The organism is Serratia sp. TSA_130.1, assembly GCF_052691795.1.
In genome coordinates, this window is sequence record NZ_JBQZFS010000002.1 from 567,170 (window position 1) to 676,328 (window position 109,159).

Sequence of the window (109,159 nt, forward strand, 5' to 3'; positions counted from 1 at the left end):
TTCCGTTCGTGTTCACCCTGCTGTGGCTGTCTATCTTCGGCAACAGCGCGCTGTATCAGATCATTCACGGCAACGCCGAGTTCGCGCAGGAAGTGATGCAGTTCCCGGAGCGCGGCTTCTACAGCCTGCTGGCGCAATACCCCGGCTTCACCTTCAGCGCCTCGGTGGCCACCATCACCGGCCTGCTGTTCTACGTCACCTCGGCGGACTCCGGCTCGCTGGTGCTGGGTAACTTCACCTCGCGCCTGGCCGATATCAATAATGATGCGCCGAACTGGCTGCGGATTTTCTGGTCGGTGGCCATCGGCCTGCTGACCATCGGCATGCTGATGACCGACGGCGTGCCGGCGCTGCAGAAAACCACGGTGATCATGGGCCTGCCGTTCAGCTTCGTGATCTTCTTCGTGATGGCCGGGCTGTACAAATCGCTGCGGGTGGAGGACTACCGCAAGGCCAGCGCGCTCAGCACCCTGGCGCCGGTGCCGGTCTCCAGCCACGACGTGCTCAACTGGAAACAGCGTCTGTCGCGGGTGATGAACTACCCGGGCACGCAGTACACGCAGAAAATGTTGGATAAGGTTTGCCGTCCGGCGATGCAGGACGTGGCGCGCGAGCTGGAGTTGCGCGGCGCGAAAGTGGAGTTCAGCGAAGTGCCGCCGACCGAAGACGAGCGCCTGAACCACCTGGAGCTGCTGGTGCACCTGGGCGAGGAACAGAACTTTATCTATCAGATCTGGCCGATGCGCTACTCGGTGCCGGGCTTCACCTACCGCGCCCGCTCCGGCAAGTCGCACTACTACCGGCTGGAAACCTTCCTGATGGAAGGCACCCAGGGCAACGACCTGATGGACTACAGCAAGGAACAGGTGATTGGCGATATTCTCGACCAGTACGAGAAGCACCTGAACTTCCTGCACATTCATCGCGAAGCGCCGGGGGGCACCCTGACCTTCCCGGATATGTGACGGCCGAGAAATATCCAGAGGGCGTAGCCAGGCTACGCCCTTTTTTATGCCTGCTCGGCCGGCAAATCGGCCTTCAGCAGCACCAGGGAGCCGGCCAGCAACACCAGATCCTTGATTAAAAAGCTGGTGGCCCCGGCCATGGCGGGAAAACCGCCGGCGGAGGGCTCCCAGGCGCCCGGCGTGGAAAAGATCAGCGTCAGCGTGGTCAGGTAGGTCACCGTCGATCCGATCGCCCCCAGCAAACCCAGACGCCGCGACCAGAATCCCGCCAGCAGCAGTAAACCGAAGCTCCATTCGGCGACGCCCAATGCATAACTGGCGCCGCGAATGCCGAACGCCTGATGCATCCAGCTCAGCAGCGGGCTGTTGCCGATCAGCGGCACCAGCCCCTGCGCCTCATAATCAAACCATTTGGCGTAGCCGAAGGCGGCGAAGATCACCACCAGCGCCGCGCGCATAAAGATAACGTCCCCGTTCGAGCGCCGAAAGCGCCGCAGCCATGTCGCCAACATCATCCTCTCTCCTTATGTTGCCCGCAGCCGCCGCGGTTTGCCGCTTGCGGCCGCGGGGTGAGGCGGCTTAGTGCCCCATCGCATCCTTTTTCATCTCGTCTTTCTTCATGCCGTCTTTGGCCATACCGTCTTTCGCCATGCCATCCTTTTTAATGGCGTCTTTGCCCATTTTGTCTTTCTTCATGCAGTCCTTGCCCATGCACTCTTTCTTCATCCCATCTTTCGCCATGCCGTCGTGCGACATCTGGCTCATGCCGTCCTTTTTCATCGCGTCTTTACTCATGCCGTCCGCGGCGTTGGCGCCGGCCACGCCCAGCATCAGCGCGCTGCACATCATCATTGCGAATAACTTTTTCATGGTATTTCCTTCCGTCATGTCAAAGGCACCGGAGTGCCGGAGAATGGCCGGCGGCCGCCTCAGCTGCCGCCAAACCAGTTGTAACCCTGGTCTTCCCAGTAACCGCCCGGGAAGCGATTGGTGACCTCGATCACCTGAATGTGCTTCGGATTCTTGTAGCCCAGCTTGGTCGGCATGCGCAGCTTCATCGGATAGCCGTACTTGCGTGGCAAGGTCTGGCCGTCGTAGGTCAGCGCGATAATCGTCTGCGGATGCAGCGCGGTGGCCATGTCGATACTGGTGTAGTAGTCGTCGGCGCATTTAAAGCTGACGTAGCGGGCGCTCAGATCCGCGCCGATTACCTTAAGAAAGTTGGCGAACGGCACGCCGCCCCACTTGCCGATGGCGCTCCAACCCTCGACGCAAATATGACGCGTCACCTGGCTAACCTGCGCCATCCGATGCAGCTGCGGCAGGCTCCAGGCGCGCTTGTCCTGCACCAACCCCGCCACTTCCAGCCGATAGTCGTCGCCGTTGATGTCGGGCGCGTCCTCCTCGGCGTAAAAGGCGTTGAACGGGAATGGCCGGGTGATCATCGACTCCGGGTAGACCGGCGCCAGGCGATCGCCGTTGAACAGCCAGCCCTGCACCCGATCGTTGAGGCGCGAAATACGGCTCAGCGCCTGCTCGACGTTGGCGTTGCCGCTGAGATCGCAGCCGGTAAGCATAGCGATACCGCCCAGCGTCAGGCCGTTGCGCAGAAAGCGGCGGCGGGACGACGCGGTCAACAAGCGCTGCGCTTCTTTGACGATCGCCTGCCCTTCAACGATCGTCATGATCTGTTTATCCTTTTTCATCGTGAACTCCTTAACGTCCGCGCAGCATGGCCAGCAGCGTGCGGGGCACCAGCGCCACCATCACCAAATGGATCGCGACGAAGGCCACCAGCGCCGACATGGCGAAAAAGTGGATATAGCGCGCCGCCTCATAGCCGCCGAGCAGCGTGCGCAGCAGCGGAAACTGCACCGATTTCCACAGCACTAGCCCGGACAGCGCGCTCATCACGCCGAGGAGCATCACCGACAGATAGGCCACGCGCTGCACCATGTTGTAGTGGCGCAGGTCGGCGTGCTGCAGCCTGCCGCGCAGCGCCGCGCCGACATCGGCGAGAAACTGCTTCGGGCTGAGCGGCCAATATTTGCGTTTGAAGCGCCCGCTGGCGAGGTTCAGCAGCAGGTAACACAGTCCGTTGACGCCAAACAGCCACATGCCGGCGAAGTGCCACTGCAGCGCGCCGCCCAGCCAGCCGCCGAGCGTCAGCTCGTTGAAAAAACTGAAGTTGAACAGCGGCGAAGCGTTGTAGATGCGCCAACCGCTGGTCACCATGATCAGCATCGCCAGCGCATTCAGCCAATGCGTTAACCGCAGCCACAGCGGATGTACGGTCTGTCGTTGTTCCGGGGTGAGAGTGAGGCTCATAACGATTCCTGCCAGCTAACGATGCGATGCACCGAGTATTCCCCGGATTTGTTCCCCAAGACCTCACGTAAAGTTAAATAAAATGTGATAACTCCGCCGGTGGCGGTTGTGTAGACTTCAGAGAGAATCGGGCTAATCAGCGGTAATGAGAATGGACAAGCCAAAACGAATTTTGATCGTCGAGGACGACGGCGACATCGCCGAGCTGCTGCAGCTGCATCTGCGTGACGAGGGTTACGCCATCAGCCACGCCGCCGACGGCAATCAGGGCATGGCGATGCTGGAACAGGGCGGCTGGGACGCCTTGATCCTCGATCTGATGCTGCCGGGCGTAGACGGATTGGAGATTTGCCGCCGGGCGCGCACCATGACGCGCTACACGCCGATCATCATCACCAGCGCGCGCTCCAGCGAGGTGCACCGCGTGCTGGGGCTGGAGCTGGGCGCCGACGACTATCTGGCCAAACCCTTTTCCATGCTGGAGCTGGTGGCGCGGGTCAAGGCGCTGTTTCGCCGCCAGGAAGCGATGAGCCGCAACCTGCGCATGGACGCCGGCGCGCTCAGCTTCAACGATCTGACCATCGATCCCATCGCCCGCGAAGTGCGCCTGCACCAACAGCCGATCGAGCTGACGCCGCGCGAATTCGACCTGCTGTACTTTTTCGCCCGCCACCCGGGCCAGGTGTTCTCGCGCCTCAGCCTGTTGAATCAGGTCTGGGGCTATCAGCACGAGGGGTATGAGCACACCGTCAACACCCATATCAACCGGCTGCGCATCAAGATCGAGCGCAACCCGGCAGAACCCGAGCGCATCCTCACGGTGTGGGGCATGGGCTATAAATTCGCGGCCGCGCCGCAAGAGTGAGCCATGAAAAACCTTACGTTAGCGCAACGCCTCACGATTATCTTCGCGCTGCTGATCGTCATCGGCTGCGCCTTTTCCGGCTGGATGCAGGTGCGCAGCAATACCCAGTACAGCCAGGCGGTGATACAGCGCCTGTCCGGCAACCTGGCGCAGCATATCGCCGACAGCAATCCGCTGCTGGGGGTGAACGGGCCGGATCCACAGGCGGTGCATACCCTGTTCGATCAGCTGATGGCAGTGAACCCCAGCGTTGAGGTTTATCTGCTCGACAAACAGGGCGCAATCATCGGCAACGCCGCGCCGGCCGGGCATCTGAAGCGGCAGCGGGTCGCGCTGGCGCCGCTGCAGGCGCTGCTCGATGGCGCGCAGATGCCGGTGTACGGCGACGATCCGCGCAGCGCGGACGGGCGCAAGGTGTTCAGCGTTGCGCCGCTGAAGGTCGACGGCAGGGTCGAGGGCTATCTGTATGTGGTCTTGCTCGGTGAAGAGTACACGGCGCTGGCCAGCAACGCCCAGTTCAACTCGGCGGCCAGGATGGCGCTGTGGACCTCCGGGGTGATGGTGCTGTTCAGCCTGCTGGCCGGCGGTTTCGCGTTCTACTGGGTCACTCGCCCCATCCGGCGCCTGACCCGTCAGGTCAATGCGCTGGACAGCGGCGGCATTGAGGCGGTGCAGGCCTACGCGGCGCTGCCGGCGGTGCCGGCCGGGCGCGACGAGGTGAGCCAGCTGCAACAGGCCTTCCACCGCATGGCGCAGCGCCTCGCCGAACAGTGGCAAACGCTGGCGCAGCAGGATCGGCTGCGGCGCGAATTCATCGCCAACGTCTCGCACGATCTGCGCACCCCGCTCACCTCGCTGCACGGCTATCTGGAAACGCTGTCGGTCAAGGCCGCCACCCTGAGCGACGCCGATCGGCGGCGCTATCTGGAGATCGCGCTGGCGCAAAGCCGCAAGGTGGGCAAGCTGGCGCAGGAGCTGTTCGAGCTGGCTCGATTAGAGTATGGCGTGGTGAAGCCGCAGAAAGAGCCCTTCTCCCTCAGCGAGCTGTTGCAGGACGTGTTCCAGAAGTTCGAGCTGGCGGCGGAGGCGCGCAACCAGCGGCTGCACGCCGACATCGCCCCCGGCGTGCCGCCGGTGTTCGCCGATCTCAGCATGATTGAGCGGGTGCTGACCAACCTGTTGGACAACGCCATTCGCCATACGCCGCCCGGCGGCGACATCGGCGTGCGGCTGTGGCGGCAGGAAGACCAGGTGATGGTGCAGGTCAGCGACAGCGGCCCCGGCATTCCGCAGACGCTGCGCGCCGATCTGTTCGTGCGGCCGTCTGTCCTGAGCGGCGCCCGACGCCCCGCCGGCGGGCTGGGGTTAATGATCGTGCGGCGCATTCTGCAACTGCACGACAGCGACATTCAGCTGATCGAACAACCACAAAGCGGCGCCTGCTTCCGCTTTGCCATTCCGCCGCGTTAATCCGGCATATCGGTTATTGCGCTAGCGGGAACCGCAGGCTGAAAATGAGGCTGGCGACAGGCGCGCGCTCGATACATTCGGCGCGCACCTCACCGCCGTGCAGCGTCATGATGGCGCGCACGATGGACAGCCCGAGGCCGCTGGCGTGGCTGCCGGCGCTGCGCGCGGGATCGGCGCGGTAGAAACGATCGAACAGCTTTTCCAGATGCGCCGGCGCGATCGGCGGCCCCTGATTGATGACCTGCACCCACCAGGCATCGGCACGCCGTTCAGCCCGCAACACGATCAGGCTGTTTTCATCGGCATAGCGCACCGCGTTGGCCACCAGGTTGCTCAGCGCCCGCTGGAACAACATCGCGTCCGCCTTCAGCGCGCCTTCCCCTTCGCAGCTCAGCGCGATGCCGCGTTCTTCCGCCAGCCCTTCGAAGTAATCCGCCACCCGCCGCAGCTCGGTAGCCACCTCCAGACGACTGTAGTTCAGCGCGGACTGCGCCTCACCGGCGCGCGCCAGAAACAGGATGTTTTCCACCATGCGCGAAATACGCTCCAGCTCGTCCATATTGTTCGACAATAGGGTTTCGTACTCCTCCACGCTGCGGGGTTGATACAGCGCCACCTGACACTGACCCATCAACGCGCCCACCGGCGTGCGGATCTCATGGGCCAGATCGGCGGAAAACTGCGTCAGCCGCTGATAGCCTTCATTCAACCGATCGAGCATCGCATTGAATGACCGGGTCAGCTGCTGCAACTCCTTCGGCGCCCCCTGTTCGCTGAGGCGAGTGGACAATGTATTGGGCGCGATCTCGGACGCCTGCGCCGCCATGCGCCATAGCGGCTTCAATCCCCGGCGCATGACCCCATAGCCCAGCAGCGCAATCAGCAGGAAAGCCACAATGACCGCCGCGACAATGCGCCACAGGTAACGCGCCAGCATCTTCTGCTCGTTGACCATCACGTGCGCAGCGGAGATCTGCAGCAAACTGCCGTCTTCCAGACGCACCATCGCCGATGCCGCGCGCAGCGGCACCCCCTGCGCCGTCTCCCCGCCGCGCACGGCGGCCAGCGTCTGAGCCTGTTCGGGCGGCGTCGGCGCGATCGGCGGCAGGGCCACCCTGGCCGGATTCACATTGATGAGCGGTTTTTGCCCCGGAATTTGGAAAATCAACACATCCTGTTCATTGCCCAGCATATTTTCGAACAGGCCGTTATTGGCAGTCAGGCGCGCCAAAGGAAAGCGCTGCCCCAGTAAATGGCGGAAATACTCTACGCGCCCGGTCACCTGCAGATCGCTGCGGAGCGTCATTTCCTGGCGCATCGCGCCGAACAGATACCAGCCTGCCCCGCTCACCACGCAGGCGGCCACCAGCGCGAACAGCGTGGCGGTGCGCAGCGTCAGCGACACCGGCCGACGTGAAGCTCGGGCGTTCACGAGCGCGGCTCGCAAACATAGCCGATGCCGCGCACGCTGTGGATCAGCTTGACGTCGAACGGCCGGTCGATTTTGGCGCGCAGGCGTTTGATCGCCACGTCAACCACATTGGTGTCGCTGTCGAAATTCATGTCCCACACCTGAGAGGCGATCTGCGTGCGCGACAGCACTTCGCCTTCGCGCCGCACCAGTAGATGCAACAGCATGAATTCTTTATTGGTCAACGGGATCACCTGATCCTGGCGCACCGCCCGGCGGCGCAACACGTCCAACTGCAGATCGGCGATAGCGTAATGATCGGCTTCGCGCGCCGGCCCGCGGCGCAGCAAGGTGCGTAAACGCAGCACCAGCTCGGTAAAGGAAAACGGCTTGATAAGATAGTCGTCCGCGCCCAGCTCCAGGCCGTGGATGCGATCCTGCACGCCATCACGGGCGGTGAGAAACAGGATCGGCACGTCGCTTTTCTTGCGCAATACCTCGATGATCTGCCAACCGTCCAGCCCCGGCAGCATCACATCGAGCACGATCGCATCGTAGTCCTGCTCCAACGCGCGAAACAGCCCGTCGGTGCCGGTGCGCGCCAAATCGACGCTGTAGCCCGCTTCCCCCAGCCCTTTCTTCAGGTAATCCCCTGTGCCGATATCGTCTTCAACTACCAGTATTCGCATGCTCGCCACCTCGTTACGTCTGCAAAAATACTAGCAGCTTCGGCGGACAAACTTGATGACATTAATGTCATCAAACGGCCATGGCGCTGACCCAGTAGGTCAACCATGCTTAACCGGCAAACTCATTTCAGGAGAACGTTATGATTACCCGTCATCGTATAGCCGGTTTACTGTTGTCCACGTTACTGCTTTCCAGCGGATTGGCCGCCGCCGCCCAAACGCCGGGCAAGGTGATTGCGCCGCTGCGCGGCACCATCACGCAAGTTGCCGACGGCAATCTGCAGCTGACCGACCGCAAGGGCGAGACACTCAGCGTCAAGCTGAACGATCAAACTAAAGTGCTCAGCGTTTCCAAAGCCACGCTGGACGATATCAAACCGGACAGCTTTATCGGCACCGCCGCCGTGCCGCAGCCGGACGGCACGCTCAAGGCACTGGAAGTGCACGTGTTCGCCGCCAGCCTGCGCGGCACCGGCGAAGGGCATTCGGCCTGGGAATCCGCCGACGGCAAAGTGGACACCATGACCAACGGCACCGTCGGTAAACTGGTGAAATCCAACGGCCGCACCCTGACCGTCACTTACGGTAACCAGCAGAAAACCGTCGTCGTGCCGGAAGACGTGCCGATCGTGACGCTGGATCCGGGCGATCTGAGCCTGCTGAAACCGGGCGTGCACATTGTGCTGTTCTCCGCCGTCAACGATAAGGGCGAACGCATCGCCACCCGCATTTCCGCCGGCAAAGACGGCACCGTGCCGCCGATGTAACCGGAGGAATGCCATGAAGACCAACGCGTCGCCGCCGGTGCATCGCTGGCCGGTTCGAATCACTCATTGGATCAACCTGTTCGCCATGGTGTGCATGTTCATGAGCGGTTGGGAAATCTACAACGCCTCGCCGCTGTTCGATTTCCGCTTTCCGCCGCAGATGACGCTCGGCGGTTGGCTGGGCGGCGCGATTGGTTGGCATTTGGCGGTGATGTGGCTATTGGCGCTCAACGCCGTCTGCTATCTGCTGTGGAGCCTGTTCAGCGGCCATTTTCGCCACGATCTGTTGCCGCTTCGCGCCGACGCGCTGCGGCAGGATATCTGGCTGGCGATGACGCTGCGCCTGCGCCACCGGCATGGCCGCTACAACGCCATTCAGAAACTGATGTACCTCGGCGTACTGGCGCTCGGCCTATTACTGGTGCTGTCTGGCCTGGCGATTTGGAAACCGGTTCAGCTGCAGGGATTGGTCGCGCTGTTTGGCGGCTTCGACTTCGCGCGCTACGTGCATTTCTTCGCCATGGCCGGCATCGGCCTGTTTGTGGTGATCCACGTATTTATGGTGGCTGTCGTGCCTAAAACCCTGTGGGCGATGATAACGGGTGGCAAACATGAATGAGAAAAAACAGCGGGCAACCGCGCCGACGCTGGAACCGGACCAAAAAAAGCAGCTGGTCAATCTGCAACGCCGGCTGATGTTGCGCTCCGGGCTGACGCTGGGCGGCATCGCCATGCTGACCGGGTGTAATCTGCAAGACGGCGATCGGGTGGATAAGGTGCTGTGGGCCATGTCGCGCTGGAACGACCGGGTGCAGGCCTGGCTGTTCAGCGGCCAGCGGTTGGCGCAAACTTACCGGCCGGACCAGATCACTCACCCTTTCCCCTTTAACGCATTTTACCCGGAATACAACGTCCCCGAGATCGATCTCGCCGGCTACCGGCTTGAGGTCGCGGGGAAAGTGGAGAAAAAAGCGCCCTGGACGCTGGAACAGCTGCAGCGGCTGCCACAGCAAAGTCAGATCACGCGTCTGATCTGCATTGAGGGCTGGAGCGCCATTGGTCAATGGGGCGGCGTGCCGCTGCGCACCTTTCTGCAGCACGTCGGCGCGGATCTGAATGCCGGTTACGTCGGCTTCAAATGCGCCGATCGCTACTACGCCAGCCTCGACATGGCCACCGCGCTGCACCCGCAGACCATCCTGGCGTTGGATTTCGGCGGCAAGGCGCTGCCGGCGGACTACGGCTACCCGCTGCGGCTACGCGTGCCGACCAAGCTGGGGTTCAAAAACGCCAAACATATCGCCGCGATCTTCGTCAGCGACGTCAATCCGGGCGGCTATTGGGAGGATCAGGGCTACAACTGGTTCAGCGGCATTTAGTTTTGCGCGGCGCTGCGCACAACCTTCATCGGCGGCTGGAGGATCGTCTCCGCCGCGGTTAATAATCTGTTCGTCACAAAGGGGATAACTATAGGAAAAATAATAGTAAAAAGGATTTTATCATGGATATTGATGTGAGGGAGATCAATGCACGGCCTGTCACGGAGTATAGGTATCGAATAACGGTTTATAAAAAAGCCAGCAGCGTTGCTGCGTATTACCTTGATTTTAAAAAAGCGACGTTAAGGATGCGTCAATGGCTTATTGGGGCTTATCCTGCCTCGGAAGTATTGGACAATGCTTACGTCATGGAACTGTACGATGTAAGAGCATTGGAAAATCGCGCCGAAGTAACGAGATCCTTATTTGATACCTATACCAGGATGGCTTACACCCGGTATGAACGAGAACAACTCTTCATTAATGGCATCGGCCTGGCGATCGTCACTTTTGTGACGCAATACCAAGCAAGATTAGTTTTCAGCGTACCGCTCAGGCCAGCGTTAGCCAGAATTTATGACTCGCTCTTGAAAAAACACGCGCATCGCGTACATTATTTGTACAACCAAGCGCTTATTGAGGACGGATTATATGTCATCGAAATCCCGCCTGTTAACGGCAGAATCCCACCCAACCCCTATGAGCATGAAGGAACGGCACCAAAAAGAGATGCAAGCCTTCCACGAAGAATGGGCTGAACAAAGGCGCCGCGAATGGCGTGAACGCGGCGGCGTTGAAGCCAGTGAACCGCCCGCACGTAGCATCGATACCGAACTTTCATCCTGATTCCGGTTCGTTCTTATTCTTCTTCTTCTTTTTCCGCCGTCAGCAATGCAATCCCCGCTTGCTCAATGGCCTCCCGCGCGGCGGCGGGCAACCCCTCATCGGTAATGATGGCGTCAAAGGCGGCGATCGGCAGCGCCAGATAGGTGGCGACTTTGCCGTATTTGGACGTATCGCTGAGCAGAATGCGGCGGCGGCTGGCCTCGACGATGGCCTTCTGCACCATCACCTTATCTTCGTTCGGCGTCGACAGACCGCGCATGCTCCACGAAGAGGCGGAGATGAACGCCAGATCGATAAACAGACCGCGCAGCGCCTGCGCCGCCGCCTCACCGACGCAGGAACGGTTTTCCCGGCACACGGTGCCGCCGGTGTGGATGATTCGGCACTGGCTATGCTCTATCAGAAACCCGGCGATGACAAAGTCGTTGGTCACCACCGTCAAATCGTCACGTTCTCCGATCTGTTTCGCCAGCGCCAGCGTGGTGGTGCCGGCATCCAGATAGATACAGCTATTGGCGGGAATTTGCCGCGCCGCCAGCCGACCGATGGCGATTTTCTGCCGGCCGAACATCCCCTCTTTGGTCTGGTGAGAAGGTTCGCTCGCCACCCGTTCCGGCGCCTGCACACCGCCCGAGACCGACTGCACCGCCCCCTGCTCTTCCAGCTTTTGCACGTCACGGCGGATCGTCATATGCGACACCCCCAGCCGTTCGGTCAGCTCGGCGATACTGACGACGCCGCGTTCGGATACCAGCGCAAGAATTTGTTGATGGCGTTCTACAGGTATCACGGTTCCCTCTCGTTGCTGCGGTGATAATAATTGTGATTTTACGTCAATTTTCGTTCGCCGATAGCCCTTATTTCTCGCAGCGTGACGGCCAGCGCAGTTAGGCCAGCCAAACATAAACTTATTTAAAAACATCATAGTAATGTTGATTTAGGCCAGAAATCGCACGAAAAATCCGTTTCACGCATTGTTAATTATTGTGATAACGATCGCGGATAATCGACCGACAAGCGCTTACATTTAACACAACAAAACAAATTATCACTAAAATTAACAGGAGTGCAGTATGACACACCCAGGGAATTATGCCGTTTGCGTCATCGGGCTGGGGGCGATGGGCATGGGCGCCGCGCGTTCATGCCTCCGCGCCGGATTGACCACCTACGGCGCCGATCTCAATCCGCAGGCGCTGGCGGCGCTGCAACAGGCCGGAGCGAAACAAACGGCCCCCAGCGCGCGCGACTTCGCCGCCGAGCTGGACGCCGTGTTGCTGCTGGTGGTAAACGCCGCGCAGGTGAAGCAAATCCTGTTCGGCGAGCAAGGCCTGGCGCCGCAGCTCAAGCCGGGCACGGCGGTGATGGTGTCTTCGACCATTTCCGCCGATGACGCCAAACAGATCGAGCAACGGCTGCTGGACTACGGCCTGGCGATGCTGGACGCGCCGGTTTCCGGCGGGGCGGCCAAGGCGGAAGAAGGCCAAATGACGGTGATGGCCGCTGGCGCCGACGCCACCTTCGCGCGCCTGCAACCCGTGCTGGACGCCATCGCCGGCAAGGTTTACCGCATCGGCGAAACCATCGGCCTGGGCGCGACGGTAAAAATCATCCACCAGCTGTTGGCCGGGGTGCACATCGCCGCCGGGGCGGAAGCCATGGCGCTGGCCGCTCGCGCCAACATCCCGCTGGACGTCATGTATGACGTCGTCACCCACGCCGCCGGCAACTCCTGGATGTTCGAAAATCGCATGCGCCACGTGGTCGACGGCGACTATACGCCCAAATCGGCGGTGGATATCTTCGTCAAGGATCTGGGGCTGGTGGCGGATACCGCCAAGGCGCTGCATTTCCCGCTGCCGCTGGCCTCCACCGCCTTCACCATGTTTACCGCCGCCAGCAACGCCGGCTACGGTAAAGAAGATGACAGCGCGGTAATCAAAATCTTTGCCGGCATCGATCTGCCGCAGAAAAAGGAGACGCTCTGATGCAGCTCGGCGTAATCGCGGATGATTTTACCGGCGCGACCGACATCGCCAGCTTTCTGGTGCAAAACGGCCTGCCGACGGTGCAGTTGAACGGCGTGCCGCAGGACGAAACGCCGGTCGACGCTCAGGCGGTCGTCATCAGCCTGAAATCGCGCTCCTGCCCGGCAGAGCAGGCGATCGAACAGGCATTGCAAGCGCTGGCCTGGCTGCAAAAACAGGGCTGCCGCCAGTTCTACTTCAAATACTGCTCCACCTTCGACAGCACCGCACAGGGCAATATCGGCCCGGTGACCGACGCCCTGCTCGCCGCGCTGGGGGAAAATTTCACGGTTGTTTCCCCGGCGCTGCCGGTAAACGGCCGCACGGTCTATCAGGGCTACCTGTTCGTCGGGGAACAGCTGCTGTCTGAGTCCGGCATGCGTCATCACCCGGTCACGCCGATGACCGACAGCAACCTGCTTCGCCTGATGGAATCCCAGGCCGCCGGACGCTGTGGGCTGGTGATGGCGGCGGAAATGGATCGCGGCACCGAGGCAGTCAGCGAGAAGCTGCAGCAATTGGCGCAGGAAGGCGTGCGCTACGCGGTGCTGGACACGCTCAACGAACGGCATCTGCTTACCCAGGGCGAAGCGTTGAAAACGATGAAGCTGGTGACCGGCGGTTCGGGCCTGGCGATCGGCCTGGCGCGGCAATGGGCGCAGAACGGCGAACGTTCGGCAGAGGCGGCCGGCGCGCCGCAGGGGGAAAAGGCGGCGGTGCTGTCTGGCTCCTGCTCCGTCATGACTAACCGGCAGGTGGCGCACTATCGCGAACGCGCGGCGGCGCAGGCCATCGATATCGACCGTTGCTTCGATCCCCAGACGCGCGCCGCCTACGCCGTCGAGTTGGCGCACTGGGCGCAGCGCCATGCCGGAGAAACGCTTGCCCCGCTGATCTACGCCACTGCATCGCCGGAGTCGCTGCAGCAAACGCAACAACGGCATGGCGCCGCCGCCAGCGAGGCGGTGGAAGCCTTGTTCGCCGAGCTGGTGGTGCAACTGCGCCAGTTGGGATTCAGCCGCTTTATCGTCGCCGGCGGCGAAACCTCCGGCGTGGTGACGCAGGCGCTGGGCATTCGCGGCTTCCATATCGGCCCCAGCATTTCCCCCGGCGTTCCCTGGGTGCGCGCCAGCGATCGGGCCATTTCCCTGGCGCTGAAATCGGGTAATTTTGGCGATGAAGCCTTCTTCGCGCGCGCGCAAACGGAGTTCCCGGTATGAGCATGACGATTGAACAGCAGGCGCGTGAAGAGATGGTGCGCCTGGGTGCCTCGTTTTTCCAACGCGGCTACGCCACCGGCTCCGCCGGCAACCTCTCGCTGATGCTGCCGGACGGCGCGCTGCTGGCGACGCCGACCGGCTCCTGTCTCGGCGAGTTGCAGGCCGATCGCCTGTCTAAAGTGAGCCTGAACGGCGACTGGCTCTCCGGCGACAAACCGTCGAAAGAGATCAGCTTTCATCGGGCGCTCTATCTGAACAACCCGGAATGCAAAGCGGTCGTGCACTTGCATTGCACCTACCTCACGGCGCTCTCTTGCCTGCAGGGGCTGGACGCCGACAACGCCATCAAACCGTTCACCCCCTATGTGGTGATGCGCGTCGGCAAGGTGCCGGTGGTGCCTTACTACCGGCCCGGCGACGAAAGGCTGGCGCAGGATCTGGCCCGCCTGGCGCCGACCCACCGCGCCTTTTTGCTGGCCAACCACGGGCCGGTGGTGACGGGTAAAGACCTGCGAGCGGCGGCGGACAATACCGAAGAGATGGAAGATGCGGCGCGGCTGATCTTCACCCTCGGCGATCGTCCGATCCGCTATTTGACCGCTGATGAAATTGCCGAATTACGGAGCTGAACCATGCCTAAATTTGCCGCCAATTTGTCGATGATGTTTACCGAGGTGCCGTTCCTCGATCGCTTTGCCGCCGCTGCCGCACAGGGCTTCAGCGCGGTGGAAATCCTGTTCCCTTACGAGCATCCCGCCGATCTGTTGGCCGAGAAACTGCGCGAACACGGCCTGCAACAGGTGCTGTTCAACACCGCGCCCGGCGATGCCGCCGCCGGCGAATGGGGGCTGGCGGCGCTGCCGGGCCGCGAACGGGATGCGCGCGCCGATATCGATCGCGCGCTGGCCTACGCCATCGCCCTTTCCTGCCCCTGCGTGCACCTGATGGCCGGCGTGGTGCCCGCAGGCGCGGATCGACGGCGTTATCTCGACACCTTTATCGCCAATGCGCGCTATGCCGCCGACGCTTTTGCGCCGCACGGCGTCAAGGTGCTGATCGAGGCGCTCAGCCCGCCGGTCAAGCCCGACTACCTGTTCGCCAGTCAGCATCAGGCGGCGGAAGCGGTGGCGGCGATCGAAAGACCGAACGTGTTCATCCAGTTCGATTTTTTCCACGCGCAGTTGGTGGACGGCAATATCAGCGGGCTGCTGGAGACGCTGGCCGGGCGCTACGCGCATATCCAGATAGCCTCGGTGCCGGATCGTCATGAGCCCGACGAAGGCGAACTGAATTACCCGTGGCTGTTCGACAAGCTGGATGCGCTCGGCTATCAGGGCTGGATCGGTTGCGAATACCGCCCGCGCGGCGACACCGCCGCCGGGCTCGGCTGGCTGAAGCCTTACCGCTAAAGCCGCACGCCGACACCAGGAAATCGATTTTATAACAATGAAACGCACCCGTATCGCCACGCGGCGATCGCGGTGCCCAACGCTTACCCAACGAAAGGCTTTTTTCATGTCTACCTCTCTGCTGTTGCTGATTGCCGTACTCGGCGTGGTGCTGCTGTTATTGATGGTGATTAAGGCGAAGGTGCAACCCTTTGTCGCGCTGTTGGTGGTCAGTTTGCTGGTGGCGCTGGCCAGCGGCATTCCGACCGGCGAAGTGATGAAAGTGATGACCGCCGGAATGGGCGGCGTGCTCGGCTCGGTGACCATCATCATCGGTCTGGGGGCGATGCTCGGCCGCATGATCGAACAATCGGGCGGCGCCGAGTCGCTGGCGCAGCGTTTCAGCCAGGGTCTGGGGCCGAAACATACCGTCGCGGCGCTGACCCTCGCCGCGTTTATTCTCGGCATTCCGGTGTTCTTCGACGTCGGCTTTATCATTCTGGCGCCGATTATCTATGGCTTCGCCAAGGTCGCCAAAGTGTCGCCGCTCAAGTTCGGCCTGCCGATGGCCGGCGTGATGTTGACGGTACACGTCGCGCTGCCGCCGCACCCCGGCCCGGTCGCCGCCGCCGGCTTGCTCAACGCCGACATCGGCTGGCTAACCATTATCGGCCTCGCGATCTGTATTCCGGTCGGCGTTATCGGCTATTTCGCCGCCAACTACCTCAACCGCAAAACCTATCCGTTATCGATAGAGGTGCTGGAACAGCTGCAGCTGGCGGCGCCGGAGCCGCGTCCGGAAGATCACGCGCCGCTCAGCGATCGCATCAACCCGCCCGGCGCCGGCCTGGTGGCGGCGCTGATCGTCATCCCGATCGCCATCATCATGCTCGGCACCGTCTCCGCCACCCTGCTGCCGGCCGGCTCGGCGCTGCGCGACGCGCTGTCGCTGCTGGGCTCGCCGGCGGTGGCGCTGATGATCGCCCTGCTGTTGGCCTTCTATTTCCTGGCGCTGCGCCGCGGCTGGAGCCTGCAACACGCCGGCGACGTGATGGGGGCCGCGCTGCCGACCGCCGCGGTGGTGATCCTGGTAACCGGCGCGGGCGGCGTGTTCGGCAAGGTGCTGGTGGAGTCCGGCGTCGGCAAGGCGCTGGCGGAAGTGCTGACGGCCATCGGCCTGCCGCTGGTGCCCGCCGCGTTTATCATTTCGCTGGCGCTGCGCGCCTCGCAGGGTTCCGCCACCGTGGCGATCCTGACCACCGGCGGCCTGTTGTCGGAAGCGGTCAGCGGCTTGAATCAGCTGCAGCTGGTGCTGGTAACCCTGGCGACCTGTTTCGGCGGGCTCGGGCTTTCGCACGTCAACGACTCCGGTTTTTGGATCGTCACGCGCTATCTGGGGCTGTCGGTGGCCGATGGCCTGAAGATCTGGACGGTGTTGACCACCCTGCTCGGCCTGAGCGGCTTCCTGTTCACCTGGCTGTTGTGGCTGGCGGCGTGATTTCTCTGGCATACTGAACGCCGTTGTTTTTCATCGCCTTTCATCCTGTGCAGGAGCAGCAACATGACCGTAATCAACACCGCGCCCACGCTTATCACCGAACGCCTGCGGCTGGACGCGCACACGCTGGACGACTTCGACTCGCTGGCCGCGCTGTGGGCCGACCCGCTGGTGGTGCGCTATATCGGCGGCACCCCGCGCGACCGGGAAGACTCCTGGGGGCGCCTGATGCGCTACGTTGGCCACTGGGCGCTGTTGGGATACGGGTATTGGGCGGTGCGTGACAAGCAGAGCGGCGAGTACCTCGGCAGCATCGGCTTCTCTAACTTCCTGCGCGACATCACCCCGGCGCTCGATGCGCCGGAGATGGGCTGGACGCTGGTGAGTTCGGCGCACGGCAAAGGCTATGCCACCGAGGCGCTGCGGGCGGCGCTGGCCTGGGGGAAAACGCACCTGCCGGGGGAAAAAACCGTCTGCATCATCTCACCGGAAAACCAGGCTTCGCTGGCGTTGGCGAAAAAGGTCGGCTTCAGCGAAAGCCACCGCAGCGAGTACCATCAAAACCCGATCGTGGTGATGCACTGCCCGCTTTGAATGCCTAAGCGCGTTGCACCGCCAACGCCGTCTGAATGAAGTTGTCCCGCAGCGCGTCGGTGCGCTGCGGATCCCAGGCGATACCGACCTGACACTCCGTCTCCTCGCCGCTCAGAGGTAAAATGTCGATGCCGGCCGGCGCGATATGCGTGATGCTGTGCGGCAGCAGCGCGACGCCGACGCCGGCGGCAACCAACGCCAACAGCGTCTGGATGTCGCCGGCCTGCTGCACCACGTTCGGCGTCAACCGGTGAGCGGCGATAAACCGCAGCGACTGATCGCTCAGCCCGCGCCCGCGTTTAGGGGTCAATTGCAACAGCGGCAGCTGATTGAAACGCGCCATCAGATCGTCGGCGCGCAGCGCCAGCGCGCCCGGCGCGGCCAGCACCAACCTATCGCTCAACAACGCGACGCAGCACAGCGGCGTATTGACCGGCAAGCGCACGAACCCCGCCTGCAACTCTCCCTGCAGCAACAGCTGATACTGCCGCTCCGACGGCAGATCTTCGAGGCCAATCGCCACCTCGGGAAACCGTTGGCGAAAGGCGGCCACCAGCTGCGGCGCCAGATGAAAACTGGACAGGCCAAACCCCAGCGCCAGCCGCCCCGCTTCCCCGAGCGCCACCCGCCGCGCGCGCCGCTGAAACTGCTGATACTGCTCCACCAGCGCCTGCGCCTCCGGGTAAAGCCGCCGCCCGCCGGCAGTGAGCACCGCCCCTTGTCGGCCGCGCTCGAACAGCCGAACGTCAAGCTGGGCTTCCAGCGCCTGAATTTGCTTGCTCAGCGCCGGTTGGCTGATGCACAGCAGGCTCGCCGCCTGCCGATAGTTGCCCTGCTCCGCCAGCGCCACCAGGGCGCGCAGTTGTTTTATATCCATTCCATTAGGTTATCAAATAAGGAATTTAATTGATTATACAGTAATCAATTCGCCTGCTGTAATCAATGCAGACCCCAACCGGAGAGATCCCATGACCACCTCATTACGCGCCGCCACGGTGCAATTCCAGCATCGCGCCAATGACAAGAATTACAACCTGTCGACCATGGAACGCTTTATCGCGGAAGCGGCCGAACAACAGATACAGCTGTTGGCCTTCCCGGAAATGTGTGTCACCGGCTATTGGCACGTGCGCCATCTGTCCGACGCCGAAGTGCGGGCGCTGGCGGAACCGATCGTGAGCAGCCCTTCGCTGGCGCGCATTCGCCCGCTGGCTGAGCGTTACAACATGGCGATTGGCGTCGGGCTGATCGAGCTTGGCGATGACGGCCGGTGTTACAACGCCTATGCCGTTTGTCTGCCGGACGGCGAACTGCATGTGCACCGCAAACTGCACGCCTTCGAGCACCCGGCTATCGCCAGCGGCGACCGCTATACGGTGTTCGATACCCCCTGGGGCGTACGCGTGGGCGTATTGATCTGCTGGGACAATAATCTGGTGGAGAATGTGCGCGCAACGGCGCTGCTGGGCGCGGACGTGCTGATCGCCCCGCACCAGACCGGCGGCACCCATTCGCGCAGCCCGCACGGCATGAAGCCGATCCCGCAGGCGCTGTGGCAGCGGCGCGTGGAAGATCCGCAGGCGATAGAAGCCGCCTTTCGCGGCGAACACGGCCGCGGCTGGCTGATGCGCTGGCTGCCGTCGCGCGCTCACGACAACGGGCTGTTCTTGCTGTTCAGCAACGGCGTGGGCCGAGATGACGATGAAATACGCACCGGCAACGCGATGATCCTCGATCCTTACGGCCGGATCGTGGCGGAGACCTGGGCGGCGGAAGACCGGATGGTCAGCGCCGAGCTCGATCTGACGCTAATCCCGCTCAGCACCGGTCGCCGCTGGATCTACGGGCGGCGCCCCGAGCTGTACGGGTTGTTGACCGAGCCGCAAGGCTACGAGCGCGATGCCCGCAGCGCGCGCTTTTCGACGCAGCCGACGGGGCGCGGCGGTGAATGACAGATAAAAAAATCCGCCCGGAGGCGGATTTTTTATGGGTGCGGCAAACAAGGCCGCAGGTTCATGCCCGCAGGCACGAACACACTTAGAAGCGGTAGCCTACGCCAACGTTCCAGGTGCCAACGTCAACGCTGCGAATGCGGTTCTGCTCGTAACCGACATCCAGGGCAACGTTCTCGATTGGGTTGAACTGCAGACCGGCGCCATAGGTGAAGCCGTAGTCAGCGGTGTCGTGACGAGAAGTGCCGTTCTGAGCGTTGGTAGTGAATTTACCGTAACCCAGGCCAACCAGACCGTAGATGCTCGCCCAGTCATTGATGCGGTATGCTGGACCGGCAGAGATAGAGTTGTACTGAGCTTTGTTATAGAAACCGTCCTGAGAACCGTCCTTTTCCAGGTGGGTAAAGGAACCGATTACGCCCAGTGGGTTGTTGTCGAACTCGTAACGGTATTTCAGGTTGAAACCGTCGGCTTTGTTAGCAACGCCTTGGAAATCACCCTGCGCATAGCCAGCGGATACGGTGCTCTGACCAGCGAATGCGGTACCTGCGCTAACTGCTAATACGCAAGCTGCTACTGCGGAAAGACATGCAATTTTTTTCATAACCACCTCAAACGCGTTTTATTATTAAGTACATCCATTTGTTCATGCTTTGAAAATATAACAAAAATTAGCGTGAAACTCTGCCTTGAAATGAGTGTCTAATGCTTTATATCGTGTAACAGAAGATTTCAAGAACAGTGTATCTTCTTCTTTTCGCTCTATTTTCGGCCGTATTCTACGACTTTCTGTGACAAAAATCACCTATTTAATATCCAGATAATTCTTAAGAAAAAGCGCATTTTTTGACCAAATCCGCCACATCTCATCCGAGGATCGGCGGATTTCACCGCGATGCGCGCTTTTCTCAGACAGATTTTCGCCATTTCATTTACACTGCTCGCATCCCCGTTTCGACCGTTTTCTCAAGGCTGAGGAACGGCGCATAAAAGGCCCGTTAAGGATGTCGTTATCTACTGCCGGCAGAGCGCCCTCCGCGCTGCTGCCCATTTGTCTGTTAATCATCGCCATGGTGTCGATCCAGAGCGGCGCTTCGTTGGCCAAAAGCCTGTTCCCGATCGTGGGCGCGGAAGGCATCACGACGCTGCGTCTTTTCATTGGCACCCTGATTCTGTTCATCATCTTCCGCCCGTGGCGCATGCGCATCGCCGCCGGCAGCCGCTTGCCGCTGTTGATTTACGGCCTGTCGCTCGGCGCGATGAACTACCTGTTCTACCTGTCGTTGCGCACCGTGCCGCTCGGCATCGCCGTGGCGCTGGAGTTTACCGGCCCGCTGGCGGTGGCCATGTTCTCGTCGCGGCGGCCGATTGACTTCCTTTGGGTGGCGTTGGCGATCGCCGGGCTGTGGTTCCTGCTGCCGCTTGGTCACGGCGTAGGCGGAATCGACCCGTTCGGTGCCGCCTGCGCGCTCGGCGCCGGCGCCTGCTGGGCGGTCTATATCATCTTCGGCCAGAAGGCCGGCGGCGATCACGGCCCCGGCACGGTGGCGCTCGGCTCGCTGATCGCCGCGTTGGTGTTCTGCCCGATCGGCGCCTGGCAAACCGGCAGCGTGCTGTTCAACGTTGAGATTCTGCCGATAGCGCTGGCGGTGGCGATCCTCTCCACCGCGCTGCCTTATTCGCTGGAGATCATCGCGCTGCCCAAAATTCCGGCGCGCACCTTCGGCACCTTGATGAGCCTGGAACCGGCGATGGCGGCGTTATCCGGCATGCTGTTCCTCGGCGAACACCTGAGCGGCGTGCAATGGCTGGCGCTGGCGGCGATCATCGCCGCCTCCATGGGCTCCGCCCTCACCATTCGCCCCAAACCTCGCTTCGAAAGCCTTTCCTGATGACCCGACTCGCCTGCAGACCGCAACGTCGGAATGCAGGCGGGTTAACTGTTTTCCTCGTGACAAGTCGGCATACTTCCCCTTAGCCTGTATCGCAGGCTCTTTGGACTTTCGCTCACATGGAGAATAACAGTGATTCACAACAGCCTGTTCAACCCACGCTTCGGCCGCGGACTCGCGCCGGCGCTGGTTTCAACCCTGACCGAATTGCGCCGATGCGACCTGCCAGAACTGGCGCTGGGGCATCACCCGATCGACGGCGACAACATCTTTATGGACGTGATGACGCTGACCACCGCGCCGGCGGCGGAAAAGCGCGCCGAAATGCATCAGGAATACATTGCGCTGCATCTGCTGATCAGCGGTGAAGAGCGCATCGAATACGGTCTGGCGGGCAACGGACATCGCGAACACCCCCACGCGGAAAATAGCGATCTGCTGCTGCTGGACATCAAACGCCACCCGCAAACGCTGCACATGACGCACGGCATGTTCGCCCTCTTTTTCCAGATGGAGCCGCACAAGACCGGCTGCGTGTGGCAGCGGCCACAGCAAATCAAGAAAGCGGTGGTGAGGATCCATCACCGTCTGCTGCTGTGAACCTGCGGCAGCGCCCGTAGAAAATCGGCGGCCTGGCGGGGAGAACGCAGGCGCACGAAACGGCGTCCGGCGTCGGGACGAGCCATCTCCGCCAGGTATTTTCGCCGGTTCTTCGAGTAAGTGCGGATCGTCCAGAGCACGATCGACTCGCGGCTGAAGAAAGAACGGCGGAAGCTTTCCCGATTGCCGGTGCCCGGCCACAGCTCGCTTTTGCCGGCCGCGCGTCGGCACGCGCGGCGCACGGCCTGCCACAGCGTGCGGCCGAAACCGTAGTCCAGCCACAGAATATAATCGACCTCGCGCCACTTGCTCGGCTGCGTGCGGCTGTAATTGCCATCCAGCACCCAGCCATCCCCCGCTTCGGCCAGCGTCTGTTCAAGCCGCGCCAGGAACGCGTCATCAGGCGTTCCCTGCCATTCGGGCCGCCAATACAGCCTGTCCATCTCGATATAGGGCACGCCAAGCCGTTCCGCCAGTTGACGCGCCAGGGTGCTTTTACCGCTGCCGCTGGTGCCGACGACGTTAATTTTCATTATTCGCCTATAAAGAGAGAGGATAATTGCCCTACTGTAGCGGCATCAATTACCGCTATCAATATGAATGGATGAGAAATTAACACCACGATAACAAAGCGGATATTTAGCCGAAGCCCGCAGGCGAAAAAATAAAATAACCAGGGTAAATTTTCACAGCCATAAACAATAAACCAGAAAATGATAAATAATTATATTTTTCATGGTGTTGCATTAATTAAAAATTCAACCAGACCCATTATTCGTAGGCTAACCCTATTTGTGCAATAGCCATTTTCGTCCGGCAAAAATAAACAGCCCTGCTATAATTGATCCCGTAATGAAATAGGACAACGACTAATCAAGAGGATATCTGATATGAGTACCGCTAAACTGGTGAAAACGAAATCTTCTGATCTGCTGTATACCCGTAACGATCTGGACGAAAAAATCAAACTGGCCGCCATCAAGGCGCTGAACCATCAGGTCGTGCAATTCATCGATCTTTCGTTGATCACCAAACAGGCGCACTGGAACATGCGTGGCGCGAACTTTATCGCGGTTCATGAAATGCTGGACGGCTTCCGCACCGCCATCATCGAGCACCAGGACACCTTCGCCGAGCGCGTGGTGCAGCTGGGCGGCGTGGCGCTGGGCACCGTACAGGTGGTGAACGATCGCACGCCGCTGAAAAGCTATCCGACCAATATCCACAGCGTGCAAGAACACCTGAAAGCGCTGGCCGATCGCTACGGCGCGGTGGCGAATGACATCCGTAAGGCCATTACCGAAGTGGAAGACGAAGACACCGCCGACATGTTCACCGCCGCCTCGCGCGATCTGGACAAGTTCCTGTGGTTCATCGAATCCAACATCGAATAACGCCGCAGCGCGTTGCAGACCGCCCGTCGTGCCGGGCAGAACAGGCTGGGCTTCGCCCGGCCTGTTTTCTTTTGCGCGGCCGTTGAATTGTGCAAAAAACGGCCCATATTAAACGGTAGGTTTCCCTTGTCAGGAGGTCATGATGGCCAGCGGCTGGGCGGCGGACGGCGCCGTACAAGATCAGATTGATTCTACCGTCGACGATGCGGTGCAGCGTGCGCGTGATGCGCTCGGGCATGGCGAGAGCGAGCGCTATTGCCAGGAATGTGGAGAACCGATCCCCGAGGCGCGCCGCAAGGCGCTGAAGGGGGTGCGTTTTTGTGTCGCCTGCCAGGCCGAACAAGACAAAAAACACGCGGCCAGCAGCCTGTACAACCGGCGCGGCAGCAAAGACAGCCAGTTGCGCTAGCATTATCTGCTCCCCTTTTTCCCCTCTCGCGGCCACGCTTGCACCGTCAATGGATCATGAAAGTTAGAGTTAGTTATCAATATTGAAGCAAAAACGTTAAAGAACGGTTGTTTCACAGCCAAAATTTGGTTAATGATAGCCCCGTGCACCAAGATAATTCTTACGCACCATTTCGGTGCCTCATTGTGGTGCATAACCATAACTATTCGCCGTCACGGCACAACATCACGCAGTAACTCTTTGTTTTTATATTAGTTGAAAACATGGCACGATTTTTTCATGGCACCAACTGCAATATAAAAAATGGGTAATCCGCAACCTGTACAGGAATTCCTCTCATGAAGTCGATTTTTAAAGTCTCCCTGGCCGCACTCTCCCTGGCCTTTGCCGTAAGTTCCCACGCAGCAGACAAACTGGTGGTCGCCACCGACACCGCTTTCGTTCCTTTTGAGTTCAAGCAAGGCGACAAATACGTCGGCTTCGACATCGACCTGTGGGCCGCCGTCGCCAAAGAGCTGAAGCTGGACTACACCCTGAAACCGATGGACTTCGGCGGCATCATTCCGGCGCTGCAGACCAAAAACGTCGATCTGGCGCTGGCCGGCATCACCATCACCGATGAGCGCAAGAAAGCCATCGACTTCTCAGACGGTTACTACAAAAGCGGCCTGCTGGTCATGGTCAATGCCGACAACAACAGCGTGAAAGGCATCGACGATCTGAACGGTAAAGTGGTGGCGGTGAAGAGCGGCACCGGCTCGGTGGATTACGCCAAGCAGCACATCAAAACCAAGGATCTGCGTCAGTTCCCGAACATTGACAACGCCTATATGGAACTGGGCACCAAGCGCGCCGACGCGGTGCTGCACGACACGCCAAACATCTTATACTTCATCAAGACGGCCGGCGCCGGCAAGTTCAAAACCGTCGGCGATTCGCTGGAAGCACAGCAGTATGGTATCGCCTTCCCTAAAGGCAGCGATGCGCTGCGCGAGAAGGTGAACGGCGCGCTGAAAACCCTGCGCGAGAACGGCACCTATAACGAAATCTACAAGAAGTGGTTCGGCACCGAACCTAAGTAAGCGGTGAACTTGGCACGCTATTAACTTAAGCACAGGGGGTCGCTTAACCCCCTGCGCTTCGTTGTATCTGATACCCACGTTTGGGATCACCGGGAGAAATATCATGCAGTTCGACTGGAGCGCCATCTGGCCCGCCATTCCTATCTTGTTAGAGGGCGCCAAAATGACCCTGTGGATTTCGGTCCTCGGTCTGATTGGCGGCCTGATCATCGGCCTCGTCGCCGGCTTTGCCCGCACCTACGGCGGATGGATCGCCAACCACATCGCGTTGGTGTTTATCGAAGTGATCCGCGGCACGCCGATCGTGGTGCAGGTGATGTTCATCTACTTCGCCCTGCCGATGGCGTTCACCGATTTGCGCATCGATCCGTTCACCGCGGCGGTGGTGACCATCATGATCAACTCCGGCGCCTACATCGCGGAAATCACCCGCGGCGCGGTGCTGTCTATCCATAACGGTTTCCGCGAAGCCGGGCTGGCGCTCGGCCTGTCGCGCCGCGAAACCATCCGCTACGTCATTATGCCGCTGGCGCTGCGCCGCATGCTGCCGCCGCTGGGCAACCAGTGGATCATCAGCATCAAAGACACCTCGCTGTTCATCGTGATCGGCGTGGCGGAGCTGACCCGTCAGGGTCAGGAAATTATTGCCGGTAACTTCCGCGCGCTGGAAATCTGGAGCGCCGTGGCGGTTATCTACCTGATTATTACTCTGGTGCTGAGCTTCGTGCTGCGTCGTCTGGAAAGAAGGATGAAAATCCTGTGATTGAATTTAAAAACGTCTCCAAGCATTTTGGCCAAACCCAGGTGCTGCACAACATCGATTTGAAGATCGACAAAGGCGAAGTGGTGGTGATCATCGGGCCGTCCGGCTCCGGCAAATCCACCCTGCTGCGCTGCATCAACAAGCTGGAAGAAGTGACCAGCGGCGATCTGATCGTCGATGGCCTGAAAGCCAACGATCCGAAAGTAGACGATCGGTTGATCCGCCAGGAAGCCGGCATGGTATTCCAGCAGTTCTACCTGTTCCCGCACCTGACGGCGCTGGAAAACGTCGCCTTCGGCCCGATCCGCGTGCGCGGCGCGAAGAAGTCCGATGCGGAAAAGCTGGCGCGCGAGCTGCTGGCCAAGGTCGGTCTGGCTGAGCGCGCCCACCACTACCCGTCCGAACTGTCGGGCGGCCAGCAGCAGCGCGTGGCGATCGCGCGCGCGCTGGCGGTGAAGCCGAAAATGATGCTGTTCGACGAGCCGACCTCCGCGCTCGATCCGGAGCTGCGCCACGAAGTGCTTAAGGTGATGCAAGACCTGGCCGAGGAAGGCATGACGATGGTCATCGTCACCCACGAAGTCGGCTTTGCCGAAAAAGTGGCGTCGCGCCTGATCTTTATCGACAAGGGCCGGATTGCCGAAGACGGCAACCCGCACGATCTGATCAACCATCCGCCGAGCCCGCGTCTGCAGGAATTCCTGCAGCACGTTTCCTGATCCTGGCGGTTTAACGGCGGGCGCGCCACGCGCCCGCCGCTTTCATTCCGCACGCTCTCCCACGCCCCATCGCGCTTCCTTTCCTACTATATTGATTGTTTTTCATCGTATTGCTCTGACATCCGCCGATCACAGAACGCCAAAGAGAGGAACCATGCCGCCAAACGCAGACTCCCGACGAGGTTCTCATCTGCGAGAACACCTGCTTTTCCTGCTGCTGCTGTTGACCCTGAGCGTCTTCGCACCACCGGCGCTGGCGCAAAACGCGCCGCCTGCGCCCGCCGACAAGAGCGAGCAGCAGAAAGCCGCCTACGCCGCGCTGGCCGATCTGCTGCAAGACGACCAAGCGCGCGCGGAACTCATCGACCACCTGAAACAGACCGCCGGCGACGCTGCGGCCGCCGCGCCGGCAACGCCGGAGGAATCGACGCCCGTTACGCTGAGCGACAGCCTGAACTCGCTGGCGCAGGAAGGCATCGGCACCTTTAACCAGAAGCTCGGCGCGCTGCAAAAGCTGATCGATTCCGGCCCGAAGCGCGTTTTCAATCCCGCCGGCTTTTTCCGCGCGCTGGGCTACTTTCTGCTGACGGTGGCGGTCACCTTTGCGCTGTTCCACCTGATCCGCCGGCTGATCGCGCCGCTGTACAAGCGCATGGGCAGTTGGGGGCACAACGCCAGGCTGCAGCGCGGCCCGTGGTATAAGCGCCCCGCCGCCATTCTCGGCGCTTTCGCCATCGATCTGCTGGTGCTGCTGCTGGCGCTGGCGGCAGGCAACCTGTTTGCCCGCCACGTCCACGCCGACAGCGCCACCATTCTGCGGCTGCAGACCCTGTTTCTCAGCGCCTTCGCGGTAATTGAATTTTTCAAGGCGGTGCTGCGGCTGATTTTCGCCCCCAGCTTCGACTATCTGCGCCCGTTCCCCTTCAGCGATCGGAGCGCACGCTATTGGAACACCCGCCTCGCCTGGCTCAGCGGCCTGATCGGCTATGGCCTGATGGTGGTGGTGCCGGTGGTGGCGGTGCAGATCAGCTATTCGGCCGCCGCCGCCGTCAACCTGGTGGTAATGCTGGCGCTGACGCTATACGCCATTTGGCTGATCCTGCACAACCGCAAACCGATACAGCAACAGATCAACCTGCTGGCCGAACGGTCGATGGCGTTTTTCAGCGTGATTCTGCGCGGGCTGGGGCATGTCTGGCACCTGCTGGCGATCGCCTATTTTCTGGTGCTGTTCGTGCTGTCCCAGTTCGACATCGGCAACAGCCTGCGCTTTATGATGAGTGCCACGGTAAAAAGCCTGCTGGTGGTCGGTGTCGGCGCTCTGCTGTCCGGCATGCTGACCCGCTGGATTTTCCGCCGCATTTCGCTGCCGACCGACGTCAATTTGCGCTATCCGATGCTCGAGCGGCGCATCAACTCTTACATCCCCAACGGGTTGAAGATACTGCGGGTGATGGTGGTGCTGGCAGTGACGCTGTTTCTGCTCGATGCCTGGCATCTGATCAACCTGTATCAATGGGCGGGCAGCGAAAATGGCCAGCGGACGCTCGGCGGGCTGGTGCATATTCTGCTGATCCTGTTGATCGCCGTGTTCAGCTGGACGCTGATGGCCAGCATCATCGAGCACCGCCTGGCGCTGGAGCTGAGCAACGGCGTGCGGCCGAGCGCGCGCGAACGCACGCTGCTGACGCTGTTTCGCAACGTGTTGGCTATCGTTATCAGCACCATCACCGTGATGATCGTGCTGTCGCAGGTCGGACTGAACATCGCGCCGCTGCTGGCGGGCGCCGGCGCGCTGGGGCTGGCCATCAGCTTCGGCGCCCAGACGCTGGTGAAAGACGTGATCACCGGCGTGTTCATCCAGTTTGAAAACGGCATGAACACCGGCGAATACGTCACCGTCAGCGGCATCACCGGCACCGTGGAGCGCATGACCATCCGCTCGATCGGCCTGCGCGACGACTACGGCGTCTATCACATCGTGCCGTACTCTTCGATCACCACGTTGGCCAACTATGCGCGTGAGTTCGGGGTATACCGCGCCAATTACACCGTCAGCCGCGACGAGGACATCGATCGGGTCAATGAGGTGCTGCATCAGGCCATCGAGGCGCTGAAGCAGGATGAACAGGTGAAGCATTTCCTGATTGGCGAGCCGGTCTTCAACGGCGTGGTGGCGCTGGGCGATCGCTCGTTCACCACCCGCGTGACGGTGCGCACGCAGGCGCTGAAACAGTGGGTGGTGCAATACGCCCTCGACCGGCTGGTGAAAATCCATTTCGATCGGGCCGGCATCGGCATGCCGCAGCAGGCGATGCAGATTTCCCGCGCGCCGCAGCCGCATGACGAGCAGGCGCCGCCCGCGGCGATCTGAGGTTAGCGCCCGCGCCCGCAGGGCTGAGCGGCCAGGAAGGCCGCCACGTCCTGCCGGTAGGCATCGTATTGCACCGAGCGCGGGGCAAACAGGCCCACCACGTTGATCAGCCACGGATGGCGCGCGAACAGCGGCTTGACCATCACATGATCGGCCTCGTCGATGCGCGTCACCGTCAGCAGCGAGGCTGGGATCGTTTGCCGATACACGCGCTCGGTTTCGTCCGCGTCCACGTTGACGTCGCGCCCGCCCAGGATCAGGTGCACCGGCGTGGCGAAATGCCGCAATCCCGCCGTCGCGTCGCTGGCCATGTTGGCGCGAATAAAGCGCCAGCGGTCGGCGCTCAATGCAGCGGCGGCGCCAGACTCACGGCGGTACTGTTCGTAACCGTCCGGCTGTTCGAGCAATGTTTGGATGTGGCGCCAGTGCGCCTCGCGCGCGGCGATCGACGCTTCATCGTCCCCTGCCGCCGCCATCGCCGCCCGGGTGTTGTAGCGCCCCTGCCGCAGCCAGTTGATCGCCGGCGCCACCGCGAGCGTAAACGCGATGTCGGGGCGCAAACGCGCCACCTCCGGCATCACCCACCCCGCCTGACTGGTGCCCCACAGCCCCACGCAGCGCGCATCGAAGCGCCCGTCCCGCCGGGCCCAGTCGATGATATCGACGGTTTCCCGCGCGCGATCCGCCATGGTCTGATGCAGCCAGTTGCCGCCGGAGCCGCCCACGCCCGGCTTATCGAAGGATAAAACCGCATAGCCCTGCTGCGCCATCGTCTCCCAAATGCCGTAATAGCCTTCGTCGCGGCTGGCGTTGGCCGGTCCATCGCCGTGCACGAACACCACGACGCCGGGCTTCACCGGCGCATGCTTCGGCAGCACCAGCGTGCCGGTCAGCCGATTGCCACCGGCGGTCACCACGACCGGTTCGGTGACAAAGCGAAAGTCGTTGACGTAAATCACCCAGCCGAGCACCGGCAGGAGCAGCGCCACGAGACACAGCCCTATTCTGCGCACGTCGCCTCCCCGCTGCGTTTCTCCATCAACACCCAATCGGCCTGGCCGAACAGCAAGCCCAGCGAGGCGTAATGTTCTTCGCGCCGCACCTGAAAACCGCAGCGCTGATACAGACGCTGCGCATCGACGTTGCGCCGGCTGACGTGCAGGCTCAGGCGCCGGCCTGCGCCTTGTTCGGCGGCGTAGTCGTTCATCCACTGCAGCAGTCGCCTGCCCACGCCTTTGCCGCGCTGACTCTCGGCCACCGCCAGGTAGGAAAGATACAGCTCATCGGCCGCCGGGGTGTGCTGCAACACCGCAATTTGCAGATACATACGCCAAACGTTCAGCCAGCCATAGCGGCGACACAGCCGCCAAATCGGCAAGGCGCGCGGACGTGGCCCAGCGCGGTTCTCGCCATCGATGGCATTCAGGGCAAAGGCCGCCACCACCTGTTCATCCTGTTTCACCACGAAGCTGCGCTCCCGGCTGCCGCTTTGCTTCCAACTCCACAGCCGATAGAACAGACGCCACTGAAGGCGGGCGCTCAGACGGCGCGCGCGCTGGAATTTGTTGCAGAACGCGGCGTAGATCAACGCCGCCGTTTGCAGGCGGTCAGCGTCGCGATAAGGCTCAATGTGCAACATATCAACCTCGACTAGGGTTGGCGGTAGAGCAGTTGCTCCAACAGCCGCACCGGCGTGATCGCCTCCGGCGAAGGCGACGCGAAGATCGCCTGCCGCCAAGCCTGGCTTTCGATCACGTCCAGCACCAGCTGCGCGAGCGGCAAGGGCGCTATCGCCGGCGCGATCTCGCCGATTTGCTGAGCCTCGGCGATCGTCGTCGCCAGCGCCTCAATCAACTGCCGCTGGTTGGCGCTGAACGGCTCGGCCAATGCCGGGTTACGCGCCACTTCAGCCACAATCTCCGCCGTCAGTTGCACATTGTCCGGTTCGGCGACAAAAGCGTGATAGGCGGTGAAAAAGGCCGACAGCGCCTGTTTCGGCCGCTTTTTCTCGGCCCGCAATGCGGCGGCGAACTCGGCGAATACGCCGTTTTCCAGCAGCGCGATCTCGCCGATCAGCGCCTCCTTGCCGGAAAAATGGTTATAGAGGTTGCCCACGCTGACGCCCGCCGCCTGGGCGATATCCCGCATGCTGGTCTGGTGAAATCCCTTATGGGTAAAGCTGTGCAGCGCAGCGTCGACAATCTTTTCTCGGTTTCCCATCGGCAGCTCCCGAAGCAATGAGGGCGCTGGGCGCCGTAAATTGATACAAAAAAATGAACGAACGTTCGTTCATTTTCAATTCTAGCATAGACCGGTAAAATTGAACCGCGGCTCAACGGTGCAGAGATCGGTGGGAAGAGACAAGCGCCGCCCCGCTTTCAGGGGCGGCGCCCGGCAAACTCAGTGCAGCGCGTCGCCCTGCTTCACCGACGTAAACGCCTGCATCAGTTTCACGACGTCATGCATGCCGATGTTGACCTGATTGATCACTTCTCCGGCGTCATGGGTCAATGCCACACCGCCGCCGGCCTGTTCCACGCAGGTCGCCATGCCGGCGATCGCCGCCGCCACGCCTTGCTGGATAGACTTGGTCATGCGTTCGATCTCGGTCGCCGCCTTGCGCGACTGTTCCGCCAGCGTGCGCACCTCGTTGGCCACCACCGCAAAACCGCGCCCGTGCTCACCGGCGTGGGCGGCTTCGATGGAGGCGTTAATCGCCAGCAGATTGGTTTGCGAGGCAATTTTACGAATGGCTTCGACGATGGTGCCGATCTGCTGAGAGCACTTGCCAAGCTCGGTGACCACGTCCGAGGTTTCGCGCGCCGCCGCTTCGACCTGCTGCATGCCCTTCACCGCCTGCTGCACGATGACCGCGCCCTGCGCCGCCTGCCGGTCGGTATCGAGCGACAGATGATGCGCGTTGCGCACCATCTCTTCTTCATGCTGCTGCTGTTGCATCAGCCGGGTGATGTCCTGGGCGATCTTCACCACTTTCACCACCTGGCCGTCGTTGTCGAGGATCGGGTTATAGCTGGCCTCCAGCCAGACCCGTTCGCCGCGCCGGTTGACGCGCTCAAAACGCCCGGTGATGAACTCGCCGCGCGCCAGGCGCTGCCAATGCCGCCGATAGTCGTCGGAAGCGGCGAACGCCGGTGGGCACAGCACCGCATGCGACTGCCCGCACGCTTCTTCCAGCCGATAGCCCATCAGCGCCAGCATATTGTCGTTGGCGCTGACAATGTCGCCCTGCGGCGTGAAAGAAATCATCGCCATCGAGCGATTCAGCGCCGCCAGCAGGCTGCGGTGTTCCTGCGCCTGGGTCACTCGCTCGGTCACTTCGCTGGCGATCTTGACGATTTCCACCACCTTACCCTGTTTATTCAGCACCGGCGCATAGGTGCCCTGCAGCCACACCGCCTCGCCGTTTTTCGCGATGCGCTTTATCGTGTCCGTGATGGGTTGCCCTTTATTCAGCGTCTCCCAATGTTCGCGATATAACGGGCTGGCGACATAGTTCGGATCGCAGAAAATACGATGATGCCGGCCTATCACATCATCGCGTTGAAATCCGAGCGTGCTGAGAAAGAGATCGTTGGCGCGCAATACCGTACCGTCGGGCGAGAATACAATCATGGGAACGGCGTGTTCTATCGCGCTCAGCTCGGCGCCTTTGTGGGTAGTTAACTGACTGAATCGTAACAGCATAGGGTGTAGTCCTTGTGGCAGATGATCGCGCTTTTCTTATTTTGTCTGGCCACATGCCGCGCCCACACGCAGACGTGCCATCGCGGAAGGAGCGGGCAGCGCCGATCCTTCTGGTTATTGCTCTTAACCGGATTAAATTTATTTATTCAGTAAAGTAATTATTCGAATTTAAATAAACCAACAACCTAAGATTTTTATTATGAATAACTGTATTGAGAATAACGTAAGTGATGAAAATTGAAAGGTAAAATGCGGATTTTTGTCGGCGCCGGCAGGATAACCGGCGCCGGGAAGATTAACGCCAGCGTTCGGCTGCCCAGGCGGCCTGTTGCTCGGCGTCATGGAAGGTCCAGGCGACGAAGCGGCTGATCTTCTGCCCTTGCGCCATCTCGATGGTGCGCACCTCGGCCGCCCCCGCCACTTTCAGCGCATGGTAGATGGCCGGCAACGTGGTGTTTTTCGAGATAAGCGAGGTGAACCACAGGCAGTTATTGGCCTTGCTGACGCTCTCTTCCACCATCTTGCGCACAAAGGCTTCTTCGCCGCCTTCGCACCACAGCTCGTTGTTCTTGCCGCCGAAGTTTTGCACCGGCTTGTCGGCCACTTCCCCTTTGCCCAATTTATGCAGCTTGCGGCGGGTGCTGGCACGCGCTTCCTGCTCGGACGCGTGGAACGGCGGGTTGCACAGGGTGGCGTCGAATTTCTCGGCCGCGCCGATGATGCCGCTAAAAATCAGCTCAGGCTGTTTTTGCAACCGCAGACGCACGCTGTTGCGCAGCGTCGGGTTCATCTCGACGATCATTTTGGCGGCGTTCAGCGACACCGGATCGATTTCGGAGCCGGTGAAACGCCAGCCGTATTCGCGCAGGCCGACGATCGGGTAAATGCAGTTGGCGCCGACGCCGACGTCGAGGATCGCCACGCCCTTGCCGCGCGGGATCTCGCCGCCGTTGCTGGTCGCCAGCAGATCCGCCAGGTGGTGCAGATAGTCGGCGCGGCCGGGGATCGGCGGGCACAGGTAATCAGCCGGAATATCCCAGTGTTCGATGCCGTAAAAGTGTTGCAGCAACGCACGGTTGAGCATTTTCACCGCCGCCGGATCGGCGAAGTCCACCGAAACATCGCCCCAGGCGTTCGGTTTTACGAACGGTGCCAGCGCCGGGCAGCTGGCGATCAGCGCCGGGAAGTCGTAGCGCGAACGATGACGGTTGCGCGGATGCAGGCCGCTTTTCTGCTGCGGGAAGGTTTTCTTTTTTTCCACCGTGACGGGCTCTCTTGAAGGTATTTCCGGCGCGTAAGATAACACATCCGGCCCGGAATGGCGCAGCGGCGGGAAACCCGGCACAATGAAAGCTTCATCGATTGCCACAGGGGCCCCCATGAGCCGTGAATCTCGCTATTATTATGAACCCGCCGCCGGCCACGGCCTGCCGCACGATCCGCTGAACGCCATCGTCGGCCCGCGCCCCATCGGCTGGATCTCTTCCCGCAGCGCCGCCGGCTTGCGTAATCTCGCCCCCTACAGCTTTTTCAACTGCTTCAACTATCGCCCGCCGATCATCGGTTTCGCCAGCACCGGCTGGAAAGACAGCGTGGCGAATATCGTGGAAACCGGTGAGTTCGTTTGGAACCTGGCGACGCGCCCGCTGGCGGAAGCGATGAACAACAGTTCCATCACCCTGCCGCGCGGTGAGGACGAATTCGCCTTCGCCGGCGTTACGCCGCTGCCCGGGCGCCGGGTCAAAGCCGAGCGCGTGGCCGAAAGCCCGGTGAACTTCGAATGCCGGTTGACCCAATGCATCCAACTGCAAACCGCCGCCGGGGAACAGGTGGAGACCTGGCTGGTCTTGGGCGAGGTGGTGGCGGTGCATCTCGATCCGGCGCTGCTGGATGAACACGGCGTCTACCAGACCGCCGCCGCCGAACCGATCCTGCGCGCCGGCGGCCCGACCGCCTACTACGGCATTTCCGAACAGCACCGTTTCGATCTGACGCGCCCGACACGCTGATCGTTTCCCCCGTTTAGGCAGAAGATAAACGGGGGAATTAATAATCAAAAAAATTGAATAAAACCATCAACACTCTCCGATTTCATCCCGCCTGTCACTGCGCAATAATCCTCCCATCGAAAGGCAAACCCCTTTCTCCCTAATTGACTTTGACAGGAATGACGAACATGAAAACCATCAAAACTTTTGCTGCCGCTATCGCCCTGGCTACCGTTTCTTTCACCACTTTCGCCGCTGAACACGTCAGCGCGCAGGATGCCGCCCAATTCGAAAAAGCCGGCGTGATCGTCGCCAGCGGCGCGACCGACTTGAGCAGCCTGAAATCCCAGTTGGCCGCCAAAGCCGATGCGGCGGGCGCCAAGGCTTTTACCATCACCTCCACCAGCGGCAATAACCTGATGCACGCCACCGCGGTTATCTACAAATAATCGCCGCCCAGACGTCAAAAAGCCCGCCGGCTATCCCCCCGGCGGGCTTTTTTTATGTTCAAGTGCATTAGCGCTGAATGGGTAAGACAGTGAGTTTTTTGCCGTCCGCTTTGTCAGCAACCAATGTAAATTCAGTCCAATATTTGCGCGGTGCCTCATTTGACGCATTGCCGACCGTCGCAATCTCAACCGAATAGCTATGCCCAATCTTGAACCCGTCGAAAGCCTCCGTCAGGCATTCGCCAGGCATGACCGCTATCGGCTGCTGGCCCGGCGCAACCGACGTGGACCATTCCGCCTTCCCTCCGGCCCCCGGTTGATAAATTCCGATGCCCACCAGCTCGCGTTTTCCGTCAATATCGTCCGGCACACTAATGCATACGCGATTGTTTTTAACGCTGACGTTTGCCGGATAGAACCAGGGACGTTCCTGCACACAGCCGCTCAGCAATGCCAGCGCCAATAAAAAAGTCAGTTTTTTCATTTCATCGCCTTAGGATTACGCGGCTCTCGAAGGAACAACCGTAACACGGTTTCATAGCGAGTTTTAAATAGATACGACAGCTATTTTCCTATCGTCCGCTTCGTCAGCCCCCACGCGTAAACGAGCCGGAAAATTCTGTCGCCAACAGGCAGAAACCCTGTATTCAATGGGGTTTGCGGGGCTTGCACACACATTTTTTTACCTGCCCATAGCTGGACTAACGGGAGAGGATGATTATCATGTTACGTAGACTACAGATGCAGAGAACGTTGTATGCAACATATCATTGAAGGTTTCCTCAGTTTCCAGAAAGAGATTTTCCCGCAGCGCAAGGAACTGTTCCGCAGCCTTGCCTCCAGCCAAAATCCCAAAGCGCTGTTTATCTCATGCTCTGACAGCCGTTTAGTGCCCGAGCTGGTCACACAGCAAGAACCTGGGCAGCTTTTCGTTATCCGTAACGCCGGCAACATCGTCCCTTCCTTCGGCCCGGAGCCGGGCGGCGTGTCTGCCACCATCGAGTATGCAGTGGTGGCGTTGGGGGTTACCGATATCGTGATTTGTGGCCACTCGAACTGCGGCGCAATGAAAGCGATAGCCTCCTGCCAGTGCCTCGATCCCATGCCTGCCGTGGCTCACTGGCTGCACTATGCCGATGCGGCAAAAGCGGTGGTCGAAAAGAAAACGTGGAATAGCGAAACAGACAAAGTTAACGCTATGGTCGAAGAGAACGTTATTGCTCAGCTAAATAATATCAAAACCCACCCTTCTGTGGCGGTGGGTCTGCGCAACAGCGGGCTGCGCCTGCACGGCTGGGTGTACGACATCGAAAGCGGCGAAATTCGCACGCTGGATAGAAACACCAAGAGCTTCGTGTCTTTGGCCGATAATCCCGACGTCTATTTCGAATAAAATAGCGTCCGGTTTAGCCATTAAATAAAATCCACGCCGCGGCGTGGATTTTATTATCCGCCTTAAGCCAAGCGCGCCTCTATCGCCGCAGCGAAGTCGCGGCACATCCGTTCGTCACCCTCAGCGTTGTCCGCCAATACCGTCTCGCCATCCACCACCCGGATGTGCGCCTGCAAATCGAAATCTGCCGGCGGCTGCGGGCGCTTGGCCGCGGCGGCCATCGTCTGCTGCGCCTCATGCCACGCCTGTGCCACCGTCTGGTTGCAGGCCTGCGCCAGATAGTCCGGATTAAACCCTTCGCCGGTCAGGCTGCGCAGCGTGTCGTCATGGCTGACGCTGTTGCCCGGCAACCAGTAGTGTTGCGCCAGATCCGGGCCGATGGCCGGGTTGTCCGTCAGGTAACCGTCGCGCTGCAGGAAGAAGTGACGGGTTTGCTCCACCGCCATCATCGCCAGCAGATAACCCTGATAGGAACAGGCGGACTCCAGCGACAGCAGGTGCGGGATCGCCAACGTCGGGCGCGGGCTGCCGCTGATGCCGAGGATCTTTTGCTCGACCTCGCGCGCCAGCGCGGTGATGGCTTCCGGCGTGCGCTGCTCGTCATCCCACTGATACAACGCCCACTCGAAGTACGGCACCAGCAGGATATGGCGTTCGTTGAACGCGCGCATCGGCTGGCGCGCCGCGATGCCGGCCTCAATCAGCGCATCGGGCACCGCTTCGCCGGCGGCGTTTTTCGCATAGCGTTTCAGCCAGTCGGCGTCGTCCAGCAGGCTGTCGCAGAACATCGACTGGGTTTCGGCATAGGCCATCGAGGTCGGCGGGAACTCCTGCGAGAAGCACGGTGCATTCTGGCGAATGTTGGCGAAGTGCGCCGCATGGCCGCCCTCGTGGAACAGCGTGTTGAGCCCATAAGCCCCGCTGCCCACCTGCCCCGGCTGCGCCAGGCTGGTGAAGTTGATGCGCGCCGGCACCCATTCCCCCTGACGTACAAACGGCGGCACCGGGCCGTGCATAAAGCCGTTCTCATACTTGCCTTTGCGCACCAGCAGATCGAGATTCATCTCGGCGCCGCCAAAACCGATGTGCAGACGTTTGAAGCTGTCGACCCAGCGTTCCAGCGAACGAGAAAACGGGAAGTAAGGATCCAGTTGACGGGTGACGTCGCCGGCGCTGGCGAAGCGTACGTTCCACGGCTCCAGCGCCTGGTCGCCCTTGTCGGCCGCCAGCTGCCGCAGGCTGCGCGCGTTGGCCGCGCGGGTTTCCCGCTCGAAGCGATCCAGAATGGCGAACAGCTGCTCCGGCGTCATGCGCTCGGTTTTGTTCACCTTATAGTCGAAATAGTTGCGATAGCCCATCTGGCGCGCAAAGCGGTTGCGCAGGCCAATCAGCTCCGGCAGGCCGTTATGCAGCAGCCATTGCTCCAGGTCGCGCAGCGCCTGCTGCGAGCTGCGGCGGTAGTCTTCGTTCGGGTTGGTTGCCTGGTTGGTCAACAGTTCGCCGAGCGAGGCCGCCACCCGCCGGCCCTCGGCGTTCAGGTGCGTGACCTGATAGCCCTTGCGGCGCGAGTAAAGATCGGACTCGGCGTGAATGATCTGATCCAACAGCGCCTGCGCCTGCGGATCTTCGATGGCGTTGCAGTCGAAGAAACGCAGCCAACCTTGCAGGCCATGGATCAGCGCATCGCGCTGCGCCTCCTGCGGCAACGCTTCCAGCCCGGCAAGCAGACTGCGGATCTCGGCCAGCCGGCGCGGTTCGGCGACGAAGCGCTTATAGGCGCTTTCCGCGGCGGAAAAGCGCGCCGAGACGTCTTCATCGCCGGTGCCCATGTAGTTTTGCCAGAACAGCTCTTCTTTGGCGCGGTGAACGTCGAGGTAATCCTGGTTCAATTGATTGAAGTAATCGAGAGCCTGTTGCATAACCGTCCTTCTCAGCCGATGAGGAAATATCCCAGTATAGTCGCGCTTAGGCCTGACGCAGGCGCTGCAGCCCCTGCTCCAGCGTCTCGCTCTCGCCGGCGGCCACCAGGCAACAGGCGACCTGCCGCTGGATGGCCTGCGGGATCGCCACCTCGCCCGCCAGACAGCGTTCAGTCCAGCGCGCGGTGGTTTCAGCGTCTTTCGCCGCCGGCAATGCCGGTGTTTCATCCGGCAAGGTGCGCTCCAGCAGCACCTGCTGTTCGCCGCCGACGATGTGGTGAATTTGCGGGCAGCGCAGCGGGTTGGCGTAGGCCTCGCCTTCCGTGCCGTGCATCAGCAACCCGCGGGCGCCGATCTGGCGGAAAAACGACGCCACCCGGCCAACATACTCCGGATGTGAGACGCTGGCGAGGCGCAACGCATCCTGTTCGCCAAACGGCGTCGCCAGCTTGGCCAGCGTATGGGCGCTGTTGCGCACCCCCATGCGCCAACGCAGCCCGAGCTGCCGCGCCAACGGCGCCGACAGCGTGGAAACCGGCATGAATACCGCCTCGCCGTTATCGAGACGCCGCTGGGCGTGAGCGGCCTGTTCCGACCACGGCAGCCCCAGAGCGCGGAAAATCTCGGCGCTGGTCACGCGGGTGCTGTCGTCCAGGACGCCGTGCACCACCACCGGCAGGCCCACTTTCGCCAGCAGCAGCGCCAGCAGCGGCGTCAGGTTGGCCTGCTTGCGCGCGCCGTTGTAGCTCGGCAGCACTACCGGCAGCGGGCGCCCTTGCGGCGCCTGCAGCGACAATACCTGCTGCTGCATCGCCTGGTAGAACCCCAGCATCTCCTCTTCGGCTTCGCCCTTGATGCGCAGCGCGATCAGAATGCCGCCAAGCTCAAGTTCGGGGACCTGCCCGGCCAGCATCGCCTGATACAGTTGAAAAGCGGTCTGTTGATCCAGGTCGCGCGCATGATTTTTGCCGCGGCCTATTTCTTTGATAATTTTGGTGTAATCCATCCGAAGGTTCCCCTGGCTGCCCTTCAGTTAGCATACCCTATCCGCGCCGCCGCTCAACCTCCTGCGCCAGTCGCCGCTGCGCGTCATCGCCCTCGCGCAGCCCGGCGATCACCCCGCCGGCATCGTCGGCGCTGCGGTTTTGGCTCATCTTCCATTTGCCTTCGCGCCGGGTGACGGCGATCTCGATACCGACAATGCCTTTAAGCTGCGCGGCGATGTAGTTGGCCGGCGCGTCGTCGAGCCGCCAGGGCGCCGGGCGGCGCCCTTCCTGTTGCGCCGTCAGGTCGATCAGTTGGCGGCGCAGCCAGGCCGGATCGTCCGTCACCGTCGGCACGCCATACAGTTGCACCACGCTGTAATTCCAGGTCGGCACCACCTTGCCGGTCTGGCGTTTGCTCGGGTACCAGCCTGGCGACACATAACCTTCCAGGCCTTGAAAGATCACCAGGCATTCCGCGGCGTGCCGCAACCGCCGCCAGTGCTCGTTGGCGCGCGACAGGTGCGCCCGCAGCCGCAGCTGCCCCTGCTCGACATCAGCCACAAACGGCAGCGGGTCGGCCGTCAATCCGTGCTCGCCGTGGCTGACCAACAGCCCCAGCGGGTGGGCGCGGATCAACGCCAGTTGGGCATCCAGATCGTCTTCGCGAAATGCGGCGGGTTGAAACATCAGTGCGGCTCCTTATCGCTCTCTCATGATGACAACAGTAAAGCACCCGCCGGCGGCCTACTTAAGATCCGCTTTCTGGCTATTTCGAGTGATCCGGTTTAACAACAGCAGGGCCACGCCCATCGCCAACAGATTAAATACCATGGCGCCGGCAAAGGCTTGGGCATAGCGCTCCGCCGCGCCGCCGCTCGCCAACAGCGGCACAAAACCGACGCCGCTGACCACGATGCCCAACGCGCCTCCCACCTGCTGCACGGTGGCAACCAGGCCCGCCGCCATCCCCGCCTGCCGCTCCTGCGCCAAACCCAGCACCAGATTCAGCAGCGGCGTCATGCTCAGCGCCTGACCGAACCCCAGCACCACCAACCCCGGCAGCAACCGCAGCGGATGCGCCAGCGCCTCACCCCACAGCGCCTGCGCCATCAATAGCGCCAACCCGGCGGCGTAAATCGCCACGCCCACGCTCAGCACGACGTTGCCCCACCGCTGCGCCAGCCGGGGCGCCAGCATCGACGCCAACATAAAGGCCGCGCTGGCCGGGGCGAACAGGCTGCCCGCCTGAAAAGGCGTCAGCCCCGCCCCCGCCTGCAGCAGCAGCGCGAAACACAAGAAAAACGAGGAAGCGGTGGCATAAATCGCCAGCACCACCGCCATACCCGGCGCGAAACCCGCCTGGCGGAACAGCGCCGGATCGAGCACCGCATCGTCACCGCGCTGCGCCAGACGCCGCTCCCAACGCAGGAAGCCCCACAGCGTCAGCATCGCCAACGCCAACATCGGCGCTATCCACCACGGCCAGCCGCGCGCCGGTCCCTCCAGCAGCGGCAGTAGCAACAGCGACAGGCCGGTCGCCGCCAGCCACAGGCCAACGCCGTCCAGCCGCTGCGCCTGCGCCACCCGCGATTCGGGAATGCACCGCACCGCCCACAGCGCCAGTGCGCCGATCGGCAAATTGATCAAAAAGATCATGCGCCAGCCGCTGCCGAACAGGTTGGCCTCGATGATAAATCCGCCGAGGATCTGGCCGAAGATCGCCGCCAACCCCAGCGTCATGCCCAGCCAGGCGAAAGCGCGCCGCCGCTGTTGCGGCGCGTACAGCACCCGCATCAAGGCGTAAATTTGCGGGAACAACAGCGCCGCCGTCGCCCCCTGCAGAATACGCGCGGCGATCAACAGGCTGAGCGATCCCGCCAACCCGCACAGCAGAGAACTCAGCGTGAATCCCAGCATGCCGAGGCTGAACAAGCGCCGACGCCCGAAGCGATCGCCCAGACGCCCACCGGCGATCAACAGCACCCCAAACGCCAGCTCGTAACCGGCGACGATCAAACCGACCCCGGCGAAATCGGCGGCGAACTGCCGCTGGATCACCGGCGCCGCCACGTTGACCACGAACAGATCGAACACCGTGACGAAACCGCCCAACAGCAGCACCGGCAGGCCGGGCAGCCCTCGCCGCTCACCAGATAATGAATGTTCCATACCACCTCCAGAGATTATGATGGCCGCAGTATGGAACAAGGTTTAAACTGTTACTATATAGCCATTTATACTATTACTGACAGCAACAGGACGGCCGACATGCCCCCACGCACCCTCGAACGCACCCGCCACGAACTGGGGGATTTTCTGCGGCAAAAGCGAGAACAACTGTCGCCAGAGGCGGTCGGCTTGCCGAGCGGCAGCCGCCGCCGCACGCCGGGATTGCGGCGCGAGGAGGTGGCGGCGCTGGCCGGCGTCGGCCTCACCTGGTACACCTGGCTGGAGCAAGGCAGGGAAATCAATGCGTCGGTGACGTTTTTGGAAAATCTGGCGCGGGTGCTGCAGCTAGACGCCGCCGGCCGCTACCACCTGTTCTTATTGGCGCATCAGCGCCCGCCGGTGCCGGTTGGGCATCAGTGGTGCCAGGTTTCGCCGTTGGTGCGGCGTCTGCTGGACGATTTGGCGCTGCGGCCGGCCTACGTCATGAACCTGAGTTGGGACATTATCGCCTGGAATCCGGCGGCGCAGCGGCTGTTCGCCATCGGAGAGCGCCCGGCGCAAGAGCGCAACATGTTATGGATGCTGTTTGCCGATCCGCAGCTCAATGAGCGCCTGCTGGAGTGGCAAGCGCAGGCGCCGCAAATCCTGGCCAGCTTCCGCCGCGACTACGCCCGCGCGCCGGAGGATGAGGTGATGCGCCAACGGGTGCAGGCGCTGGAGCGGGTGTCGCCGCCGTTCCGCCGGCTCTGGCGGCAGCATGACATTCACGGACGCTGTCAGGGGCGGCGCAGCTTCGTCGTCCCGGAGATCGGCCCGGTCACCTTTGACCACGCCTCTTTCATCGTCGACGAAGAGAACCATCTGCGGCTGGTGATGTACAGCGCGCTGCCGGACGAACCGGCCAGCGCGGCGTTTGAAGCGCTGCTGCGCGAGGATTAACGACGGCTGTCGAAAATGAGTTTGCAGGCCAGCCCGGCGAACACGCCGCTCAGCAGGTAGTTCGGCCAGCGGGCGGTGAAACGGCGGCCGGCGAAGCGGCTTTTCATGCCGCTGACCGCCAGGATCACCCCGCCGTTAATCAGCAACCCCACCAGATTCAGCACCGTCGCCAGCGCCAGCATCTGCACCACCACCGAGCCGGCGTGCGGATCGATAAACTGCGGGAACAGCGCCAGCACGAACAGCGCCATCTTCGGGTTGAGGATGTTGGTCAGCAGCCCCTGTCGGAAAATGCGCGCCGTCGGCACCGCCTGCAACCCGGCGGAAGCCTGCAGACTGCTGCCGGATCGCAACGTTTTCCACGCCAGGTAGAGCAGATAAGCTGCGCCCAACATTCTCACCGCGTCGTAAGCCAGCGGCACCGCGACGAACAGTTGCGACAACCCCAGCGCCGCCGCCAGCGCATGGCAGTAAGTGCCGAGTTGAATGCCCGCCAGCGAAGCGAAACCGGCCCGCCGCCCCTGGCTGACGCTGCGCGAAGCGATCAGCAGCATATCCGGGCCGGGGGTCAGCGCCAGCGCCACGCAGGCACCGGAAAACAACAACAGCGTTGCAGCATCAATCATGAATCACCTGATAAGAAGACGGACGGGGATGGAGCATCCATCATAGCGACGCCGACGTGGCTTGTCAGCGCCGCTCGCGTCAGATCACCCACAAATCGAGATACTCGTTGACCGGCATCTGCGCCAGCCGCTGCCGGTCCAGCGACACCTCAAGAATGCGCTGCTGCTGCAGGGCCGGGAACTGGCGCGCCAGGTTGGTTTTGAACTTCTCGATCAGCAGCGGGATGCCCTCTTCGCGCCGCCGCGCATGGCCGATAGGATACTCCACGGCCACCTCATCCAGACGGCTGCCGTCGGCGAACTCCACCGTCAGCGCATTGGCGATCGAGCGTTTTTCCGGATCGTGATAATCGCGCGTGAAGGCGGGATCTTCATGGCAATGTATCTTGCTACGCAATGCGTCGATGCGCGGATCTTCGGCCACCCGGTCCTCGTAATCCGCCGCCGTCAGCCGGCCGAACAGCAGCGGGATCGCCACCATATACTGAATGCAGTGATCGCGATCCGCCGGGTTATCCAGCGGCCCCTGCTTGTCGATAATGCGCAGGCAGGCCTCGTGAGTGCGGATGCTCACTGCGGCGATGTCGGCGGCGGTTTTGCCGGCGGCCTGCATCTGACGATGCAGCGTCATGGCCGCCTCCACGGCGGTCTGGGCATGGAACTCCGCCGGGAACGAAATTTTAAACAGCACGTTCTCCATCACATACGCGCCGTACGGCCGCTGGAAGCGGAAAGGTTTGCCGTTGAACGAGACGTCGTAGAATCCCCAGGTCGGTGCCGTGAGCGCCGAGGGATAGCCCATCTCACCGGTGGCGGCCATCAGCGCCAGCCGCACCGCGCGGGCGGTCGCATCCCCCGCCGCCCAGGATTTGCGGGTGCCGGCGTTCGGCGCGTGGCGGTAGGTGCGCAGCGACTGCCCGTCCACCCACGCCAGCGACACCGCGTTCAGGATCGCCTCGCGGCTCAGGCCGAGCAGCTGCGCCACCACCGCGGTGGACGCCACCTTCACCAGCAGCACGTGATCCAACCCTACCCGATTGAAGGCGTTTTCCAGCGCCAGGCAGCCCTGGATCTCATGCGCCTTGATCATGGCGATCAGCACCTGCCGCATGGTCAGCGGCGCTTTGCCCGCCGCCACCGCCTGGCGAGAGAGCCAATCGGCCACCGCCAGGATCCCGCCCAGGTTGTCCGACGGGTGGCCCCACTCCGCCGCCAGCCAGGTGTCGTTAAAGTCGAGCCAGCGGATCATGGTGCCGATATTGAACGCCGCCTGCACCGGATCCAGCTGGAAACGGGTGCCGGGCACCCGGCTGCCGTTCAGCACCTCGGCGCCCGGCACCACCGGCCCCATCAGTTTCTTGCAGGCCGGGTAGCTCAGCGCCTCCAGCCCGCAGCCGAGGGTATCGAGCAGGCAATAATGGGCGGTGCGGTACGCCGCCGGGGTATCGACGGCCTCTTTCATCACATAATCGACGATATCGACCATTTCGCGATCGAATGGCGGACGGCGGGTATTGGCAGACTCAAGCATCATGATTCCCAAAGGCTCCAGAGTGAAAACGACACGATAACGACCGGCGCTCAGCGCTGATCCAGCGGTACGAAGGCTCGCGCTTCCGGCCCGGTATAGTTGGCGGACGGGCGAATAATTTTGTTGTCCTGCCGTTGCTCGATGATGTGCGCCGACCAGCCGCTGACGCGCGCCATGACGAACAGCGGCGTGAACATTTCGGTGGGCACCCCCAGTTGGTGGTAAGACACCGCCGAGAACCAGTCGAGGTTGGGGAACATGTTTTTGGTGTCGCGCATTACGCTTTCCAGCCGGTCGGCGATGTCATACAGCTTCATCGCACCCGTTTCCTGCGACAGGCGCAGCGCGATCTCTTTGATCACCTGATGGCGCGGATCGGAGACGGTATACACCGGGTGCCCGAAGCCGATCACCACCTCTTTGTTGTCGATGCGGCGGCGAATGTCGGCTTCCGCTTCGTCCGGCGTTTCATAGTGTTGCTGGATCTCCAGCGACACCTCGTTGGCGCCGCCGTGCTTCGGCCCGCGCAGCGCGCCAATGGCGCCGACGATCGCCGAATAGACATCGGATCCGGTGCCGGCGATCACCCGGCCGGCGAAGGTCGAGGCGTTGAACTCATGCTCGGCGTACAGGATCAATGACGCGTGCATCGCCTGCTCCCAGCTGGCGGAAGGTGCTGCGCCGTGCAGCAGGTGCAGGAAGTGGCCGCCGATGGAATCGTCGTCGGTCTCCGGCTGAATGCGCTCGCCGTTGTGGCTGTAGTGATACCAATACAGCAGCATCGATCCCAACGACGCCAGCAGCCGGTCGGCGATGTCGCGCGCGCCGGCCGCGCCGTGCTGCTCTTTTTCCGGCAGCGTGCAGCCGAGGGCCGAAACGCCGGTGCGCATCACGTCCATCGGGTGAGATGCCGCCGGCAGCGCCTCCAGCACCGTGCGTACGCTGGCGGGCAGGCCGCGCAGCGCTTTGAGCCGCTGCTTGTAGGCATGAAGTTCGTCGCGGTTGGGCAACTTGCCGTGGATCAGCAGATGGGCGACCTCTTCAAACTCGCAGTGGCGCGCGAGGTCGAGAATGTCGTAACCGCGGTAGTGCAGATCGTTGCCGCTGCGCCCTACGGAACACAGCGCGGTATTCCCGGCGGGCACGCCGGATAACGCCACGGATTTTTTCGGCTTAACGCCAGTCGGGCTTTGCGGGGGGATCGCTTGGCTCATACTGTCCTCATTTGGCTTCTGCGTGAATGGCGCTTATTCGTCGCGTTGGCGAGCGAACAGAGCGTCGAGTTTCTCTTCGAACAAATAGTAGTTGATGCTTTCATACAGCTCGTTGCGGGTCTGCATGGTGTCGATGACGTTTTTCTGCGTGCCCTCCTCGCGCAGGGCGCGGTACACCCGCTCCGCCGCCCGATTCATCGCCCGGAAGGCCGACAGCGGATACAGCGCCATATCCACCTGGGCGCTGCGCAGCTCCTCGGTAGTGAACAGCGGCGTCGCGCCGAATTCGGTGATGTTGGCGAGGATCGGCACCTGCGTCGCTTCGGCGAAGCGGCGGTACATGCCCAGCTCGGTAATCGCTTCCGGGAACAGCATGTCGGCCCCGGCCGCCACGTAAGCCTGAGCGCGCTCGATGGCCGCCTCCAGCCCCTCCACCGCCAGCGCATCGGTGCGCGCCATGATCACGAAGTCCGGATCGCTGCGCGCATCTACCGCCGCCTTGATGCGATCCACCATCTCTTCGGTGGAGACGATGGCCTTATTGGGCCGATGGCCGCAGCGCTTGGCGCCGACCTGATCTTCGATATGCAGCGCCGCCGCCCCGGCCTTGCTCACCGAGCGCACCGTGCGGGCGACGTTGAACGCCGATGCGCCGAAACCGCTGTCGACATCCACCAGCAGCGGCAGCGGGCAGACATCGGTGATGCGGCGAATATCGGTCAACACATCGTCCAGCGTCGAAATACCCAGGTCCGGCAGCCCCAGCGAACCGGCCGCCACGCCGCCGCCGGAAAGATAGATGGCCTGGAATCCGGCTCGCTGGGCCAGCAGGGCATGGTTGGCGTTGATCGCGCCGGCGATTTGCAGGGGTTTTTCTTTACTCAGGGCCTGACGAAAGGCGAGCCCGGGTGAGCGCAGCGTCATGACGTTCTCTCCGATTAGCTAGATGGAACAGACAGAGCAAGAGGCGGGCCAGGTTGCACTTTGGCGAGGAAAAAATTAAAAGCGATAAAAATAAGTGAGTTATAAAATTCGCATCGCCATTGGGCAGACCAAGCGATAAAAAACGTTTCAGTTAACGTTTCAATCTCGGTTTCAGTCAGCATATTTGAAACATGACTGAAACAAGGCTACACCTAATGCAGCCACTTTCATTCGGTAACCCACCATGAGCGATCACATCACGCCGTCCCGCACGCCGGACAAACCGGTGATCTGGACCGTCTCCATCACCCGCCTGTTCGATCTGTTCCGGGATATCAGCCTCGAGTTCGACCACCTGGCGACCATCACCCCGATCCATCTCGGCTTCGAGGAGGCGGTGCAGCATATCCGCGCTCGCCTGGCTAGCGAGCCTTGCGACGCCATCATCGCCGCCGGCTCCAACGGCGCCTACCTGAAAAGCCGCCTGTCGGTGCCGGTCATTTTGGTCAAGCCCGGCGGCTTCGACCTGCTGCAGGCGCTGAGCCAGGCGCGCAGAACCGCCGATCGGATCGGCGTCATCACCTATAAAACGCCCCTGCCCGCGCTGATGGAATTCCAGCAAACCTTCGATCTGCCGCTGGAGCAGCGCAGTTACGTCACCGAAGAGGACGCGCGCGGCCAGATCGCCGAGCTGAAAGCCGCCGGCATTCAGGCGGTGGTCGGCGCCGGCCTCATCAGCGATCTGGCGGAAGAGGCCGGGCTCACCGCCATTTTTCTCTATTCCGCCGCCACCCTGCGCGCCGCCTTCAGCGACGCGCTGGACGTGACGCGCCTGATGCTGGGCGGCGCCAAACGCGGCGGCGACTACGCCGCGCGCGATACCCTGCAGCCGCGCTATGGGCTGAGCGATTTACAGGGCGATTCCCCGCAGATGGAACAGACCCGGCGCACCATCATGCTGTACGCCCGCTCGCCGGCGGCGGTGTTGATCGAAGGCGAAACCGGCACCGGCAAAGAGCTGGCGGCGCAGGCGATCCACCGCGAATACTTTTCCCGGCGCGGCGCGCCGTCCAGGGGCGCGACGCCGCCGTTCGTCGCCATCAACTGCGGCGCCATCGCCGAATCGCTGCTGGAGGCGGAGCTGTTCGGCTATGAGGAAGGCGCCTTCACCGGTTCACGGCGCGGCGGCCGACGCGGGCTGCTGGAAACCGCCAACGGCGGCACCCTGTTTCTGGATGAGATCGGCGAAATGCCGCTGCACCTGCAAACCCGGCTGCTGCGGGCGCTGGAAGAAAAAACCATCACTCGGGTCGGTGGGCAACAGCCGGTAAAGGTCGACTTTCGCGTCATCAGCGCCACCCACACCCGCCTGGAGCAGGCGATTCAACAGGGCGATTTTCGCGCCGATCTGTTTTACCGCCTGAGCGCCCTGCGGCTGCAGCTGCCGCCACTGCGGGCGCGCGGCGACGATATCGCAATGCTGGCGGAACACTTTCTGAAACAGTCGCTGGCGGCGCTCGACGTGCCGCTGACGGAGCCGCTGCGCGCCACCCTGGCCGGGTGTTACGCCGCGCTGGGTCATTACGCCTGGCCCGGCAACCTGCGCGAGCTGCGCAACATGATGGAGCGGGTGGCGCTGATGCTGAGCACCGGCGTCGCACCGAGCGGCGAGACCCTGCAGTGGCTGCTGCCGGAGCTGGCGGCGGTCTCGCCGCCCGAGACGCAGGCGGCGCCCGTCTCCGCCCACGAAGCCCTGGCGCGGTGTGGAGGCGACCACGCCGCCGCCGCCCGGTTGCTCGGGATCAGCCGCACCACTTTATGGCGTCGGCTGAAAAAACCGAACTGAGCATCAGCCGGTGCGCCGGCCGTCCGAGGCCGGCAGCAGTCGCGCTCGCCGCTCGCCCAGCAGGTTCATGCCCGCCGCCGCCAGCAGGATGATCGCCGTCCCCAGCAGTTGCCATGCCGACAGCCGGTGGCCAAACGCCAGGCGATCCACCAGCATGGCGGCGATCGGGTAGATGAACGACAGCGAGCCGATCAGGTGGGTCGGCAGCTTCTGCAACGCGCCGTACATCAGCACGTACATCAGGCCGGTATGCAACACGCCGAGCGTCGCCAGCATCCCCCACTGCCCCACGCTGGCCGACGCATGAAAATCCACCAGCGGCAGCAGCATCACCGCCCCCACCGTTACCTGGATCAGCGCAATAAGATGGGGCGGCGTGCCCTTCAGCCGCTTGGCCGCCAGCGCCATCAGGGCGTAGAAAAACGCCGCGCCGAGCGCCAGCGCGATGCCCGCCAGATAATGGCTCTGCTCCCCCGCCTGCCGCGGCTGAGCCAGCACCACCAGCATCATGCCGCCGAACGCCAGCCCCAACCACAGCAACTTGTGGGCGGTCAGCCGTTCCCCCAGAAACAGCGCCCCCAGCCCCACCAGCATAAACGGCTGGGTGTTGTACACCGCGGTGGCGATGGAGATAGAGGCATAGGAATAGGCGGCGAACAGCAGCAGCCAGTTGATCACCAGCGCGACGCCGCCGGCGATCGCCAGCAGCAGCGTGGCGCGCGTCAGCGCATCGCGGCGCAGCTGGCCCAGCGCGCCGCACACTGCCAGCAGCACCAGCGCCCCCACCGCGCAGCGCCAAAACACCACGTTGATAACCGGCTGGCCGGACATCAGCACAAACCAGCCGATGGAGCCGGAAATCAGCATCGCCGCCGCCATCTCCAGCGAGCCGCGTTTTATCTCTGCATTCATTCTGCGTTCCTCAAAGCTTGCCCAGAGACATAGCTTGCGGCTTCGCAGGGCGGCTTTCCATAGCATAAAAAAGGCAGATGTGCTTAACTGCCTTTTTCTCGCAGCTACAATCAAGGAAACACCTAACGGAGGCGTTATGGATGATATCGATCGCCAAATCCTGACCATTCTGGCGGAAGATGCGCGCGCATCGTTGAAGACGCTGAGCGCGCAGGTGGGCCTGTCGTCGCCGAGCACGTCGGAAAGATTGCGGCGGCTGGAGGAAAGCGGCGTGATCCAGGGCTATACCCTGAACGTCAATCTGCAGGCGGTGGGTTACGCCTTTCAGTCGCTGGTGCGCATCAAGCCGCTGCCGGGCATGCTGAAGAAGGTCGAACAGCTGATTCAGGCGATCCCGGAAGTGGTCGAATGCGATAAGGTGACCGGCGAAGACTGCTTTATCGTGCGGCTGGTGGCGCACTCGATGGAACAGCTCGACCACACCCTCGATCGGCTGGCCGAGCACGCGCAGAGCAACACCTCGATCGTGAAAACCACGCCGGTCAAGCGCCGCCTGCCGCCGCTGCTCTGATCAACGCCGCCGTTTGCGGGCGAACGGGTTGCCGCGCTTCTTCTCTTTTTTAGCCGCGTCGGCGGCGGATTTCAGCGCCGCCAGATGCGCCTTGTCGGCCTCCGGCACCGCGCGCTGCTCAATCGGGAACACCGGCAACGACGCCAACAGCCGCGAACCGTAGTTTTTGGTCAACAGCCGGCGATCGTAGATCACGATCTCGCCGTAACATTGGTTGCTGCGGATCAGGCGGCCGACCTGCTGGATCAGGTTGAACGAGGCGCTCGGCAGGCTCTGCACTTCGAACGGATAACGCTTCAGCGATTTCAGCCACTCGCCTTCGGTGATGATCACCGGGCTGTCGATCGGCGGGAACGCGATTTTGTGAATATGTACCTGGGTCAGCAGTTCGCCTTTCAGATCCAGCCCTTCGGCGAACGATTGCAGCCCCACCAGCACGCTGGCGACGCCCTTCTCCACCCGCTTGCGGTGCTCTTCCACCAGCCGGTAGCGCGGCTGGTCGCCCTGCACCAGCAGCATCAGCCGCAGATCGGTCACGTAGCTGAGGAAAGTCTGCATCGCCCGGTGGCTGCTGAACAGGATCAGCATGCCTTTGTGCTTGCCGCTCGCCTGCTCGGCGCGGAAAAACCGCGCCATTTCCTCAAGGTGCTCCGCCTCATTGGCGAGCGCCGGTTCGTAGCGCATCTGCGGAATGACAATCTTGCCCTGTTCGACATGATTGAACGGCGATGAGAGCGTTTCGAAGCGATCGCCGGCCTTCTCGCTCAACCCGCTCATCTCTTGCAAACGCGCGAAGCTGTTCAGTGAACGCAGCGTGGCCGAGGTGACCACCACGTGCGGCACCTTGCGCCACAGCAGCTTTTCCAGCTGATCGCTGACGCGAATGCCGACGCAGTGCAAATACAGATGGGTGACGTTATCGCGCAGTTCGCGCGTGACCCATTTGGAGATCGGCGCGTTGGACGACTTGTCGAGCGCCGCCAGCCGCCACAGCTTGCTCATCGCCTCCAGATAGCCCAGCGTGCGGCTCATCTGAATGATCGAGCGGTGCAGACGCATGATGTCGTGCTTGCCGGTCTGTTCGGTAAGATCGTTAAGCACGAACTCCGCCAGCCCGCGCAGCGCATCGGTCAGTTTAAACAGCCGCGCGCAGCTCTCCACCATCTCCGCGGGCAGCTCGCCCATTTCAAAACGGTGCTCGGCCGCCACGCTGTCGCCGGGCAGATAGGCGCTGACCTGATGCTCGAAGATCTGCACCAGCTCACGCAGCTCCTCGCAATGGTTCTTCAGCCGTTCGCTGTTGGCCAGCCCCGGCGGATTCTTCGGCCGGTACTGCGTCATGCACTGCTCGACCTGACGGACGATCATGTCCAGCTGCAGGTTGGTCGACAGCGCGGTGATTTCCCCGTCGATCTCCAGCGCATCGCGCGCCACCTCCGGCAAATGGTGGCCTTCGTCCAGCACCAGCAGCAATTCTTTCGGGTTCGGCAGCACCGATTCCGTCTCCAGCGCCGCCATCACCAGCGCGTGGTTGGCCACCACCACGTCGGCGCTCTCGATCTCTTTGCGGGCGATATAAAACGGGCATTCGCGAATGTAATGGCAGTTGCGCCCCAGGCAGTTGGCCTTGTCGGTGCTCAGCTTGGCCCACAGCGGATCGTCGATGCTCTGCTGATAGTGATCGCGCAGCCCGTCCCACTCGAAACGGGCCAACGCCTTGGTCAGTTTCTGGCACAGCGCCTGCTCTTCGCCGCTGGACGGCGCCAGTTCGTCGTCGAGGAACAGCGTCAGATCGCCCTGTTGGCTAACGTCGGTGCTCATCGCCGCCAGGTTGCGCGGGCAGACGTAACGCCCGCGGCCAAAGGCGCCGGTAAATTTCAGATCGGGGATAATCTTCTTCAGCAGCGGCAAATCTTTGCTGTAGATCTGGTCCTGCAGCGCCACGTTGGCGGTGCTGACCACCAGCGGTTTGCTCTCCGCCCGCCCGACGGCGATGCCCGGTATCAGGTAAGACAGCGTTTTGCCGACGCCGGTCGGCGCCTCGATCGCCAGATGGCGCGGGTAGTCGCCGGCCAGCGTCTTCGCCACCTCGGCGATCATCTGGCGCTGGGGCGCGCGGGAAATGAAATCCGGTATTTGCTGCTGCAGGGCTTTGTACCACTGGCCAATTTGATCTTTAACTGCGGAGGAGAGCGCCATTCAACTCTTATCTAAACGAAATGATGGCGCTATTGTCCCACAGACCGCCGGCGGCGTCAGCCCGAGTTACGTCTGCGGATCGATCATCGAGGCGCGCCCGGCGCCGAACGACCATTCGTCCAACTGGGTGGTGGCGATCACCACCATCACATCCTCGGGGTTCAGCCGCAGGTTCTCCGCCAGCAGCGTCGCCAACCGCCGGTAAAAACGCCGCTTGGTGTCGCTGTCGCGCGGCCGCCCGGCGGTGATGTAGAACAGCACGAAATCCGCACTGCGCGGCCCGCCGAGATAGTCGCGATCGTAGATAAGCTCACCGGGGCGGTATTGATCGATCGCCTGAAATTTGTCCGCCGGCGGCACCTCGAAGGCCTCCACCAGCGCCTGATGCAGGCTGTCGGACAAGGTTTGCAGGTAGTCGGCGGATTTGCCCTGATGCAGGGCGATGCGGCTAAACGGCATGGGGCGCCTCCGGTTCCAGCTCGCGCAAGCGCGCCACGGCCGACGCCGCCGCGGGCCAGCCGGCGTAAAACGCCAGGTGGGTGATGAGCTCAGCCAGCTGCTGAAGCGCCACGCCGTTGCGCTGCGCCAGCTGCAGATGAAACGGCAGTTGCTCCAGGCGGTTGAGCGCCACCAGCGCGGCGACGGTGATCAAGCTGCGCTCGCGCGGGCTCAGCTCTGGCCGCTGCCAGACATCGTCAAACAAGACGCTGTCGCTGAGCTGCGCCAGCTTGGGGGCGATATCGCCGAACGCCTGTTGTCCGGCCCGGGATTCTGATTGCATCACACTCTCCTGTCAGTTGCGGATAGCCTTACGCTACCCGCCAGCGAGGCGAGTGAAAATCGGGATTTTCGGCAGTCTCGGTTCAGAAAAACGGGAGGGTTCCCCGCCGGGCGGCGGGGCGATGTCACGGTTCCAGCGGGGCAACGCCGTCGAAATGGGCGCTCAGCAGCACATTCAGCTCCGGCCGCTGTTCCACCCGTTCGGCAATGGCGTACAGTCGCGGGCAGTGTTGCCGGAACCACGCGCGGCCCGGCCGCCAGTTGCACATCACCGCCACGTACAGATCCAGCGCGCTGAAGCTCTTGCCGAGAAACCACGGGCCAGACGCTCCTGCGGCGGCGTTCAACTGCCGCAATAAACGCTCGCGATAATCCATCACTGCGTTTTTCAGCTGTTCCGCCCCTTCCGTTTTCGGCTGCCAGCGCTGCGGATGGTCGGCATAGGTGAAAGTGGGATAAATCTCCGCGTTGATGAACAACAGCCAGCGCAAAAAGCGCGGCAACAGCGGCGAGCCGCCGGGCGGCGCCAATTCGGCGTGCGGCGCGCGATCGTGCAGCAGCAGGATAATCGCCGCGCTCTCCGTCATCACTTCGTCATCAGGCAGCACCAGAGTGGGGACCTGACCGAGCGGGTTCAACGCCAACAGGCGATCCCGCTCCGGGCCCTCCTGGGTGTAATCCACTTCCTCGTAGCCCCAGGGGAACGCGGTCAGCACCAACGCGGCGGCCACGATGGTCGAGCCACACCCCTGCGTACCGAACAATGTATAAGTATCGTGCATGATTCCTCCGGAAACCGATCAGGCTATCGGTAACTGTAGACCAGCCGCCGACCGTCGGTTGCAGAAAAAATTCACCCTTTGCGCGACTTTTTTAATCGTTCGACATGAAAATGAATTTTTTGTCATAAATAGATCACATTACTACGGTAAAAATTCTCCGCCGCCAACAACCGGACGGCACAGTAAAGCAGCAATGCAACTGATGATAGCGTCTTTTAATCGAATAAAGCAGGGTAACCCATGAAACGTAATCTTCTGGCCGTTATTATTCCGGCACTTTTACTTGCGCAAGCGGCACAGGCAGCAGAAATCTACAATAAAGACGGCAACAAACTCGATTTTTACGGTCGTGTGAAAGCCCTGCATTATTTCTCCGATGATGCCGGCAACGATGGCGATAAAACCTACGTCCGTATCGGCTTTAAAGGCGCGACTCAGATTAACGATATGCTGACCGGTTACGGCCAGTGGGAATATCAGATCGCCGCTAACCATTCTGAATCCGACGGCACCAAAGACACCAAAACGCGTCTGGGCTTCGCCGGTCTGAAATATAAGGATCTCGGCTCCTTCGACTACGGTCGCAACTACGGCATCATTTACGACGTCGGCGCCTGGACGGATATGATCCCTGAATTCGGCGATGATGCTTATATCAAGACCGACAACTTTATGAACGGCCGTACCAATGGCGTCGCCACCTACCGTAATAACAACTTCTTCGGTCTGGTTGACGGCCTGAAATTTGCCGTGCAGTACCAGGGCAAAAACGAAAACGACGGCCGCTCCGCCAGCAAGGCGAACGGCGACGGCTGGGGTCTCTCCTCCAGCTATGAAATCATCGACGGCCTGAGCGTGGGCGCCGCCTATGCCTCTTCCAACCGCACCGCCACGCAAAAGGCGGGCACCTTCGGTAAAGGCGACAAGGCCGATATCTGGGCAGGCGGTCTGAAATACGACAACAACAATGTCTACCTGGCCGCGACTTATTCGCAGAGCCGCAATATCGCGCCTATTTCCGGCACCGCCACCATCAATAACAATTCGACTTCCGTCAGTGGCTTCGCCAATAAAGCGGAAGGGATTGAATTGGTCGCGCAATATCAGTTCGACTTCGGTCTGCGCCCATCGCTGGGTTACGTTCAGCAGAAAGGCAAAGATATTGAAGGCATCGGCGACGTCGATCTGGTGAAATATTTCGACGTAGCGGCGACCTATTACTTCAACAAAAACATGTCAACTTATGTCGAATATAAAATCAACCAGCTTGATGACGACAACAAACTGGGTCTGAAAAACGACGACGTCGTTGTTGTCGCCCTGACCTACCAGTTCTGATGTGATGAATGAATAACCACCACTGCAAACTTTAGCGTCACTTGATACCCAGAGTTTTATTTCGCCGGGCGGCTGCGTCCGGCTTTTTTGTTTTTATTTTCCCCGCCGGCGAATGCCCCCGCTTGCCTTGCCAAACAAACGGGTCTACATGTATAGCTTTCCCCCGAGCGGAATCAGCCATGCATAACGACGGTCGGTTTAACTATCACAACGCCGTGCGCTACAGCAGCGACGAACTGGCGAACATCCTCAACCACTGTTTTGAAAACTACATCGTGCGTTTCGTCCTCGACGGGCCGACCTTCGCCGCCCGCTTCGGCGCCGAAGATCTCAGCCTGAACGACAGCCTGATCGTCACCCATCGCAATGAACCGGTGGCGGTGGCGCTGATCGCCCGCCGCGGCCGGCACAGCCGGATCGCGGCCTTTTCCGTACGCCCCGAGATGCGCGGCCAGGGGCTGGGTAAGGCGCTGATGCAGCGGGTAGTAGCGGATGCCCGTCAGCGCGGCGATCATCGGCTGTCGCTGGAAGTGATCGAAGGCAACGACGCCGCGCTGGCGCTGTACCACCGCGCCGGGCTGCGCATCGTGCGCACCCTGACCGGCCATCAGGCGCCGGCGGCCGTGCCGCCAGGCAAGGCGGTGCTGCAGGCGGTCGATCCGCTGACCGTCAGCCATCGCCTGACGGCGGAAGGCGCCACCGACCTGCCCTGGCTGATCGCCCCCGAGTCGTTGTTCAAACTGCCGGGCACACCGCGAGCCTATACGCTCAATCGTCAGGCCTACGCCGTGGTGATGCCCGGTACCGAGCACTGCTGGCTGCGCCTGATCTACGTGCCGCCGCAGCATCGCGGCCAGGGGCATGCCCGCGCCTTGCTGGCCGCTCTGCAAGCGCAGTTCGCCCCTTTGCCGCTGACCGCCAACGTTTTTGTGCCCGAGGTGGCCGCCCCCTTCTTTACGCATCTTGGCTGGCGGCAGGATCCCCTGCTTCAGTTCGAGATGGATATGCTGCTGGACAGTCCACAATAAAAAAGAGAGATAACAATGGCAGGAAAACAGGTACGCACACTCACCCTCGGCGCGGCGATGGGCGTCGCGCTGCTGGCCTTGACCGGTTGCGCGCAGCCGCCGCACGCCGACGCGCAGGCCCAGCAGCGGTTGGCGGATCAATCGGTGCTGGCGGTCAACTGGTTCCAACAGTCCGGCGAATACCAGGCGCTGGCACATCAGGCGTTCAACAGCGCGCAACGCGCCTTCGATCAGGCCAGGGCCGCGCCAGGCCGTAAAAAGGCGGTGGTGGTCGATCTGGATGAAACCATGCTGGATAACAGCGCCTACTCCGGCTGGCAGGCGCAGCAGGGCCGACCGTACGACGGCGCCACCTGGGCCAAATGGACGCAGGCCGAACAGGCCGCCGCGGTGCCGGGCGCAGTGGCGTTCGCCCGCTATGTTAACGCCCATCAGGGGACCATGTTCTACGTGTCGAACCGTAAACAGAGCGACTACGCCGCCACGGTGGCCAACATGCAGAAGCTCGGTTTCACCGGCCTGTCGGAAAAAACCGTGCTGCTCAGCACCGACACCGCCAATAAACAGGCGCGCTTCGACGCCATCAAACAAGCCGGCTATGACATCGTGGTGTACGCGGGCGACAACCTGAACGACTTCGGCGCCGCGACTTACCACCAGGACAATGCGCAGCGCCGGGCGTTCGTCAGCGAGAACCAGGCCAAGTTCGGCACCGAATTCATCGTGCTGCCCAACCCGATGTACGGCGACTGGGAAAGCGGCCTGGCTCGCGACTACAACAAGCTGACGCCGCAGCAAAAGCTGCAGGTGCGCCAGCAGGCGATCAAAGCCTGGCGCGGGCGCTAACCCTCACAGCAGTTTGTACATATAGCAGGTGGCCTCCAACGCCCCGCCGTCGCTGGCGCGGGCGTATTGCGGGATGTCGCCCGCCGCCTCGAACCCCAATTGACGGTACAGCCCCTGCGCCGCGCTGCCGCTCAGGGTATCCAGCACCAACAGGCTGCGGCGATGACGCGCCGCCAGCGCCTGCACTTCCTGCATCAACAGCCGGGCGACGCCCTGCCGCCGCGCCTGCGGGTGCACCATCAGCTTGACCACTTCCGCCCGGTGACGGCCGTTGTCCGGCATCGCCAGTAACAGCTGCACGGTGCCGACCGGCCGGCCGTTCGCGAGCGCCACCAGCATCGCACGCTCTCCCCGCGCGATGGCCGGCAGCAACCCCTGCCAAAACGCCTGCGCCTGCGTCAGCGTAAAGGGCATGACAAAACCGATGCTGGCGCCGTGCGCCACGCTGGCGTGCAGCATTTCGGCCAATTCGGCAATGGCGCTTTGCGCCGCGCCGGCGTCCCACTGTTGCAATTCAATCATGGCTATGGCCTGCAAATAACGAGGGTGTAATGGGCCGGCTCATCGCCGGGGACATGGAAACGGGAGGCGCCGAACAGGCGGTAGCGCAGGCAGTCGCCGGATGATAACCGGAAAACGCGCCCTTCCAGCGTCAACTCCAGCTGCCCGGACAGCAGCCAGAGATGGTGCTCCAGCGCCGGAATCGACGGCAGGTCGTAATCGATCTGCGCGCCGGCATCAAGCCGGGCTTCGATAAATTCAGCCTTATACAACGCAGCGGGGGGAGAAACAGAGCGACGGTGAAAACCGCTGGCGCGATCGACCCACACCGGTTGCTGCTGCGGCCGCAACAGCTCCGGCGGCTCGTCTTCGATCTCGCTCAGCAGGCGCGACATGGTCAACCCATAGGCGGCGCACAGCCGGTTCAGCAACGACGCCGTCGGGCTGGTCTCGGCGCGCTCCACCCGCGAGAGCGTCGCCCGGCTAAGGCCAGTGCGCTGCGCCAGCTCCTCCAGCGACCACGCCCGTTGCTGGCGCAAATCCGCCAGCCGCTGCGCCAACCTCAGGTCGGCATTGTCCAGACCGTTATCCATCGTTCACACTCCGTTTGAAAATCCCATATAAGAGAAATAATCTCAAATTAGAGATATAGCAAGCGAATTTTAACAATGTCGCGCAGGAATAACGCCAGGATCACCGCAAACATCGCCGAATGAGGAGAAGCGTTCTAGCACTCGCGCGAGGACGGGTTGGGTACAAAATTGCCCGTCTCGGCGGCCGGCGGCGCGATCGCGGCGCAGCGCCAGGCGCTGAATACCGCCAGCAGCGGCGCCAGCGCGAACGCCAGGAACAGCCAACGCGCCGCCGATGCCGCGCCCGCCGCGCCGCCCGGATCGTTCAGCCCCGCCAGGTTGGCGATCATCCCCGCCAGCGCCGCGCCGAATGCGGTGGCGAACAGCTGCACCGTGGTGATCGAGGCGCCGGCGATGTCTTTGTCCGCTTCAGGCGCCACCTGCAAAATGCGCGTCAGCAGATGCGGCCAGCCGAAGCCGATGCCGAATCCCACCAGCGACAACGCGATGACGATCGGGGTCAGCGCCTGCCAGTGACCGCCGGAGGGCGTCGGCATCAGGATCGCCAGCGCCAGCAGGCCCACCAGCACGAACAGCGGCCCGCTGACGATCGCCCGGCGAATGCCCGCCCCGCGCCAGCCGGAACTGAGGATTTCGGACAACGTCCAGCCGGCGGCCATGGTCGCGGCGATATAGCCGGAGATCAGCGGCGACTGGCCGTGCAGCAACTGCAGGAAATAGGGCACGAAGATTTCGCTGGTCATGCCGATTACCAGCAACGACACCGTAATATAGAGCGCCGCCAACGATGAGCCGCGCCGCAGCGCACCGTGCGGCAACAGGCGCGCGCGCGAGCGCGCCTCGCGCTTCATCAGCCAGGCCATCAGCACCAGCGAAAGCGCGATGCCCGCCAGGTTGATCCAGACGCTGTGCGCCAGGCTGCCGGCGGACACCACCAGCACCGCCACGGTCAGCAACAGCAGCTGCGCGGTCGGCAGCGGCGCGGCCGCCTGCTGCGCCTGGCCCTTGGGCAGGATCAGGAAGGTAAACGCGGCGTACAGCGCCATGATCGGCAGCAGAATGCCGAAGGCCCAACGCCAGGCGTGCAACTCGGCGAAAATGCCGCCTACCGCCGGGCCGACCAGCGTGGCGATGCCCCACATCGCCGAGATAAGCGCCATGGCGCGCGGCCACAATCGCTGCTCGAACACCAGATTGATCATCGCGTAGGAGAGCGCAAAGATCAGCCCGCCGCCGAATCCCTGCACCGTGCGGCCGATCAGCATCACCGGCATGCTCGGCGCCAGCGCGCACAGCCCCGCTCCGGCGATGAAAAACAGCGAAGCGACCAGATAGGCGTTGCGCGCGCCGTAGCCGCTGAGCAAGCGGGCCGACAGCGCGGAGCCGAGGATCGACGCCACCACGAACAGCGTGGTGTTCCAGGCATAGAGATCCAGACCGCCGATATCCTGCACCACCGAGGGCAGAATGGTGGTGGCGACCAGAATATTGATGGCATGCAGCGCCACGCCAAGCGAGAGCGCGATCGCACTGGCCGCATTTTTGCCGGAGAAAAGGTCGCTCCAGCGGCTATCGTCATGGGTTATCACGGTTGTTGTCCTGTTTTCAGAGGAATGGCATTGAGTTGGTCATGAGATTGCGTTAAATTTAACAAGAGTTATCTTGGAATAAGTTAGGGCGAGGCGGAGAAATATGTCAAGAATAAACTTGGAAAATGGCGGCAGCACCGCACAATCGGTCAGTGACCGTTTGCTGACGCTATTGAAGACCCGCGGCCCGCAGCAAGCCTCAGACGCAGGAAAAGTGCTCGGCACCACCGGTGAAGCGGCCCGCCAGCAGTTCGTCAAGCTGGCGAAAGAGGGGCTGGTCGAAGCGATCGCGGAAACGCGCGGCGTGGGCCGCCCGGTGCAGCTGTGGCATTTGACTGCCGCCGGTAACGCACGCTTTCCGGACACCCATGCGGATCTGACGGTGCAGCTGCTGCGCACCGTGCGTGACAAGCTGGGTGAACAGGCGATCGACCTGCTGATCGAGACCCGTGAGCAGGAAAACCGCATCAACTACAAGCAGGCGATGATCGGCGCCACCGATCTGCGCGAACGCGTGGCGCGTCTCACCGAGATCCGCTGCCGCGAAGGGTATATGGCCGAATGGCGTCAGGAGGAAGACGGCGCCTATCTGCTGGTGGAAAACCACTGCCCGATCTGCGCCGCCGCCACCGTCTGCCAAGGCTTCTGCCGCGCTGAGCTGAGCATCTTCACCGAAGTGCTGCAGGCGCAGGTTGAGCGCGCCGAACACATTCTGGCCGGCTCTCGCCGCTGCGCTTACCGGATTTCTCTCTTGTAACACCGGTTTTTGCCCGCGTTTTCAACCGGTACAGATTATTCTGCTTGTGCACCCCGCACCTTCCCTTCTAAGGTTGAATTATCGAATATTCAGGCAAACAACGGGCCCCGCGCCCGTTCTGACACCTCCGTCGGCGCGCTGCGCACGGCGGCAGAGTAACCCCACGGGAGTTGAACGATGAAGAAGCCGCATGCCGGATTCTGGCTGGCGACGCTGGGGCTGGGCGTCTGCTGGCTGCTGGCGCTGCTGACTCGCGATCGGCTCAACGGCATACTGCTGGCCGGTGCGGCGCTGGCGCTGATCTTTACCCCCGCCGCCCGCCGCAAGGGCGCCGCCCTGGCCGCCTTGGGCGGCATCGGCATGGATGGTCTGTGGAGCTACAGCGGCGTGCTGCATTACAGCGGGCAACACGGCCTGCCGCTCTGGACCATCGCGCTATGGATCGGCTTCGGCTGCTGGTGGTATTGGCTGTTGGACGTGGTCAGAGCGGCGCCCTGGCCGCTGGCGGTATTGGGCGCCGCCCTCGGCCCCTTCGCCTACGCCGTGTCCTGGAAACTGGACGCCCTGCTGCCCGGCATGCCGCCGGAGTTCATGCTGCTGCTGCTGGCCATCGGCTGGTCGATTTATCTGCCGGCCGTCAGTTGGCTGCAGTGGAAACAGCAAGGCCATTGAACGGCTTTCGGCCGCCGGAAAAATAATGCCGCAGGCCATTGCTTATCGGTTGCCCGATCGGGTTTACTGAGCGTTCTAATAATAATCATTCCCGCAAAATACAATCCTATGCTTAGCCAACAAAGCCGTAGCGTCCTGCCGTTGATCGGGGCGTTGTTCACGTTATATATCGTTTGGGGTTCCACCTATTTCGTCATTCGTCTGGGCGTCGAACAGTGGCCGCCGCTGATGATGGCCGGGATTCGCTTTCTGCTAGCCGGCATCGTACTGTTCAGTTTCCTGGCCTGGCGCGGCCACGCGCTGCCGACGCCGAAGCAATGGCTGGCCGCCGGCGCCATCGGCATTCTGCTGCTGGCGGTGGGCAACGGCCTGGTGACGGTGGCGGAACACCAACACGTGCCGTCCGGCATCGCGGCGGTGATGGTAGCGACGGTGCCGCTGTTCACCCTCTGCTTCAGCCTGCTGTGGGGCATGCGCAATACCAAGCTGGAATGGGCCGGCATCGCGCTCGGGTTGGTGGGCATCGTGCTGCTTAATACCGGCAACAACCTGGTGGGCAATCCGACCGGCGCGCTGCTGATTTTGCTGGCGTCGGCCAGCTGGGCCTTCGGATCGGTGTTGGGATCGCGCATCTCGCTGCCGGCCGGGCCGATGGCCGGCGCGGCGGAGATGCTGGTCGCCGGCGTGGTGTTATTGGCAGCCAGCCAGCTGAGCGGCGAGCGCCTCGTTCAGATGCCGAGCACCGGCGGCTTTCTGGCGCTGGGCTATCTGATCGTCTTCGGTTCGATGCTGGCGATCAGCGCCTATATGTTCTTGTTGAAGAACGTGCGCCCGGCGGTCGCCACCAGCTACGCCTACGTCAACCCGGTGGTGGCGGTGCTGCTCGGCATCGGTTTTGCCGGCGAATCGCTGGCGCCGCGCGAGTGGCTGGCGCTGGTGATCATCGTGGCGGCGGTGGTGCTGGTGACGCTGGGAAAATACCTGTTCGCCCGCCCGGCCAACGTACAGGCCATCGACTGCGAACGGCGGTGATCACAAAGGGCGGTCTGCGGGCCGCCGTTAAAAACGATTCTTGTTTCACCCGGCGAAGGGGCTATAATTCCCGCTGTTCCAAGCAACCTGCGAAATTATTCCTATGCTGAAAAAAGCGTTCGTCATCGTCATCGCCCTGTGCGCCTTCGGTTCTCTGGGCGGCGTATTCCTCGCCGGGCTGAACATCTACACCCGTTCCACCACCCCGCACGAAGAAAGCGCGCCTTCCGGGGATACCGCCGCCACGCCGGCGCAAACCGAAACCCTTCAGGCCAAGTGATCGTCCATCCAACGCTGGCAGCGCTGCTGTAAAAAGCGCTGCAGCTGCCTGACGCGTTCCGACACCTGCGAACGATGCGGGCAGACCAGATTGATCGGCACCGCGTCGCTGCGCCATTCCGGCAACAGTTGCACCAGCCGCCCGGCGTGAATGTCGGCCGCCACGTCGATCGCCGACTTGCGCACCACGCCGTGCCCCGCCAGCGCCCAGCGCCGCGCCACCTCGCCGTCATCGGTAAAATAGCTGCCGTTCAGCGGCACTTCGACCCCCTCCTCACCGCGCCACAGCCGCCATTCCACCTGCCGTTTGCCGCTGGGCTGATACACCAGAATGCTGTGCCGAACCAGATCGGCCGGCGTTTGCGGCGCGCCGTGACGCCGCAGGTAATCCGGGCTGGCGCAGATCAACCGCCGATGCTGCGGCAAGATCGGCAGCGCCACCAGCGAAGAGTCGGCCAGCGGCCCGAAGCGCAATGCCACGTCCACCGGTTCGCGGAACAGGTCGGCCTGCCGATCGTTGATCAGAAGCTGCAGCTGGATATGCGGATGCTGCAGGCGGAACTCATCCAGCCAGCCGAGCAGCAAATTGCGGCCAAAATCCGACGGCGCGGAAATCTGCAGCACCCCGGACAGCCCCTGATGCTTCTCGCGGATCGCCTGCTCTCCTTCGGCTAACGCGCCCAGCGCCAGGCGCGCGCTGTCGAGATAGCGAGCCCCCTCCTCCGTTAACCTCAGGCTGCGGGTGGAGCGCACCAGCAGCCGCGCGCCCAACTGCTGCTCCAGCCTTTTCACCGCAATGCTGGCCGCCGCCGGCGTCATATCCAGCGCGCGCGCCGCGGCGGAAAAACTACCGCCGTCCACCGTGCGGACAAACACCTCGAGATCGACAAATGAGGTCATGTATTTCCCTTCTTAGAGAGCCGGATTCACGGCGTATCGGATTGACGATAAAACGCCCAATTGTTATGATTAGATCATAATAAATGGAGCTTTGATCAATGGATGAACACAACGGACTGGACTACATCCTTAGCCTGCATGGCACGCGGGTCAATCGTGAGGATGGCTATTGGTGGAAAATCGAGGCTTGGACGGTGACCCAAACGGCCTTTATCCCTCACGGCATCCGTTACAATTTGACCTTGCATGATAACCACAATACCCGGGTTTTTGGCATAGACAACGCGCATACCATTAAAACACCCCGCAAAGGTAAATTTTCGGGCCGCGTCGTTTACGATCACCAACATGACTCCCCGACGGACAAAGGCTCACCCTACGAGTTTCATTCCGCCTATCAGTTGGTGGAAGATTTTTTACCCGGATAGACGAAGTCATACGCAAGAGAGAAAACCGAGGTTGATGATGAAAGCACTGATTGGCGTGATGCCTGAAGAACTGATTCGCAAGCGCACACTGGCGATCGCAAAAGGGGAATATCAGCCACAGGAACGTGAGCCCAAAGTGTGGTTTACGTCAATGATTGCGCTGGCCCAGGTGCTCAGCAACGAGAATATTGCCCTGCTGCGTCTGATCGACACTGCCCGCCCCGAGACCATCAGCCAGTTGGCCGAACTGTCGGGGCGCCAGGTCAGCAATCTGTCCACCACGCTGAAAACGCTGAGCGGGCACGGCCTGGTGGCACTGGAAAAACAGGGGCGTTCAGTGAAACCCCGAGCGCTGTTTACCGATTTCGAAATCATCGTGGATCAGAAGCTAAACGCCCGCTTTAGCGCCGCATGATCTTTAAAAAATATTAATAAGAGTTTGTCAGCAAGGCCGATTGTTAGGTGATTTTCAATCAGGAAAGATAGATCCCGTTGAAACTTACCTAAAAAGAGGCCTTAACATGACAATTCCTGACTCCCCCCTGAAACGACAAAAGCTGGTGATCCTGGGCGGCACCAGCGGCATTGGCGCCGCGGTGGCCTACGCAGCGGCGGCGCGCGGCGCTGAAGTGGTGCTGGCTTCGCGCCGCCTTCCCCACGCCGGGGAGAAAAACGACGCGCTGCATCTGATGCAGGCCGATCTGACCGATGAAGCGTCGCTGCATGCGCTGTTTGCCGCCGTCGGCGCTTTCGACCATCTGGTGATCACCGCCGGGCCGCTGGTGCAGGCGAAACCGCTGGCGGAGACTGCTTTTGAGCAGGCGCAGGCCGACTTCAACGTCAAATTCTGGGGCAGCTTGCGCGCGGTGCAGGCCGCGCTGCCGACGCTGGCGCCGCAGGGCTCCATCACCCTGACCTCCGGCCAGCTGTCGCGCAAATATCTCGGTGGCCAGTTGGTCAAAACCGCCATCAACGCCGCGCTGGAGGCGGTCGGCAAACAATTGGCGAAGGAACTGGCGCCGCGGCGGGTGAACGTGGTCAGCCCCGGCATTACCGCCACCGAAGCCTACGACGGCATGAGCGCCGCGCAGCGTCAGGCGCTGTTCGAACGCGTGAGCGACAGCCTACCGGTCGGCCGGATCGGCCAGGCGGCCGACGTCGCGGCGGGTTACCTGCTGGCGATGGAGAACGGTTTCGTCACCGGCAGCGTGATCGATATCGACGGCGGCGGCCTGCTGTAACGACGGCTAGAGCGCCGTTACGCCCTGTGCGGCTGCCTGCTGCTCCAGCACGGTGATAATCTGGTAAGCCGAGCGCGGCACCAGGCTGAAATCGCCGATCAGCAGGCGGTCGCTGACCGCCTCATCCAGCATCGCTCGGGCGCCGGCGCGCAGGATGTCCACCTGTTCCGGCGGCGTGCCGGCTGCGGTGATCAGCGGCAAACCCGGCACCGCCGCCGTGCGGCCAATGATTTTCAGCCCCTCCAGCGCCTGCGGCTGCGCGCGGCGCAGCAGTTCCATGCTGATGGAATCGATGGCGGCGATATCCGCCTGCCCGCTGCGGATCAGTTTCAGCGACTGATAATGCGCCCCGGAGGCGATAGCCGCACCGAAGAATTTCCCGTCCTGCGCCAGCGGCGCGATTAGCGCGCGCAAGCCGTTGTAGCCGGACTGGGAATCGGTGCTGTTATACGCCACCGTCCGGCCGCGAAAATCCGCCAGCCGTTCGCCGGAGTCGCCCGCGCGCACCACCAGCCAGCTGCGGTAATTAGGCCCGTCGCACCCTTCCACCCGATAATGATAGGTTCCGATCAGCTGCACCTGCGGCAGGCTGCTGACCAACGGATAACCACAGGTTTGGCTGAGCAAGAGATCCTCGCGCCGCCAATGCTGCGCCAAATCGTCCGGCCAACTGAGCCGTTCCGGCGCCGCCGGCAGCCCCAGCCGCAGCAGCTTGCCGCGCAAGACCTGCCAGAAAGCGTCGGCCTGCTCCCGGCCAACGCCGTACATCGGTAGAGACACCTGCATCATTTCCCCCTTACCCCGCCGGAGTGGCCGCCAGCGTCTGCTGACGCCAGGCGGTGAGATAACGCACCCAACGTTCGAACAGCATATCGGTGATAATAGCCAACAACGCCACAACCGCCGCGCCCTGGATCACATAGGCGGTGTTAAACCCGGTTAGGCCGATGATGATCGGCGAACCGAGCGTTTTGGTACCGACGGTGGAAGCGATGGCCGCCGTGCCGATGTTGATGATCACCGACGTGCGGATCCCGGCGACAATCACCGGCGCCGCCAGCGGCAGTTCAACCCGCCACAGTATTTGCCAGGCGCTCATCCCCACGCCGCGGGCGATCTCGCGCGTGGCGGGCGGCACCGATTCGATGCCCGCCAGCGTGCCCTGCAGGATCGGCAGCAAGCCGTACAGCACCAGCGCGATGATCGCCGGCTGCTCGCTGAAGCCCATCACCGGCACCGCCACCGCCAACACCGCCACCGGCGGGAAGGTCTGCCCCACCGCCACCACCGTTTCCAGCAGCGAACGAAACTCCCGGCCGCCGCGTCGGGTCACGCCGACGCCCGCCGCCACGCCGAGAGCCACCGCAATCAGGCTGGAGATCGCCACCAGCGACAGGTGCGCCCCCACCAGCGCGATAAAGCTGTCCTGCTGATAAATGGGCCGGTCCAGATCGGGGAACCAGGCGGCAAACAGACCGCGCAGATGATCCATGCCAAACACCAGCGCCAACAGCAGCGCCAGCGTCCAGGGCAGCGGATCGCGCAGCAGGCGCCAGAGACGCCCGCTCATGACAGCGCCTGCCCGGCGATCAGATCGTGGAAGTGCAGAACCCCCAACGCTTCGCCCCGTTCATCCACCACCGGCAGGCAGTCGCTGCCGCGCGCCACAAACACCGACAGCGCCTCGCGCAGGCTCATGGCGGCGGCGATCGGTTCGCCCCCGGCGACACCGGGCCGCACCCGCTCCGCCACCGTCCCCAGCGACAGCAGCTTGATGCCGCGATCGCTGCGCCCGAAGAAGTCACGTACGAAGTCGTTGGCCGGGGCGGTCAACAGCGTCAGCGGCGTGCCCTGTTGTACCACCCGCCCCTGATCGAGCAGCACCAGGCGATCCGCCAGGCTCAACGCCTCGTCGATGTCGTGCGTCACCAGCACAATGGTGCGGCCCGAGATCTGATGAATGCGGGCGATCTCCGCCTGCAGCGCCGCGCGGGTGACCGGATCCAACGCGCCGAACGGTTCGTCCATCAACAACACCTCGGGATCGGCGGCGAGCGCGCGCGCCACTCCGACCCGCTGCTGCTGCCCGCCGGAAAGCTGGTGCGGGTAGCGACGGCGAAACAGATCCGGCTCCAGATGCAACAGCTCCAGCAGTTCGGTCACCCGATCGCGAATGCGCGCGCGCGGCCATTTCAGCAGCTGCGGCACGGTGGCGATGTTCTCCTCCACCGTCCAGTGCGGGAACAGGCCGATCGACTGGATCGCATAGCCCATGCGCCGCCGCAGATCCTGCGGGTTGAACGACTGGATCTCTTCGCCGGCAAAGAGAATCTTGCCCCGATCGTGTTCGATCAGGCGATTGATCATTTTTAACGTCGTGGACTTGCCGGAACCCGAGGTGCCGATCAATACGGTGAATTCGCCCTCGGCGATGTGCAGCGTGAGATCGTCCACCGCCGGCTTGCCCTGAAAAATTTTGCTGACTTGCTCAAAGTGAATCATCGGCGCGATACGTCCAGGATTGAAACCCAAAATTTAAACAGCGAATCGACGATGACCGCCATCATGACTACCGGGATCACCCCCAGCAGAACCAGATCCAGCGCGCTGCTGAGCAGCCCCTGGAACACGATGGCGCCAAAGCCGCCGGCGCCGATCAGCGCCGCCACCACCGCCATGCCGACGGTTTGCACCGCCAGGATGCGCACGCCGGTCAGGAACAGCGGCAGCGCCAACGGCAGCTGCACGCGCAGGAAGATCTGCCCGCGCGTCAGCCCCATGCCGGTGGCGGATTCGATCACCCCGGCCGGCACGCTTTGCAGCCCCGCCACCACGCTGCGCACCAGCGGCAACAGCGCGTACAGCACCAGCGCCACGATCGCCGGCGCCATGCCGATGCCGCTGACGCCGTGCTCCGCCAGCCAGGGCACCGCCGTCGCCAGCCCCGCCAATGGCGCGATCAGCAGGCCGAACAGCGCGATGGACGGCACGGTCTGGATAATGTTCAGCGCGGAGAAAATCGGCCGCTGCCAGCGTTCGGAGCGAAAACACAGCACCCCGAGCGGCACGCCGATCGCCAGCGCCGGCGCCATCGTCGCCAGCAGAATCGTCAGGTGCTGCAGCAGCGCGGCGTCAAACACCTCCTGGCGATTGTGGTACTCCTTCAGCAGCGACAGCTGATCGAGCTGATGCCCGAACAGCAGCAGCGCCGGCGGCACCAGCACCAGCGCGTTGCCCAGCATGCGCCACAGGTGCGACGCGGTGAGGCGCGCCATGGCGTCGGCGGCGATCAGCAGGCTCAGCGCCATCGTCAGCCAGCATCCGCTGCCCCAGGAGGTGCGCGCCAGGCGCGATCCCTCTTGCGCCAAACGTTCAGCAGCCTGCCCGCTGATCCAGAAGGCCAGCGTCAGCACCCCGCAGGCGGCCAGCGCCGCCAGCAGCGCCCGCCCCCGCGTCGGCGGCAAAAGGCTGAGGATCGCCAATGCCGCCAGCGGCAACAGCAGCCACAGCGCCGGGCCGTGCAGCAAGGAGAACAAGGAGAGGCTTTTGCCCGACAACAGGCGATTGGGGGCATAACTGAGGAACGGCAGGCCAAACGCGGCCAGCAGCAACAGCATGAACAGCGTCAACAAGACGCGATGTTTTACGGCGATAGTCAAAGAAACGCTCCGGCTCCCTCGGTTTACCCCCTCTCCCGACGGCAGAGGGGGCACCTCGGCATTATCCCTTAACAAACCCTTTCTCTTTCAGGTAAGCGGCCGCCACCTGTTTGGCGTCCTGGCCTTCCACGGCGATCTGCGCGTTGAGCTTTTGCAGCGTCGGCCCGTCCAGCGAGGCGAACACCGGCTTCAGCAGTTCAGGCAGATTGGCGTGCGCCTTCAGCGCCGCTTCGCGCACGATCGGCGCCGGTGCGTAGATCGGCTGTACGCCTTTCGGGTCCGCCAGCGTCTGCAGCCCCAGCGCCGCCACCGGGCCATCGGTGCCGTAGGCCATCGCCGCGTTGACGCCGGAGGTCTGCTCCGCCGCCGCCTTGATGGTCACCGCCGTGTCACCGCCGGCCAGGGACAGCAGCTGATCCTGATTCAGTTTGAAACCGTAGGCGTTCTGGAACGCCGGCAGCGCATCCGGCCGCTCGATAAATTCCGCCGAGGCCGCCAGCTTGAACTTGCCGCCGCCGTTGATCCACTTGCCGAGATCCGACAGCGTCTTCAGATGGTTGGCCTCCGCCACGTCCTGACGAATGGCGATGGTCCAGGTGTTGTTGGCCGGCGCCGCATCCAGCCAGACGATTTTGTTTTTGTCGTAGTCGAGCTGCTTCACCTTCTCGAAGCCGGCCTGGGCGTTCTTCCACGCCGGATCTTTCTCATCGGCGAAGAAAAACGCGCCGTTGCCGGTGTATTCCGGGTAGATGTCGATCTCGCCGGAGGTGATGGCGCCGCGCAGCACCTTGGTGGTGCCGAGCTGCAGCTTGTTGGTGGTCTTGATGCCGTTGGCTTCCAGCACCTGCACGATGAGGTTGCCGAGCAGCGAACCTTCGGTATCGATCTTGGAGCCGACGCGCACCGAGTCGGCCGCCTGCGCCAGACCGCCGGTGGCCAGCAGGGCCAGCGCGACGGCAAAGGAACGTCCGCGTGATAAGGTGATTGCCATACTTTTCCTCTGGTTATATGTTTTCCGGCTCATGGGCCGGTTAGGTTGGAAAATCCTGAGAAACACGCTTCCAGCGCGCAATAAAGTTTTTCTTCGGCCGGGCACCGCGTTCCTCCCGCCGTTCGCCGGCGCTCAGCGGATGCACGCCGACGTCGATCGGCGTCAGGGCGTAATCGCGCAGCCACTCGCCGTAGCCCTGCGCGACAAATCCCTGGCTGCGCCGCTGATATGCCTCACGCTCCGCCAGATAGACTTCGCGCAAACCATACCAGGGCAGGCCGGGCAGATCGTGATGCACTAAATGGTAGTTCAGATTGAGAAACAGCAGCCGCCACGGCTGGCCCGCCTCATTAATAATAGAACGTGCCTGCGGTGCGTCCACGGCGCGATGCTCAAAAAACGATCTTACCTTGGTCAGCGCCAGCGCCGGGTAGCTGATGGCCAGCAGGTAAAACGCCGCACCGATACCCTGCGCCTGCAGCCAGTTCAGCAACATCGCCAACAGCGACAGGTGCACTCCCCACATCACCCAGGTACGCCACTCCCCGGCGGCAAGCGCTTTCACCGCCCCAGCCAGGGTCGCGGCGATATCCAACGCCGGGCCGAGGAGCACCCGGCCGATCAGCGTATTGCGCACGGCGGCCAGCAGCGGCAACAGGCGGGGATAGCGCCGCCACTGCGCGGCGCTGAAGTAATAGCTTTCGGGATCTTCGTGCGGATCGGTCAGGTGGTCGTTGCGGTGGTGGCGCAGATGCGAATCGCGATACAGCCCATAGGGATACCACACCGCCAGCGGCAACAGGCCGAACAGCTGATTGACGCGCGGCCAGCGCGTCGGATGGCCGTGGATCAGCTCGTGTTGCAACGACAGGTACCAGGTGGTCAGGAGAATCAACAGCGGCGCGCCAAGCCACGGGCCCAGCGTTTGCCATCCCAGCGCCACGCCGAACCAGCCGCCGTACACCGCCGCCATGATCCCCCAGGTGGGCAATTCCATTCGCCAATAGCGGCGCCGATAAAGCTGCCTGATTCGTTCGCGCTGTTCGGGGTGCAAATAGTGGGCATGGGACATGCTGCGGCTCGCGGTGAGAGATTTTCTCCCAGTATCCGCGAGCCGTAGCGGCGTTCAAAATAACGAAAATGGCAAAGCTAAGTGAAAATTCAGCGGGTTGCGTACGCGGCCTGCGGTTCGCACGCCACCGGGAAATTCACCGAATTGGCGATAAAGCACAGGTGATGCGCCTTCTCATGCAGCTGTTGCGCCAGTTGCAGATCGTCGCCGTCGCGCACCGTGACCTGCGGCCGCAGCGTCACCGAGGTGAAAAAGCCGCCGCGCGCGGCGTCTTCGCGCATCACGCCCACGGCATCGTCCTGATAGGCCAGCACCGAAATTCCCGAGGTGGCACACAGATGCAAGTACCATAATTTGTGGCAAGCGCTGAGCGATGCTACCAGCAAATCCTCCGGATTCCAGCGCGTCGCGTCACCGCGGAAGGCCGGATCGGCTGAGCCGGCGATATCGGCCTTGCCCACGGCGCCGATCAGGTGATCGCGTCCATAAGCGCGATAATCTTCCGTGCCTGCGCCCAGATTTCCCTGCCAGGTCACCGAGACCTGATAATGATGCTCGCCTTTCATGTCTTTTGCTCCCGTTGGCCGGCCAATGAAAAATTGTCTGGGTGCATGCCCGGAGAACACTATTGGCGGAAAAGCGTGAATACGCAAACGACGAAACGAGAAAAAACGGGCCGCGCAGGCAGCCCGTCGGTCACATCCCTTCAGGGAACGAAATCGAGCACCACGGCGTTGAACAACGCGTATTCAGTGGCGCTGGCCATCGGCGGAAACTGCGCGCGCTGCACCGCCTCGTTGGCCGCTGCGCACAAGGGCGCATCGCCTCTTACGATCTTGCTGCTCGCCAGTTTCCCGTCCGGCCGCAGACGGATGCTGATGGTGCAGCGTTGGCCGCGCGCATGCTCCGGCAAACGCAGCTCGCGGCTCACCGCGTTATGCACCCGCACCGGATAGCTGAGCGGCGCCGCAACCGGCGCCTCGGTCTGCGGCGACGGCAAGGGGGTGCCGGCCTGACGCCCGGCGCCCGCGCCGCAGCCGCTCAACAGTAACAGCGCCAACAGGCTTAGTGTCTTTTTCATTCCCTATGTCCTTATTGGGGATTAATCTTTATCGAGCGCCCTTACTGCGCCGCTGGGTAAGCCTCACCGTCATCCGCGTAACGCTGCAGCCGCTCGCGCCACCACTTGGCCGCCAGGCCGCTGGCGCTTTCCCGCCAGCCGAAGTAGGCGATGTCGTTGCAACGTTCCGATTCGACGCGTTTCGCCACCAGTTCGCCGCTGTTCAGGTAAGGTTCCGCCAAGGCGCGCGGCAGATAGCCGCAGCCCAGCCCGGCCAACTGCGCCTGCAGCTTGGCGTCGAAGCCGAAGACCGTCAGCGTGTCTTGCTCTTCCAGCAGGTTCAGGCTCTGCGGCGCGTTGACGCGCGAGGTATCGCGCACCACCACCGCCCGGTGCTGACGGATCTCATCCTTCGGCAACGGTTCCGGCAGCGCGGCCAGCGGATGCTGCGGCGCGACGGCGAACACGTAATCCAGCTGCCCCAGGCGGCTGAACGCATAGCCCACCCGCGACGGCGGCTCGCAGATGGCGCCGATAATAATGTCGGCGCAGCCGTAAACCAGCGACTCCCAGGAGCCGGCCAGCACCTCGTGACTGAAGCGCAGCCGGGTATGGTGATGCTGCCGGTAGAACTCTTCTATCAGCGGCAACAGGCGGGCAAACGGGAAGGAGGCGTCGATCCCGAGCGTGATCTCGCTTTCCCAGCCGTTTTCGACATAGCGCGCCTGCTGTTCCAGATCCTGCGCCGCGCGCAGCAGCACCCGCCCTTTTTCCAGCATCAGCTTGCCGGTATCGGTGAACTTCGCCCGATGGCCGGAGCGATCGAGCAGGGTGATGTCGAGATCGTTCTCGAGCTTTTGCACCATATAGCTCAGTGCCGAAGGGGTTTTAAACAGTGCGGCGGCCGCGGCGGCGAAAGATCCGTGCCGGTCCAGCGCATCCAAAATCAGCAGCGCTTCCAGGTTTAATCTCATGTTTTCTCCCGTGTATAAAAAAACTCAACAAGTCGGCAAAAATTCTGCGGTATCTTTGAAATCGCCCTCTGCCTACCATGGGTTTTATCGGCGTTACACTCATCAGATGTTCAACCGAAATATCACTGGGAAGGTAAATTATGTCCAAGTTTCAACTGCTTGATAAAGACAACTCCGCACTGATTTTTATCGATCATCAACCGCAAATGGCCTTCGGCGTGGCTAATATTGATCGTCAGCAACTGAAAAACAACGTTGTTGGTTTGGCGAAGGCAGGCAAGATTTTCAACGTTCCTACCCTTTTCACCTCGGTCGAAACCGAAAGCTTCAGCGGCTATATCTGGCCGGAGCTGCTGGCGGTACACCCTGAAATCACCCCGATTGAACGCACCTCGATGAACTCCTGGGAAGACGCGGCCTTCGTCAAAGCCGTGGAAGCCACCGGCCGCAAAAAGCTGGTGATCTCCGCGCTGTGGACCGAAGTGTGCCTGACCTTCCCGGCGCTGATGGCGCTGGAAGCCGGCTATGAAGTGTATGTGGTGACCGACACCTCCGGCGGCACCTCCGTCGATGCGCACGAGCGCTCGATCGAACGCATGGTGCAGGCCGGCGCCGTACCGGTGACCTGGCAGCAGGTGCTGCTGGAGTACCAACGCGACTGGGCGCGCAAAGACACCTACGACGCGGTGATGGCGCTGGTGCGCGAACACAGCGGCGCGTACGGCATGGGCGTCGACTACGCTTACACCATGGTGCACCACGCACCGGCCCGCACGGTGAAATAATTCCCCCTGCCCCGGCCCCGCGCCGGGGTATTTTCAGGAGTCGGTTTTATGGCCCATCCGCAGCATGTCACGCTGGTGATCACCCACCGTTTGGCGCCGGGGAACGAGCAGGCCTATGAGGCCTGGCTGAACCGCATCATGCCGGACGCCGCGGGCTTCACCGGCCATCTGGGCGTCAACGTCATCCGCCCATCCGACAGCGAACAGGCCTATACGGTGCTGGTCCGCTTCGACAATGTCGATAATCTCTACCGCTGGCTCAACTCGCCGCTGCGCAAGCAATACATCGAAGAAGTCACTCCGCTGTTGCTGGAGAATGACCATATCGAGATCCGCCCCGGCGCGGAGTTCTGGTTTACCCCGCCCAACCCCGGCGTGCGCCAACCGCCCCAGTGGAAGCAGTTCATCATCACCCTGCTGGTGATCTTCCCTTCCACCAATCTGGTGCCCTGGTTTTGGGGGCTGGCGCTGCCGCAGTTGAACGGCACGCTGCTCGGCCATTTTCTCAATGACGCCACCGTGGTCGCCCTGGTGGTGTACCTGTGGATGCCCATCGTGACTCGCGTTTTTCATCAATGGCTGATCCGCCGCTAGGCGGTTCGCCGGGAGAATGTTATGAACCACCACGCTTCATTGATCCTCACCAACGGCAAATTTCACACCGTTGACCGCCAAAACCTCACCGCGCAGGCGGTCGCCATTCGCGACGGCAAGTTTCTGGCGGTCGGCAGCGAAGCCGAAGTCATGCAACACGCCGGGCCGGAAACCCAGGTGATCGATCTGCACGGCCACACCGCCATTCCGGGCCTGAACGACTCGCACCTGCACCTGATCCGCGGCGGCCTGAACTACAACCTGGAGCTGCGCTGGGAAGGCGTGCCTTCGCTGGCCGACGCGCTGCGCATGTTGAAAGAGCAGGCGCTGCGCACGCCGAGCCCGCAATGGGTGCGGGTGGTCGGCGGCTGGACCGAGTTCCAGTTTGCCGAACGCCGCATGCCGACGCTGGACGAAATCAACCAGGCGGCGCCGGACACGCCGGTATTTATTCTGCATTTATACGATCGCGCGCTGCTCAACCGCGCGGCGCTGAAGGTAGTCGGCTACACCAAAGACACGCCGAACCCGCCGGGCGGCGAGATCCAGCGCGACGCCAACGGCAACCCGACCGGCATGCTGATCGCCAAACCCAACGCCATGATCCTGTACGCCACGCTGGCGAAAGGGCCGAAGCTGCCGCTGGAACAGCAGGTCAACTCCACCCGCCAGTTTATGCGTGAGCTGAACCGCCTCGGCCTCACCAGCGCCATCGACGCCGGCGGCGGTTTCCAGAACTACCCGGAGGATTATCAGGTGATCGCCGAGCTGCACGAGAAAAAGCAGCTGACCATCCGCATCGCCTATAACCTGTTCACCCAGCGGCCGAAGCAGGAACTGGAAGACTTCGAGCTGTGGACCGACATGCTCAAGCCGGGCCAGGGCACCGACTTCTATCGCCACAACGGCGCCGGCGAGATGCTGGTGTTTTCCGCCGCCGACTTCGAAGACTTCCTGCAGCCGCGCCCGGATCTGCCGCCGGGCACCGAAGACGAGCTGGAGCGGGTGGTGCGCCATCTGGTCGAGCACCGCTGGCCGTTCCGCCTGCACGCCACCTATGACGAATCCATCAGCCGCATGCTGGACGTGTTCGAGAAGGTGAACCGCGATATTCCGTTCAACGGCCTGCACTGGCTGTTCGACCACGCCGAAACCATTACCGAACGCAATATCGAGCGCGTCAAGGCGCTGGGCGGCGGCATTGCGGTCCAGCACCGCATGGCGTTCCAGGGGGAATATTTCGCCGACCGCTACGGCATCGAAGCCACCAAACATACGCCGCCGGTAGCGAAAATGTTGGCGGCCGAGCTGCCGGTCGGGCTGGGCACCGACGCCACCCGCGTCGCCAGCTACAACCCGTGGACGGCGCTGTACTGGCTGGTCTCCGGCCGCACCGTCGGCGGCATGGCGATGTACGACGACAGCGCCCGGCTGGATCGCGAAACGGCGCTGATGCTGTGGACCCAGGGCAGCGCCTGGTTCTCCACCGAACAGGGCAAGAAAGGCCAGATCAAGGTCGGCCAACTGGCGGATTTGGCGGTGCTGTCGCAGGACTACTTCAGCGTGCCGGAAGAGCAGATCAAAGGCATCGAGTCGGTAATGACGGTGGTGGACGGCAAGGTGGTCTACGCCGCCGGCAGCTTCTCGCCGCTGGCGCCGCCGCCGCTGCCGGTGCTGCCGGAGTGGTCGCCGGTCACCCAGGTGCCGGGCCATTACCGCTCCGCGCCGCCGTCGGCGGCGGCCCGCGTCGGGGTAGTGAGCCAGGCGCACCAATGCTGCGGCCCGTGCGGCGTGCACGCGCACCAGCATGACATCGCGCGCCGCTCCAGCATCCCGGTGTCGGACGAGAATGCCTTCTGGGGCGCGTTCGGCTGTTCGTGTTTCTCGTTCTAAGTTATCAAGCCAATAACTTATTATAAAATTAATTTAATAAGCTATTAAGCTGGCAAAATAATAAATTAATGGCGCTGTCCGCGGAGAGCGCCATTTCCTTTTCAATCGCGGTTGATCTCCAGCCAGCGCCGCTGCTCGGCGGAGGCGGCTATCGCGTCCAGCACGCACGACACCTTCCAGCCCTCTTCAAAGTCCGGCCACATGCGATCGCCCGCGGCGATGCCGTTGACCAGATCGCGGATCTCTACCGTCTTCTGATCGTTAAAACCAATGCCGTGCCCGGCGCTGATGCAAAACGCCGCATAGTCCGGGTGCTTCGGCCCCACCAGCAACGTCTTGAACCCCTGCCGCTCCGCCGGTTCATCGTGTCGATACAGCTTCAGTTCGGCCATCCGTTCCTGGGTATAACTCAGCGTGCCTTTGGTGCCGGTAACCACATAGGTCAGCCCCATCTTGCGCCCGCAGGCGATGCGCGACGTTTCGATAGTGCCCATCGCCCCGCCGGCGAAACGCAGCAGCGCGCCGGCCTGATCTTCGTTTTCCACCGGATGCATACGCGACGGGTCTTGCGGATCCGGCCGCTGTTTGATCACGGTCTGCATATCGCCAGAGACCGCCACGATATCGCCCACCAGGTAGTGCGCCATATTGACGATGTGCGCCGCCAGATCCCCCAACGCGCCCAGCCCGGCGCTGGCGCGGCGGCAGTGCCAGTCGATCGGCGTGCGCGGGTCGGCCAGGTAATCCTCATTGTGGGTGCCGTAAAAATGCACCACCTCGCCGATTTCGCCGTTGGCGATGATCTCGCGCGCCAGCTGGCTGGTGGGGTTTTTCATGTAGTTGAAACCGACCAGCGTTTTCACCCCCTTGGCGCGGGCGGCCTGCACCATCTCCGCCGCGTCGGCGGCATCCAGCGCCAGCGGTTTTTCCGAATACACGTGCTTGCCGTGGCGGATCGCCGCCAGCGCCATCTCTTTGTGCAAGAAGTTGGGGGCGCAGATGTCCACCACGTCGATCGCCGGATCGGCCACCAGCTGCCGCCAGTCGCCGGTCGAACGCGCAAAGCCGAACTCGGCCGCGCGCTGCGCCGCCAGCTCGGGCGTCACCTCCGCCAGCATCTCCAGCACCAGATCCCCTTTAAGGGGAAATACCGTGGGGGCCTGCGCATAAGCGATAGCGTGACAACGCCCGATATAGCCGGTGCCGATTAACCCAACGCGTACCTGTTTCATCATCCTCTCCCGTGACCGAAATCTTGCCTGAAACCCGGCGCCCTGAGTGAAACGCGCCAGCTGATAACGGTTTTATATGGAATATAAATTTCAATAACAAGCGCACGGAAAAAGAAAGTTCGGATTCGTGATGTCGTTCATGAAACGTTGACAGGATGATGCAAAAAGGAAAATCCGAACGCGGCGTTGCCGTATTCGGATAAGGTAAAATGAACCATTTATTTCATATTACGGTAAACCGTTGGCACCGTGCTGAACGTAGCCAGGGCGTTGCAGCAGGCGCTGCTGATAGGCCGCCAGCGCCGCATACTCCGGCCGCTCGAACGACGTCATCAGCCAGCGGTTGAGCGACAGCCCCAGCACCACGTCCGCCAGCGTGAAGGCGGCGCCGGCGGCGTAAGGGCCGTGCTGCGCCAAATGCGCATCCAGCAAGCCCATCAGCCGATTCCACTCGCGCTCGGCGGCGGCCAGGCTGGCGGCATCCTGGTAATCCGCATGCCCGCGCACACGCGACATGAACACATAGCGCCAGGCGCCGTTCAGATCGGTGGCCTGCCAGTCCATCCACATCTCCACCGCCGCGCGCGCGCCGGGTTCCTGCGGCAGCAGATCGCGGCGCCCTTCCCGCCCCGCCAGATAGCGGCAAATGGTGTTCGATTCCCACAGCACCCGTGCGCCGTCGATCAGCACCGGCACCAGGCCGTTGGGATTGAGCGCCAAAAACTCGGGTTCCTGCGTGGAGCGAAAGCCGCTGCCCCAGTCTTCCCGTTCCAGCGTCAGCCCCAGCTCATGGCTGGTCCACAGCACCTTGCGCACGTTGATCGATGAGGCTTTGCCCAATAATTTCAGCATCCGCTTTCCTTATTCTCTCCAGAACGGTTTATACCCTTCCCGCCAGGCATCCGCCCGCGTCAGGCCGATATCCGCCAGTTGCCTGTCGTTCAGCAGCAGTAACTCTCTGCGCGTTCTGCGACGCAACAAATACCAACGCCAGCGTGACCAGCCTCCCCGTCGCCACGTCGTCATGCCATCAAACAGAGCCATCTTATTATTCCCCCTGATGTTTTCGCCTTGTTGTGATGATGCGCGCCGGGCAAAAAACAATACAGATGCACGTTAGCGTTATTTTTTTCATACAGCTGCATACCAAAATGCGCTGAATGGTTTACTTTTGAGGCATCTGTACCGGTTTTTCGGTTACTTTTCCTGATGAGGGATATCTGTATGACACGCTACGCCACGCTGGCCGCCATTCTCAGCCAACGCATTCAGCAAGGGCTGTATCCGGTCGGCCACCGCTTGCCTTCGGTGCGCGCGCTGAGCCTGGAACACGGCGTCAGCATCAGCACGGTGCAACAAGCCTACCGCCTGCTGGAAGAACAGCGCCTGGTGGAAGCGCGACCGAAATCGGGCTACTTCGTGCATGCGCAGCGCACGCAGGCCGAGCTGCCCGCCATGACGGCGCCGACGCAGCGGCCGGTGGACATTTCGCAATGGGAACAGGTGCTGGAACTGGTGCGCACCCGGCCGCGCGAGGGCCTGATCCAACTGGGGCGCGGCATGCCGGACATCGCCGAGCCGACGATGAAACCGCTGATCGTCGCCCTGCGCAACGCCGCCCGTCACGGCGACTTGCGCAGCCTGTATTACGACAGCATCCAGGGCGTGACCGCGCTGCGCGAACAGATCGCTCGCCTGCTGCTGGATTCCGGCTGCCAAATCGGCGCCGATCAGTTGCTGATCACCACCGGCTGTCAGGAAGCGATCTCCGCCGGGCTGCGCGCCGTTTGCCAACCCGGCGACATCGTGGCGGTCGATTCCCCCTGTTTCCACGGCACCATGCAAACGCTGAAGGGATTGGGCATCAAAGCGCTGGAAATCCCCACCGATCCGCTGACCGGCGTGAGCCTGGCGGCACTGGAGATGGCGCTGGAACAGTGGCCGGTCAAGGCCGTCCTGCTGACGCCCAACTGCAACAACCCACTGGGCTACATCATGCCCGACGCCCATAAACAGCGGCTGCTGACGCTGGCGCAGCGCCACGACGCGGCGATCATCGAGGATGACGTTTACGGCGACATCGCCTATCACTACCCGCGGCCGCGCACCATCAAATCGTTCGACGAAGATGGCCGCGTGCTGCTGTGCAGCTCGTTTTCCAAAACGCTGGCGCCGGGGCTGCGCGTGGGCTGGATCGCGCCCGGCCGTTATCTGGAGCGGGTGCTGCACATGAAGTTCATCGGCTCCGGCGCCACCGCCACGCAGCCGCAGCTGGCGATCGCCGACTTCATCCGCGGCGGGCACTATCTGAAGCACCTGCGGCGCATGCGCGCCCGCTACCAGCAAAACCGCGACCGCATGACCGATCTGATCCTGAAATACTTCCCGGCCGGCACCCGCGTCAGCCGGCCGCGCGGCGGTTTTATGCTGTGGATCGAACTGGACGAGGCGTTCGACACCCTGCGGCTGAACCGCCATCTTGAACAGCAAGGCGTGCAAATCGCCGTCGGCAGCATTTTTTCCGCCGCCGGCAAGTATCGCAACTGTCTGCGCATCAACTATGCGCCGACGCTGACGACGGAGATCGAACAGGCGGTACAACGGGTCGGCGCCACCATCCAGGCGCTGATGCCGACCGACAGTTTGGCGCAATCGGATTAAATCTTGACGCGATCGGATTATCGGCGCACGGACAGGCTGTTTTAGAGTAATGCCTTCTCTTACCACTGGCAGGCAACAACCATGAGCAGCGATCAAATTCCGGTTTCCAACGCGTTGGCGGTGCGCCTCGCGGCGCAAGGCGTCGATCTCGAACGGGTCGGTCAGTTAGCCGGCTTGCCCGCCGGGCTGCTCAGCGAGCGGCGCGTAAAAGTGCGGTTGACCACCCACCAGTTCTTCGCCGTCTGGCGCGCCCTCGCCCAACTGAGCGACGATCCCGCCTTTGGTCTGCGGCTGGGCGGCGACGTCGCGCCGGAGCATTACGATATCGCGTCAGTCGCCGCACTGCACTCCGCCACGATGGGCGAGGCCCTGCGTAAAGTCGCGCGCTACAAACGGTTGGTGTGCCCGGAAGAACTGATGCTGGAGGAAGATGGCGACAGCGTTCGGCTGCATACGCGTTGGACGATGATCGAGGACCATACGCCGGAATTGCTGATAGACACCATGTTCGCCTCTATCACCACCCTGTGCCGCCGTGGCACCGGTTTACCGCTGCAGCCCAAGGCGCTTGAGGTGACCCGCCGTCGCGATCCCCACTCACCGCTGCTGCGCCACTTCGGCTGCCCGGTGCGATTCGACGCGCCGCTGGACGTGCTGGTATTTGACCGTGCGCTGATGCAGCAGCCGCTTATCACCCACGACCAGGACATGCTGGCGCTGCTGCTGCCGGAGCTGGAGGCCGAGTTGGCCGAAGCGCGCGCCGAGCAAGACTTGCCCACACAGGTGATGACGATCCTCGGCCGCAGCATGCGCGGCCAGCGCCCCAGCGTCAACAGCGTGGCCGCGGAGCTCTATCTCAGCCCACGCACGCTGCAGCGCCGTCTGCAACGGCACGGCTACAGCTACCAGCAGTTGTTGGACAAAACCCGCCACCGCACCGCCTGCCGCTTGTTGGCGGAGACCGATCTTGAGCCAGGGGAAATCGCCTTTGTGCTGGGATTCGAAGAGCTGAATTCGTTCAGCCGCGCCTTTATTCAGTGGGAAGCGCTGACGCCCAGCCGCTGGCGCATGCAGCGCACCGCCGGCCAGTGGGAGAACAGAGCATGAAAGTGATTATCTTCGGCGCCAGCGGCATGGTGGGCCAGGGCGCGCTGCGGGAATGCCTGCGCGATCCGCGCGTCAGCGAAGTACTCAGCATCGGCCGTCGTCCGGTGGCGCAGAGCCACGCCAAGCTGCGCCAGCTCTCCCTGCCCGATCTGCGTGATCTGTCGGCGCTGGAGCCGCAGCTCGCCGGCTATGACGCCTGTTTCTTCTGCCTGGGGATTTCGTCCGCCGGCCTGAGCGAAGCCGAATATCGCGCGGTGACTTACGATCTGACGCTGGCCGCCGCCCGCCCGCTGGCGAGGCTGAATCCGACGATGGTCTTCCTCTACGTTTCCGGCGTCGGCACCGACAGCAGCGAACGCGGCCGCAGCATGTGGGCCAGGGTCAAGGGCGCCACCGAAAACGCGCTGCTGGCGCTGCCGTTCCACGCGGTGATGTTCCGCCCCGGCGCCATTGTGCCGCTGCACGGCATTCGCTCCAAAGTTCGCACATACGATCTGATTTATCGGCTGTTCAAGCCGCTGTGGCTCGGCGCATTGCGACTGTTTCCCGCGCAGGTGAGCAGCACCGAACGAATCGGGCTGGCGATGCTGGCGGTGGCGCGCCGGGAAACGGCCTTGCGCATCCTGGAGCCGCCGCAGATCAATCAACTGGCGACGCGCTGAAATACCGTCATCAACCGCGCCGCCGCCAATACTCCGCCACCCGGCGGCGCAGATGCTCGATGCCCTGCGGATGCTCAATAAACTGCGCCACCGGCATCATCCGCCAGCGCTGGCCTTCGTCGCCGAAGCGAATGGCGGCGATCTGCGCCGGGGCGATCTCGCCGGCCATAAACCAGGTCGGCGGGGAGCCGGGCAAAATGCCGGCGTAGCGCCGGCGCCAGACAACCTGGTGTTCGGCGATCGTCACGCCGAACTCTTCCCGCGTTTCCCGCTGCACGCACTGCAGCGGCGTTTCGCCGTTTTCCCGCCCGCCGCCGGGCAGATCCCACTGACCGGGCCACGGAATGCCCGGCTTGTCGTCCCGTTGGTAAACCAGCAAGAGACCGTCGCACAGCAGCGCGATCTTGGCCCCGCCAAACGCCTCGTCCGTCATGATTTCTCCGCTCCCGGCCCCATCGCCTTTGACTGAACATCATACTTCATCCCCGCGCGGCCTGGTGTATAGTGAAAATCCGTTTTCACAACAGGCGAACAATGACGATGAACTCTCCGTTTCTGGTGACTCCCCAATGGCTTGCGCAACATATCAACGATGAAAATCTGGTGGTGATCGACGTTCGGATGTCGCCGGTCGGGCTGACGCCGAAAAAAGACATGCTTGCCGAGTTCGAACGCGGCCATATCCCCGGCGCGGTCTATTTTGATATCGACGACGTGGCGGACAAAAACACTGCGCTGCCGCACATGTTGCCGACGGCGGTGGAATTCGCCGCGGCGGCGGGCCAATTGGGCATCAGCGAGCGCGATACCCTGGTGATTTACGACGAGGGCAACCAGTTCTCCGCACCGCGCGGCTGGTGGACTTTCCGCAATTTCGGCGCCGAGCGCGTTTATGTGCTGGATGAAGGGCTGAACGGCTGGACCGCGCTGGGGCAAGCGTTGGAAACCGGCCCGGCGCAGCCTGCCCCGCAGACGTTTAACGCCCGGTTCAACGCCGACGCGGTGGTGGATATGCGGCAAGTGGAGCAAGCGTTAGGCACGCCGGTGCAAATTCTCGACGCGCGCGCCGCGCCGCGCTTTTATGCCGAAGCGCCAGAGCCGCGCCCCGGGCTGCATCGCGGCCATATTCCCGGCAGCATCAACATTCCGTACGGCGAGCTGCTGGAAAACGGCCGCTTCAAATCATTGGAGGCGCTGCGCCAAACCTTCAGCGACAAGGGGGTGGACATCAACGGCCCAATCATCACCAGCTGCGGCTCCGGCGTGACGGCGGCGGTGCTGGCGTTTGGCCTGCTGTCGCTCGGCGCGCCGCAGGTCAAGCTGTATGACGGCGCCTGGAGCGAATGGGGCCAGCTGAGTGGCAAGCAGCCTATCGCCCAAGATTAAGTTTCGATCCGCTCGACCACGATCTGCGCCAGCCGCTGCACGGCGGCCGAAGGCTGATCCTCGGCGCGGTGCAGCACCACGCCGAGTTGGCCGAGAGCGGGCAGCAGATCGGGGGCCAGCGGCGACAGGCCGGGCGGCAAGCCCGCCGCCGTGCGCACCGTAACGCCCAACCCGGCGCTCACCGCCGCCCACACGCCGTTCAGGCTGCGGCTGCTAAAGGCGATGCGCCAGGGTATGCCGGCGCGATCCAGCGCCTGCGTCGCCGCGCTGCGCATCAGACAGGGTGCGTCGAACATCACCAACGGCAGCGGCTCATCCCCTTCTCGCCAGGGCGTCAGCGCGAAGCCGGGCGACGCGATCCAGTGCAACTGCCGCTGCCCCAGCGCCTGATGAAACGGCGTGCTCAGACCGCCATCCCACGCCAGCGACAGATCCAGCTGGCCTTTCAGCACCCAGTCGATCAGCTCGGCATTACGCGCGATGCGCGCCTCGATCCTCACCTTTGGATTGGCGCGCGCGAAGCTGCCCAACACCTGCGGCAGAAACGTCTCGCCGAAATCCTCCTGCAGCCCCAACCGCACCGTGCCCTGCAGATCCAGCCCACGCACCGCGGCGGCGGCTTCGTCATTAAGCTCCAGCAGACGGCGCGCGTAGCCAAGCAGAGTTTCCCCCGTCTCGGTCATCACCATGCCGCGCCCGGCCTTGCGCAGGATCGGCGCGCCAACCTGCTGTTCCAGTTTTTTCAGGTGGGCGCTGACCGCCGACGTCGAGCGCCCCAGCCGTTCAGCCGCCTTGGCGAAGCTGCCCAGCTCGACGCCGGTGACGAAGCTGCGCAAATCCTCGAGATCGAACGTTATTCGCCCCATGCTGACCATCCTGATTTTCTGAACCATCAATCAAAATAATACCGATTTTACTGATAAAGATGGCGTGTCACGCGCTCCGGGTCAATGTCTTTCCGGAGAATCCTTATACTCGCGATGCAATACCGTTTTACCCTGCCCGCCGGTTCCGCCCCTCTGTCCGCTCCCTTTGACCACACTGCGCCGCGGGTTGACAGCCCAATGTGATATTGATAATCATTATCAATATTGCATATTCATTTGCGGCTCGCGGGATGCGGGCCGCTCTCCGGGGTCAACCGCCATGTCGTCATCACCAATCACACCTTACGCCACCACCTGCTGCATCGTGGGAGGCGGCCCCGCCGGGCTGATGCTCGGCTATCTGCTGGCGCGGGCGGGGATCGACGTGACGGTGCTGGAGAAGCACGCCGATTTCCTGCGCGATTTTCGCGGTGACACCATTCACCCGTCGACGCTGGAAGTCATGCATCAACTGGGCCTGCTCGACGAGCTGCTGACGCTGCCGCATCAGCGCGCGGAATCTCTGCACGCCGAAGTCGCCGGACGCGACATCAAGCTGGCGGATTTCACCCGCCTGCCGACGCGCTGCAAATTTATCGCCTTTATGCCGCAGTGGGAGTTCCTCAACTTTTTGGCCCAGCAGGCCGCCGCCTTCCCCAACTTCAGGCTGCTGACCTCAACGCAGGTTCACCAGCTGCTGTACGACCGCGGCCAGGTGTGCGGCGTGCTGGCCGACACGCCAGAAGGCCCGATCCGCGTGCGCAGCCAGTTGGTGGTCGGCACCGACGGCCGCAACTCGGTGGTGCGCGAACAGGCGGCGCTCAGCAGCCGATCCTTCGGCGCGCCGCGCGACGTATTGTGGATGAAGCTCAGCAAGCAACCGGGCGATCCGGCCTGGTCGATGGGCCACACCGGGCCGAAACAGAACTTCATCATGATCGATCGCGGCGACTACTGGCAGTGCGGTTACTCGATCGACAAAGGCAGCTTCGATGCGATCCGCCACAGCGGGCTGGAGAAATTTTTACTGCACCTCGCTGAGGTGGCGCCGTTCCAGGACGATCGCCTGCAGGAGATCGTCGAGTGGGATCAGGTCAAACTGCTGAGCATTCGCATCGATCGTCTGGATCGCTGGGCCAAACCGGGGGTGCTGTGCATCGGCGACGCCGCGCACGCCATGTCGCCGATCGGCGGCGTGGGCGTCAACCTGGCGATTCAGGACGCGGTGGCCGCCGCCAACGCCCTGATCCCGCCGCTGCGCCAGCATCGGCTGCAGTTGAAGCATCTGCTGAGCGTGCAGCGCCGGCGCGAATTCCCCACTCGCGCCATCCAGTTTTTGCAGATCAAAATGAGCCAGCGCAAGCCGGGCGAACGCCGCGCGGCGGGCGGCTCGCGCCTGATCGCCCGCGTCGGCAACAGCCGCTGGCTGCCGCGCCTGTTCGGCCGCATCATCGGCCTGGGTTTTCGCCGTGAAACACCGCGGCATCTGTCCAACGAAACCTGCCCGCCGGAATAGCATTGGTGATTTTTTCATCGCGCCGTATAATGGTTAAATCGAACGATTTAATTAACTGGAGCGATTAAATGTACGCACTCACCGCGAACGAGGCCAAAACCCAATTCGGCGATTTGCTGCTCAAGGCGCAGCGTGAACCGGTGCAAATCAATCGCAACGGCAAACCGGTCGCCGTCGTCATGTCTGTAGAAGATTACCAGGCGCTGGAAGATCTCAAATTAAGTGCACTGCAGCAAAAAATCGCGCAGGCTACCGCCGAGGAAGACGCCGGTAAGGCGGTAGACGGCGATGCCTTCTTCAACCGTCTGCTCACCGATGAAACAGACTGAGATACCCGCGTTTCGCCTCACCCCGCAGGCCCAACAAGATCTGCTGGCTATTCGTCATTTCACCATCGAGCACTGGGGCCAAGCGCAATCTCGCCGCTATCTTGAGCAGTTGAGAGAGGTCATGCATCATTTGGCAGATATGCCGGAAGCGGGTAAAGCTCACTTCCACGATCTGGGCGAAGAGATACGCAGTTTTCCTTACGCCAGCCATAGGATCTACTACCGCAACCGCCCTGCCGGCATCACCGTTCTCGCCATTCTGCATCAGGCGATGGTGCCTCACCGCCATCTGGAACAACGGCTGTAATTTTTCTTACTCAAAGGGGCACTGATGTTCACCGTTCGTCAGGCATTGCTGGAAGATTTAACGCAAGTGCGCGATATCGGCATCCGCACCTACCGCGCCCACTTCGGTGAGCTGTGGCGCTACCCGCACGAGCTGGAGGCCTTTCTGGCGGAGGATTTTTCCGTCTCCGCGCTGGAACGGACGCTGCGCGATCCCGACGTGTGCTGGCTGTTGGCCCATGAGGATGACGCCCTCGTCGGCTATGCGCGGGTGAACTTCGACAGCCTGCTGGCACCAACCGAGCACATCGGCGCAGAGCTGCAGAAAATCTATTTTCTGCCGGGCCATGCCGGCAACGGCTATGGCCAGCGCCTGTACGAACAGGTGCAGCAGCGGGCTATCGACCGTCGGCAAAAAACGCTGTGGCTGGAAGTGCTGCAACGCAACACCCGCGCCCAACGTTTTTATCAGCGTCAAGGATTGAGCATTTGTGGCGAGACCTGCTACACCAGCGCCCAGGGCTCGATAGGCATTTGGTATATGAGCAAGGCGCTGTAACCGCGCCCCGCTCCGCCGTCGTTTAGCGCGGCTCCCGCTGCAGCATCAGGAACAGCAAGGCAAACGCATTGGGCGCCAGGTAGATCAGCGCCCCCAGCTGCACCGCCAGCGGATCCTTCTTGGCCTGCCAGGCCATAAACCAGTCGCCGGCGACCACCATAAAGCCGACGCCCCACACCGTTATCGCGCAAAGCGCCCCCAGCATCGCCCAGGCTTTGCCCTTGGCGAAAGCGGCGTAAGAGCCTTTCAATCGCCCGATCATCAGCGCCACGCCCGCCGTCGCGAATAGGCCGGCCAGCGTTTCCAGCGCGGTGATGACCGCCAACCCCAACATGCAGGCCCAGTCGGCGCTGATCGCGCGCCACATCAGCCCCGGCGTTTGATAAGTATCCTGCATGGCGAGCAGCGGCCCCACCGCATTGCGCGCGGTGCCGGCGAAATCCGCCGTATTGTTCAACAGGCTAAACAGCCCCCACAGGGCCGGAAACAGGGACAGGACGATGCAACCGAAGCGTGACACAGTGATTTCGTTCATGGTTATCCTTAATGAATAAACGGGTGGCTCCCGTCCTCATGACGGGACAGCTATTGAGATCCTGATAGTTTGACGTGCACAATGTAAGAACTAATCTTACAATGACGCAGCATAGCCGAAAGTGAGGAGGAACAATGGGCAGAACACTAACGGTAGATCTGGGTGACGAACTGCGTAGCTTCGTCGAAGACCTGGTGGCCAGCGGCGATTACCGAACGCCCAGCGAAGTCATCCGCGAATCCGTGCGCACTTTGCGCGAACGTACCGCCGCCTCAAAACTGGAAGAGCTTAGGCGCTTGATCGCCGAAGGAGAGAACAGCGGCGAAGCCGTCGAATGGGATCGTGATGTGTTCATGGAAAGAATACGGAGCAAAGCAAAAGGATGCGCAGGAGAGTAACCGTTCGTCCAAAAGCGTTGGACGATATGGAAGAGATCTATTTTTACGGGTTGGCGCACTTTGGCTTGCAGGTGGCCGAAGATTATCTGCGCCGCCTGCATCAGGCTTTCGATAACCTTAGCCACCACCAACTCGGCAAAAACATCGATGCAATCGGCCCCGGTCTATGGGTATTGCCCGTCGCCAACCACCTGATTTATTTTCGACAGCACAGGCGGGAGGTGAATATCATCAGAGTGCTGCATCATTCCCGCGATCCGCTCAGCCAATCCTTTTTCAGCTGACCCAACGTTAAATCGCCACCAACGCGCGGACGCCGTCCTGTTCCATAGCGCTGCCGGCGCCGCGCTGCACGATGCTGCCGCGCGACATCACCAGATAGCTGTCCGCCAGGTCGGCGGCGAAGTCATAGAACTGCTCCACCAGCAGGATCGCCATATCGCCCCGCGCCGCCAGCTGTTTGATCACCGCGCCGATCTCCTTGATCACCGAAGGTTGGATCCCTTCCGTCGGTTCGTCGAGGATCAACAGCTGCGGCCGGCAGGCCAGCGCCCGGCCGATCGCCAGCTGCTGTTGCTGCCCGCCGGAAAGATCGCCGCCGCGCCGATCCTTCATTTGCCGCAGCACCGGAAACAGTTCATAGATCGGATCCGGCACCGCGCGCGCGTCGGCGCCGGAAAAACGCGCCAGCCCCATCAGCAGATTTTCCTCCACCGTCAGGCGCGGAAAAATCTCCCGCCCCTGCGGCACATAGGCGATGCCCGCCTGCACCCGCTGATGCGGCTTTTTACCGGTGATGGTTTCGCCCCGCCAACGGACGCTGCCGCTGCGCGCCGGGATCAGCCCCATCAGGCATTTCAGCAGCGTGGTCTTGCCCACGCCATTGCGCCCCAGCAGGCAGGTCACCTCGCCGATGCGCGCCTCGAACGACAGGCCGCGCAGAATGTGGCTGCCGCCGTAATACTGATTCAATTCCTCTACCTGCAGCATGATTACGCCTCCTCAGCGCCCCAGATATACCTCAATCACCCGTTCATCGGCCTGCACCTGCGCCAGCGATCCTTCCGCCAGCACCTGTCCCTGATGCAGCACCGTCACGCGATCGGCAATGGTTTCCACAAACCCCATGTCGTGCTCCACCACCATCAGCGAATGCTTGCCCGCCAGCTCGCGGAACAGTTCGGCGGTGTAGTCGGTTTCAGCGTCGGTCATGCCGGCCGCCGGCTCGTCGAGCAACAGCAGGTGCGGTTCCTGCACCAGCAGCATGCCGATCTCGAGAAACTGTTTCTGCCCGTGGGACAGCAGCCCGGCGGGCCGGTGGCGCTCGTGCCCCAGCCGCAGGGTCTTCAGCATCTCGTCGATGCGGTCTCGCTGTTCGCTGCTTAAACGGGCGCGCAGGCAGGCCCATACCGACTTGCGGGTTTTCTGGGCGATCTCCAGATTTTCGAACACCGTCAGCGCCTCGAACACCGTCGGTTTTTGAAACTTGCGGCCGATGCCGGCATGGGCGATCTGCATCGGCGCCAGCCGGGTCAGATCGACGGTCTGGTCGTAAAACACCCTGCCGCTGTCCGGCCGGGTTTTGCCGGTGATCACATCCATCAGCGTGGTCTTGCCGGCGCCGTTGGGGCCGATCACGCAGCGCAGTTCGCCGACGCCAATGCGCAGCGACAGATCGGTCAGCGCGCGAAAACCGTCGAAGCTGACGTTGACGTTATCGAGCTGCAGCACCGGATCGGTTTGCTGCCGGTATTTGTCCGCCGGCAGCGGATGGGTAAACAGTTCGTCGGTCACTTGCATCGCCTTCATGAGGATTTCCTCCGACGCAGCAGGCCAATCACCCCTTTGGGCAGAAACAACGTGACGACGATAAACATCAGGCCGAGGAAAAACTGCCAGTATTCGGGAATGGCCATGGTGAACCAGCTCTTGGCGCCGTTGACGATGCCGGCGCCGAGCAGCGGCCCCACCAGGGTGCCGCGCCCGCCGAGGGCGACCCAAATGGCGGCCTCGATCGAGTTGGTCGGCGACATTTCGCCGGGGTTGATGATGCCGACCTGCGGCACATAGAGCGCGCCGGCCAGCCCGCACAGCACCGCCGACAGCGTCCAGACGAACAGCTTGAAGCCCTTCGGATCGTAGCCGCAGAAGGTCAGGCGGTTTTCCGCATCGCGCACCGCGGTCAGTACCCGGCCGAACTTGCTGCGCGCCAGCGCAAAGCCGATGGCCAGGCTGGCGGCCAGCAGCAGCACCGTCGCCAGGAACAGCGCCACCCGCGTGCCGGCGGCGGTGATGGGAAAGCCGAGCAGCGTGGTGAAACCGGTAAAGCCGTTATTGCCGCCGAAACCGGTCTCGTTGCGAAAGAACAGCAGCATGCCGGCATAGGTCAGCGCCTGGGTCATGATCGAGAAGTACACCCCTTTGATTTTCGAGCGAAAGGCGAAGTAGCCGAACAGGAAAGCCAACAGGCCCGGCACCAGCACGATCAGGCACAGCGCCCAGGCGAAATGCTGGGTGCCGCTCCAGAACCACGGCAGCTCGTTCCAGGAGAGGAACGCCATAAACGCCGGCAGCCCGTCGCCCGCCGCCTGCCGCATCAGGTACATGCCCATGGCGTAGCCGCCGAGCGCGAAGAACAGCCCGTGGCCGAGCGACAGCAGCCCGGCATAGCCCCACACCAGATCGAGCGCCACCGCCACCACCGCGTAGCACAGGATCTTGCCCGCCAGCGTCAGGGTATAGGTGGACACCGCCAGCGGATGACCCGCCGGCAACAACGTCATGAACGGCATGACCAGCAGCGCCAGCAACGCCAGCCCGCCGATGCTCAACGCCAGCCGGGGCGCTTTCTGCACGCCGGTTACGGTCAATGGTTGGCTCATCAGTCAATCACCCTGCCCTTAAGGGCGAATAGCCCCTGCGGACGCTTTTGAATAAACAGAACGATCAGCACCAGGATCAGGATCTTGCCCAACACGGCGCCGATCTGCGGCTCGAGGATCTTGTTGACGATGCCGAGGCCGAAGGCCGCCGCCACCGTCCCCGCCAGTTGGCCGACGCCGCCGAGCACCACCACCAGGAACGAATCGATGATGTAACCTTGCCCCAGCTCCGGCCCGACGTTGCCCAACTGCGACAGCGCCACCCCGCCGAGCCCGGCGATGCCGGATCCCAACCCGAAGGCCAGCATGTCCACCCGCCCGGTGGGCACGCCGCAGCAGGCCGCCATCGCGCGGTTTTGCGTCACCGCGCGCACGTTCATGCCGAGCCGGGTTTTGTTCAGCAGCAGCCAGGTCAACGCCAGCACCAGCAGCACGAACGCGATCACCGCGATGCGGTTCCACGGCAACACCAGGTTCGGCAACAGCTGCACGCCGCCCGACAGCCACGCCGGGTTGGCGACCTCGACGTTCTGCGCGCCGAACAGCACCCGCACCAGTTGGATCAGCACCAGGCTGATGCCCCAGGTGGCCAGCAGGGTTTCCAGCGGCCGGCCGTACAGGTGGCGGATCACCGTGCGCTCCAGCAGCATACCGATCCCGGCGGTGATGGCGAACGCCACCGGCAGCGCCGCCAGCGGGTAGAGCGCCAGCCACTGCGGCGCCAACTGCTGAAACAGCCCCTGCACCAGATAGGCGGAATAGGCGCCGAGCATCAGCATTTCGCCGTGCGCCATATTGATGACGCCGAGCAGGCCGTAGGTGATCGCCAGGCCGAGCGCCGCCAGCAGCAGGATCGAACCGAGCGACAGGCCGCTGAACGCCTGGCCGAGCAGATCGCCGATCATCAGGCGGTGCTGCACGCGCTGCAGGCTGCGCTGCGCCTCGGCGCGCACCGCGGCGTCCGGCTCATTGGCCGCATCGGTCAAGGCTTGCAGCCGCGCGCGGGTTTCCGGCTCGCCCGATTCCCCCAGCAGCCGCACCGCATTGAAGCGCACCTGCGGGCTGGCGTCGGCCAATTGCAGGTTCGCCAGCGCAATGCTCAGCGCGTCGCGTACCTGCGGGTCTTTCTCCTGCGCCAGCCGCCGGGTCAACAGCGGCAACTGCTCGCCCTGCGCCTCGCGCTGCAGCGCGGTCGCCGCCTGCAGCCGCACCGCCGCGTCCGCGCTGACCAACCGCTGCGTCGACAACGCGTTGGCGATCAGAATGCGCAGCCGGTTGTTCAGCCACACTTTCTTCGGCTCGCCAACCGGGGCCGCCTCACCTTCAAGCGGCAGATAGCGGTCGCCCTGGCGGATAAAGGCGCGTTTCGCCCCGTCGATCACCACGGTTTCCTGCTGCAGCCCCTGCAGCAACGGCAGGCGCGCGGCGTCCGGCTCGGCCGCCCACGCCTGCAGCAGTTTAGCCTGCTGCGCGCGAGTGGCCGCCGCGAACTCATCGGCCGGCCCGGCCTGCGCCAGCAGGGGCCAGGCGCACAACAGCCACAGCCCGGCGCGCAGAGAGGATAAAAACGGAGATTGCATCAGCTGCCTCTTCTGTTGGGCCGGCGCGCGTCGAGCCGCGCCGGCGCTGAGTGACGTTACTTGCCGCCTTTCACCGGGTAATCCGGTTTTTTGTCGTTGCCGGCGATATAGGGACTCCACGGCTGCGCGCGCACCGGCGCTTCGGTCTGCCACACCACGTTGAACTGGCCGTTGCCCTCGATCTCGCCGATCATCACCGGCTTGTGCAGGTGGTGATTGGTCTTGTCCATAGTCAGCGTGAAGCCCGACGGCGCGGCGAAGGTTTGCCCGGCCATCGCCGCGCGCACCTTATCGACGTCGGTGGTGCCGGCCTTTTCCACTGCCTGCGCCCACATGTGGAGGCCGACGTAGGTGGCCTCCATCGGATCGTTGGTGACCGCAGTGGCGTAATTCGGCAGATTGTGCGCCTTGGCGTAGGCTTTCCACTGGCTGACAAACTGTTTGTTGGTCGGGTTATCCAGCGATTCGAAGTAGTTCCAGGCCGCCAGGTTGCCCACCAGCGGCTTGGTGTCGATGCCGCGCAGCTCTTCCTCGCCGACCGAGAAGGCGATCACCGGCACGTCGGTGGCCTTGACGCCCTGGTTGGCGAGTTCTTTGTAGAACGGCACGTTGGAATCGCCGTTGATGGTGGAGATCACCGCGGTGTTGCCGCCGGCGGCGAACTTCTTGATGTTGGCGACGATGGTCTGGTAATCGCTGTAGCCGAACGGCGTATAGACCTCTTCGATATCCTTGTCCTGCACGCCTTTGCTGTGCAGGAAGGCGCGCAGGATCTTGTTGGTGGTGCGCGGATAGACGTAATCGGTGCCCAACAGGAAGAAGCGCTTGGCGCCGCCGCCGTCCTCGCTCAGCAGGTATTCCACCGCCGGGATCGCCTGCTGGTTCGGCGCCGCGCCGGTGTAGAACACGTTCGGCGACATCTCTTCGCCTTCGTATTGCACCGGATAGAACAGCAGGCCGTTCAGCTCCTCAAACACCGGCAGCACCGACTTGCGCGACACCGAAGTCCAGCAGCCGAACACCGCCGCCACCTTGTCCTGGCTCAGCAGCTGGCGCGCCTTTTCGGCGAACAGCGGCCAGTTGGAGGCCGGATCCACCACCACCGGCTCCAGCTTTTTGCCGAGCACCCCACCTTTGGCGTTGATCTCGTCGATGGTCATCAGCGCCACATCCTTCAGCGGCGTCTCGGAAATCGCCATGGTGCCGGAGAGCGAACTCAGAATGCCGACCTTGATGGTGTCGGCGGCCTGCGCGCTCCAGGCCAGGCCCAGGCCGACAGCGGCGGCGGACAGCGCAAAAGCTTTGATAAAACGACGACGTTGCATAGTTCAAACTCCTGATGTGTATGAAATCAAAATCGTTACGCCGAGCGCGCAGGCTGCTGAGCCCGCGCCTGGTGCAACATGTGCAGCGTTATTTTTCGCACTTCTGCCTTGCTGACGGCGATGTGCTCGCCGAGCAGCGTTTGCGCCTCCCCGCTTTGCCGCTGCAGGATCGCCTGCAAAATGGCGGCGTGCTCGCGGTAGGTGGCGTCCACCCGCGCCTGCTGGGTGAAATCCAGCCGGCGAATGATGCGGATCTTTTCGGTCAGTTCGCGGTGAATACGCACCATTTCGCCGTTGCCCGCCGCGGCCACCAACGCCTGATGAAACTGCTCATCGTGCTGCGACACCGCCTTGCCGTCCGCCAGACGCGGCGCTTCGGTCCAAAAACGGCTCAGCGCCGCCAGCGCGTCCGGCGTTTCCCCGGCCGGGCGTTCGCACAGCCGTTTCACCGCCTCTTGCTCCAGCACGATGCGCAGGTCGTACAGCTCTTCGAAGTAGGCGAAGTCGAACGGCCGCACCTGCCAACCGCTGCGAAACAGCACCTCGACATAGCCTTCGCGCTCCAGCCGAAACAGCGCCTGACGCACCGGCGTGCGGCTGGCCGCCATGCGCTGCGCCACGTCGCTTTCGCTGAAGCGATCGCCCGGCAGCAGGCGAAACTCGAAGATGTCGGCCTTGAGCTGCAGATAAATGCGCTCCGCCAGCCCCTCCGGGCGCGCCTTGTGCTCTCCGTTGGTGATTTGCATCATCGCTCCTCCGTTCAGACCGCCTTTTCCAGCCACAGCAGGGCGTCGCCCGGCCCGACCGGCCGCCCCTGCCGGCAGCTGATGCGTTTAACGATCCCGGCGCGCGGCGCGGTGACCGCCAGCTCCATTTTCATCGCCTCGACCACGATCAGCGGCTGCCCGGCCGCCACCGCCTGCCCCGGTTCCACCAGGATCTTCCACACGCTGCCGTTCAGATCGGCGCTGACCAAATCGCCGTCGATGGCGTCTTCTTCCTCCGGCGGCAACAGCTGCGCCTCGGCCTCGTCGTCATCGCTGCGCCAGCGCGCCACTTCGGCGCTGAACGCCTGCTGCTGGCGATGCTGGAAGTCGGCGATCGCCTCGGCGTTGTCGGCCAGGAAACGGGTGTAGGCGGCGAAGTCGAACTCGCTCTCTTCGATGCGCACCTGCATGCGCCCTTCACGGAACGCTTCGCGCTGCTCGTCCAGCTCTTGCTCGCTGACCGGGTAGAAGCGCACCTGATCGAAGAAGCGCAGCAGCCAGGGCTCACCGGCGGTGAACTGCGGGTTTTTGAGAAACTTGTTCCAGATCGGCAGCGTGCGTCCCACCAGCTGGTAACCGCCCGGCGAGTCCATGCCGTAGATGCACATGTACATGCCGCCGATGCCGACCGTCCCTTCGGCGGTGTGGGTGCGCGCCGGATTGTATTTGGAGCTCAGCAGGCGATGGCGCGGATCGAGCGGCACCGCGCAGGGCGCGCCGAGGTAAACGTCGCCCAGCCCGAGGATCAGGTAGCTGGCGTCGAACAGAATGTCGCGCACCTGCTCGCGTCGGCTCAGGCCATTGATGCGCTGAATGAAATCGACGTTGTTCGGCAGCCAGGGTGCCGAGGCGCGCACCGTCTGTTGATAGCGATCCACCGCCCCCAGCGTGGCCGAATCCTCAAACGCCATCGGCAGCCACACGGTGCGCGTCGGCACCTTCAGGCGGCTGACGTCCCCCAGCGCCCGTTCGCGCGCCAGCAGGCGCTGCAGCAGGTCGGCCTGGCTAATCTGCCGGCTGTCGTAGCGGATCTGCAGCGAACGCACGCCCGGCGCCAGCTCTGCCACGCCCGGTATCGCCTCCTCTCGCAGCGACTGCATCAGCAGATGGATGCGCAGCCGCAGCGCCAGATCGAGCACGTTGTCGCCGTACTCCATCAGAATGTAACCGTCCCCCGCCTGGCGATACGCCACCGCCGGGCGCCCTTCCGCCGCCGGCAGCGCCGCCAGCACCGCGGCGGAAACGGTCTCCGCCGGGGCCAGATCCGGCGGCGGCAGGGTGATGGCCTTCACCGCCGCCAGCGCTTCGATGCTGCCAAGCTGCGCCTGTTCCAGCGACTGCGCCTGGCGAAAGCCGATCGGATGGAACCGGATGCGGTCGCCCGGCTTCACCTGCCCCACTTTCCACAGCTCGGCCTTGGCGATGGTCACCGGGCAGACGAAGCCGCCGAGGCTGGGCCCGTCGCGGGTCAGGATCACCGGGAAATCGCCGGTGAAGTTGATGGCGCCGATGGCGTACTCGCAGTCGTGCACGTTGGAAGGATGCAAACCGGCTTCGCCGCCGTCCTCCCGCGCCCACTCGGGCTTCGGCCCCGACAGGCGCACCCCGAGGCGGTTGGAGTTGTAATGCACCTGCCAGTCGGTGGCGAAAAAGGCCTCTATTGATTCGGCAGTGAAAAAGTCCGGCGCGCCGTGCGGCCCGTACAGCACGCCGATGTGCCACTGGTCGCCGTAGTGCGGGATCAGGCTGTCGTCCATCGCCTGCGGCGCGGCGATCGGCGCCGGCGTGGTGCTGGCCGCCAGCGCCGGTTGGGCGATCGCCAACATGTCCGCCACGCGCAAGGTGCGCCCGGCGTGGCCGCCGAACTGGCCCAGCGCGAAGGTGGAGCGGCTGCCGAGATACACCGGCACGTCAAAGCCGTTGCGTACCGCCAGATAGGTGCGGCAGCCGTGCGTGGCGCGCCCCAGCGTCAGCACCTGCCCGGCCCGCACCGCGATCGGCCGCCAGTAAGCGACCGCTTCGCCGTCCAAATCGGCCGGGCAGCTGGCACCCGTCAGCGCGATGGTGGCGTCGCAGTGAAAGCGCAACGTCGGCCCCTGCAGGGTAAACTCGAGCCCGGCGGCCGCCGGGTGGTTGCCGACGATGCGGTTGGCCAGCCGGAACGCGAAGTCGTCCATCGGGCCGGACGGCGGCACGCCGATGTCCCAATAGCCGAGGCGGCCGGGATAATCCTGCACGCTGCTGTAGGTACCGGGTTGCAGCACTTCGAGGCAGTGCGGCTGGAAACGCACATCGTCCAGCAGACGCGTCCAAACGTCGCCGCGCTGAAATTGCGGCGTGGCGATCACCTGCCGCAGATAATCGAGGTTGGTGGCGATGCCGTGCAAACGGGTCGCCGCCAGCGCCACGCGCAGTTTTTCCAGCGCCTGCGCCCGATCCGCGCCGTGCACGATCAGCTTGGCGATCATCGGGTCGTAAAACGCCGAGACTTCGCTGCCGGTCGCCACCCAACCGTCGAGGCGCACGTCGGTGGGGAAATGCACCTCGGTCAGCACACCGGGGCTGGGCTGGAAGTTTTTCAGCGGATCTTCGGCGTAGAGGCGCACTTCGATCGCCACACCCTGCGGCGTGCGTTGCAGCGCCGCCCAATCCAGCGCGTCGCCCGCCGCCACCTGCAGCATGCCTTCGATCAGATCCAGGCCGGTGACCATTTCGGTGATCGGGTGCTCGACCTGTAAGCGGGTGTTCACTTCCAGGAAGTAAAACTCGTCGCGCGCGGCGTCATAAATGAATTCCACGGTGCCGGCGCTGCGGTAATTCACCGACTCGCCCAGCGCCACCGCCGCCCGATGCAGCGCCTGGCGGGTCGCCGCCGGCAGGTGCGGCGCCGGGGTTTCCTCCACCACCTTTTGGTTGCGCCGCTGCAGCGAGCAGTCGCGTTCGCCGAGCGCCGCCACCCGCCCCTGGCCGTCGCCGAAAATCTGCACCTCGACGTGGCGCGCCCGATCGACGAAGCGTTCGATAAAGGCGCCGGCGTCGCGGAAGAACTGCTCTCCCAGCCGTTTGACGCTGTCGTACGCGTCGCGCAGCGCCGCCTCGTCGTCACAGCGCGTCAGGCCGATGCCGCCGCCGCCGGCGGTGCTTTTCAGCATCACCGGGTAGCCGATGCGCGCGGCGGCGGCGACCGCCTGCTCAACGCTCTCCAGCAAGCCGGTGCCCGGCGTCATCGGCACCCCGGCCAACGCCGCCAGCTCGCGCGCCCGGTGCTTGAGGCCGAACTCGCGCATCTGCGCCGCCGTCGGGCCGATAAAGGCGATGCCCGCCGCTTCGCAGGCGTCGGCAAACTCGGCGCTCTCGGACAAAAAGCCGTAGCCGGGGTAGATCGCCTGCGCGCCGGTGGCCGCTGCCGCCGCGAGGATCTTGTCGATGCGCAGGTAGCTGTCGGCGGCCTTGTCGCCGCCGAGCGCCACCGCCCTGTCGGCCTCGGCGACGTGCGGCGCATTGCGGTCGGCGTCGGAATAGACCGCCACGCTGGTTACGCCCAGGCGTTTCAGGGTGCGAATGGCGCGGCAGGCGATTTCGCCGCGGTTAGCGATCAGTACGGTAGTAAACATGTTCATGCCCCCTTAACGCTGGCGAGATAGTCGCGCCAGCCGCCAAACTCAGTGATATCCGTCGCGTCTTCCAGCGCCCAGGCTTCGCAGATAAACCCCTTCACCCGCCGGCCGTCCGCCAGCAGCAGCGTGCCGATGCCCAATGGCGCCGGGATTTCCGCCACAAACTCGCCGAAACGGGCCAGCGGAATGTCCCACAGCTCAACGCGGATCGCCGCCCCCTGCGCCGCGCGCGCCAGCCCCGGCTTCGGCGGCTCGGTATCGGCCAGCGCATACAGGCGATAGCAGGGGGCGGTAGCGGTTTGCTCCACCTGCACCGCGTCGCGCTGCGTCAGCTGGACGTTGAGCGGCATGCCACTGAGGTGAGCGCCCACTACCGCCAGACGCACGTGTCCCAAAGACGGGGCCGGCATGGGCTGCGGCGGCAATGCCCGACCGATAGCGCCGAGCGGCAAGGCGCTTTGCCGTTGCCAGCGCACGCCAAACGCCGCCAGCGCCCGGTCATGCCAGGCGGGCGCAATCAGGGTGATGCCCGCCGGCAGACCGTCTTCGCGCAGCGGCCCCGGCAGCGCCAGCGCGCTCAGATCGGCCAGGTTGGTGAAATTGGTGTAAGTGCCGAATTGCGAATTGAACAGCACCGGCTCCTGCGCCATCTCCGCCAGGGTGCGGATAGTGGGCGCGGTCGGCACCACCAGCGCGTCGAACGGCGCCAGCCGCTGGGCGATTTGCCGCGCCAGCTCGGCGCGCAGGTATTCCGCCTTGTAGGCGTCGCAGGCGCTGTAGCCGAGGCCGTTGCCGACGATGCCGCGCACCACCGGATCGATGGCCTGCGGGCTCGCTTCCAGCACCTGCTCAATGGCCACCGTGCGCTCCGCCACCCAGGGGCCGTAATACAGCTGTTCCGCCAGAGTGCGAAACGGCGCGAAATCGAGGGGTTCCAGCGTGGCGCCGCCCGCCTGCAGCTGCGCCAGCGCTCGGTGAAACGCCCGCTCGGCCTGAACATCGCCGAAAAACTCCAGCTGGGCGGGAACGGCGAAACGCGGCGCGGCGGGGATATCCGCCGGCGCGGTATGCGGATCGGGGCGGGAATACGGGTCTGCCGCGTCAAAGCCGCTCGCCAGTTCCGCCACCAGCGCGGCATCGGCCACCGTCAGCGCGAAGACCGACACCGTATCGTTCAACCGGCAGGCCGGCACCACGCCGCGGTTGGACAACCGCCCCTTGGTCGGCTTCAGCCCGACGATGTTGTTGAACCCGGCGGGCACGCGCCCCGAACCGGCGGTGTCGGTGCCGAGCGCGAACGGCACCAGGCCGCGCGCCACCACCGAGGCGGAGCCGGAGCTGGAACCGCCGCTGACGTAGCGGCTGTCGAAGCTGTTGACCACTGCGCCATACGGTGAGCGAGTGCCTACCAACCCGGTAGCGAACTGGTCGAGGTTGGTTTTACCAAGGGCAATCGCCCCGGCGGCGCGCAGGTGGGCGACCACGGTGGCGTCCGCCGCGGCCTGATAGGTGAACGCCGGGCAGGCGGCGCTGGTCGGCCAGCCGCCAACGTCGATATTGTCTTTGATGGCGAAGGGCACGCCGAACAGCGGCAGGCGGCTGAGATCGCCGGCGACCGCCTCGAGCCTCTGTGCCAGCTGCCGGTACTGCTGCTCGCGCTGCGCCGGCGTGGCGAGATACAGCCAGGCGTTATCGTCTGGGTTCAGCCCGGCGACCAGCGTTTCGATCGTCGCACTGACGCAGGCAAGGCGTTCGCCCGCCGGGCGGGTTTGGTAATGGTGTTGCCATTCACTGAGGGTAAAACCGCACGCTACAACAGGTTCGCTCATCGACTGAATTCCATCTGGTACACAAGATGGGATTCAACAGAGCAACCGGCGTGCCAATTTTTAATCTCATGATTTCAATAAATTATAATTAAAACTTATGACAGCAGCGGCAAACAGGCTGCACCAGCGGCGCGCAGCGGGAGAACAAAAAGAGTGCAATGGCGGGATGACGCAGAGGAAAAACCGGGGCGACGACACTCGCCGCCCCGCAGGCCGATGGGGATAGGTCAGCCGTCAGCCGCAAGCTCAGTACCTACCATGTGGTGAGCGCTACCCTTCTCCAGGTATTGGCCGCCGTGCAAACATAAAAGAACGTGGAGTCTGCCGACCATTGGCCTATTTTACCGGGCGCAACGGCCGAAGCGGGGACAGCAACTCTGACACCTACAGGATCTCCGTTCACGTTCGCTGAATCATAAATATTCAACACTTTTATGTGGCCGGAGGAGAATTGGTTATTCGGCCCACCAATAGGATAAGCGCCGTTACCGGCCGGATAGATGCCATTATCCGCAACCGTTAACTGCTTGGTGTACAACCCGCTCCATTTAAATGAGGGTTGTCCTAAGGCGGTCGCGATATCCTTCTGCGGCGAAAAATCCGCCGGGGAGATGGATACGCCGCTGCTGGTCGTATTGTTATTAGCGCCAAGCGTAAACTTAGGTGAAAAACTAATTAAAGAAGCCCCGTCCTGAGCCAACCTGACGCCCGGTTCAAACCCCTGAAGGTTATTGCCTGGAGAAATGCCGCCAAAGTAATGGTAGCTGGTACTCCCTCCTTTGGCGGCATAGAACAGGTTATCGGAGCCGTCCTTGATACCATGGAAAATGGCCGGATAAGCGCCATGGCTGGCCCTGTCCGCCAAGGACCACGGAAGTTGCCTAGGAGCCATATCGGCGATTGCCGCGTTGGCGAATCTTGTCGTATTGCTCAGCATGTTATCAAACACAAATGCCGCCGCGATGCCGTTTACCGGTTCTGCAGCCACATTGTAAGTGGTATTACCCACGTTATAGAAACCGCCCCGACATTCAAAGGTGCTTCCATCACTCTGAAGAATAGTTTCACCTTCGCAAGTAAACTGCCCCAGGATGTTATCGGTGTTGGTTCGGGTGAGTTTGATCGCCGTAGCGCCGACGCCGCCGAACAGGTGGATATAGCAGAAACCGTTGTACCACGTTACGCTGTTGGCGTTTCCTCTCAACTCCAGCCCCACGCCGGCATCCGTATTTGTGCCACCATCGCCCGGATTGCCGGAGACCTTGATCTGACATTGAATTTCATGGAACCCCACGCCGTGGAAGGAGCTATCCCCGCCATTGCTTTCCATCAAGATGTTCGACAAGCCACGGTGGAACCGGCAAGAGTGAAAACTGACGAACTCGGTAAACGCACCGGCATAGCCGTTCAACAGATGTAAGTTCACAAAAAACTTCATAATCAGCAATCTTTCATGCCGCATGAAACAGGAACCATTGATCCGATAGCCGGTGCCCGTATATAACGCGCCCTTGGCCGGCGTAATCGTCACATCGCTGATATATCTGTTGGTATGGATCCCGGAACCGCCTTTCGACTCAAAACACGCATGATCATTAGACGTCGGCTTAAAGAAGAATTTCGTACTAATCCAATTTTCACCCTCTATCGCAATGCCTTTATCTCCGGTGTAGTTTTCTCCCCCTAAATTTAAGGTATCTGTAATGTAATAGTTGCCGGCAGGAACATAGAGCTTCTTGCAGCCTTGGCTAATCGCATAAGCGATAGCCTGTTTAAACGCCTGCGTATCATCCGTACCAACGCCAGCTGTATCATTCCAATCGCCCTTCGCGCCGAACATCTGAGGGGTAATGTGGGGCACGCCTTCATTCGGGAAGGAATACTGAATGAGTTGATTGCCCGTTACCCCTGCAAGCGTAGAGAGAATCGGTTTAAAAGCGCAATCCCAGACGTTCTTGCCAATGAGAGTCGTTTCGTCAAATGCCCCGCCTAACTCCAGCGCCCGAGCGGGAGAAGCAAGTTTAATCACATTCCCTTCAATAATGGCGTTTTTCCCATTCAAGAAACGGATATAACCAAACCCAGAGTCCGTGACCCGATTGCCGGAAAACACCGTACGGTCGCCGTACAGCTTGATCCATACCTGGCTGCTGGTCCATCCGGAGTTGGTTATCTTGTTGCCGGTCATCACGCAGCTATTGGTGAACAGGGCAACCTTGCAATTATTGATAATATTGCCTGAGAGGGTCGCCTCCGTTGCGGCAATGCCATTGAAGGCCGAGGAATTGGAGGTGCCGCAGAAATTTAAAAAATTATCTGCGATAACGGACTCAGCGACAGAAATATCGTTATTGCCGTGATAGTCGATGCCATTCTCAACGGTATCTTCAACGTGATTCCCGATAATTCGTGAACTATTCGTAGGGATTTTGGTGGGGTTATTCACTAAGGAATAGTCGATCTGAATGCCGAACCTTTCGATCGTTTTGATGTAGTTATTAGAGATATTAATGTCACTGATTCCACCCAGCGAGATGCCATAGCTGGTATTAACAATATGGTTATTGGCAACGGTCAGGTTAGTGAATGAATGAGGCGTACCGGTCACTTCATTATTCAATGTCACCCCGCCCCCTCTTTGCGTATGCCCGGCCCCAGCAGGTTTAGCGGGTTTATGTCCATCATGAATATGATTGTTCACAATCAAGATGTCATAAGCATTTCGGTTCACGCCCGTTTTCAGCAAGATCCCGTCACCTTGGTGATTCGTCAGTTCGTTATTCTGGATTGTAATATGGCGTCCGCCACGAACGGCGATAGGTTCTTCACCCAGATCTTTAAGTAAATTGTTCTCAAGGGTAACTGACGTACAGTCAGAAAGGCCCAAAGCATCGGTATGCATGCTGATGACGCAATTTCTCACGGTGAAGTTTTCACAACGGGTGAAAGCCATGCCGGTACACGCGCGAGTGGCATACCACCAAATAGGATCTGCATCTTTCTGAGTCACCTTTCTCGTGATCCTCAGATCTTCCACGATGAAATTCGACTGTTCCACGGTATTAAAAATGTTGATTTGAGGCGTATCGTCATCCAGGTGAATTTCACCACCGCCATAAATATGGCAGTTGCTGGGGATCTGTAGAGACTGCCAAGCCGAACCCAACGTCAACCGATAGACATTCGCCATTCTGACCTGGCGTTTTTTCATCGAGTTAGCGGCGTCAATCGCCACTTTAGCGAACATGGCGCTAACAGCGTCTCGATCGTCAGCCAGGCCATCGCCTACGGCGCCGAACTGCTCAGGGGTATACTCAGCGAATTCGCCGCCGTCATTGACCTGAGCGGCGACATTTTTTGCGTTGAGCTGCGGATCTTCTTTTGACATTTGAGCCATTGAATTACTCCTCTGGATTTTACGTTTCAATCGACATTGAATTGAACGAACCCTAAAAAAGTAACCGGATGGGCGGCACGCCCTCCATCGATGGCGGGTGGCTGAGGGCCAGTACAACAAAGGTAGGAGGGAGGAGACAAAAAAAAAGGCGCAACCTTGCGATTGCGCCTGATGTTCGGTGAACGCTGCGCGTTACTCGCCGCGAACGCGCTGCGCCAACCCTTTGAGGAAGTAGCGCAGCATCTGATCGCCGCACGGGCGGTAATTCTTGGTGCCCTCTTTGCGGAACAGCGCGCTCAGCTCCGGCTTGGAGATGCGGAAGTCCACCGCGGTGAAAATCTGGTGCATGTCGGTGTCTTTCAGCTCGAACGCCACGCGCAGCTTTTTCAGCACCAGGTTATTGGTGATCGGCAGTTCAACCGCCGGCGCCGGGAACTTGTCGTCCTTGCCGCGCTTGAAGAACACCAGGCCGTTGAGGAAGTGCGCCATCACTTCGTCAGGGCACTTCTCGTAGCCCGGCTCGCCTTCTTTGATCACGTAAGCGTCCATCGCCGACACCGCCACCTCGAAATCGTCCAGTTTGATAATCTCGACCATTTTGGCGTTGTTAATGCTCAGCATATAGCGCACGCTGCGCAGCACGTCGTTGTTCATCATGGGATTGCATTGCCTTTACTTGTCTAACGGGGACGTGCGCATTGTAAAAAAATGCCCCATACCCAAAATAATTGGAGTTGCATCGCGGCGGCAAATTTGTAAGCCCCCGGAGCATAGTTAACTATGTGACCGGGGCGCGCAAATGCAGCCAACAAAGAGGCAGCTCCAAGTATGACGGGTATGGCCGCACACCTTGAATGTGCGGCAGTATAGGGATCGGCAAGGGGTTTCTCAATCGATTTGGCTTTTTTGCTGATACAGCGGGATATCTTCGCCGATGATGTACTTGTTGCGCAGCATCGACGAGACCTTGTCCATGATCATCACCACCACCACCAGGATCAGGGTGATGAACATCACTACGTCCCAGTTCCACAGCCGCATATTCTCCGCATACACCAGGCCGATGCCGCCGGCACCGACGAAGCCCAGCACCGCCGCTGAGCGGGTGTTGGACTCGATCTGGTACAGGCTGAGCGCCAGGAAGGTGGGGAACGACTGGGTGAAAATGCCGTAACGGTGCTTCTGCAACCCGTTGGCGCCCACCGCCGTCAGGCCGCGGCTGGGGGACTTGTCCACCGCCTCATGGCCTTCGGCGTACAGTTTACCCAGCAGCCCGACGTCCTGCATCACGATAGCCAACACCCCGGCGAGCGGCCCCATGCCGACGGCGCGCACGAAGATCAGCCCCCAGATCGCCATGTCGATGCCGCGCAGCACGTCCAGTAAGCGGCGCACCAGCACCGAAATTGGCCGCAGCAGCGGCGTCGACATCACGTTGCGCGCGGCGAAGAACGACAGCGGCAGCGCGATCAGCGACGCGGTGATGGTGCCGGCGAACACGATGGCGATGGTGATGCCGATCTGCTGGAAGTAGTACATGAACGGCCAGTTGGCGAAGTCATGCCAGACGAACATGCGCAGGAAATAGCGCCCCAGCTGCTGGCAGCCGTTGATAAACTGCGGCCAGCTAATGCCGAAGACCAGGAAGAAGAACACGTAGTACAGCACGATCGCCAAGGCGATCAGGCCGACGGTGCGCAGGTAGCGCCCCTGCTGCGCGAAGATCGCCGGATGCTGCTGTTTCAACTGGCGCAGCGTTTCCGCCGATGCCGGAGTGCCCGCTGTCATTTTGCCCCCTCCACCACGCGCTTGCGCAGCTCGCCCGACACGTAGTCGAGCACGGAAACCACCACGATGATCAGCAGCAGCGTCATGCTGACCTGATCGTAACGGTCGAGTTTAATGTTGGTCATCAGCTCCTGGCCGATGCCGCCCGCCCCCACCAGCCCCAAAATGGTCGACTGACGGAAGTTGATCTCCAGCCGCATGAAGCTGTAGGAGAGAAACACCGGCTTCACCTGCGGCCACAGGCCGAAGCGCATGCGCTGCAGCGGCGTGGCGCCGCAGGCCGCCAGCCCGCGCACCGGTTTGTTGGAGGCGGTTTCGATCGATTCGTAGAACAGCTTGGTCAGGCTGCCGATGGTGTGCAGCGCCAGCGCCAGGAAGCCGGGAATGGCGCCGATGCCGAACGCCATCACGAACATCACCGCCCACGCCAGCTCCGGCATGGTGCGCAAAAACGCCACCAGCGTGCGGATCGCCAGCCGCACCGAGACCGGGGTATAGGTGTTGCTGGCCGCCAGAAACGCCAGCACGGTCGCCACCAGCACCGAGAAAATGGTCGCCGCCAGCGCCAGCTGCAGGGTCTCCCAGATCAGCGGCAGCTGGATATTCAGGCGGTAACCCCAGTAGGCCAGCGAGCCCTCGGTGCGCCCGTCGGCGAACAGTAAATGCCAATGCAGCGTCGGAATGGTTTCGGCCAGGTAGTCGAAGAAGTGCGGAATAGACACCCAGACGGTGTGCAGGTTGAACTCGGCGAGGTTGCCGGCGCCCAGGTACAGCACCACCAGTCCGAGCGACCACAGCAGCGCTTCGCGCTTTTGCTTGCTGCGGATCCGTTGGTAATAGTGTGCGAAATCGGTATTCAAAAGAGGTCTTCCATCTTTATGGAACAAGGGGTTCAGCACGCTGAACCCCTTCATTCGGACGGCCGAGGCAGCCGGGAATTAACGGTCGCCTTTAGTCAGCTCGCGCTTCATATCGATGATGTTCTGGTATTCCGCCAGGGTGGTGTCGCCGATGTGCTGTTTGCCGCCCATCGCTTTGATAAAGCACTGGTGATCGTCTTTATCCAGCTTCTTGATCGCGGTGACCACTTTGGCCTTGAAGTCGGCCGGCAGCGAGTTGCTCACCAGGATCGGGCCGTTCGGGATCAGCGGCGACTGCCAGATGATGCGGATCTGTTTCATCAGGTCAGGGTGATCCATGCGGATCATGCGGGTGAACGCGCCGCTGGTGTAGCCGGTGTTGTAGTCGCCGATCATCGACGCCCAGGTCACCGCGCCTTCGAACTGGCCGTTCAACACGCCGAGAATGTCCTGCTCGTGGCCGCCGGAGAAGGTGACGCTGGAGAAGGTGTTGTTGTATTTGTTGTCGACCGTGCCGCCGAACAGCTTTTTAAACGCCTGGTTCGGGATCAGGAAGCCGGAGGTGGAATCCGGATCGGCGAAGCCGATGGCCTTGCCTTTCAGGTCTTCCAGTTTCTGGTACGGGCTGCCGGCCTTCACCACCACCACCGAGTGGTAGCCGCGCGACTGGTCGACGTCGTCGACCGCGATGCCGACGATGTCCACCGCTTTCGGATCCTTGATGTAGACCGAAGCGAACGACGACGGCGACATGCTCAGCACCAGGTCAATCTTGCCGCCCAGCAGGCCCTGGATCACGCCGGAATAGTCGGACGAGTTGCGCAGCTTGGTATCGACGTTCAGCTCTTTATCCAGAAACTGCTTCACGCACTGGTTATCGCCGATCTGCTGGGTGGCGTTCTGGCCGCCGAGAATGCCCAGGTTCAGCTCTTTCGGCGCATCCGCTGCGGCAGCATTAAATACCATCATCGCGCCGGCCATCAGGGTGGTCAGACTCAATACTTTTTTCATTAGGTGTGCCTTGTGTGTAAAGGGTAAAGGTCAAAAGTGCTTCAATGGATCTGATTGGCTTCTTCGCCATACAGCTGGTGCAGGATCCGTTCGTTCAGTTGCGAAGGATGCCCGTCAAACACGATCTTCCCGTGGGCGATGCCGATCACCCGCGAGCAATACTCTTTCACCAGTTCGACCGAGTGCAGGTTCACCATCACCGCGATGCCGTCTTCGCTGATTTTCTGCAGCGCGTCCATGATGCGGCGGGTGTTTTTCGGATCGAGCGACGCGACCGGCTCATCGGCCAGCAGGATTTGCGGGTTTTGCATCAGCGCGCGGCAGATGGCGACGCGCTGCATTTGGCCGCCGGAGAGGTGCTCGGCGCGCTGCAGCGCGTGCGGCAGCATGTTGAGCCACTGCAACAGCTCGATGGCGCGAGCGCGGTCGGCGTCATCGAACAGTTTGAAGAAGGATTTCAGAGTGGACGTATGGCTCAGACGGCCCAGCAGCACGTTGGTCATCACGTCCAGCCGCGGCACCAGGCAGAAGTCCTGGAAGATCATGCCGCAGCGCGCGCGCCACTGGCGCATCTGGCGGCCGGCCAGCTGGGCGATATCCTGCGCCGCACCATCGTCTTCGAAGTGCAGCATCTCGCCGCAGCTGGAAGGAATGGTGCCGTTCAGGGTGTGCAGCAGCGTGGACTTGCCCGCGCCGGAACGGCCGATCACCGCCACGAATTCGCCGGCGTGCAGATCGAAATTGATGTCATCCAGCACGCGCTGCTGCGCTTTGTAGGCCTTGCCGAGCCCCTTTACCGATAACACTTTGCGGGATGCGGCGGCGTGCTGCCCTGGAAAGTCGTGCTGTGCCAATTTTAACAGTGCCTGAGCCATATGATTTCTCTGGTTTCAGTGGCTAATCATTATGGGCACCTATTAACGGATAAGTTTATGACAGTGGGATGATCGTTTTATGGCCGGGGCGTGACGCGTGCCGCCCCGGCGTTCGCCTCACGCCAGGGTGAAGAAGTCCAGCCCCAGCGCCGTCTTGACCTGTTGCAGCGTCTGTTGGCTGACCTGATGCGCGCGGCGGGTACCGTGCTGCAGGATGCGCGTCAGCTCGCCTTTATCGGCGATGAATTCGGCGCGGCGGGTGCGGATCGGCTCAAGCAGGCTCTGCAGGCAATCCTCCAGCAGCCGTTTGATTTTCACGTCCCCCAACCCGCCGCGCCGATAGTGCGCCTTCAGATCCGCCACCAGCGCGGCGTCTTCGCAGAAGGCGTCCAGGTAGGTGAACACCATGTTGCCCTCCACCCGGCCGGGATCGCTGACGTTGAGATGGCCGGGGTCGGTGAACATACTCATCACCGCCTTATGCACCTCGTCGGCGCCGGCGCCAAGCTGGATGGCGTTGCCGCGCGATTTCGACATCTTGCCCTGCCCGTCCAGCCCCGGCAGACGCCCGACGTTGCTCAACAGCGGCTGGCACTCCGTTAATATCGGTTGGCCGACGATGTGGTTGAAACGCCGCACGATCTCATTGGTTTGCTCCAGCATCGGCAGCTGATCCTCGCCGACCGGCACGTGGGTGGCGCCAAAGGCGGTGATGTCCGCCGCCTGGCTGACCGGATAAATCAAAAAACCGGCCGGCAGGCTGCGGGCGAAATCCTTCTCGGCGATTTCGTTTTTCACCGTCGGGTTGCGCTCCAGCCGCGCCACGCTGACCAGGTTGAGGTAGTACATCGTCAGCTCGGCCAACGCCGGCAGCGCCGACTGCAGGCAGATCGTGGTCTTATGCGGATCGATGCCCACCGCCAGATAGTCGGCCACGACGTTGAGCACGTTGGCGCTGATTTTTTGCGGGTTGTTGCCGTTGTCGGTCAGGCCCTGCAGATCCGCCACCATCACCGTTTGGTTATGCTGGTGCTGCAGTTCGACGCGCTGGCGCAGCGAGCCGACGAAGTGGCCTAAATGCAGTGGGCCGGTGGCGCGATCGCCGGTAAGAATGGTGTAGCTCATGACAGTGCTCCTGAAGGTCTGTAGACCGCCGGATCAACGCCACAAAAAATAATGCCGCCAAACCGGCGGCATTAAAAAGAGATGTGAATACTCGTGCCGCCTCAGAAGAGGCGCCACCATGACTGATTGTGGGTGGAGTGCATCGATATATTCATGCCATCAAGGTATACCCGCAGCGGCAGCGCGTCAATAGCCCGCCGCCGGCGCGTAAGACGGCGTTACACTCCGGCATTTGCGTTCCTGGCCTGGCGCGCTAGGGTAAAACCTTCAACCTGAAAAAGGAGCGCATGATGAAGATCGGATTTGCCGGACTGGGTGGGATGGGCAGCGCCATGGCGGCTAACCTGGTGAAGGCGGGATTTGCGTTGACGGTATGGAACCGTTCGCCGCAGGCGGCGCAGCCGCTGGTGAGTGCCGGCGCGCAGCAGGCCGAACGGCCGGAGCAGCTGGCCGATGCCGACGTGCTGATCACCATGCTGGCCGACGATGCCGCCACGCAACAGGTGGTGGTTGACAGCGGGTTGCTGCAACGGATGAAACCGGGCGCGCTGCATATCAACATGGCAACCATCTCGGTCGAACTCGCCCAGCGTTTGACGGCGCTGCATGCGGAACACGGCATCGGCTATCTCGCCGCGCCGGTGCTGGGACGGGTCGACGTGGCCGCCGCCGGCAAGCTGAATATTCTGGCGGCCGGCGATAGCGAGCTACTGAAGCAAGCGCAGCCGCTGTTCGATGCCCTCGGCCAGAAAACCTGGCACTTCGGCGCCGATCCGGCGCAGGCCAACGTGGTCAAAATCGCCACCAACTTTACCCTGGCCAGCGCCATT

At 62.1% G+C, this 109,159-nt stretch carries 115 protein-coding genes (2 of these 115 cut by a window edge); 52 read left to right on the forward strand and 63 right to left on the reverse strand.

Translation table 11 applies throughout. The features are described from left to right. Positions 1–965: the 3' end of a choline transporter gene (locus tag ACUTQY_RS09345; RefSeq protein WP_004939112.1), read on the forward strand. Its footprint begins 1,075 nt before the window's first position; 965 of the gene's 2,040 nt are visible here — the last part of the coding sequence; its start codon lies off the left edge, out of view; it ends in the stop codon at positions 963–965. Positions 966–1,009: 44 nt separating this feature from the next. Here ACUTQY_RS09345 and ACUTQY_RS09350 read toward each other — a convergent pair whose 3' ends face one another. From ACUTQY_RS09350 to ACUTQY_RS09365, 4 genes are all read right to left on the reverse strand, one after another. Further along, positions 1,010–1,480 carry a YkgB family protein gene (locus tag ACUTQY_RS09350; RefSeq protein ID WP_004939115.1) on the reverse strand — a complete coding sequence of 157 codons (471 nt, stop codon included), beginning with the start codon at positions 1,478–1,480 and terminating at the stop codon, positions 1,010–1,012. 64 nt (positions 1,481–1,544) lie between these two features. Then, complete coding sequence (locus ACUTQY_RS09355) at positions 1,545–1,835, reverse strand: pentapeptide MXKDX repeat protein (RefSeq protein WP_046686688.1); 291 nt, start codon at positions 1,833–1,835, stop codon at positions 1,545–1,547. Positions 1,836–1,894: 59 nt separating this feature from the next. Continuing rightward, positions 1,895–2,671: a molybdopterin-dependent oxidoreductase gene (locus tag ACUTQY_RS09360; protein WP_046686687.1), complete on the reverse strand. Its 777-nt coding sequence runs from the start codon at positions 2,669–2,671 to the stop codon at positions 1,895–1,897. Between the two features lie 10 nt (positions 2,672–2,681). Further along, positions 2,682–3,293 (reverse strand): cytochrome b/b6 domain-containing protein, encoded by a 612-nt coding sequence (locus ACUTQY_RS09365; protein WP_046686686.1) that lies wholly within the window; start codon positions 3,291–3,293, stop codon positions 2,682–2,684. Between the two features lie 151 nt (positions 3,294–3,444). Between ACUTQY_RS09365 and ACUTQY_RS09370 the strand changes: the two genes are divergently transcribed. Next, positions 3,445–4,158: a response regulator transcription factor gene (locus ACUTQY_RS09370; protein ID WP_016928494.1), complete on the forward strand. Its 714-nt coding sequence runs from the start codon at positions 3,445–3,447 to the stop codon at positions 4,156–4,158. 3 nt (positions 4,159–4,161) lie between these two features. Then, positions 4,162–5,628: a sensor histidine kinase gene (locus ACUTQY_RS09375; RefSeq protein WP_033650570.1), complete on the forward strand. Its 1,467-nt coding sequence runs from the start codon at positions 4,162–4,164 to the stop codon at positions 5,626–5,628. A 13-nt stretch (positions 5,629–5,641) separates the two neighbouring features. On the opposite strand, the gene ACUTQY_RS09380 is transcribed toward ACUTQY_RS09375, so the two are convergent. Continuing rightward, complete coding sequence (locus ACUTQY_RS09380; RefSeq protein WP_128868846.1) at positions 5,642–7,060, reverse strand: heavy metal sensor histidine kinase; 1,419 nt, start codon at positions 7,058–7,060, stop codon at positions 5,642–5,644. After that, a complete protein-coding gene (locus ACUTQY_RS09385) occupies positions 7,057–7,728 on the reverse strand; it encodes a heavy metal response regulator transcription factor (protein WP_046686684.1) in 672 nt (223 codons plus the stop codon). The genes ACUTQY_RS09380 and ACUTQY_RS09385 overlap by 4 nt, the downstream gene beginning before the upstream one ends. A 140-nt stretch (positions 7,729–7,868) precedes the next feature. On the opposite strand from ACUTQY_RS09385, the gene ACUTQY_RS09390 reads away from it, so the two are divergent. The 4 genes from ACUTQY_RS09390 to ACUTQY_RS09405 all read left to right on the forward strand — a co-directional run bounded on the left by ACUTQY_RS09390 (position 7,869) and on the right by ACUTQY_RS09405 (position 10,572). After that, the gene (locus ACUTQY_RS09390) at positions 7,869–8,495 is read left to right on the forward strand and encodes a hypothetical protein (protein ID WP_046686683.1); all 627 of its coding nucleotides are present in this window, start codon (positions 7,869–7,871) and stop codon (positions 8,493–8,495) included. 13 nt (positions 8,496–8,508) lie between these two features. After that, entirely contained in the window at positions 8,509–9,114 is a 606-nt protein-coding gene (locus ACUTQY_RS09395) for a cytochrome b/b6 domain-containing protein (protein ID WP_123061497.1), read from the forward strand. Then, the gene (locus ACUTQY_RS09400; RefSeq protein WP_033650565.1) at positions 9,107–9,874 is read left to right on the forward strand and encodes a molybdopterin-dependent oxidoreductase; all 768 of its coding nucleotides are present in this window, start codon (positions 9,107–9,109) and stop codon (positions 9,872–9,874) included. The genes ACUTQY_RS09395 and ACUTQY_RS09400 overlap by 8 nt, the downstream gene beginning before the upstream one ends. Before the next feature lie 122 nt (positions 9,875–9,996). Further along, entirely contained in the window at positions 9,997–10,572 is a 576-nt protein-coding gene (locus tag ACUTQY_RS09405; protein ID WP_046686681.1) for a hypothetical protein, read from the forward strand. A 101-nt stretch (positions 10,573–10,673) separates the two neighbouring features. On the opposite strand, the gene ygbI is transcribed toward ACUTQY_RS09405, so the two are convergent. After that, a complete protein-coding gene (gene ygbI / locus ACUTQY_RS09410) occupies positions 10,674–11,450 on the reverse strand; it encodes a DNA-binding transcriptional repressor YgbI (protein ID WP_445583264.1) in 777 nt (258 codons plus the stop codon). A 283-nt stretch (positions 11,451–11,733) separates the two neighbouring features. Here ygbI and ltnD point away from each other — a divergent pair, with 283 nt between their 5' ends. The 6 genes from ltnD (at position 11,734) to ACUTQY_RS09440 (ending at position 17,387) form a co-directional block, all read left to right on the forward strand. Continuing rightward, a complete protein-coding gene (gene ltnD, locus ACUTQY_RS09415) occupies positions 11,734–12,648 on the forward strand; it encodes an L-threonate dehydrogenase (RefSeq protein ID WP_033642399.1) in 915 nt (304 codons plus the stop codon). Further along, positions 12,648–13,907, forward strand: a complete 1,260-nt coding sequence (gene otnK / locus ACUTQY_RS09420; protein WP_080273378.1) for a 3-oxo-tetronate kinase — start codon at positions 12,648–12,650, stop codon at positions 13,905–13,907. Before ltnD ends, otnK begins: the two co-directional genes overlap by 1 nt. Beyond that, positions 13,904–14,536 carry a 3-oxo-tetronate 4-phosphate decarboxylase gene (gene otnC / locus ACUTQY_RS09425; RefSeq protein WP_089194452.1) on the forward strand — a complete coding sequence of 211 codons (633 nt, stop codon included), beginning with the start codon at positions 13,904–13,906 and terminating at the stop codon, positions 14,534–14,536. Before otnK ends, otnC begins: the two co-directional genes overlap by 4 nt. Before the next feature lie 3 nt (positions 14,537–14,539). Next, positions 14,540–15,316, forward strand: coding sequence for a 2-oxo-tetronate isomerase (gene otnI / locus ACUTQY_RS09430; RefSeq protein WP_342188315.1), 777 nt, complete (start codon positions 14,540–14,542; stop codon positions 15,314–15,316). 106 nt (positions 15,317–15,422) lie between these two features. Next, positions 15,423–16,793 (forward strand): GntP family transporter, encoded by a 1,371-nt coding sequence (locus tag ACUTQY_RS09435; RefSeq protein WP_445583263.1) that lies wholly within the window; start codon positions 15,423–15,425, stop codon positions 16,791–16,793. A gap of 63 nt (positions 16,794–16,856) precedes the next feature. Continuing rightward, positions 16,857–17,387: a GNAT family N-acetyltransferase gene (locus tag ACUTQY_RS09440; protein WP_033650561.1), complete on the forward strand. Its 531-nt coding sequence runs from the start codon at positions 16,857–16,859 to the stop codon at positions 17,385–17,387. Positions 17,388–17,391: 4 nt separating this feature from the next. Here the strand turns inward: ACUTQY_RS09440 and ACUTQY_RS09445 are convergent, their stop codons facing one another. Next, on the reverse strand, positions 17,392–18,264 hold the full coding sequence (locus tag ACUTQY_RS09445) for a LysR family transcriptional regulator (protein ID WP_445583262.1): 873 nt from the start codon (positions 18,262–18,264) through the stop codon (positions 17,392–17,394). 91 nt (positions 18,265–18,355) lie between these two features. Here ACUTQY_RS09445 and ACUTQY_RS09450 point away from each other — a divergent pair, with 91 nt between their 5' ends. Then, the gene (locus ACUTQY_RS09450) at positions 18,356–19,339 is read left to right on the forward strand and encodes a nitrilase family protein (protein WP_046686678.1); all 984 of its coding nucleotides are present in this window, start codon (positions 18,356–18,358) and stop codon (positions 19,337–19,339) included. 85 nt (positions 19,340–19,424) lie between these two features. On the opposite strand, the gene ompX is transcribed toward ACUTQY_RS09450, so the two are convergent. Further along, positions 19,425–19,943, reverse strand: a complete 519-nt coding sequence (gene ompX / locus ACUTQY_RS09455; RefSeq protein WP_019454480.1) for an outer membrane protein OmpX — start codon at positions 19,941–19,943, stop codon at positions 19,425–19,427. A 400-nt stretch (positions 19,944–20,343) separates the two neighbouring features. Between ompX and rhtA the strand changes: the two genes are divergently transcribed. Both rhtA and nanQ read left to right on the forward strand, forming a co-directional pair. Continuing rightward, positions 20,344–21,231 carry a threonine/homoserine exporter RhtA gene (gene rhtA, locus ACUTQY_RS09460; RefSeq protein ID WP_046686677.1) on the forward strand — a complete coding sequence of 296 codons (888 nt, stop codon included), beginning with the start codon at positions 20,344–20,346 and terminating at the stop codon, positions 21,229–21,231. Between the two features lie 132 nt (positions 21,232–21,363). After that, positions 21,364–21,831, forward strand: a complete 468-nt coding sequence (nanQ, locus tag ACUTQY_RS09465; RefSeq protein WP_033650557.1) for an N-acetylneuraminate anomerase — start codon at positions 21,364–21,366, stop codon at positions 21,829–21,831. Here nanQ and ACUTQY_RS09470 read toward each other — a convergent pair. After that, positions 21,813–22,364: a shikimate kinase gene (locus ACUTQY_RS09470; RefSeq protein WP_046686676.1), complete on the reverse strand. Its 552-nt coding sequence runs from the start codon at positions 22,362–22,364 to the stop codon at positions 21,813–21,815. The genes nanQ and ACUTQY_RS09470 overlap by 19 nt on opposite strands. Positions 22,365–22,721: 357 nt before the next feature. On the opposite strand from ACUTQY_RS09470, the gene dps reads away from it, so the two are divergent. The 6 genes from dps (at position 22,722) to ybiO (ending at position 28,572) form a co-directional block, all read left to right on the forward strand. Continuing rightward, the gene (gene dps / locus ACUTQY_RS09475) at positions 22,722–23,225 is read left to right on the forward strand and encodes a DNA starvation/stationary phase protection protein Dps (protein ID WP_016928514.1); all 504 of its coding nucleotides are present in this window, start codon (positions 22,722–22,724) and stop codon (positions 23,223–23,225) included. Positions 23,226–23,367: 142 nt separating this feature from the next. Next, positions 23,368–23,634, forward strand: coding sequence for a DksA/TraR family C4-type zinc finger protein (locus tag ACUTQY_RS09480; RefSeq protein ID WP_033650555.1), 267 nt, complete (start codon positions 23,368–23,370; stop codon positions 23,632–23,634). A 338-nt stretch (positions 23,635–23,972) separates the two neighbouring features. Further along, positions 23,973–24,716: a glutamine ABC transporter substrate-binding protein GlnH gene (gene glnH, locus ACUTQY_RS09485; RefSeq protein ID WP_016928516.1), complete on the forward strand. Its 744-nt coding sequence runs from the start codon at positions 23,973–23,975 to the stop codon at positions 24,714–24,716. 103 nt (positions 24,717–24,819) lie between these two features. Further along, a complete protein-coding gene (gene glnP, locus ACUTQY_RS09490) occupies positions 24,820–25,479 on the forward strand; it encodes a glutamine ABC transporter permease GlnP (RefSeq protein ID WP_004939229.1) in 660 nt (219 codons plus the stop codon). Next, on the forward strand, positions 25,476–26,198 hold the full coding sequence (gene glnQ / locus ACUTQY_RS09495; protein WP_004939230.1) for a glutamine ABC transporter ATP-binding protein GlnQ: 723 nt from the start codon (positions 25,476–25,478) through the stop codon (positions 26,196–26,198). Before glnP ends, glnQ begins: the two co-directional genes overlap by 4 nt. A 154-nt stretch (positions 26,199–26,352) precedes the next feature. Next, the gene (gene ybiO, locus ACUTQY_RS09500) at positions 26,353–28,572 is read left to right on the forward strand and encodes a mechanosensitive channel protein (RefSeq protein ID WP_052752678.1); all 2,220 of its coding nucleotides are present in this window, start codon (positions 26,353–26,355) and stop codon (positions 28,570–28,572) included. Positions 28,573–28,574: 2 nt separating this feature from the next. On the opposite strand, the gene ACUTQY_RS09505 is transcribed toward ybiO, so the two are convergent. The 5 genes from ACUTQY_RS09505 to rlmF all read right to left on the reverse strand — a co-directional run bounded on the left by ACUTQY_RS09505 (position 28,575) and on the right by rlmF (position 33,538). Next, a complete protein-coding gene (locus ACUTQY_RS09505; RefSeq protein ID WP_046686675.1) occupies positions 28,575–29,585 on the reverse strand; it encodes an alpha/beta hydrolase family protein in 1,011 nt (336 codons plus the stop codon). Continuing rightward, complete coding sequence (locus ACUTQY_RS09510; protein ID WP_046686674.1) at positions 29,573–30,211, reverse strand: GNAT family N-acetyltransferase; 639 nt, start codon at positions 30,209–30,211, stop codon at positions 29,573–29,575. Before ACUTQY_RS09510 ends, ACUTQY_RS09505 begins: the two co-directional genes overlap by 13 nt. An 11-nt stretch (positions 30,212–30,222) precedes the next feature. Further along, the gene (locus tag ACUTQY_RS09515; protein ID WP_046686673.1) at positions 30,223–30,792 is read right to left on the reverse strand and encodes a TetR/AcrR family transcriptional regulator; all 570 of its coding nucleotides are present in this window, start codon (positions 30,790–30,792) and stop codon (positions 30,223–30,225) included. Positions 30,793–30,972: 180 nt separating this feature from the next. Next, positions 30,973–32,277, reverse strand: coding sequence for a methyl-accepting chemotaxis protein (locus tag ACUTQY_RS09520; RefSeq protein ID WP_046686672.1), 1,305 nt, complete (start codon positions 32,275–32,277; stop codon positions 30,973–30,975). Between the two features lie 295 nt (positions 32,278–32,572). Then, complete coding sequence (rlmF, locus tag ACUTQY_RS09525; protein ID WP_167325058.1) at positions 32,573–33,538, reverse strand: 23S rRNA (adenine(1618)-N(6))-methyltransferase RlmF; 966 nt, start codon at positions 33,536–33,538, stop codon at positions 32,573–32,575. 118 nt (positions 33,539–33,656) lie between these two features. Between rlmF and ACUTQY_RS09530 the strand changes: the two genes are divergently transcribed. Together ACUTQY_RS09530 and bhsA are read left to right on the forward strand one after the other, a co-directional pair. Continuing rightward, complete coding sequence (locus ACUTQY_RS09530; RefSeq protein WP_046686671.1) at positions 33,657–34,286, forward strand: flavin reductase family protein; 630 nt, start codon at positions 33,657–33,659, stop codon at positions 34,284–34,286. A gap of 167 nt (positions 34,287–34,453) precedes the next feature. After that, positions 34,454–34,714 (forward strand): multiple stress resistance protein BhsA, encoded by a 261-nt coding sequence (bhsA, locus tag ACUTQY_RS09535; RefSeq protein ID WP_015377148.1) that lies wholly within the window; start codon positions 34,454–34,456, stop codon positions 34,712–34,714. A 67-nt stretch (positions 34,715–34,781) separates the two neighbouring features. Here bhsA and ACUTQY_RS09540 read toward each other — a convergent pair whose 3' ends face one another. Further along, positions 34,782–35,198 carry a putative T6SS immunity periplasmic lipoprotein gene (locus ACUTQY_RS09540; RefSeq protein ID WP_046686670.1) on the reverse strand — a complete coding sequence of 139 codons (417 nt, stop codon included), beginning with the start codon at positions 35,196–35,198 and terminating at the stop codon, positions 34,782–34,784. 273 nt (positions 35,199–35,471) lie between these two features. Between ACUTQY_RS09540 and ACUTQY_RS09545 the strand changes: the two genes are divergently transcribed. Next, positions 35,472–36,107, forward strand: coding sequence for a carbonic anhydrase (locus ACUTQY_RS09545; RefSeq protein WP_004939270.1), 636 nt, complete (start codon positions 35,472–35,474; stop codon positions 36,105–36,107). A gap of 62 nt (positions 36,108–36,169) precedes the next feature. Here ACUTQY_RS09545 and ACUTQY_RS09550 read toward each other — a convergent pair whose 3' ends face one another. From ACUTQY_RS09550 to ACUTQY_RS09565, 4 genes are read right to left on the reverse strand one after another with little or no spacing between them, the layout of a single operon-like run. Next, on the reverse strand, positions 36,170–38,026 hold the full coding sequence (locus ACUTQY_RS09550; RefSeq protein WP_046686669.1) for a M3 family metallopeptidase: 1,857 nt from the start codon (positions 38,024–38,026) through the stop codon (positions 36,170–36,172). A 46-nt stretch (positions 38,027–38,072) separates the two neighbouring features. Continuing rightward, on the reverse strand, positions 38,073–39,032 hold the full coding sequence (gene ybiB, locus ACUTQY_RS09555) for a DNA-binding protein YbiB (protein ID WP_046686668.1): 960 nt from the start codon (positions 39,030–39,032) through the stop codon (positions 38,073–38,075). Positions 39,033–39,069: 37 nt separating this feature from the next. Then, positions 39,070–39,699, reverse strand: coding sequence for an FMN-binding negative transcriptional regulator (locus ACUTQY_RS09560; RefSeq protein WP_033642379.1), 630 nt, complete (start codon positions 39,697–39,699; stop codon positions 39,070–39,072). Positions 39,700–39,756: 57 nt separating this feature from the next. After that, on the reverse strand, positions 39,757–41,181 hold the full coding sequence (locus tag ACUTQY_RS09565; protein WP_046686667.1) for an MFS transporter: 1,425 nt from the start codon (positions 41,179–41,181) through the stop codon (positions 39,757–39,759). A gap of 99 nt (positions 41,182–41,280) precedes the next feature. Here ACUTQY_RS09565 and ACUTQY_RS09570 point away from each other — a divergent pair, with 99 nt between their 5' ends. Continuing rightward, complete coding sequence (locus ACUTQY_RS09570) at positions 41,281–42,120, forward strand: helix-turn-helix transcriptional regulator (RefSeq protein WP_046686666.1); 840 nt, start codon at positions 41,281–41,283, stop codon at positions 42,118–42,120. Here ACUTQY_RS09570 and ACUTQY_RS09575 read toward each other — a convergent pair. The 4 genes from ACUTQY_RS09575 to prpB all read right to left on the reverse strand — a co-directional run bounded on the left by ACUTQY_RS09575 (position 42,117) and on the right by prpB (position 46,415). Continuing rightward, on the reverse strand, positions 42,117–42,746 hold the full coding sequence (locus tag ACUTQY_RS09575; RefSeq protein WP_046686665.1) for a LysE family translocator: 630 nt from the start codon (positions 42,744–42,746) through the stop codon (positions 42,117–42,119). The genes ACUTQY_RS09570 and ACUTQY_RS09575 overlap by 4 nt on opposite strands. A 79-nt stretch (positions 42,747–42,825) precedes the next feature. Next, the gene (locus tag ACUTQY_RS09580; RefSeq protein WP_046688443.1) at positions 42,826–44,277 is read right to left on the reverse strand and encodes a bifunctional 2-methylcitrate dehydratase/aconitate hydratase; all 1,452 of its coding nucleotides are present in this window, start codon (positions 44,275–44,277) and stop codon (positions 42,826–42,828) included. 50 nt (positions 44,278–44,327) lie between these two features. After that, positions 44,328–45,491 (reverse strand): bifunctional 2-methylcitrate synthase/citrate synthase, encoded by a 1,164-nt coding sequence (gene prpC, locus ACUTQY_RS09585; protein ID WP_046686664.1) that lies wholly within the window; start codon positions 45,489–45,491, stop codon positions 44,328–44,330. A 33-nt stretch (positions 45,492–45,524) separates the two neighbouring features. Further along, positions 45,525–46,415, reverse strand: a complete 891-nt coding sequence (gene prpB, locus ACUTQY_RS09590) for a methylisocitrate lyase (RefSeq protein WP_033642375.1) — start codon at positions 46,413–46,415, stop codon at positions 45,525–45,527. 244 nt (positions 46,416–46,659) lie between these two features. On the opposite strand from prpB, the gene prpR reads away from it, so the two are divergent. After that, the gene (prpR, locus tag ACUTQY_RS09595; protein ID WP_046686663.1) at positions 46,660–48,261 is read left to right on the forward strand and encodes a propionate catabolism operon regulatory protein PrpR; all 1,602 of its coding nucleotides are present in this window, start codon (positions 46,660–46,662) and stop codon (positions 48,259–48,261) included. Between the two features lie 3 nt (positions 48,262–48,264). On the opposite strand, the gene ACUTQY_RS09600 is transcribed toward prpR, so the two are convergent. Further along, on the reverse strand, positions 48,265–49,173 hold the full coding sequence (locus ACUTQY_RS09600; RefSeq protein WP_046686662.1) for a DMT family transporter: 909 nt from the start codon (positions 49,171–49,173) through the stop codon (positions 48,265–48,267). Positions 49,174–49,309: 136 nt separating this feature from the next. Here ACUTQY_RS09600 and ACUTQY_RS09605 point away from each other — a divergent pair, with 136 nt between their 5' ends. Continuing rightward, positions 49,310–49,744, forward strand: coding sequence for an Lrp/AsnC family transcriptional regulator (locus ACUTQY_RS09605; RefSeq protein ID WP_042783967.1), 435 nt, complete (start codon positions 49,310–49,312; stop codon positions 49,742–49,744). Here ACUTQY_RS09605 and dinG read toward each other — a convergent pair whose 3' ends face one another. From dinG to ACUTQY_RS09625, 4 genes are all read right to left on the reverse strand, one after another. Then, positions 49,745–51,943 (reverse strand): ATP-dependent DNA helicase DinG, encoded by a 2,199-nt coding sequence (gene dinG, locus ACUTQY_RS09610; RefSeq protein WP_033642371.1) that lies wholly within the window; start codon positions 51,941–51,943, stop codon positions 49,745–49,747. It abuts the gene before it with no gap. Positions 51,944–52,009: 66 nt separating this feature from the next. Continuing rightward, positions 52,010–52,402 (reverse strand): tautomerase family protein, encoded by a 393-nt coding sequence (locus ACUTQY_RS09615; RefSeq protein WP_046686661.1) that lies wholly within the window; start codon positions 52,400–52,402, stop codon positions 52,010–52,012. Beyond that, a complete protein-coding gene (locus ACUTQY_RS09620) occupies positions 52,392–52,724 on the reverse strand; it encodes a carboxymuconolactone decarboxylase family protein (protein ID WP_046686660.1) in 333 nt (110 codons plus the stop codon). The genes ACUTQY_RS09615 and ACUTQY_RS09620 overlap by 11 nt, the downstream gene beginning before the upstream one ends. Before the next feature lie 124 nt (positions 52,725–52,848). Continuing rightward, complete coding sequence (locus ACUTQY_RS09625) at positions 52,849–53,505, reverse strand: glutathione S-transferase family protein (protein WP_033642370.1); 657 nt, start codon at positions 53,503–53,505, stop codon at positions 52,849–52,851. 240 nt (positions 53,506–53,745) lie between these two features. Between ACUTQY_RS09625 and ompC the strand changes: the two genes are divergently transcribed. The 3 genes from ompC to ACUTQY_RS09640 all read left to right on the forward strand — a co-directional run bounded on the left by ompC (position 53,746) and on the right by ACUTQY_RS09640 (position 56,717). Continuing rightward, the gene (gene ompC / locus ACUTQY_RS09630) at positions 53,746–54,843 is read left to right on the forward strand and encodes a porin OmpC (RefSeq protein WP_004939326.1); all 1,098 of its coding nucleotides are present in this window, start codon (positions 53,746–53,748) and stop codon (positions 54,841–54,843) included. Positions 54,844–55,022: 179 nt separating this feature from the next. Further along, positions 55,023–55,871, forward strand: a complete 849-nt coding sequence (locus ACUTQY_RS09635; RefSeq protein WP_046686659.1) for a GNAT family N-acetyltransferase — start codon at positions 55,023–55,025, stop codon at positions 55,869–55,871. Between the two features lie 15 nt (positions 55,872–55,886). Beyond that, positions 55,887–56,717 carry a 5'-nucleotidase, lipoprotein e(P4) family gene (locus tag ACUTQY_RS09640; RefSeq protein ID WP_046686658.1) on the forward strand — a complete coding sequence of 277 codons (831 nt, stop codon included), beginning with the start codon at positions 55,887–55,889 and terminating at the stop codon, positions 56,715–56,717. Positions 56,718–56,720: 3 nt separating this feature from the next. On the opposite strand, the gene ACUTQY_RS09645 is transcribed toward ACUTQY_RS09640, so the two are convergent. The 3 genes from ACUTQY_RS09645 to ACUTQY_RS09655 all read right to left on the reverse strand — a co-directional run bounded on the left by ACUTQY_RS09645 (position 56,721) and on the right by ACUTQY_RS09655 (position 59,400). Continuing rightward, positions 56,721–57,239: a GNAT family N-acetyltransferase gene (locus tag ACUTQY_RS09645; RefSeq protein ID WP_033642367.1), complete on the reverse strand. Its 519-nt coding sequence runs from the start codon at positions 57,237–57,239 to the stop codon at positions 56,721–56,723. Between the two features lie 2 nt (positions 57,240–57,241). Next, on the reverse strand, positions 57,242–57,811 hold the full coding sequence (locus ACUTQY_RS09650) for a helix-turn-helix domain-containing protein (protein ID WP_033642366.1): 570 nt from the start codon (positions 57,809–57,811) through the stop codon (positions 57,242–57,244). Positions 57,812–57,945: 134 nt separating this feature from the next. Further along, complete coding sequence (locus ACUTQY_RS09655; protein WP_033642365.1) at positions 57,946–59,400, reverse strand: MFS transporter; 1,455 nt, start codon at positions 59,398–59,400, stop codon at positions 57,946–57,948. Positions 59,401–59,503: 103 nt separating this feature from the next. Between ACUTQY_RS09655 and ACUTQY_RS09660 the strand changes: the two genes are divergently transcribed. The 4 genes from ACUTQY_RS09660 to ACUTQY_RS09675 all read left to right on the forward strand — a co-directional run bounded on the left by ACUTQY_RS09660 (position 59,504) and on the right by ACUTQY_RS09675 (position 62,141). Next, positions 59,504–60,157: a helix-turn-helix transcriptional regulator gene (locus ACUTQY_RS09660; RefSeq protein WP_033642364.1), complete on the forward strand. Its 654-nt coding sequence runs from the start codon at positions 59,504–59,506 to the stop codon at positions 60,155–60,157. 177 nt (positions 60,158–60,334) lie between these two features. Beyond that, complete coding sequence (locus ACUTQY_RS09665) at positions 60,335–60,829, forward strand: DUF2878 domain-containing protein (protein ID WP_033642363.1); 495 nt, start codon at positions 60,335–60,337, stop codon at positions 60,827–60,829. 108 nt (positions 60,830–60,937) lie between these two features. Continuing rightward, a complete protein-coding gene (gene yedA, locus ACUTQY_RS09670) occupies positions 60,938–61,861 on the forward strand; it encodes a drug/metabolite exporter YedA (RefSeq protein WP_033650530.1) in 924 nt (307 codons plus the stop codon). Between the two features lie 103 nt (positions 61,862–61,964). Continuing rightward, positions 61,965–62,141, forward strand: a complete 177-nt coding sequence (locus tag ACUTQY_RS09675) for a hypothetical protein (protein WP_162997235.1) — start codon at positions 61,965–61,967, stop codon at positions 62,139–62,141. On the opposite strand, the gene ACUTQY_RS09680 is transcribed toward ACUTQY_RS09675, so the two are convergent. Then, positions 62,129–63,040: a LysR family transcriptional regulator gene (locus ACUTQY_RS09680; RefSeq protein WP_046686657.1), complete on the reverse strand. Its 912-nt coding sequence runs from the start codon at positions 63,038–63,040 to the stop codon at positions 62,129–62,131. The genes ACUTQY_RS09675 and ACUTQY_RS09680 overlap by 13 nt on opposite strands. Positions 63,041–63,138: 98 nt before the next feature. On the opposite strand from ACUTQY_RS09680, the gene ACUTQY_RS09685 reads away from it, so the two are divergent. From ACUTQY_RS09685 to ACUTQY_RS09695, 3 genes are all read left to right on the forward strand, one after another. Beyond that, positions 63,139–63,468, forward strand: a complete 330-nt coding sequence (locus ACUTQY_RS09685; protein WP_046686656.1) for a DUF6516 family protein — start codon at positions 63,139–63,141, stop codon at positions 63,466–63,468. Between the two features lie 34 nt (positions 63,469–63,502). Continuing rightward, positions 63,503–63,883, forward strand: coding sequence for an HVO_A0114 family putative DNA-binding protein (locus ACUTQY_RS09690; protein WP_004939357.1), 381 nt, complete (start codon positions 63,503–63,505; stop codon positions 63,881–63,883). A gap of 106 nt (positions 63,884–63,989) precedes the next feature. After that, on the forward strand, positions 63,990–64,709 hold the full coding sequence (locus ACUTQY_RS09695; protein WP_046686655.1) for an SDR family oxidoreductase: 720 nt from the start codon (positions 63,990–63,992) through the stop codon (positions 64,707–64,709). Between the two features lie 6 nt (positions 64,710–64,715). Here ACUTQY_RS09695 and ACUTQY_RS09700 read toward each other — a convergent pair whose 3' ends face one another. From ACUTQY_RS09700 to ACUTQY_RS09740, 9 genes are all read right to left on the reverse strand, one after another. Next, a complete protein-coding gene (locus tag ACUTQY_RS09700; protein ID WP_080273377.1) occupies positions 64,716–65,477 on the reverse strand; it encodes a phosphate/phosphite/phosphonate ABC transporter substrate-binding protein in 762 nt (253 codons plus the stop codon). Positions 65,478–65,505: 28 nt separating this feature from the next. Continuing rightward, on the reverse strand, positions 65,506–66,279 hold the full coding sequence (locus ACUTQY_RS09705) for an ABC transporter permease (RefSeq protein ID WP_033642358.1): 774 nt from the start codon (positions 66,277–66,279) through the stop codon (positions 65,506–65,508). Next, positions 66,276–67,211, reverse strand: coding sequence for an ABC transporter ATP-binding protein (locus ACUTQY_RS09710; RefSeq protein WP_033642357.1), 936 nt, complete (start codon positions 67,209–67,211; stop codon positions 66,276–66,278). The genes ACUTQY_RS09705 and ACUTQY_RS09710 overlap by 4 nt, the downstream gene beginning before the upstream one ends. Beyond that, complete coding sequence (locus tag ACUTQY_RS09715) at positions 67,208–68,368, reverse strand: ABC transporter permease (protein ID WP_046686654.1); 1,161 nt, start codon at positions 68,366–68,368, stop codon at positions 67,208–67,210. Before ACUTQY_RS09715 ends, ACUTQY_RS09710 begins: the two co-directional genes overlap by 4 nt. Positions 68,369–68,429: 61 nt before the next feature. Continuing rightward, positions 68,430–69,359, reverse strand: a complete 930-nt coding sequence (osmF, locus tag ACUTQY_RS09720; protein WP_033642355.1) for a glycine betaine ABC transporter substrate-binding protein OsmF — start codon at positions 69,357–69,359, stop codon at positions 68,430–68,432. 40 nt (positions 69,360–69,399) lie between these two features. After that, complete coding sequence (locus tag ACUTQY_RS09725) at positions 69,400–70,431, reverse strand: fatty acid desaturase (RefSeq protein ID WP_033642354.1); 1,032 nt, start codon at positions 70,429–70,431, stop codon at positions 69,400–69,402. 89 nt (positions 70,432–70,520) lie between these two features. After that, positions 70,521–70,997, reverse strand: a complete 477-nt coding sequence (locus tag ACUTQY_RS09730) for an OsmC family protein (RefSeq protein ID WP_033642352.1) — start codon at positions 70,995–70,997, stop codon at positions 70,521–70,523. A 140-nt stretch (positions 70,998–71,137) separates the two neighbouring features. Further along, positions 71,138–71,512: a cell envelope integrity TolA C-terminal domain-containing protein gene (locus ACUTQY_RS09735; RefSeq protein WP_033642351.1), complete on the reverse strand. Its 375-nt coding sequence runs from the start codon at positions 71,510–71,512 to the stop codon at positions 71,138–71,140. A gap of 41 nt (positions 71,513–71,553) precedes the next feature. After that, the gene (locus ACUTQY_RS09740) at positions 71,554–72,465 is read right to left on the reverse strand and encodes a LysR substrate-binding domain-containing protein (RefSeq protein ID WP_033642350.1); all 912 of its coding nucleotides are present in this window, start codon (positions 72,463–72,465) and stop codon (positions 71,554–71,556) included. A gap of 140 nt (positions 72,466–72,605) precedes the next feature. Here ACUTQY_RS09740 and ACUTQY_RS09745 point away from each other — a divergent pair, with 140 nt between their 5' ends. The 3 genes from ACUTQY_RS09745 to ACUTQY_RS09755 are packed head-to-tail and all read left to right on the forward strand — an operon-like array spanning position 72,606 to position 75,737. Further along, positions 72,606–73,250, forward strand: coding sequence for a hydrolase (locus ACUTQY_RS09745; protein ID WP_046686653.1), 645 nt, complete (start codon positions 72,606–72,608; stop codon positions 73,248–73,250). A gap of 48 nt (positions 73,251–73,298) precedes the next feature. Beyond that, positions 73,299–73,844 (forward strand): antibiotic biosynthesis monooxygenase, encoded by a 546-nt coding sequence (locus tag ACUTQY_RS09750; RefSeq protein WP_033652685.1) that lies wholly within the window; start codon positions 73,299–73,301, stop codon positions 73,842–73,844. Positions 73,845–73,865: 21 nt separating this feature from the next. Continuing rightward, on the forward strand, positions 73,866–75,737 hold the full coding sequence (locus ACUTQY_RS09755) for an amidohydrolase (RefSeq protein ID WP_033652684.1): 1,872 nt from the start codon (positions 73,866–73,868) through the stop codon (positions 75,735–75,737). A 101-nt stretch (positions 75,738–75,838) separates the two neighbouring features. Here the strand turns inward: ACUTQY_RS09755 and ACUTQY_RS09760 are convergent, their stop codons facing one another. From ACUTQY_RS09760 to ACUTQY_RS09770, 3 genes are all read right to left on the reverse strand, one after another. Next, a complete protein-coding gene (locus ACUTQY_RS09760; protein WP_042783948.1) occupies positions 75,839–76,969 on the reverse strand; it encodes a Gfo/Idh/MocA family protein in 1,131 nt (376 codons plus the stop codon). Positions 76,970–77,197: 228 nt separating this feature from the next. Further along, positions 77,198–77,821: a glutathione S-transferase family protein gene (locus ACUTQY_RS09765; protein ID WP_046686652.1), complete on the reverse strand. Its 624-nt coding sequence runs from the start codon at positions 77,819–77,821 to the stop codon at positions 77,198–77,200. Between the two features lie 9 nt (positions 77,822–77,830). Then, positions 77,831–78,013: a DUF1127 domain-containing protein gene (locus ACUTQY_RS09770; protein WP_071845081.1), complete on the reverse strand. Its 183-nt coding sequence runs from the start codon at positions 78,011–78,013 to the stop codon at positions 77,831–77,833. A 180-nt stretch (positions 78,014–78,193) separates the two neighbouring features. On the opposite strand from ACUTQY_RS09770, the gene ACUTQY_RS09775 reads away from it, so the two are divergent. From ACUTQY_RS09775 to ACUTQY_RS09785, 3 genes are all read left to right on the forward strand, one after another. Then, entirely contained in the window at positions 78,194–79,630 is a 1,437-nt protein-coding gene (locus tag ACUTQY_RS09775; protein ID WP_046686651.1) for an aminotransferase-like domain-containing protein, read from the forward strand. Between the two features lie 81 nt (positions 79,631–79,711). Then, complete coding sequence (locus tag ACUTQY_RS09780; RefSeq protein WP_033642344.1) at positions 79,712–80,737, forward strand: AraC family transcriptional regulator; 1,026 nt, start codon at positions 79,712–79,714, stop codon at positions 80,735–80,737. Next, entirely contained in the window at positions 80,734–81,399 is a 666-nt protein-coding gene (locus tag ACUTQY_RS09785) for an epimerase (protein WP_046686650.1), read from the forward strand. Before ACUTQY_RS09780 ends, ACUTQY_RS09785 begins: the two co-directional genes overlap by 4 nt. 10 nt (positions 81,400–81,409) lie before the next feature. On the opposite strand, the gene ACUTQY_RS09790 is transcribed toward ACUTQY_RS09785, so the two are convergent. Next, entirely contained in the window at positions 81,410–81,832 is a 423-nt protein-coding gene (locus tag ACUTQY_RS09790; protein WP_033652679.1) for an NUDIX hydrolase, read from the reverse strand. 107 nt (positions 81,833–81,939) lie between these two features. Between ACUTQY_RS09790 and sseA the strand changes: the two genes are divergently transcribed. After that, positions 81,940–82,785, forward strand: coding sequence for a 3-mercaptopyruvate sulfurtransferase (gene sseA / locus ACUTQY_RS09795; RefSeq protein ID WP_046686649.1), 846 nt, complete (start codon positions 81,940–81,942; stop codon positions 82,783–82,785). On the opposite strand, the gene ACUTQY_RS09800 is transcribed toward sseA, so the two are convergent. Continuing rightward, positions 82,782–83,651, reverse strand: a complete 870-nt coding sequence (locus tag ACUTQY_RS09800; protein ID WP_046686648.1) for a LysR substrate-binding domain-containing protein — start codon at positions 83,649–83,651, stop codon at positions 82,782–82,784. The two genes, sseA and ACUTQY_RS09800, sit on opposite strands and share 4 nt — an antisense overlap. Before the next feature lie 280 nt (positions 83,652–83,931). Here ACUTQY_RS09800 and ACUTQY_RS09805 point away from each other — a divergent pair, with 280 nt between their 5' ends. The 4 genes from ACUTQY_RS09805 (at position 83,932) to ACUTQY_RS09820 (ending at position 86,340) form a co-directional block, all read left to right on the forward strand. Beyond that, the gene (locus ACUTQY_RS09805; RefSeq protein WP_033642339.1) at positions 83,932–85,167 is read left to right on the forward strand and encodes an FAD-dependent oxidoreductase; all 1,236 of its coding nucleotides are present in this window, start codon (positions 83,932–83,934) and stop codon (positions 85,165–85,167) included. A 68-nt stretch (positions 85,168–85,235) separates the two neighbouring features. Next, entirely contained in the window at positions 85,236–85,496 is a 261-nt protein-coding gene (locus ACUTQY_RS09810; RefSeq protein WP_016928576.1) for a type II toxin-antitoxin system Phd/YefM family antitoxin, read from the forward strand. Continuing rightward, entirely contained in the window at positions 85,456–85,803 is a 348-nt protein-coding gene (locus ACUTQY_RS09815; protein ID WP_080273376.1) for a type II toxin-antitoxin system RelE/ParE family toxin, read from the forward strand. The genes ACUTQY_RS09810 and ACUTQY_RS09815 overlap by 41 nt, the downstream gene beginning before the upstream one ends. A 24-nt stretch (positions 85,804–85,827) precedes the next feature. Then, on the forward strand, positions 85,828–86,340 hold the full coding sequence (locus ACUTQY_RS09820) for a GNAT family N-acetyltransferase (protein ID WP_033642337.1): 513 nt from the start codon (positions 85,828–85,830) through the stop codon (positions 86,338–86,340). A gap of 22 nt (positions 86,341–86,362) precedes the next feature. Here ACUTQY_RS09820 and ACUTQY_RS09825 read toward each other — a convergent pair whose 3' ends face one another. After that, entirely contained in the window at positions 86,363–86,875 is a 513-nt protein-coding gene (locus tag ACUTQY_RS09825) for a DUF2165 family protein (protein ID WP_046686647.1), read from the reverse strand. A 134-nt stretch (positions 86,876–87,009) separates the two neighbouring features. Here ACUTQY_RS09825 and ACUTQY_RS09830 point away from each other — a divergent pair, with 134 nt between their 5' ends. After that, on the forward strand, positions 87,010–87,273 hold the full coding sequence (locus tag ACUTQY_RS09830; RefSeq protein WP_004939442.1) for a type II toxin-antitoxin system ParD family antitoxin: 264 nt from the start codon (positions 87,010–87,012) through the stop codon (positions 87,271–87,273). Further along, entirely contained in the window at positions 87,258–87,557 is a 300-nt protein-coding gene (locus ACUTQY_RS09835) for a type II toxin-antitoxin system RelE/ParE family toxin (RefSeq protein WP_042783942.1), read from the forward strand. The genes ACUTQY_RS09830 and ACUTQY_RS09835 overlap by 16 nt, the downstream gene beginning before the upstream one ends. A gap of 7 nt (positions 87,558–87,564) precedes the next feature. On the opposite strand, the gene urtE is transcribed toward ACUTQY_RS09835, so the two are convergent. The 15 genes from urtE to trpS all read right to left on the reverse strand — a co-directional run bounded on the left by urtE (position 87,565) and on the right by trpS (position 108,329). Continuing rightward, entirely contained in the window at positions 87,565–88,263 is a 699-nt protein-coding gene (gene urtE / locus ACUTQY_RS09840) for an urea ABC transporter ATP-binding subunit UrtE (protein WP_046686646.1), read from the reverse strand. A 12-nt stretch (positions 88,264–88,275) separates the two neighbouring features. Continuing rightward, positions 88,276–89,082: an urea ABC transporter ATP-binding protein UrtD gene (gene urtD, locus ACUTQY_RS09845; RefSeq protein WP_015377102.1), complete on the reverse strand. Its 807-nt coding sequence runs from the start codon at positions 89,080–89,082 to the stop codon at positions 88,276–88,278. After that, a complete protein-coding gene (urtC, locus tag ACUTQY_RS09850; protein WP_033642333.1) occupies positions 89,079–90,155 on the reverse strand; it encodes an urea ABC transporter permease subunit UrtC in 1,077 nt (358 codons plus the stop codon). Before urtC ends, urtD begins: the two co-directional genes overlap by 4 nt. Continuing rightward, positions 90,155–91,735 carry an urea ABC transporter permease subunit UrtB gene (gene urtB, locus ACUTQY_RS09855; RefSeq protein WP_046686645.1) on the reverse strand — a complete coding sequence of 527 codons (1,581 nt, stop codon included), beginning with the start codon at positions 91,733–91,735 and terminating at the stop codon, positions 90,155–90,157. Before urtB ends, urtC begins: the two co-directional genes overlap by 1 nt. Positions 91,736–91,791: 56 nt before the next feature. Beyond that, the gene (urtA, locus tag ACUTQY_RS09860; protein ID WP_025302020.1) at positions 91,792–93,060 is read right to left on the reverse strand and encodes an urea ABC transporter substrate-binding protein; all 1,269 of its coding nucleotides are present in this window, start codon (positions 93,058–93,060) and stop codon (positions 91,792–91,794) included. A 35-nt stretch (positions 93,061–93,095) separates the two neighbouring features. Then, positions 93,096–93,806: a GntR family transcriptional regulator gene (locus ACUTQY_RS09865; RefSeq protein WP_046688442.1), complete on the reverse strand. Its 711-nt coding sequence runs from the start codon at positions 93,804–93,806 to the stop codon at positions 93,096–93,098. A 14-nt stretch (positions 93,807–93,820) separates the two neighbouring features. After that, positions 93,821–97,441, reverse strand: a complete 3,621-nt coding sequence (gene uca / locus ACUTQY_RS09870) for an urea carboxylase (RefSeq protein WP_046686644.1) — start codon at positions 97,439–97,441, stop codon at positions 93,821–93,823. Between the two features lie 2 nt (positions 97,442–97,443). Beyond that, positions 97,444–99,273: an allophanate hydrolase gene (gene atzF, locus ACUTQY_RS09875; protein WP_342188306.1), complete on the reverse strand. Its 1,830-nt coding sequence runs from the start codon at positions 99,271–99,273 to the stop codon at positions 97,444–97,446. 253 nt (positions 99,274–99,526) lie between these two features. Further along, a complete protein-coding gene (locus ACUTQY_RS09880; protein WP_046686642.1) occupies positions 99,527–102,670 on the reverse strand; it encodes a right-handed parallel beta-helix repeat-containing protein in 3,144 nt (1,047 codons plus the stop codon). A 192-nt stretch (positions 102,671–102,862) separates the two neighbouring features. Further along, positions 102,863–103,327, reverse strand: a complete 465-nt coding sequence (locus ACUTQY_RS09885; protein ID WP_004939471.1) for a YehS family protein — start codon at positions 103,325–103,327, stop codon at positions 102,863–102,865. A gap of 231 nt (positions 103,328–103,558) precedes the next feature. Further along, positions 103,559–104,458: a phosphonate ABC transporter, permease protein PhnE gene (gene phnE, locus ACUTQY_RS09890; protein WP_033642327.1), complete on the reverse strand. Its 900-nt coding sequence runs from the start codon at positions 104,456–104,458 to the stop codon at positions 103,559–103,561. Then, the gene (gene phnE, locus ACUTQY_RS09895) at positions 104,455–105,318 is read right to left on the reverse strand and encodes a phosphonate ABC transporter, permease protein PhnE (protein ID WP_046686641.1); all 864 of its coding nucleotides are present in this window, start codon (positions 105,316–105,318) and stop codon (positions 104,455–104,457) included. The genes phnE (ACUTQY_RS09890) and phnE (ACUTQY_RS09895) overlap by 4 nt, the downstream gene beginning before the upstream one ends. A 78-nt stretch (positions 105,319–105,396) precedes the next feature. Beyond that, complete coding sequence (gene phnD, locus ACUTQY_RS09900) at positions 105,397–106,329, reverse strand: phosphonate ABC transporter substrate-binding protein (RefSeq protein ID WP_019454696.1); 933 nt, start codon at positions 106,327–106,329, stop codon at positions 105,397–105,399. A gap of 41 nt (positions 106,330–106,370) precedes the next feature. Next, a complete protein-coding gene (phnC, locus tag ACUTQY_RS09905; protein ID WP_033642325.1) occupies positions 106,371–107,204 on the reverse strand; it encodes a phosphonate ABC transporter ATP-binding protein in 834 nt (277 codons plus the stop codon). Positions 107,205–107,321: 117 nt separating this feature from the next. Continuing rightward, complete coding sequence (gene trpS / locus ACUTQY_RS09910) at positions 107,322–108,329, reverse strand: tryptophan--tRNA ligase (RefSeq protein WP_046686640.1); 1,008 nt, start codon at positions 108,327–108,329, stop codon at positions 107,322–107,324. 290 nt (positions 108,330–108,619) lie between these two features. Here trpS and ACUTQY_RS09915 point away from each other — a divergent pair, with 290 nt between their 5' ends. Beyond that, on the forward strand, positions 108,620–109,159 hold the 5' portion of the coding sequence (locus tag ACUTQY_RS09915) for an NAD(P)-dependent oxidoreductase (RefSeq protein ID WP_046686639.1). Its footprint extends 336 nt past the window's final position; the window shows 540 of its 876 coding nt (coding positions 1–540); its start codon is at positions 108,620–108,622; its stop codon lies off the right edge, out of view.

What these genes read in the sequence shown, in the direction of transcription:
- otnK (WP_080273378.1), top strand. Translation starts at nt 12,648, where the DNA reads ATGCAGCTCGGCGTAATCGCGGATGATTTTACCGGCGCGACCGACATC.
- ACUTQY_RS09705 (WP_033642358.1), bottom strand. Translation starts at nt 66,279, where the DNA reads ATGAGCGGGCGTCTCTGGCGCCTGCTGCGCGATCCGCTGCCCTGGACG.
- ACUTQY_RS09405 (WP_046686681.1), top strand. Translation starts at nt 9,997, where the DNA reads ATGGATATTGATGTGAGGGAGATCAATGCACGGCCTGTCACGGAGTAT.
- osmF (WP_033642355.1), bottom strand. Translation starts at nt 69,359, where the DNA reads ATGGCAATCACCTTATCACGCGGACGTTCCTTTGCCGTCGCGCTGGCC.
- ACUTQY_RS09725 (WP_033642354.1), bottom strand. Translation starts at nt 70,431, where the DNA reads ATGTCCCATGCCCACTATTTGCACCCCGAACAGCGCGAACGAATCAGG.
- ltnD (WP_033642399.1), top strand. Translation starts at nt 11,734, where the DNA reads ATGACACACCCAGGGAATTATGCCGTTTGCGTCATCGGGCTGGGGGCG.
- ACUTQY_RS09790 (WP_033652679.1), bottom strand. Translation starts at nt 81,832, where the DNA reads ATGACGGACGAGGCGTTTGGCGGGGCCAAGATCGCGCTGCTGTGCGAC.
- bhsA (WP_015377148.1), top strand. Translation starts at nt 34,454, where the DNA reads ATGAAAACCATCAAAACTTTTGCTGCCGCTATCGCCCTGGCTACCGTT.
- sseA (WP_046686649.1), top strand. Translation starts at nt 81,940, where the DNA reads ATGAACTCTCCGTTTCTGGTGACTCCCCAATGGCTTGCGCAACATATC.
- ACUTQY_RS09545 (WP_004939270.1), top strand. Translation starts at nt 35,472, where the DNA reads ATGCAACATATCATTGAAGGTTTCCTCAGTTTCCAGAAAGAGATTTTC.
- glnP (WP_004939229.1), top strand. Translation starts at nt 24,820, where the DNA reads ATGCAGTTCGACTGGAGCGCCATCTGGCCCGCCATTCCTATCTTGTTA.
- ACUTQY_RS09780 (WP_033642344.1), top strand. Translation starts at nt 79,712, where the DNA reads ATGAGCAGCGATCAAATTCCGGTTTCCAACGCGTTGGCGGTGCGCCTC.
- ACUTQY_RS09830 (WP_004939442.1), top strand. Translation starts at nt 87,010, where the DNA reads ATGGGCAGAACACTAACGGTAGATCTGGGTGACGAACTGCGTAGCTTC.
- dinG (WP_033642371.1), bottom strand. Translation starts at nt 51,943, where the DNA reads ATGGCGCTCTCCTCCGCAGTTAAAGATCAAATTGGCCAGTGGTACAAA.
- trpS (WP_046686640.1), bottom strand. Translation starts at nt 108,329, where the DNA reads ATGAGCTACACCATTCTTACCGGCGATCGCGCCACCGGCCCACTGCAT.
- ACUTQY_RS09570 (WP_046686666.1), top strand. Translation starts at nt 41,281, where the DNA reads ATGCCCCCACGCACCCTCGAACGCACCCGCCACGAACTGGGGGATTTT.
- otnC (WP_089194452.1), top strand. Translation starts at nt 13,904, where the DNA reads ATGAGCATGACGATTGAACAGCAGGCGCGTGAAGAGATGGTGCGCCTG.
- ACUTQY_RS09835 (WP_042783942.1), top strand. Translation starts at nt 87,258, where the DNA reads ATGCGCAGGAGAGTAACCGTTCGTCCAAAAGCGTTGGACGATATGGAA.
- ACUTQY_RS09645 (WP_033642367.1), bottom strand. Translation starts at nt 57,239, where the DNA reads ATGATTGAATTGCAACAGTGGGACGCCGGCGCGGCGCAAAGCGCCATT.
- ACUTQY_RS09695 (WP_046686655.1), top strand. Translation starts at nt 63,990, where the DNA reads ATGACAATTCCTGACTCCCCCCTGAAACGACAAAAGCTGGTGATCCTG.
- ACUTQY_RS09665 (WP_033642363.1), top strand. Translation starts at nt 60,335, where the DNA reads ATGAAGAAGCCGCATGCCGGATTCTGGCTGGCGACGCTGGGGCTGGGC.
- ACUTQY_RS09885 (WP_004939471.1), bottom strand. Translation starts at nt 103,327, where the DNA reads ATGATGAACAACGACGTGCTGCGCAGCGTGCGCTATATGCTGAGCATT.
- ACUTQY_RS09765 (WP_046686652.1), bottom strand. Translation starts at nt 77,821, where the DNA reads ATGCTGAAATTATTGGGCAAAGCCTCATCGATCAACGTGCGCAAGGTG.
- ACUTQY_RS09360 (WP_046686687.1), bottom strand. Translation starts at nt 2,671, where the DNA reads ATGAAAAAGGATAAACAGATCATGACGATCGTTGAAGGGCAGGCGATC.
- urtA (WP_025302020.1), bottom strand. Translation starts at nt 93,060, where the DNA reads ATGCAACGTCGTCGTTTTATCAAAGCTTTTGCGCTGTCCGCCGCCGCT.
- ACUTQY_RS09805 (WP_033642339.1), top strand. Translation starts at nt 83,932, where the DNA reads ATGTCGTCATCACCAATCACACCTTACGCCACCACCTGCTGCATCGTG.
- ACUTQY_RS09575 (WP_046686665.1), bottom strand. Translation starts at nt 42,746, where the DNA reads ATGATTGATGCTGCAACGCTGTTGTTGTTTTCCGGTGCCTGCGTGGCG.
- dps (WP_016928514.1), top strand. Translation starts at nt 22,722, where the DNA reads ATGAGTACCGCTAAACTGGTGAAAACGAAATCTTCTGATCTGCTGTAT.
- ACUTQY_RS09820 (WP_033642337.1), top strand. Translation starts at nt 85,828, where the DNA reads ATGTTCACCGTTCGTCAGGCATTGCTGGAAGATTTAACGCAAGTGCGC.
- ACUTQY_RS09640 (WP_046686658.1), top strand. Translation starts at nt 55,887, where the DNA reads ATGGCAGGAAAACAGGTACGCACACTCACCCTCGGCGCGGCGATGGGC.
- ybiO (WP_052752678.1), top strand. Translation starts at nt 26,353, where the DNA reads ATGCCGCCAAACGCAGACTCCCGACGAGGTTCTCATCTGCGAGAACAC.
- ACUTQY_RS09825 (WP_046686647.1), bottom strand. Translation starts at nt 86,875, where the DNA reads ATGAACGAAATCACTGTGTCACGCTTCGGTTGCATCGTCCTGTCCCTG.
- ACUTQY_RS09580 (WP_046688443.1), bottom strand. Translation starts at nt 44,277, where the DNA reads ATGCTTGAGTCTGCCAATACCCGCCGTCCGCCATTCGATCGCGAAATG.
- ACUTQY_RS09605 (WP_042783967.1), top strand. Translation starts at nt 49,310, where the DNA reads ATGGATGATATCGATCGCCAAATCCTGACCATTCTGGCGGAAGATGCG.
- ACUTQY_RS09880 (WP_046686642.1), bottom strand. Translation starts at nt 102,670, where the DNA reads ATGGCTCAAATGTCAAAAGAAGATCCGCAGCTCAACGCAAAAAATGTC.
- phnE (WP_033642327.1), bottom strand. Translation starts at nt 104,458, where the DNA reads ATGACAGCGGGCACTCCGGCATCGGCGGAAACGCTGCGCCAGTTGAAA.
- ACUTQY_RS09685 (WP_046686656.1), top strand. Translation starts at nt 63,139, where the DNA reads ATGGATGAACACAACGGACTGGACTACATCCTTAGCCTGCATGGCACG.
- ACUTQY_RS09800 (WP_046686648.1), bottom strand. Translation starts at nt 83,651, where the DNA reads ATGGGGCGAATAACGTTCGATCTCGAGGATTTGCGCAGCTTCGTCACC.
- ACUTQY_RS09755 (WP_033652684.1), top strand. Translation starts at nt 73,866, where the DNA reads ATGAACCACCACGCTTCATTGATCCTCACCAACGGCAAATTTCACACC.
- prpC (WP_046686664.1), bottom strand. Translation starts at nt 45,491, where the DNA reads ATGAGCCAAGCGATCCCCCCGCAAAGCCCGACTGGCGTTAAGCCGAAA.
- ACUTQY_RS09355 (WP_046686688.1), bottom strand. Translation starts at nt 1,835, where the DNA reads ATGAAAAAGTTATTCGCAATGATGATGTGCAGCGCGCTGATGCTGGGC.
- prpB (WP_033642375.1), bottom strand. Translation starts at nt 46,415, where the DNA reads ATGACGCTGCGCTCACCCGGGCTCGCCTTTCGTCAGGCCCTGAGTAAA.
- ACUTQY_RS09865 (WP_046688442.1), bottom strand. Translation starts at nt 93,806, where the DNA reads ATGCAAATCACCAACGGAGAGCACAAGGCGCGCCCGGAGGGGCTGGCG.
- ACUTQY_RS09365 (WP_046686686.1), bottom strand. Translation starts at nt 3,293, where the DNA reads ATGAGCCTCACTCTCACCCCGGAACAACGACAGACCGTACATCCGCTG.
- ACUTQY_RS09775 (WP_046686651.1), top strand. Translation starts at nt 78,194, where the DNA reads ATGACACGCTACGCCACGCTGGCCGCCATTCTCAGCCAACGCATTCAG.
- ACUTQY_RS09635 (WP_046686659.1), top strand. Translation starts at nt 55,023, where the DNA reads ATGCATAACGACGGTCGGTTTAACTATCACAACGCCGTGCGCTACAGC.
- ACUTQY_RS09375 (WP_033650570.1), top strand. Translation starts at nt 4,162, where the DNA reads ATGAAAAACCTTACGTTAGCGCAACGCCTCACGATTATCTTCGCGCTG.
- prpR (WP_046686663.1), top strand. Translation starts at nt 46,660, where the DNA reads ATGAGCGATCACATCACGCCGTCCCGCACGCCGGACAAACCGGTGATC.
- ACUTQY_RS09560 (WP_033642379.1), bottom strand. Translation starts at nt 39,699, where the DNA reads ATGTTTCAACCCGCCGCATTTCGCGAAGACGATCTGGATGCCCAACTG.
- ACUTQY_RS09760 (WP_042783948.1), bottom strand. Translation starts at nt 76,969, where the DNA reads ATGAAACAGGTACGCGTTGGGTTAATCGGCACCGGCTATATCGGGCGT.
- ACUTQY_RS09480 (WP_033650555.1), top strand. Translation starts at nt 23,368, where the DNA reads ATGGCCAGCGGCTGGGCGGCGGACGGCGCCGTACAAGATCAGATTGAT.
- ACUTQY_RS09515 (WP_046686673.1), bottom strand. Translation starts at nt 30,792, where the DNA reads ATGGGAAACCGAGAAAAGATTGTCGACGCTGCGCTGCACAGCTTTACC.
- ACUTQY_RS09750 (WP_033652685.1), top strand. Translation starts at nt 73,299, where the DNA reads ATGGCCCATCCGCAGCATGTCACGCTGGTGATCACCCACCGTTTGGCG.
- ACUTQY_RS09770 (WP_071845081.1), bottom strand. Translation starts at nt 78,013, where the DNA reads ATGGCTCTGTTTGATGGCATGACGACGTGGCGACGGGGAGGCTGGTCA.
- ACUTQY_RS09370 (WP_016928494.1), top strand. Translation starts at nt 3,445, where the DNA reads ATGGACAAGCCAAAACGAATTTTGATCGTCGAGGACGACGGCGACATC.
- urtD (WP_015377102.1), bottom strand. Translation starts at nt 89,082, where the DNA reads ATGAAGGCGATGCAAGTGACCGACGAACTGTTTACCCATCCGCTGCCG.
- ompC (WP_004939326.1), top strand. Translation starts at nt 53,746, where the DNA reads ATGAAACGTAATCTTCTGGCCGTTATTATTCCGGCACTTTTACTTGCG.
- ACUTQY_RS09700 (WP_080273377.1), bottom strand. Translation starts at nt 65,477, where the DNA reads ATGTACGGCGTTGGCCGGGAGCAGGCCGACGCTTTCTGGCAGGTCTTG.
- rhtA (WP_046686677.1), top strand. Translation starts at nt 20,344, where the DNA reads ATGTCGTTATCTACTGCCGGCAGAGCGCCCTCCGCGCTGCTGCCCATT.
- ACUTQY_RS09435 (WP_445583263.1), top strand. Translation starts at nt 15,423, where the DNA reads ATGTCTACCTCTCTGCTGTTGCTGATTGCCGTACTCGGCGTGGTGCTG.
- ACUTQY_RS09470 (WP_046686676.1), bottom strand. Translation starts at nt 22,364, where the DNA reads ATGAAAATTAACGTCGTCGGCACCAGCGGCAGCGGTAAAAGCACCCTG.
- phnC (WP_033642325.1), bottom strand. Translation starts at nt 107,204, where the DNA reads ATGGCTCAGGCACTGTTAAAATTGGCACAGCACGACTTTCCAGGGCAG.
- otnI (WP_342188315.1), top strand. Translation starts at nt 14,540, where the DNA reads ATGCCTAAATTTGCCGCCAATTTGTCGATGATGTTTACCGAGGTGCCG.
- ACUTQY_RS09350 (WP_004939115.1), bottom strand. Translation starts at nt 1,480, where the DNA reads ATGATGTTGGCGACATGGCTGCGGCGCTTTCGGCGCTCGAACGGGGAC.
- ACUTQY_RS09675 (WP_162997235.1), top strand. Translation starts at nt 61,965, where the DNA reads ATGCTGAAAAAAGCGTTCGTCATCGTCATCGCCCTGTGCGCCTTCGGT.
- ACUTQY_RS09550 (WP_046686669.1), bottom strand. Translation starts at nt 38,026, where the DNA reads ATGCAACAGGCTCTCGATTACTTCAATCAATTGAACCAGGATTACCTC.
- ACUTQY_RS09540 (WP_046686670.1), bottom strand. Translation starts at nt 35,198, where the DNA reads ATGAAAAAACTGACTTTTTTATTGGCGCTGGCATTGCTGAGCGGCTGT.
- ACUTQY_RS09615 (WP_046686661.1), bottom strand. Translation starts at nt 52,402, where the DNA reads ATGCCGTTTAGCCGCATCGCCCTGCATCAGGGCAAATCCGCCGACTAC.
- ACUTQY_RS09400 (WP_033650565.1), top strand. Translation starts at nt 9,107, where the DNA reads ATGAATGAGAAAAAACAGCGGGCAACCGCGCCGACGCTGGAACCGGAC.
- ACUTQY_RS09810 (WP_016928576.1), top strand. Translation starts at nt 85,236, where the DNA reads ATGTACGCACTCACCGCGAACGAGGCCAAAACCCAATTCGGCGATTTG.
- ACUTQY_RS09510 (WP_046686674.1), bottom strand. Translation starts at nt 30,211, where the DNA reads ATGTTGCACATTGAGCCTTATCGCGACGCTGACCGCCTGCAAACGGCG.
- yedA (WP_033650530.1), top strand. Translation starts at nt 60,938, where the DNA reads ATGCTTAGCCAACAAAGCCGTAGCGTCCTGCCGTTGATCGGGGCGTTG.
- ACUTQY_RS09440 (WP_033650561.1), top strand. Translation starts at nt 16,857, where the DNA reads ATGACCGTAATCAACACCGCGCCCACGCTTATCACCGAACGCCTGCGG.
- ACUTQY_RS09710 (WP_033642357.1), bottom strand. Translation starts at nt 67,211, where the DNA reads ATGATTCACTTTGAGCAAGTCAGCAAAATTTTTCAGGGCAAGCCGGCG.
- ACUTQY_RS09565 (WP_046686667.1), bottom strand. Translation starts at nt 41,181, where the DNA reads ATGGAACATTCATTATCTGGTGAGCGGCGAGGGCTGCCCGGCCTGCCG.
- ACUTQY_RS09450 (WP_046686678.1), top strand. Translation starts at nt 18,356, where the DNA reads ATGACCACCTCATTACGCGCCGCCACGGTGCAATTCCAGCATCGCGCC.
- ybiB (WP_046686668.1), bottom strand. Translation starts at nt 39,032, where the DNA reads ATGGATTACACCAAAATTATCAAAGAAATAGGCCGCGGCAAAAATCAT.
- ACUTQY_RS09680 (WP_046686657.1), bottom strand. Translation starts at nt 63,040, where the DNA reads ATGACCTCATTTGTCGATCTCGAGGTGTTTGTCCGCACGGTGGACGGC.
- ACUTQY_RS09445 (WP_445583262.1), bottom strand. Translation starts at nt 18,264, where the DNA reads ATGGATATAAAACAACTGCGCGCCCTGGTGGCGCTGGCGGAGCAGGGC.
- urtB (WP_046686645.1), bottom strand. Translation starts at nt 91,735, where the DNA reads ATGCAATCTCCGTTTTTATCCTCTCTGCGCGCCGGGCTGTGGCTGTTG.
- ACUTQY_RS09520 (WP_046686672.1), bottom strand. Translation starts at nt 32,277, where the DNA reads ATGCTGTTACGATTCAGTCAGTTAACTACCCACAAAGGCGCCGAGCTG.
- ACUTQY_RS09625 (WP_033642370.1), bottom strand. Translation starts at nt 53,505, where the DNA reads ATGCACGATACTTATACATTGTTCGGTACGCAGGGGTGTGGCTCGACC.
- atzF (WP_342188306.1), bottom strand. Translation starts at nt 99,273, where the DNA reads ATGAGCGAACCTGTTGTAGCGTGCGGTTTTACCCTCAGTGAATGGCAA.
- ACUTQY_RS09385 (WP_046686684.1), bottom strand. Translation starts at nt 7,728, where the DNA reads ATGCGAATACTGGTAGTTGAAGACGATATCGGCACAGGGGATTACCTG.
- ompX (WP_019454480.1), bottom strand. Translation starts at nt 19,943, where the DNA reads ATGAAAAAAATTGCATGTCTTTCCGCAGTAGCAGCTTGCGTATTAGCA.
- ACUTQY_RS09530 (WP_046686671.1), top strand. Translation starts at nt 33,657, where the DNA reads ATGAGCCGTGAATCTCGCTATTATTATGAACCCGCCGCCGGCCACGGC.
- ACUTQY_RS09600 (WP_046686662.1), bottom strand. Translation starts at nt 49,173, where the DNA reads ATGAATGCAGAGATAAAACGCGGCTCGCTGGAGATGGCGGCGGCGATG.
- urtC (WP_033642333.1), bottom strand. Translation starts at nt 90,155, where the DNA reads ATGAGCCAACCATTGACCGTAACCGGCGTGCAGAAAGCGCCCCGGCTG.
- ACUTQY_RS09390 (WP_046686683.1), top strand. Translation starts at nt 7,869, where the DNA reads ATGATTACCCGTCATCGTATAGCCGGTTTACTGTTGTCCACGTTACTG.
- ACUTQY_RS09660 (WP_033642364.1), top strand. Translation starts at nt 59,504, where the DNA reads ATGTCAAGAATAAACTTGGAAAATGGCGGCAGCACCGCACAATCGGTC.
- ACUTQY_RS09785 (WP_046686650.1), top strand. Translation starts at nt 80,734, where the DNA reads ATGAAAGTGATTATCTTCGGCGCCAGCGGCATGGTGGGCCAGGGCGCG.
- urtE (WP_046686646.1), bottom strand. Translation starts at nt 88,263, where the DNA reads ATGCTGCAGGTAGAGGAATTGAATCAGTATTACGGCGGCAGCCACATT.
- uca (WP_046686644.1), bottom strand. Translation starts at nt 97,441, where the DNA reads ATGTTTACTACCGTACTGATCGCTAACCGCGGCGAAATCGCCTGCCGC.
- ACUTQY_RS09620 (WP_046686660.1), bottom strand. Translation starts at nt 52,724, where the DNA reads ATGCAATCAGAATCCCGGGCCGGACAACAGGCGTTCGGCGATATCGCC.
- ACUTQY_RS09735 (WP_033642351.1), bottom strand. Translation starts at nt 71,512, where the DNA reads ATGAAAAAGACACTAAGCCTGTTGGCGCTGTTACTGTTGAGCGGCTGC.
- phnD (WP_019454696.1), bottom strand. Translation starts at nt 106,329, where the DNA reads ATGAAAAAAGTATTGAGTCTGACCACCCTGATGGCCGGCGCGATGATG.
- ACUTQY_RS09650 (WP_033642366.1), bottom strand. Translation starts at nt 57,811, where the DNA reads ATGGATAACGGTCTGGACAATGCCGACCTGAGGTTGGCGCAGCGGCTG.
- ACUTQY_RS09740 (WP_033642350.1), bottom strand. Translation starts at nt 72,465, where the DNA reads ATGAGATTAAACCTGGAAGCGCTGCTGATTTTGGATGCGCTGGACCGG.
- ACUTQY_RS09745 (WP_046686653.1), top strand. Translation starts at nt 72,606, where the DNA reads ATGTCCAAGTTTCAACTGCTTGATAAAGACAACTCCGCACTGATTTTT.
- ACUTQY_RS09730 (WP_033642352.1), bottom strand. Translation starts at nt 70,997, where the DNA reads ATGAAAGGCGAGCATCATTATCAGGTCTCGGTGACCTGGCAGGGAAAT.
- ACUTQY_RS09690 (WP_004939357.1), top strand. Translation starts at nt 63,503, where the DNA reads ATGATGAAAGCACTGATTGGCGTGATGCCTGAAGAACTGATTCGCAAG.
- ACUTQY_RS09395 (WP_123061497.1), top strand. Translation starts at nt 8,509, where the DNA reads ATGAAGACCAACGCGTCGCCGCCGGTGCATCGCTGGCCGGTTCGAATC.
- ACUTQY_RS09815 (WP_080273376.1), top strand. Translation starts at nt 85,456, where the DNA reads ATGCCTTCTTCAACCGTCTGCTCACCGATGAAACAGACTGAGATACCC.
- glnH (WP_016928516.1), top strand. Translation starts at nt 23,973, where the DNA reads ATGAAGTCGATTTTTAAAGTCTCCCTGGCCGCACTCTCCCTGGCCTTT.